Genomic DNA, 115343 nt, shown 5'->3' on the forward strand with positions numbered 1-115343 from the left:
TTAAGTAAGGCCACCAATATTTTAGCAAGAATAAAAGGCTCTGAAGATGGCAAAGCACTGCTTTTATTATCACACTATGATAGCAATCCACACTCTTCGTATGGCGCCAGTGACGCCGCAAGTGGTGTGGCAACCATTTTAGAAGGAATCAGAGCATTTTTGTCAACAAACCGAACACCAAAAAATGACATCATTATTCTATTTAGCGATGCCGAGGAGTTGGGCCTTAATGGCGCTGACCTATTTGTGAACAACCATCCTTGGGCAAAAGATGTAGGGTTGGCACTTAATTTTGAAGCTCGTGGCAGTGGGGGGCCAAGTTATATGTTGATAGAAACCAACGGCGGCAATGGAAATCTTATTGAAGCATTTACCAAGGCAAATCCAAAATATCCCGTAGCCAATTCCTTAGCGTATAGTATTTATAAAATGTTGCCTAATGACACAGACCTAACAGTATTTAGGGAAGATGGCGACATAGAAGGATTCAATTTTGCCTTTATAGATGATCATTATGACTACCATACCGCATTGGACACTTATGAGCGTTTAGATAAAAATACCATGGCACACCAAGGCAGTTATCTAATGCCATTGCTAAGCTATTTTAGCGATGCAGACCTTACTAATTTAAAGAGTGAAAACGACTATATCTATTTTAACCTTCCTTTTTTTAAATTGGTTTCTTATCCATTTGAATGGATTTGGCCAATGTTAGGCATAGCCCTTCTTGCCTTTTTACTTCTTATTGTTATGGGGTTGAAAAAAGGAAAGCTTAACATCAAAGATGGATTAAAAGGATTTTTACCCTTGATAATCGTTTTGGGAATAAATGGTGTTTTCGGGTACTTTGGCTGGTCAGCAATAAAATGGTGGTACCCTGACTTTAACGACATACTACATGGATTCACCTATAACGGGCATACATATATTATGGTGTATGCCATGTTATCCTTGGCTGTATGTTTTTGGGTCTACCATAAATTTAAAAAAACAAGTACTGCAAATCTCTTAGTTGCGCCAATTTTAATATGGTTGGTTATCTGTGGTCTAGTTGCAATGTATTTAAAGGGAGCAAGTTTTTTTATAATTCCTTTGTTTGGATTATTGGTTGCTTTTATGGTGATGATAAATCAAGAAGAACCAAATCCTTTACTGCTCGTCTTTTTAGCGTTACCCGCCGTTTTTATCTATTCGCCATTTATAAAAATGTTCCCAGTAGGACTTGGCCTAAAGATGATGGTAGCCGCTACTATTTTCACCACTCTGCTGTTTTTTCTAATACTCCCTTTTTTCGGTCAAATAAGGAGCAAACATCGATTGGCTTATCTAAGTTTATTCCTATTTGCAGCATTTAGTATTTCAGCACATATCCATGCTGATTTTAATGAAAAACGTCCTAAGCCAAGTAGTCTTTTGTACGTATACGATGCAGATAAAGATTCGGCTATTTGGGCCACTTATGATTATAGTCCCATAGGTTGGAACGGTCAATTTTTAGGAAATGAAAAACGCATACCTGAAGCTGGAACATATAAAACACTTCCTAGTAAATACCGAACTGATTTCTCTTATGTTGCGGATGCTCCCAAAAAGGACATTGCAGTGCCTTGGGTCGACACCACTAAGGATACTATAATTGGAAATGAACGTATTTTGGAATTATGCGTAACACCAAAAAGAGATGTAAATAGGTTAGATGTCTACACAAATTCTATTCAATTAAGCTCAGCTAAGGTGAATAACATTCAACTTTCTGATCGTTTTTTAAAAACCCGAAAAAAGAGATTAATTACGCATTACGTCACGAACAACGAATACACCGAATTAGAGCTTGCCTTTCCTAAAGATGCTGTTTTAGAACTCACCTTTTATGAAGCTTCCAACGATTTGCTCTCCCATAAGGAATTTAGTGTGCCCGAAAGACCGAAAAATAGCATTCCTATGCCTTTTGTACTCAATGATGCTATATTAGTGACCAAAACCATCAAATTTGAATAAAAAAATTGGTGTCTTGGGATGTGGTTGGTTAGGATTCCCCTTGGCCAAATATCTTGTAGCAAACAAACATCATGTTTATGGGAGCACCACATCTATCGATAAATTGGACCTTCTAAAAGAGAATGGCATCCATCCTTTTCATATTTCCTTGTCCACAACAGAAATTAAAGGTGACATTCAGTCTTTCTTATCGAATATTGAAATCCTTATTATCAATATACCTCCTAGACTAAGAGGCAATAACACGGAAAGTTTTGTGGACAAAATAACTCTTTTACATGCTGAAGTAAAAAAAAGCCCAGTAAAAAAACTCATATTTATTAGCAGTACCTCAGTCTACGGAAATGTGGATGGAACGGTCACAGAAGCAACAGTCCCAAAACCTAGTACAGCATCGGGTCGGCAACTACTGGAATGTGAAGAACGCTTTCTAAGCGATGAATCCTTGAACACCACAATAATCCGTTTTGGAGGATTAATTGGGCCCAACAGGCATCCGGTTACGATGTTATCAAAAAGGTCAAATCTTAACAATGGAGATAGTCCAATCAACATTATTCATTTGGATGATTGCATCCATATGATAAGTACCATTATTGAAAATGACTATTGGAATGAGGTGTTTAATGGCGTATATCCACTTCATCCATCCAAAAAGGAATATTATACCGCCGAAGCACAAAAAAGAGGCCTTCCAGCACCAGATTATTTACACAATTCATCAAATAATTCCAACAAAATTGTCATCAATCAGAACTTTATTGACAAATCGCACCAATTACACACTTCAATTGTCTCTTAGTTGACCATCAAAAAACTTTACTTCACAACAATTAAGATAATTTTAAGTTAATTAATTAACTGATTTTTAATTGGTTGAAAGCCCTCTCAGTACCTTTGTCTTAGTTATTTAAGTTAGTAATGTCATGGGAAATTCAAGATTAACAACAAGAATCTTGATGGAGATGGAGAATTTGATTACAAGAAGTAATACAAGAGAAAACATAACCTCAAGATGTAAAGACCTACACAGGTCAATTCTAAGAAAGCATTATAATGCGGCAGATGTAGAGATAGACTATAATAGGCACCGGATAAAAATGGATGTAGTATTGGACGATGCACAATATGACCCCAAAACCATAAATATGGTAGTTTCTACCTTACCTGTCAATCTTTTCTATAAAGACCTGAGTGTCTTTTTAAAGTCCTGTTTATTAAAAGATGTAAAAAGCCTGGCTTTTTATGCAAGTTTGCTTAAACAGTATACCGATAGAGATGTTTCTATGATGGCCCTCTAAAACAAATAGAATTGCTATTGAAAAAGATGTCGGTTGACATCTTTTTTGTTTTTAATGCTTATAGTATTCTTTAACAGCATAATACCAATAATTTTTTTAGTTTTGGCGCACTAAAGCCAATATAGATGAGAAAGATTGTTTTGTTGTTATTGTTATGTATAAGTTTCAACGGGATTTCGCAGACCAAAAGTGAACTTCTAGAGCATTATGAGGCCTTTTACAAGGAAATGCGCCTACAGGGAGATATTAATGGGGTAATAAGCTCATTAACACATTTAAATGTGCTTTCACCCTCCAAAGAACGTAAGGACACTTTGGCCTTTGTGTATATGAACAACAATCAGCATATGCAGGCGCTTAATACTATTGGAATTGAGAAAAATGGCGATGATTCTGATTTAGCAGTGCAGGTAAAAGCGGTTTCTTTAAAAGCGCTAAACCAGCCCAAAAGAGCTTTGGAACATTTTGAAGTACTCTTTACACGCAGCCCATCAGCTTATTTAGCGTATGAATTAGCTGACCTTAAAATCCAGACTGGAAACAACGATGGAGCTTCTACCAACATTGCGTATGGAATTGCTAACGCAAAAGATGATATGAAATATGCGTTCTATGAAAGACAACAACCTTACGAAGTTCCTTTAAAAGCGGCTTTTTATCATTTACAAGGTCTTGTTGCATACAATAAGGACAAAAACAACATTGACAGTGCCATTGCGTCAATTGATGAGGCATTAAAGCTTGATCCTAATTTTAATCTAGCTAGCTTAAGCAAACAGGCATTGGAATCGAGAAAGGAAAAACCGGAAGGGGAGGAATAATAGCTATTCTTTCTTCTTAAGTGCTAGGAGCAATAGACTGTCTTTTTCTTTTTTGATCTGAATCAATTCTGCCACATTTTCGTTGGGCACCGCAATTGAAAGTACATAATGGGCAATTTTCCATTGCCCATTTTCTTTTTTAATGACCCCAGAACCCCTGCAAAGCTTCATTTGGGTATCCAACAACTCATCAAACCAGGCAAAATCACCACTTTCGTTTAGGTAAATATTACGTTCCACAGTAGTAAAGCTCCAAGCCTTTCCTCTATCGAAATAGGGTTTGGAAAATTCTTTAAAGGCCTTGTTTTGCCAATTTTCAGTGGCATCCGTGCCAATAAATACCCCATCAGCAGTCATCAATCCAAAATAAGCATCAAAATCTGCATTTGCGGCTGCCCGATGCCATTCATTCAACACGGCATCAATATGTGTCTTCTCATCTGTTTGAGCGTTCAACGAAATTGCAAAAATCAGTGCTAAAAAGTAAAGTGTCCTACTCTTCATTTAATATTAAGTTTTTATCTAATTGGCTATTAACAAGCACATTGAATTGTTTCCGAAATGCGTTATAGGCTTCCAGCATTTCTATAGTTGGTTCAGTGGAATCCCGATTATTTAAAATACTAGCTTTTACCTTCAGTAGATAGGTTTTAAAAACACGTTGCCTGCTCTTGATTTGCATTTTATCGAACAACTCTGGGTACACCGCCTTTTCTAAAAGTTTTTCTTTCTCAATAAGGTCATCAATGGCCAAAATTAAATCTTCATTGTTTCTGGCCTTGTACAATACGTCCAAACTACTAGATAATGCTTTAAACTCTGCCCACTCCTCCACAAGGGTAGTTGCCTCAGAATTCATGGCCAGCTTTTTTGGCATTTTCTGATAGCTAAACGGAAGTTCACCGTCTGCCGTGTTCTGCGCATCAGACCCATCTCCTTTACAGCTAAGCAAGGTCACAAAAACAAGGATAATGCATGATAATTTTCGCATAAGCGAATGTACAAATTTTAATAAAGGCTATCTTTACCCACTAACGCAATTAACTCCATTTTAAATGCAAAAATCCATTCTTATTCTTGGTGCCTGTGGCCAAATAGGGACAGAGCTTACTTTTGAATTAAGGGCCAAATATGGTTCAGAAAATGTGGTGGCAAGTGATATTAGAGAAGGAGGACAAACCCTTATGGAATCTGGCCCATTCGAGCTTCTCGATGCCACAAATTACGAAGCCATAGAAGACGTGATCATGCATTATGAGATTGAGGAGGTGTACTTAATGGCGGCTATGCTAAGTGCTACTGCAGAAAAATTTCCCATGCGCGCTTGGAATCTTAATATGAACTCTCTTTTTAATGTCCTTAACCTGGCTAAAGACAACAAAATAAGTAAAATCTTTTGGCCATCGAGCATTGCGGTTTTTGGCCCAAATACACCCAAAAATAATACAGCGCAAAATACCATTATGGAACCCAGTACTGTTTATGGAATCAGCAAACAATCTGGGGAGCGTTGGTGCGAATATTATTTTAAAAAGTTTGGGGTTGATGTGCGCAGTGTACGTTATCCAGGATTGATCAGTTGGAAAACCATGCCCGGTGGGGGAACCACTGATTATGCGGTTGAAATATACCATGCCGCCTTGGAACAAGGAAAATACCAATGTTTTTTAAATCAGGATACCAAATTGCCCATGATGTATATGGATGATGCCATAAAAGCAACCATCAGTTTAATGGAAAGTAACCCAGAAAAATTGAAGGTGCGGTCATCTTATAATTTGGGAAGCATGAGTTTTACGCCCAAAGAAATCACCGAAAGTATCCAAAAACACATTCCTGATTTTGAGGTGACCTATGTTCCAGATTTTAGACAGGAAATAGCTGATTCTTGGCCAAGCAGTATTGATGATACCGCAGCTAAGCATGATTGGAATTGGAAACCTGAGTTTGATTTAGATAGCACTACGGCTGAAATGCTCAATAATTTAAAAAAGACTTCATAGGAAGAGCGTAATCTTCTAGCGAAACTAGGTGTTTTCAATATCGGATTTTCCGCCGGTCTTTTTCAACAATTTGATGTGATGTATCTCAACCCCTTTATCAATGGGTTTTAGCATATCGTACATATTAAGGGCGACCACACTAGCACCGTGCATGGCCTCTACCTCCACTCCAGTTTTGTAAAAGGTTTTTACCATAACCTTCACTGTAATATCCAGCCCATTTATCTCATAATCTATGGCACAATGCTCAACTGGCAAAGGGTGGCAATCTGGCAATAAGTCTGCCGTTTTTTTAACGCCCAAAAAACCAGCTGCCTTACTCATGGAAAAAACATCTCCTTTGGGTACAGTTCCTTTTTTAATAGCATCTATGGTAACCATAGAGCTCACTTTAATAACAGCTTGGGCAATTGCTGTTCTATAGGTTGATTGTTTCTGTGTGATATCGACCATTGTCCTAGGTATTTACTTTCCATTGATAGGAATCGTCCTCAAAAAGTTCTTTCCCAAAAACAGGCACATGGGCCTTTATTTCTTCAACTACAAATTCCAACGCTTCAAATGCCGTTCTTCTGTGCGGCGAAGAGACAAAAACAAAAAGGCAGATTTCACCCACTCCTACTTTTCCTAAACTATGATAAATATGCATACAGGTAATGTCAAATTTTGAAAAGGTCTTTTCCCTTATCTCATGGAATTTTAAGTTGGCCATTTCTTCATAGGCGGTATATTCTATTGCGCTTACTGTTTTGCCTTCAATTTCGTCAGCTCGTACCTGGCCCAAAAAAATATCATGCGCACCAATCTGGGTTTTAGACTGATGTTTCGCAATGGAATTTGCTATAAAGTCAGGGCTTATCGCCCCTTCCATAAATACATTCTTTATTTTCTTTTCCATAGAAAATGAATTTATGCTAAGGTAGCCAAGAAAAGTGAAAAGTGAAGATGATTTTGTAGCCCCGGCAAGAATCGAACTTGCATCTAAAGTTTAGGAAACTTCTATTCTATCCATTGAACTACGGGGCCATTACCATAAATGGGTTGCAAAAGTATGTTTTTTTAAGAAAATTTAGATTTTAATGAGGCAATTTATCCCTAAGGATTCCATAAAGATATGTCCCTACTATTGCTGATACCAATACCACCAGAATAGGAAGAAACCCTGCTCCAATTAGGGTGAAAATAGGTCCAGGACATGCCCCCGCAAGCGCCCAACCCAATCCAAAGAAAATCCCTCCCAACAAATATTTTTTGAACCCTCTCTCTTTTGGTTCGATAACGATTTGCGCTCCAAAAAAGGATTTTACATGGAATCGCTTAATTGCTTTTATTGAAACAATTCCGATTGCCAAAGCTGAGCCTATGATACCATACATATGGATAGCATCGAACCGAAACATTTCATAAATACGAAACCACGAAGCTGCTTCAGATTTAAACAGTATGATTCCAAAGAAAATACCAATCAACAAGTGTATCAGTGTCCGCATGGCTAAAAAATTAAAGGGAATAAAACATGAACCATAAAAAGACCTCCTATAAAAAATCCTATAACCGCTATTAAAGAAGGTAGTTGAAGATTACTAAGACCCGAAATGGCATGGCCCGAAGTACATCCTCCTGCATAGCGTGCCCCAAAACCTACCAATATTCCTCCAATAATTAATAATGCCAGTGTTTTTATATCAGAAAAAACCTCCACCCCAAAAAGCTCTGTAGGCAGATAGGCTTCACCTGCACTCACAAACCCTAAGGTATGCAACTCGGATACTGTGCTTGGGTTAATAGCCACTGCTGTTTCTGGACTCAAAAAGTTGGCACCAATAAAACCTCCAATTACTGTTCCAAGTACCACAACCAGATTCCATTTTTGCGATTTCCAATCAAATTTGAAGAAATCCGCTTGCTTTCCCGCTCCGCAAATGGTGCAAAGGGTTCTTAGGTTTGATGACATTCCAAAACGCTTGCCCATCAAAATCAATATGATCATAATAAAGGCAATCAAAGGACCTGAAACATACCAAGGCCAAGGGTTATAAACTAAATCCATTTTAAAATTCTAGCATTAGGGATTAAACCATCAATTTAGTGACTTTTGTCTTCAAGACAATAGCCTTTAGTATGGCGTGCTAGAGATTTTGAAAATATTGGGGGGGGGTCAAAGTTTTTTTGTGTCTTCTTTTTTCCCACCACTCATCAATGCCAAAACCGCTCCTATCAATACAATGACAACTGCAGCAAAAACACCAATCATCCAAATACCATTTTCCCAAGAAACCAACGGAATTACATGAAGTATTTTCATTTTTTTCAATTTTATGAAAACCAAATTTAAATAGCCCAGTCCTTATAAAACATGATATTTCTCAAACAACCAAAATTGATGAAAATACGCCCCAACGCTAAACATCAGGGCGTATTTAAAACAACCAATCAAAAACTATTTTTTCTGTTTAAAACTATTCATTCTAAAAATTGCATATAAAGGACAAAAGCTCACAAAACTTGTCAAAACAAATATTCCAGCCAAAGCCATCAATACATAAGCCAATGTTCCTTCAACTACATTAAAGTAGTACAACGCAACCACTATGGCAGCAATGAACAATCTTAATACACGGTCCAGGCCGCTCATATTCTTTTTCATACTATTTTATTTAAAGTTTTTTATGAAGAAAACCTATTCAAAACTACCACACATACGAAACCCACACAGTAACCTGGGTTACATTGGCGTATTCAATTTTATGCTACTTTTAATTTTAGGATATTTGTTATGGGTCAATAACGATTTTATGCAGGACTATTTTGAAGCTTTCACCAATGGTTTTTTAGGAACTACCCAATGGACTTGGAAATCTATCTTGTTTGAAGTGCCCTGGTATACCAATTATTTTTGGGGGTTGATTGTTATCTCGCTCCTTGTTTGGGGGTTGGAAATTCTCTTTCCATGGCGGAAAGAGCAAGCTATCTTTAGAAAAGATTTTTGGCTGGATGGTTTCTATATGTTTTTCAATTTCTTCATCTTCGCCATTGTTATCAGTGGTGTTTATAAAGTATTGGAGCTTCTATTGGGCAATATTGGGGTCACTGCCAAAAGCCTTGCTATTATCGATTTTTCTAATTGGCCTACTTGGTCCCAGTTACTTGTCTTTTTCATCTTGTTGGACTTTGTACAATGGTTTACTCATGTATTGCTCCATAAATTTTCTGTTTTATGGCAATTTCATCAAGTGCACCATAGTGTAAAAGAAATGGGCTTTGCCGCTCATTTGCGTTACCATTGGATGGAAAACATTTTTTACAAGCCCCTTAAAACTTTTGGAGTTATGATTTTGGGAGGGTTTGAGCCAGAACAAGCTTATATTGTCCATTTTGCTGCCATAGCCATAGGCCATTTAAACCATGCCAATATTAAACTTACGTATGGTCCGTTAAAGTATATTTTTAACAACCCGGTAATGCATTTGTATCATCATTCTTATGTGCTTCCAAAAGGAAAATTTGGCGTTAATTTTGGAATTAGTCTAAGTCTTTGGGATTATATATTTGGCACCCATTACATTCCCGAAAGTGGAGGAAAAATCAAATTAGGGTATCCAGGTGATGAAGCTTTGCCCAAAAGCTTTTGGGGGCAATTAGTATATGGTTTTAAAAAACCAAAGCGGTGATCACTAACTTAAGAAAGTGCCCTTAATTACTTCTGAATCTCCCATTGGCACAACTCACAAACGATTTTGCTTTTTGTAATATGCCGTTCTCATCTTCAGTGGCTGGATAGCCCAAGGCCTTTAATTTATCTTTGGCAACAGCAATATCATTACCGGTCAGATGCTCAAAACTGACTGATGATGTTTCTTCCTCAATGGTTATGTCTTTAATCCCATTTAGCTCAGATAACTTATTTACAATTGTCTTAGCGCAGCCACCGCATTTTAGATTTTGAATTTGAATTGTTGTTCTCATTACAAATTATTTGTTGAATTCACTACTTCCACATGTTATACCCTCCACGCAAATCATATATACAATCAAATCCAAAGGCTATTAGTTTTCTTGCAGCTTTTTGACTTCTATTTCCAGATTGACAGTACAAGTACAAAGGTTTATCCTTGTCCATTTTGGAGCAGGCTGCTTTAAAGGTAGATTGCTGAAAATAGTCGATGTTTCGAGCGCCTTTTATATGCCCAGATTTGAACTCCCTTGAAGTTCTTACATCCACCAATTGCACATGGTTATTAGCGATGGCATTTTTAAAATCTTCTGTATTCAACACCTTTATGGCATCTGATTTTATAGGACCCTTGAATAAAAAATTTAAGATTGACATATTCATGTTTTTAAGGCTCCTTAAAAGTAAACATCATGAATACGGTGGTCAGTAACGGGAGTTACATAACTATAAACTATTCCGAAGCACTCCAGTCTTGATATCCGCCCGTGTAATCATAAATCTTCTTGAATCCTCTGCTCTTTAGCAACAGTGCAGCATTGTTACTTCGTGTTCCTCTTCTACAATATAAATAGACCGATTCTTCTTTATTAAGTGTGGAAATTTGATTTATGAATATAATACTATCCTTAAAATTGAAATTAACTGCATCATCAATATAACCTTCGCTATATTCTTTTGGCGTTCGCACATCAATAAGTTGCACATCCTTGCCCATTACCTCAGCAATAAGGGTTTCCTTATCAATTTTTTTGATAAAACTTTCTTGCTCTGGCTGACATGAACTGAGCCACAGAAAACAAAAGCTTATTAGGGTAATACGCAATGGATTTTTCATGATATTGGTTATTTTAAAGTTGTTGGACAAACAAAATCTGTTACCGGAATACCAGCTTCTTTAATTGCCTTGAATCCTCCAGCAACATCAATTAAATTGTGAATGCCCCTGCTTTTTAGAATTGAGGCAGCAATCATACTGCGGTATCCTCCTGCACAATGTACATAAAATGTCTTGCTTTCTGGAAATTCCGCTAAATGGTCATTGAGGAAATCCAAAGGAGTCAAGATTGCGTCTTCAATATGTTCTGAAGCAAACTCGGTTTCCTTACGCACATCAAAAACGGGGATTTTCTCGGCCAATCGCTGTTTAAGTACATCGGCATTAATACTAGTGACAGTATCGACTTCTTTATCAGCTTCTTTCCATGCTTCAATTCCACCATCCAAATACCCTAGGGTACCATCAAATCCTACACGGGATAATCTGGTGATGGTCTCTTCTTCTTTTCCTTTGGGTGCTACCAAAAGTATGGGCTGTTTTACATCTGCAATTAATGCACCAACCCAAGGCGCAAAGCTTCCGCCCAACCCAATAAAAATAGATCTAGGTACGTGACCTTTGGCAAAATCATCCTGGTGTCTCACATCCAATACCACAGCTCCTGTTTCATTGGCCGCAATTTCAAAAGCATCTGGTATTAATGCTCTAGTACCTCTTTCCAAAACCGTATCAATATCCTCGTATCCTTCTTTATTCATTTTTACATTTAAAGGAAAATACAACGGAGGCGGTAGTAAGCCATCTGTTACTTCTTTTATGAATTCTTCCCTAGTCATATCGGCGCGGAGGGCGTAATTCATTTTTTTCTGATTGCCCAAGGTATCCACGGTCTCCTTCATCATATTTTTTCCGCAAGCAGATCCTGCACCGTGCGCTGGATATACAATGATATCATCTGCCAAAGGCATAATTTTATTTCGAAGACTATCAAACAAAATACCCGCCAGTTCTTCTTGGGTCATATCGGCAGCTTTTTGCGCTAAATCCGGCCTTCCAACATCCCCTAAAAATAAGGTGTCCCCACTAAAAATAGCATGGTCTTTTCCTTTCTCATCCTGCAACAAATATGTGGTACTTTCCATGGTATGCCCTGGGGTATGCAAGACTTTAATGGTTAATTTCCCTAGCTTAAATTCCTCTCCATCTTTTGCGGTTATAGACTCAAAAGAAGGATTGGCATTTGGACCATATACAATTGGCGCTCCTGTTTCTTTGGACAATGTCACGTGACCACTAACAAAATCCGCATGAAAATGCGTCTCAAAAATATATTTGATAACAGCACCATTTTCATTTGCTCTTTTTAAGTAAGGTTGCACCTCTCTCAATGGATCTATTATGGCTACTTCACCTTCGCTCTCTATATAATAGGCCCCTTGTGCCAAACATCCTGTATAAATTTGTTCAATTGTCATTTGCTATAATTTTGCTATCAAAGGTAAGATCGATATGTAATTGCTACAGTTACCAAAGTTACAAATGCTTTGTTTTAGATTGTAATGAAACTTTATCCTGAATTTTACTTTTCTCTTTTTGATTTGTGCAATATTCAAAGGCTTCGTTTGTTCTAACAAAAAGATTTCCCTTGCCTATTTGTTCAATCAATCCACTAGAAAATAAAATATCTCGGGTAGGCCCAATGACACCCGCAATAAGCAATTCAATTTTTTTTCCTTTCAAATCCTTCACCACTTGATTTAGCATGTTCAAGGCACTGCTATCTATATAATTAATCGCTTCAGCATTTAGAATGACATATTTGAGCGCATTTCCCTTTTTTAGAACATTTTTATGCAATTCGCTTTTAAAATAATCCTTATTGGCAAAGTATAGCTGTCCATCAAACCGGAGCACTAAAATATTTTCTGCCAATTCAATATCATTGCTAAAACGATTTACATTTTTAAAATAATCTGTACCTCTAATACGTCCTAAAATGGCAATATGTGGTTTAGATGTTCGATTGACCAACAACAATAATGAGAATAAGACCCCAAAAATTATTCCTTGGGAAATTCCAATCAACAAGGTTGTTAGAAAGGTAACCAATAATAAAAAGAACTCGTCTTTACGTTGTTTCCACAATTGCTTCGGATATTTTAAATCTATCAAACTGTACACTGCCACCAAGATGATAGCTCCTAGAACTGATTTTGGCAAGTAGTAAAAGAATGGGGTTAAAAATAGAAGGGTTAAACCTACGACCAATACGCTCACTAGGGAAGCTATTCCGGTTTTTGCCCCTTCATTTACATTTACCGCAGTTCTTGAAAGCCCTGCATTTGCCGGAAAAGATTGAAAAAGAGACCCAATGATATTGGAAATTCCCAAGGCTCTTAATTCTTGATTGGGTTCTGTGTGGTATTCATTGCTTTGATCTTCTACAGCTTTTGCAATCGTCATTGCTTCGGCAAATGCAATAAACGCCAATGCCATTGCCGTTGGGAAAGCTTTTACCATCATATCAACATCCAATTGTGGCATTTTAAAAGCGGGTAATCCTTTTGGTATCTCGCCAACAATGTGCACATCTGTCTCATTTACCATGAAAAAAAAGATGCCGACGATAGATAAAATGACTACAACCATTGCCGCTGGTACTTTTCCACTCAGTTTTTTTAATCCCAAAATCACCAAAACAGCACCTAAGCCAATACTTAAGTCGTAAAAATTTGTTTCTGATAGCTGTCCAAAAATAGCTTGAAGGGTCTTCAGCGTATTGTTGGTTGTTATTTCCAATCCGAAAAAATGCTTAAGCTGACTTATGGCAATAACAAGAGCTGCTGCAGAAGTAAAACCACTGACCACTGGTCTTGAGAGAAAATTAGAAAGAAAGCCAAGGCGCATAAAACCCATTACCAATTGAATGCATCCTACAAAAAGCGCTAAAAAAATAGCCATACTGATGTAATCATCAATATTTGCCAATTTCATTGCCGCCAAACTTGAAGCAACAATTAAAGAGTCAAGGGCAACAGGGCCCACAGCCAATTTTCTACTTGACCCGGTAAATGCATAGATTAAGTTAGGCACCAAAGCCGCATACAACCCATAAACTGGGGGAAGGCCTGCGATTAATGCATATGCCATTCCCTGAGGGATAAGCATCACCCCCACGGTAATACCAGCGGTAAAATCTTTTAGGAGAAAAGAACGATTGTATTCGGTTATCCAAGATACAATTGGAAAATACCTTTTGAGCATTTAGCTGAACTTTGTGTAAAAATAAGGAGCAAAGAGATGATTCCCAGTAACAAAAGGCACAAATTAAAGTTCAAGAATTTGAATGTGGTTTCTATGGAGCTCCAATTTTTTCAATTTTTCCAGTCTTTTTAATAGTCTAGACACCACTACCCTTGAAGTGTGTAGATCATATGCAATCTGTTGGTGGGTGTTTCGAATACAATTGTCTTTAGTGACCTCTGATTTCTTTTTGAGATACTCTACCAAACGTTGGTCCATATTCTTAAAAGCAATGTTGTCTACTGTCAACAATAGTTCATTTAACCTATTGTGATAGCTTTCAAAAATATAATTACGCCATCCTTTGTATTTAGCCATCCACTCTTCCATTTTTTGCACTGGAACCATAACGAGCAACACTTCTGTTTCTGTAATTGCCCTTATTTCACTTTTTGTCTGTCCCATACAACAAGTCATGGTAACTGAACACGTTTCTCCTTGCTCTAAATAATACAAGAGCAGTTCATCACCTTCGTCATCTTCCCGCAATACTTTAATGGCCCCTGAAAGCAATAATGGTATGGCCCTTACATAATTGCCAATATCCATTATGGTTTCACCTGCAGGTACTTCCGCAAGCTTGCCCACAGTACTGATCTCTTCTATAAGAGGTGTTTCAAATTGAGCACCAAAAGTTTTTAAAAGTTCCTCTTTCATTTTATACAAAATACTACCATAAAGGTACTCTTTTGCAAAAGGATTTTTTAAAGTCAAATGGTTAATCAATTTATAAATCCATCATAGTTCTTTTCAAATCAAACATGAAAAGTCAACACAATTAAAGATATTCCCAGCTTACCAATCAATGTTGATTTATGAAATACAAAAAACTCTCTCTCCTGTCTATAGTTGCTGGATTGGCCCTCCTGTTTTTTAATTGTGCCGATGACAAGGAGGCTTGGACTTTTGAAAGCGAAGAAGTCAATTTTAAGCTAGAAAAAGTCGCGGATAGTATCCGAGTTCCCTTTGGTATGTCGTTTTTACCTGATGGAAAGATGTTAGTCACTAATAGGTTTGCTGGAAAAATACTATTAGTTGATATTGGTACTGGAGAAAAAAAGGTGCTTAAAGGAGTTCCTGAATCGTATTGCAAGGGCGATGGGGGAGCGTTGGATATACTGCTTCACCCCAATTATAAACAAAATGGGTGGCTTTATTTTTCGCACTCCATAGGAGATAGTATCAGCAGTTCCATGGCCATTGAGCGAGGAAAGCTCAAAGGAGATTCGTTAGTAAATGTAGAGCGCATTTTTACAGCCTACCCTTTCTATAAATCCCCAAGCCATTATGGTTCAAGGATGGTCATAAAGGACAACTACTTGTTTTTTACCATGGGTGATCGCTATGACCTTAAAGATTCAGCACAGACCTTGAACAATCATTTGGGAAAAGTAATGCGCATTTTTGAAGATGGGAAAATACCAAACGACAACCCTTTTGTCGGTACAAAAAATGCAAAACCAGAAATATGGACCTTTGGGCACAGAAACCCTCAAGGGCTAACACTCCATCCCAAAACCAATGGCCTCTGGCTGCACGAGCATGGACCAAAAGGAGGAGATGAGCTAAACCGTATTGAACCAGGGCTTAACTATGGATGGCCAATAATATGCCATTGTATAGACTACGATGATACTCCAATCGGGGAGGGAATTACACATAAAGAAGGAATGGAACAGCCCAATTATTATTATACTCCGTCTATAGCGCCAAGTGGTATGGAATTTTATTCTGGAGATATCTTTAAAAAATGGAAAGGCAACTTATTTATTGGTGCAATGGCACTCACACATTTAAACAGATTGGTTCTAGAAAATGGTAAAGTAGTTGATGAAGAACGATTGTTAGAAGACTTTGGAAGAAGAATACGGGTGGTTAAACAGGGGCCAGATGGTCTTATTTATATTGGTGTTGACGGGGGAATGATTTTAAGATTAAGGCCTATTTAAGTTCTTTAGCAATACAGTTGCAAATTAGGCTGGTATGCAGAACTATATATTGTCTTTGTAATTAGGCAGTATTAAAATAAAAAAAGAGCCGCACAGAAGTACGGCTCTTTTGTTTTTGCTCCCCCTCTTGGGCTCGAACCAAGGACCCTCTGATTAACAGTCAGATGCTCTAACCAACTGAGCTAAGGAGGAATATTTTACCTTAAGCGGGTGCAAATATAGCAGTTTCTTTAAAACACTACAAGCAAAAAAAATGGTTTTCTATTTAAAAAGCCATTTATAAACATCGTTGCCATTTGCAAACAGTAATAATCCTATTAAAAGAAAGAATCCTACCATTTGTGCATACTCCAAAAATTTATCACTAGGCTTTCTTCCCGTTACCATTTCATATAGCAAAAATGTTACATGGCCACCGTCTAAAGCGGGTATTGGCAAGATGTTCATAAAAGCAAGAATAATAGATATTAATGCCGTAGTGGACCAAAATGCAGCCCAATCCCAAGTATCTGGAAACATACTGCCGATAGCTGCAAAACCACCAACCCCTTTATATGCACCAGTTGAAGGGTTAAAAATCTTTTTAAGTTGCTTTACGTAACTGGATAGCGTTGTAACACCCTTGTCTATACCAGCAGGTATGGCTTCAAGAAAGGTGTATTTCTCGGTTTGAATTTTAAAGTAGCCCTTTTCCTCCAGATCCTTCATAGTAAAGCCTCCTATCTCTATTCCCAGCTTAGCATCATCACTTACTTTGGCTATTAAATCTGCCTGTGTTCCGTCTTCTCTATTTACTTTTATGTTAATATCCTTTCCCTTATTTTCCTCCAAAAGTGCCATCACTTGATCTCTATAAATGGCTTCTGAACCGTTTATGGACAAAAACTCATCCTTGGCTTTAAATCCTGTTTCTGTGTTGTGAGAACCTTTAGAGATTTTGTTTACTACAAAGGGTGTTCGTAAACTTAAAAACCTAACTTTTTCCTCATCTTCCAACAGTGTAGAGATAAAATCAATTGGGATTTCCTTTTCAATCTGCTGTCCATCCCTATCTATGGTTATCGTATTTCCGTTGATCAGTTCAATAAAAACACTGCTAAAGGTTTTTAGCTTTTCTCCATCAATAGCAATAATTTTATCACCAGTCTGTATACCGACCTTATCTCCTATTTCCTTTTCGGTCACCCATACGCCATCGCGCAAGCTTTCCATTGGAATGTATTGGTCGCCATAAGAGTATGCCATGCCAATGTAGATGATAACGGCAAGGATGAAATTAACGGTTACACCTCCAAGCATAATGATAAGACGCTGCCATGCCGGCTTACTGCGGAATTCCCATGGTTTTGGTTCTTCTTTCATTGCTTCGGTATCCATGCTCTCATCGATCATTCCTGCAATCTTCACATACCCTCCCAAGGGCAGCCAACCAATACCATAAACGGTTTCCCCAATCTTTTTCTTGAAAAGGGAATATTTGACATCAAAAAAGAGATAGAATTTCTCAACCCTTGTCTTAAAAATTTTCGCAGGGATAAAATGTCCAAGTTCGTGAAGAACAATAAGTAAGGACAAACTAAGAAAGAATTGTATGGTTTTTATTATAATGGGGCTCATCAGCATTTATCTGTTAAAACGCACAAAAGTAAACTTTTAGCCAGTGATAAAAAAACGGCAAAACCAAGCACTACTTTGTTTTAAGAAAGTTTTAGCACCAAAACTTTGATTTTATCTTGAAGAATCCTTCGGTCAGCCGTAATTTTGCAACCGATGAGGTCTTTTTTTTCAAAATATAAATTCTTTGGCACGGTGCTTTTAGCACTTTCCATTGTGATTATTTATTTGTTTTACAATGCCTTACAGCCTAAAAAGACCCTCGCCATTTATCAACCTTCCATGGTAAGTCAAGAATTGGTGGACAGCACTTTACACTACAAAAAGAAGTACCACACCATTGGAGACTTCGCATTGACCAACCAAAATGGGAAAAAGATTACCCAAGACGATTATATGGGTAAAATATATGTGGCGGATTTCTTTTTTACAACCTGCCCAACCATTTGCCCCATTATGACCAAGAATATGGCACAGATTCAAGATGTTATAATGGATGAAAAAGATGTTCTGCTGCTCTCCCATTCTGTTACTCCAGATATAGACTCTGTTCCGCAATTAAAAAAATACGCTTTGGAAAAAGGAGTTGTAGATGCCAAGTGGAATCTGGTTACCGGGGATAAAAAACAGATTTATCAACTAGCGCGAAAATCATATTTAGCCGTTAAAACTGATGGAGATGGTGGCCCATATGACATGATTCATACTGAAAATTTTATTCTTGTAGATAAGGAACGAAGAATACGGGGCTTTTATGACGGAACCAATTCGGAAGAAATACAAAAACTGCTCGAAGACCTACAAATCTTAAAGAAGAGTTACGAGCATTAGTCGCAAAAGCTTTATCAAAATTTAAGGTTTTTATATTCTCTTTTTACTTATTTTTGCTCTTAATTAAAATCAATCTAAATAATAATTAGTGGCTACGGTAGCAGATTTGGAACATGGTCAAAAAGGAGTAATAAAAGAGTTTTCAGAGACCATTCTTCCCATAAAACTTCTTGAGTTAGGGTGCTTGCCGGGCAATACTGTGGAACTGGTTCAAATTGCCCCACTAAACGACCCCATTTACATTAATGTAAATGGCAGCCATATTGCAATCAGGCGTTCTTTGGCCAAACAGATTGGTTTAGATATTATAGAAGACCCCAGCGCCATATGAGCAAAAGCATCAACGTTGCACTAATTGGCAATCCTAATACCGGTAAAACTTCAGTCTTTAATCAGCTAACAGGCTTAAAGCAAAAAGTAGGCAACTACCCCGGTATCACGGTAGAAAAAAAAGAAGGTGTCTGCAAATTGCCAAGAGGGGTTAAAGCCCATATTCTTGATCTTCCAGGGACGTATAGCCTGAATACCACTTCTTTGGATGAAAGCGTTGTGGTAGAATTGCTATTGAATAAAAATGATAAGGATTATCCAGATGTCGCTGTTGTGATAAGCGATGTAGAAAACCTAAAGAGAAACCTACTTCTTTTCACCCAAATCAAAGATTTAAGAATCCCTACCATTTTGGTCATTAACATGGCAGACCGAATGTCCCGAAAAGGGATTTCGCTAGATGTTGATGCTTTGGAAAAAAAACTAGATACTAAAATCGCGTTGGTTAGCACCCGAAAAGGCAATGGAATCAATCGAATTAAGGAGTTGATTGCAGATTTTAGAACATTGTCTACCGCTCCAAATATTGATACTTCTAGAATTTCACCTAAATATTTCAATCGCTTACAAGAAGCCTTTCCAAAAGAAGATCTATACAAATTGTGGTTGGTAATTACACAAGATGTAAACTTTATGCCCATTGAAAAAAAGCGGATTCAAGATGCCACTTCCTTTTCAACCAAGTCCAAAACAGAGCTCAAAAAATTACAGCATAAAGAAACCGTACTTCGTTATCAATTTATCAATAACACCCTAAAAGACACCTATAAAATAGATTTCCAAGCGGCTAAGGGTCTGCGAGCCTCTTTTGATAAAGTACTGACCCATAAAATTTTTGGTTATGTAATTTTCTTGATTATCCTATTGACCATTTTTCAGGCCATTTTTGATTGGAGCAGCTATCCCATGGATTTTATTGATGAGCAGTTTGCCATGGCTGGTGAATGGATTAAAAACACCTTGCCAGCCGGAGTATTTACAGATTTATTGGCCGAGGGAATACTAGCTGGTATTGGCGGTATCGTCATCTTTATTCCACAAATCGCTTTTTTGTTCTTGTTTATTTCGCTGTTGGAAGAAACAGGTTATATGAGTAGAGTTGTCTTTTTAATGGATAAACTTATGCGACCCTTTGGCCTAAGCGGTAAAAGTGTTGTCCCGCTTATTTCAGGCACTGCCTGCGCCATTCCTGCGGTTATGGCCACAAGAACCATTGAAAATTGGAAGGAACGTTTGATCACTATTTTGGTTACCCCCTTTACAACCTGTTCAGCACGATTGCCCGTTTATCTCATCCTTATTGCCCTTGTAATACCCAAAGGGCGATTCTTGGGATTGAGCTATCAGGCATTAACCTTAATGCTGCTTTACTTAATCGGATTTGGAATGGCCATTTTTTCAGCAATGGTTTTGAACAAAATTTTGAAAATAAGAAGCAGTTCCCTTTTTATGGTAGAAATGCCCACCTATCGACTGCCTCTTTTTAAAAATGTGGCTTACACCGTATTGGAAAAAACCAAAAGTTTTGTCTTTGGAGCGGGAAAAATTATTTTGGCCATTTCCATAATCCTATGGTTTTTGGGATCTAATGGCCATTCCGAAAAATTTAAAAATGCTGAGGAAATCGTAAACAGTAGAATTGAAACCGAAGGCCTTACGGCTTACAGCAAAAATTACATACAAAACAACATTGATATCTATAAGAAAAACACCAAGGTAAGTGTTGTTGAACAACAAAATGCAATAGGATTAAAGTCGCTTCAGGATTCTATACAAATAATGACGGACATCCTAAAAGAAAAAGCGCGGGTGCAGGAAATCGCAAGTTATAAGTTGGAACATTCCTATATCGGTTATGCGGGAAAAAGTATTGAACCTATGGTACAACCCTTGGGGTACGATTGGAAAATTGGGATTGCCGTACTCACCTCATTTGCTGCAAGGGAAGTGTTTGTAGGCACCTTGGCCACCATTTACAGTGTTGGTAATGATGAGGAAGAAACCATTAAGAACAGAATGGCCGCAGAACTTCATCATTCTGGCAAAAAACCCCTGTTCAATCTGGCATCGGGCATCTCTTTAATGCTATTCTATGCCTTTGCGATGCAATGCATGAGTACTTTGGCCATTGTAAAAAGAGAGACCAATTCTTGGAAATGGCCATTACTTCAATTAATTTTTATGAGTGCTTTTGCTTATCTTGTAGCATTGACCGCCTATCAAATTTTGAAATAAATGGAAGTTGCTCAGCACATATTGGTGTATATAACCTTAACCATTGCTCTAGGATATTTGGTCTGGAAGTTTATTCTGCCCAAGTCACTTTTATCAGGCAAAAAGAAAACATCCAAAGCCTGCGGGCAAGATGGATGTGGTTGTGATTAGTCCCTTTTCAATTTAAAATTTCACCCCCCTTCTTCTAGAAAAGAGATTATTCTTGAATTTTTTTATTCTTGATGTAACCTTTTTTAATTTCCTGACTATATAGAATAGCAAATCAACTAAAACAGCTTTTGGAACATCTTTCGGACGAAATAATAATGCAAAAAGTTGCAGAAGGGAATCTCGATTTGCTAAAGGTTCTTTTTGATAAACATCATGAGCACATCTACAATTTTTTATACAAAATGTCTGGCGACCAAATGCTAAGTGAGGATTTAACCCAAGATGTGTTTTATAAGTTGATCAAGTATAGGAGTTCCTATAAAAATGGATCATTTGTTTCATGGCTTTTTACCATAGCTAGAAATAATTTAAACACCCATTTTACCAGAAAACATAAGAACCATGATGATATTGATGTACTGGAATATAAGCAGATTGCAAATGATGAAAGCAAGCACGAAGATTACTCCCAGTTGCAAAACGCATTAAATAGATTGAATGTGAAAGACAGGGAATTAATAATCCTGAACAGGTTTCAAGAAATCAAATATGAAGAATTGGCCGAAATAACCAACAGTACGCCAGGAGCTGTTAAAACTAGAGTTAGTAGAGCACTAAAAAAACTAAAAGACATTTATCTAGAAAATATATAAGCATGGAAAAAAATCATGTTACACACTTACTCCCAGACTATTTAGACAATGTGCTAAATGAGAAGGATAAAGAACTGGTAAAACAGCATGTATCAAGCTGCATTCAGTGTAAATTGGAGTTGGACGAGTTAAAAATTCTGTTCAAAGCCATGGAGGACGAACCTGTTGCGGTGCCTTCAGATAGGCTTAGCGCTCAATTTGAAGCGGCCCTCGACAAAGAGAAGTTGGAAACTTCTAAAGTAGTTGCGCTACCCGTTGTTAAACAAAAGTCCAACTGGGCTTCCAATATGCTGAAGGTAGCTGCGAGTGTTGCACTCCTTATAGCCTCTTTTCAGATGGGGAGAGTCCTTCAGGTGCAAAAATCTGATAATGACATGGCTACTTTGCTAGACGAAAGTCTTAAGATAAAACAAACAGCAATGCTATCGCTAATGGAAAACCAATCCGCGAGCAAACGTATTCAAGGGGTGAGTTATATTGAAGAATTCCCGAATCCAGATGAAGCTATTGTAAACGCTTTGGCCAACCGATTATTAAATGATGAAAACGACAACGTACGTTTAAATGCTTTTGAGGCATTGGCCACATTTGCTACTTCTCCAACGGTTAAACAAGCTTTTATTAAAGCCCTTGAAATTGAAAAAAATCCGAGTATTCAAATTGCCATTATACAATCCCTGGTAAAAATTCAGGCAAAGAAGGCGGCAGTACCCATGAAAAAATTGTTGGAGCAAGAGGACACACAGCCTTTTGTGAAAAACGAAATTGAATTAGCATTACCTAAAATTATATAACATCAAAAAACGAAAAATCATGAAACACGTATCAATTCTTTTAGTTGCATTGGCTTTCGCCACAACAATCAATGCCCAAACAGGCTACACAAAATCATTAAGTGGTATCGAGTGGGTTAAAATAGAGTCAAAATCGGATATCACATTAAGAACATCCAGCGCCAATGAGTTGCGCATTAAAGGAAGTAGGAGTTCCAAAGTATCAGAAAAAGCTAAAGGGCTTAGACTTGTTGGGGAAGGCGGCAATGACAATACCGATGTTGGTTTCTATGTAGTACAGGACGGAAACACCCTAATTGTAAAAAACCTAAGAAAATCTGAAGGTGCGGAAATTTTTCTTCCCAAAAATCAAAATGTATCCGTTAAAAGTACATGGGCTGGAGATATTGAAATTGATGGCTTTTCTGGCGAGGTTGAAGCGGATGCCAAACTAAACGGTAGTATTGAAATCACCAATGTAAACGGTCCTGTTACCGCAAACGCACTTAATGGAGAAATTACTGTGGAATTTGGAACGGTAAAGCAGAATTCTCCCATTTCCATTTATACCACAAATGGAGCCGTAGATATTACAATGCCTTCAAATACTCCAGCAGATTTGGCATTGAGCACGACCAACGGGGATATCTATACCAATTTTGATATTAAAAGAGAAGAAAAAGATGGCTTAAAGTCTATTTCTGGAAGAAGAGTTAGGGCGTCCATCAATAATGGTGGGGTGAACATCTCCTTGAAATCTACGAATGGAAATATTTACCTGAGAAAACAATAATCAACAAAACGAACAGTCATGAAAAATTTAGTAATCGTATTGACATTGGGCTTCATCAGTCTATCTGTACATGCCCAAAAAATCATTGAAAAAAACATTAATTACAACAATCAAGTAATAGATGTAGAGGTGAAGTTTGCTTCACATATAAAAGTAAAAACATGGGATAAATCCAATGTGTATTTTAAGGCTGATATTTCAACGGAAGATGGAAAATATCTTGATTTATACAACCTTAAAGTAGAAGAGACCAATGGTTTTATCAGCATCAGTTCTGAGACTGAAAAAATACTTGAAGCTTTTCAAGATGAATGGAATAAGAACCGCCCAAGAGATGGTCAAAGGCATTACTATACCAGTGATAGGTATGAATTTAATTATGTCCTGTACGTTCCAAAAAATGCAAATTTTAGCGTGAGTAGCATCAATGGTGACCTTAGTGCGGAAGTTATTGAAGGTGATTTTACCGCGGACTTGATCAATGGTAATATTGATATCAAAAAATACAATGGCAATTTGGACCTAAAAACCATAAATGGTGAGATAGATTTGGTCATGGCCAATTCTCGTCTTATTGCAGAAACCATTCACGGACAGATCTATGCTGATGAAAATTTGGATTTAAAGGTTACTGATCGCCATGTGGGGCAAAAGGTAGAAGGGAATTTTAATAACGCTTCAAACCGCCTTCGTTTAAATACCATTAATGGGAATATGTATCTCAGAAAGTGAATAATGAAGCAAGCTTGTCTGTATTTATTTTGCGGTTTCTTTCTATTCACTTCTTGTAAAAAGGAAAATCAATATAACCAAGCCGAAATGTCTTTCAAAGCAGATTCTCTAGCCTTGGTGACAATGATCAATACTCGGGAAAAGGCCATGATCGATAAAAATATTGATTTGGTCCTGCCGCAGTTTTCAGAAGATGCCACATGGATAAATTCTCAAGGGTATTTGTTCGAGGGAAAAAAGGAGTTGGAAAAGTTTCATCTAATGTTTTCTGAAAACGATTCTTTGGATTACTACTATGAGATTGGAAACCCAAAAATACGCCTCTTGGACCGCTATAATGCCATTGCCTATTATTCTTGGAAAATGTTTTGGTTTAAAAAAGAAAATCCAGCAGATACCACCTTCAAGGAAATTGGTTTGATGACCTTAAATGCACAAAAACAAAATGAAAAATGGAAATGGGTTGCTGTTACCAATCAACATACTCCGTGGTTTTACAAGAACATAGAGCCCGTCAACATTGAATAACTATTTAAAACATGGGAGCTATAAACGAATACAATAGCAATGCCCATCCAACAACCAACAGCAAACCTCCTATTGGGGTCACCGGTCCAAGAAAACGGAGTTTCTTTCCATTGGCAGCGCTAAGGCATAAACCATAAATACTGAAAGAAAAAAGCAGGGTGCCAAAAACAAAAGAATTTATAATGTACTTATCCAAGGGTTGATCAAACCCAAGATTATAACTAAGTACAACTAACAGTATAGCATGGTACATTTGGTATTTGACCCCAGTTTCAAAACTATGAAGTTGTTCCAAGGTCAATTTCTTTTTTAGCGCGTGAGCTCCAAATGCACCTAAAATGATAGCCAATAGACCATAAACGCCTCCCATTACTTGAGCAAGTAAAATAGTTTCCATTAAGACTTTTGGAGTTTTTGTGGGTTACAGCTCAATGTTGATTTCATAGTCTGAATTTACACTAAAAACACATTCCTTGTATTTGGGAGGGCCAAAGGTTTTCATTTTGCCTTTGGAAAATGCCACTTTCTCTGTGGGAATGCCCAACCAATTCGTATCGAGCTCATTGTTAGCATTTTCATCGTGAAAGACAGCTAGCGCATACTCACCAGCAGGCATGTTTTCAATTTTCAAAGCGACTACGCCCTCATGTGCTTCTACAGAGCCGGTCTTTACAACTTTATCAAATTTTAAAAAGGATTCATCTGAATCGTAAACGGCTACATTAATATTTCCATCTTGTGACGGAACGTTATGTACTTTGACAGAAATTGTGTTTTGGGAAAATACCCATACCGGGATTATAAAAATGGAAAAAGTAAGTATTCTCATAGTTAATTTGGGACAAAATTATCTTTATTAAGCATATACGATATCAAAATCAATTTGGCTGTTTAAGGTTTGCCAGTAGTTCTTCGTTTAACCTATGATACACTTTTTGTGTTTGCAGGCTATCATTAAAATTGAGGAATATCTTAAGGGAATCCCCGTGGACGAGCCGTATTTTTTGTTGCCTTAAATCATCAACAAAAACATAGACCTTCGTTTGTGTCAACGAATCTTTAAAGACGCCTTTTTCCTTGGCCATCCACGAAAACCCGTTGGAACGCTCCATTTCTGGTAGTTTATCCACTAGTTTAATACTATCAATTTCGGAAATGGGAATTGCTTGATAATAAATTCCTGAAAGGATTTTCAGCTTTCCATCTTCTATTTTGTGCCAGTTTTTAGAGTGTTCTACAAAGGCAAGAATACAAACAATTAGCGTGAGTACGATTAATACATTCCACAACCAGTGTCGTTTCTTTTTATTCATTTTTCTTGTCCGTTCTATACTTATCGAACCACGCAACGGTATGGGCAATTTTGGTAATTAAATTACTCGGCTTGCTGGCTATTCCGTGGCTTGCACCCGGAATTTCAACCAATACCGTTTCAATCTTTCGTAGTTTAAGGGCATGGTAAAGTTGTTTGGCTTCACTGGGTGGGGTTCGCAAATCGTTCATGCCAACCATTACCATTGTTGGGGTCTCTATATTACCAACGAGTGAAATGGGAGAAAATTTCCAATAGCCCTCAAAATTTTCCCAAGGTTGTCCAGGATATCGATGCTCTGCGTAGTAAAAATAATTATCCGCCACTAAAGTCTTGCTAATCCAATTCATTACCGGTTTGGCCACTACAGCAGCTTCAAAACGGTTGTTTTTGCCAATCATCCATGCAGACATGATACCGCCTGCGCTACCACCGGTCACAAACAATTGGTCCTCATGGGCAATTCCTTTTTTAATGCAATGATCTACCCCATCCATGACATCATTGTAATCTTCTCCTGGATAATTGTTGTACAATAGGTTTCCAAATTCTTCACCATAACTGGTACTTCCTCTTGGATTTGGATAGAAAACAACATACCCCGCTGAAGCATACAGCTGCATTTCAATGGAAAAACGATCTCCATAATTGAGTATTGGCCCTCCATGATTTTCTACCATAAACGGATATTTTTTTGAGGCATCATAGTTGGGAGGATAAACGACCCAACCTTGAATGTCTCTACCGTCAACCGAGGACTTATACCATACTTCCTCTACCTTGCCCAAATCTCTGTAATTGAGTAATGCCTTGTTCAAGGCTGTGATTTTTACAGGGTTCTTGCTTTTTGGTTTTAGTACCGCCAATTCTGCCGGATAATTAGGCGTAGATTGTGTAAATGCTATGGCACCATTTTTAGAAATACTATATGAGCCACTTCCATAAGGTCTTCCCAATGAAGTGCCGCCAACATTGTCCGCAATTTTAGAAACCGTTCCTGAAAGAGAAATGTGTCCTATTTTACCGTTTCCTTTGTCGTCGTAGGAAATAAACAATCCATCACTTTTTGCATTCCACTGAATGTTGGAAATAGTTCTGTCCAACCCTTCAGAAATGACACGCTTATCAGTGCCATCTAGCTTCATTACATGTAATTTGCGTGTTTGGTATGCTTGCACCTTATCTTCAAAACCTAGATAAGCAATATGCTTTCCATCGGGAGATACTTTTGGACTATAGTCAGGCCCATTTCTATCTGTCAATGCTTTTATTTCTCCATTTTGAACCTCAACAGCATAGATTTCACTATTTCGAAAACGGTATTCCCAATCGTCTACCCTATTTGCCGAAAAATAGACTTTACTGCCATCCTTGGCCCATGAAAGTGTACCACGGTGATGCCAATCCCCTGAGGTAATCTGCCGTGTAGCACCTCCATCAGCAGGAACGATAAAAATATGATTGAAACCAGGTTTGATATATCCTCTTCCATCAGCTTCATGGTAGACGCGATCCGTAATTCTTGGTGTGTCTGCCCATTTGGCACCTTTAGGTTTCTTTGGCATTTTGGCAATGACAGGAGCAGCTTTGGGCACATTCATGGAAAAAGCAAGTTGCCTTCCATTGGGCGACCACGTTAGAGAACTTGGGCTAAATGGCAATTGGGTCAATTTTGCAATTTTGCCAGAAGCTACCCAATACATATAAATTTCAGAGCCTTGGTCTGTACTACTCGAAAAAACGATTCTGTCCCCGTTTGGAGACCATCTTGGACTACTTTCGCTTACTTCTCTTGAAGTCAATTTTTGGTGCTGACTTCCATCAGATTTTAATAACCAAAGATTTCCCACCGAGCGATCTTTAATAATATCATAACCCATGCGACGGTATACCACCCAATCGCCATTTGGCGATATTTGAGGGTCTGAAACATATTGTAAATCAAAAATGTCCAGATAGGAAAAAGGTTGTTTTTGTGCTGTTGAAAGTTGTATGGCACTGGCAGCAAGAAATAAAAGAAGAAGTCTCCGCATAGTTTTGAAATTTGTAGTTTTAAAGGTAGCGGAAAACAAAGACGCTTCAAAAAGAAATTGCGAATGCAACTCAATATTTCCATTGTTCAGCTTATTACTATTTGTGCCGTTGCGAATGGTTTTGTGTTTGGGTTTCTGTTGTTGGAAAAAAAGGAAAATCGGTTTGCAAACCGATTTCTTTCCCTCACCCTGATCTGCATGTGTCTTACTTTTACACCATATATGTTGGATCCATCTTTTTGGAACACCTTTAGGTGGTTGGCATGGATGCCTTTTTCGTTTACCTATTGGATAGGCCCTTCTTTTTACTTTTATGTTCTCACGCTGACCAATACAGATTTTCGATTTACCAAAAGACATCTTTGGCACTTTTCTCCTCTCGCTCTTAATTATGTCCACAGTATCTACCACGCAATTTTTCCTGGAAATCGCACCCCTTGGCATTGGTTTCATTTTTTTGCCGAACTGTTGGAATCTGCAGCCATTATTTCCATTTTAATTTATATGGTTTTGTCTTTCAAACGGATAAAAAAATACCAACAACAACTGCTTAACAACGTCTCTACCATCACCGAAATTGACCTTCAATGGGTTAAAAAAATGATTGGAATCATCGTTGTTTCTTTTGTATTGATTTTAATTTTTCTATGTATTAGCAGTGGGGTAAGTGGCAAAGAACTCTTCCATCAATGGGATGAGTATCGTTCTGCAGTTTTATTGCTTTATTCATCTACGTTGTATTGGCTTAGTATTCGAGGATATCAACAGGCACAAATCATAAAAATCAGCAAGCCCATAGATTGCAATGTTGATCTGTTAGATGAAGAATCAACCAAAATTATAGCTCAGCTTGATAATGTTATGGTCAAGGAAATGCTTTTTAGAAATCCCGAATTGAGCCTTACAGGTCTTAGCAAATCCGTTTCCATTTCCGAAAGGACCATTTCCGAAGTTTTAAATGGCAACCTCAACAAGAACTTTTATCAATTTGTAAATGAGTATCGTGTTAAGGATGTTCAAGAAAAATTGAAAAATCCCAAAAATGCCCATTTAAAAATTCTAAGTCTGGCGTTTGATGCTGGGTTTAATTCCAAAGCCACATTCAATAGGTTATTTAAGGGATTTACCGGTCAGACACCAAAGGAATTCAAATCCCAAAACTTACGTTAAAAAACGCTTTTTGAGACTTCTAATCGGGTGTTGAGACTTTTTTGAAAGGCTTCCTGACTAGATTGAGACAAAATTTATATCTCATGCAAAAGTCATTTTTAATCCTTTCATTTATTTTAATTTCTCAAGCCTCATTTTCTCAATCTATAAAAGATTTGGATTTTTTAATTGGTAGTTGGGAAATTGAAGAAACCATTTACCCAGGCACCGAAAAAGAGTATCAAGAGAAAGGAACCCGGACATGTGAATATTACCTCAACGGAAGTTTCATAAAATGTGAATCTGAAACCGTGGTCCAAAAGAATGGGCACAAACGATACTATTCCTATGTTATCAATTATGATAAAAAAGAAAAATGTTTTAGAGCTACCAACTTTGCCCATGACTTTCCATTGCATGGTCAATTTAAATGGCTTTTAGATAAAGAAAATAAGGTAATAAATGCCATCTCGCCCAAAAATGTAATCGAGGACCGTTTCTTTAGGGCAACAATTTCATATTCCGATGAAAATCAACTAATATGGAGCGGGTGGGCAAGTGTATTTCTTAAGGATAAAGAATGGAAGCACATCTTTACTGATGTAGCTACAAGAATTAATTGAAGCCAACCATGAAAGCAATCATTCTTTGTTTAAGTCTATTATTTCTTATTAGTTGTCAAAATTCGAAGGATGAGACTCCAGAAGTCCCCTTTTCCAACTTTATGGAATATGGAGAATATGCCGTTGGTTTTAAAACGCTTTTTACCACTGATGATTCCAGAGAAAATATTCCCTATTCCGATTGGAGTGGAAGGCTCTATCCTAAAAGTGAAACATCAGAAGGAAGAAATTTGCCCATTCACATTTGGTACCCCGCTTCGGAAAAGTCCACATTACTTCCTTATGACCACTATGTGAATTTAATGACCAAACAAACGGATGAAGCATTCAAAAAAGAGTCTGATGCCTTTGCAAAGAAAATTTTTGCTTACCAGGTTGATCAATTAAAAGGGGAAGATGGATTTACTATAGCTCAACTGGATACTCTTTTGGCATTAAAGACAAACGCTTCGCTCAACACACATCCCATGCAACAAAAATTTCCATTGGTCATTTTTCCCAATGGGGCCAGTCCCGCTTATCAAAGTGTACTCTGCGAATATTTGGCAAGTCATGGGTTTGTGGTTGCCGCAGTAGCGCTTAAAGGTGAATTTTCGCATGTAATGGGTACTTCTGTAAAAGGATTGGAGACAGCTGTGAGCGATTTACAATTTGCATTGGGGGAATTACTCAAATTGCCCAACGTTGAAAAAGGCCAAGTTGCTTTGATTGGAAATGCCATGGCTTCTTCCGTTTGTACCAGTCTTGCTTCACGCAACAAAAAAATAAAAGCACTTGTTAGTTTGGAAGGTGGTTTGCTGAGTCGATTTGAACAAGATATTCTGAATAAAACCAACTTTTATGAACCGCAGCGAATCACGCTCCCCATTTTGGCCATCTATGCACCGCACCCAAGCATTTCACCAGAACATATTTACCATTTAAATTATAGTGAGCGGTACTTTGCACACTTCCCAGAAATGAGTGAGTTTCATTTTTTGAACTTTGGGTTGTTTGAAGCATATGTGCCGGATATCATTGGTGAACCTAAAGGGGATGTCCAAACAGGTTTTGTTGTGGGGTCTGAGCTCGTGCTTTCTTTTTTAAATGCCAAGCTAAAAGGGCAGTCAAACATCCTTGATCAATTTTATTCTGAAGAGATTCCAAGAAAATATGAAAAAACCATAGATACTATCTTCAAAATGGAACGTCTTGCACCACCTCCAAACATGGCAATCCTAAAAAATCTCTTTATTTCTGATGGTATAGCTGCCATAGAAAGCATATATCAATCAGGGGTTGCCGAGGGCAACCCAACACCCTTTTCTATGTCCTTTTATACCGATTTTAAAAACTGGTTGGCCTGGAAAAAAGACCCAAAGTATACAAACAGGTTACAACTATATAAAATGGCAGTGGAAAGCTATCCAAATTCAGCATTGAATCATTACCGCTTGGCATACTACCTAGAGAAAAATGACTCCTTACAAAAATCCCAAATACATTATCGGCAGGCAAACATATTGCTAGATCATGATAGTACATTAGATCATTCTGAAAAAGCCTATTTAAAAAAAGTGCTGTTGGAGGTTCTGCAATAGCGTCATTCCCAAATTTATCGTCAAAGTCTTCCAATACCTTATAACTTTCTATATTTATGGGAAATAGCCAACTGTGTTAACCCACTCCTCAATGCAAGATATTCATCAAGGCATTGAAACCATCTTTGAATTAAACAAGGCTATTTCTTAAATAAGAATCGAAATATGAGAAATAAGATCTATGCACTGTTATTCTTCTTAACCATAACACTAAATCAACCTTTAAGCGCTCAACAAAAAGCAAACAACAAGAAATTGGATGCCATGATTGTCAAGGGCTTAGAGGATTGGAAAATTCCGGGGCTGGCTGCAATAGTTGTTAAAGATGGTGAAGTTGTTTTTCAAAAAACTTATGGGGTAAAAAATTTGGACACCAAAGAAAAGGTAGATGAAAATACGCTTTTCAATATGGCATCTACTACCAAGGCAGTTGTGGCGATTGCCATGGGCATGTTGGTCGATGAGGGCAAACTAAATTGGGATGATAAGGTTATTGACCATTTACCATACTTTAAATTGTCCGATCCGTATAGTACTGCAGATGCTCGTATAAAAGATTTATTTACCCATAATTTGGGTATTGGTAATGCAGATGCTTTATGGATCATTGACAGCACTTCTACCCGCGAAACAATACGAAAGTTTCAATTTGCAAAAAAAACCTATCCCCTCCGTGGAGGTTTCACCTACCAGAATATTATGTATGCGGTGGCTGGAGAAGTTATTGCGGCGGTAAGTGGAAAGCCCTGGAACGAATTCGTAAAAGAACGGATATTCAATCCTTTGGGTATGACCAGAACACAAGCTATAGCAAAGGATGTTTTTAGTGTTGGAAATTATGTAACCCCATATTTAGATGACCCTGAAGATGGCTTGGTAGAAGTTGATTATGGGTTCTCGGATCAAATAGGTCCTGCAGGAATGATCTGCTCTACTCCGCATGATATTTCCAATTACTTGACATTTTTAGTGAATGATGGGATTTATAAATCGGATACGTTGGTAAAACCAAAAACATTCAAGTATTTGTTTGAGCCCCATTCTTTTTTAGGTTCAAATGGAACCTATCCTACAAATGCTCTAACCAAACCAAACTGGAACACCTATGGTTTAGGTTGGTTTCAGCAAGATTATAAAGGCCATAAATTAGATTTTCATACCGGAAGCCTATTTGGTCTGGTCGCCATTGCTGGGGTAATGCATAGTAAGAATTTGGCAGTTTATGTATTTGCAAACTTAGATCACGCAGAACTGCGACATGCCATTATGTACAAGGCAATGGATCTTTATGGTTTTAACGATAACAGCCGTGATTGGCATAGCGAAGTTTTTAAACTATACGAGGGCTTTAAAAAAGAGAATTTAGAAATATTGAACAAAAGGGTTAAAGAGCGTGCGGAAAATACAAAACCTAGTTTGCCTTTGGAGGCTTATGAAGGGTCTTATAATAGTGAAATGTTGGGTACCGTAATAGTCACGGTCCAAGACAATGTGTTGCAAACCAATTTTAATGATTTTATTACGTATAAAGCCGAGCATTGGCATTATGATACTTTTATTACGAACAAGGATTCCAGGTTTCGTGAAAAGCTATTAATCCGTTTTGAGCTCAATACCGAAGGAAAAATCAATCAGCTTGATTTCCTGGACGAAGTGTTTACTAAAACTGAAGAAGAGGATGATTAAGTTTTTTAGAAAAATTCGCCAAAAATCGCTTTCTGAAAACAAAATCAGTAAATATCTGCTCTATGCCATTGGCGAAATTGTTTTGGTAGTCATTGGTATTTTAATTGCATTGAGCATTAATAATTATAGTGAACACAAAAAAGAACGAAACAAAGAGCTAGTGCTTCTTACAAACCTTTCAAATGAAATTAAATTGGATATTCTTCAGATAGAAAACAATACCAAATTATCTAAGGAAAGACTGAACAGACTTGATAGCTTAATACACCTATTAAAAAATACAGATAGCATTGATAAATTCAGTTTTATTCGACAGTCCTTTGAGTTTGTGATTGACCAATACTTTAAGAGCAATAGCGGCATTTTTGATGAAGCTATTTCTTCGGGTAAAATGAGTTATGTACAAAACGAAACTTTAAGACAAAACATTTTTAACTATTACCGTAATGCCAAAGAAACTTATACAGATGGCACCACAAGACAGATTACGGACGAGTTTATTACACCCCTATTGATTGATAACGTTTATCTTAACCTTGAAGGGTTTGCTATGTTGGGGGTGAATATCGAAGGCGTTTCCAATCTAGAAAATCTTGATTTGGACAAACTTTTAAAAAATAGAGACTATTGGAAAATGGCATTATTGAAATTCGGAAGCAACAGGGAGCAAATATTACGTTGGGAGGGGATTAAACATAGAGCCCAAGAACTAAAACAACAAATTGACCAAGAGCTTGAAAAGTTGAACCAATGATAAAATCCATTAAAAAGATTTCTCCATGAATTTCCAGAATAAAAAGATTCTTATCACTGGAGCCTCTCGAGGTATTGGCAAGGCAACTGCCATCGCTTTCGCAGAAAAAGGCGCCAAAGTGGGCGTAAATTTCAGAAGTAATCAAGAAGAGGCTGAAAAAACCTTAACAGCGTTGCCAGGTGAAGGCCATCAATTATTTCAACAAGATATTTCAGAAAAAAATGGTCCAGAATCCTTGATTCAACGTTTTGTTGACCACTATGGACAATTGGATGTTTTGGTGAACAATGCGGGAATTTCCATTTTTCATAAAATTGATGAGGTAGATTTTGAGCATTGGACCAATGCCTGGGAAGGTACTTTTAAGACCAATCTCTTTGCCGTGTCCAATCTCTGTTATTGGGGAGCAAAAGCCATGATGAAAACTGGAGGAGGCCGTATTGTTAATGTATCTTCTAGAGGAGCGTTTAGGGGGGAGCCTACAAAGCCAGCCTATGGTGCCAGCAAAGCTGCCTTGAATTCCATGAGTCAATCTTTGGCAAAGGCATTGGCCCAACATAAAATTTATATTGGCGTAGTGGCCCCAGGGTTTACCGAAACCGAAATGGCGGCAATCACACTAACACCTGCAGAAAGAGAAAATCTACTTCGTGAATCTCCTTTTCAACGAATGGCCCAACCCAAAGAAGTGGCCCATGCCATTCTTTTTTTAGCTTCCGATGGTGCGGAATATTCTTCAGGCACTATTATCGATGTCAATGGTGCTTCTTATTTAAGGAGTTAACTTTGTTGTATGAAAGCAGCCTCTGTAGTCCAAATAAAAAAAGAATTGCAACATTGTTCTCCAGAAGAGTTATTGCAATTGTGCCTTCGGCTATCAAAATTTAAAAAGGAAAACAAAGAACTACTCACCTATCTGCTTTTTGAAGCTGGTAACGAAGCCGGCTATATTGAAAGTGTAATGGCTGAAGTTGATGAGCTATTTTTAGACATCAATACCAACAGTTACTTCTATATTAAAAAGAGTGTCCGAAAGATTTTGCGCAATCTTAAAAAATACATCCGCTACTCCGGAAATAAAGAGACAGAGGTTGAGCTTTTGCTTTATTTCTGTCAAAAATTAAAGGAGTTTAGACCCTCTATAAACAACAACACTACCCTTCGCAATTTGTATGATAGGCAATTGGCCTTTATTGCTAAAAAGATAGATGCCCTTCACGAAGATCTACAATATGATTATGGTTTGGTTTTGGAAGAATTAAAATAGTTTAGGGCAACCTTTTCTAAAAAAGAAACGTCTTTCTTTATACAAACCATATCAATCACAAAACAAATGGGTCCAAACAAAAAAACAGCGCACCTCGCTGGCTTACTCTATTTCTTAGTAGTAATAACCGGTATTTTCAGTCTTCTATATGTTCCATCACAGCTTATTGTTTGGAGCGATCCTGCCGCAACAGTTGCAAATATTAAATCTTCGGAATCCTTATTCCGGTTGGAAATTTTAAGCGGTCTTCTGTGTTACATTTTCTTTTTATTGTTGCCTTGGGTATTGTATCAATTGTTCAAAGGGATAAATAAAAAACACGCAGTTCTGATGGTTGTCTTGGCTGTTGTTAGTGTTCCCATTTCATTTGTCAATCTAACACACAAGCTGGACATTCTTTCATTACTCAGCGAAGCTGAATACCTCAGCGTATATTCTGTGGAACAGATCCAGGCTCAGGTAATGCTTGCTTTGGAATCTTATCATCATGGAAATTTAGTTGCTCAAGCCTTTTGGGGATTATGGCTTTTTCCTTTTGGGTATTTGGTTTTCAAATCAGGATTTTTGCCTAAGTTTTTAGGTTTCTTTTTAATGGTGGGCAGTTGTGGCTATTTCTTAGATTTTATTGGGCGTATTGTATGCTCAAATTATGGCGAACTGTGGATTTCAGATTATATCACCATTCCTGCCAGTATTGGTGAAATTGGTACATGTCTATGGTTATTGATTATGGGGATAAAGATCATCACCCCTAAAGCAGAAGATAAGGCTTCCGCTTAAAGTGCTTTACCTCAACAATTGTATTGCCAGAGGTTAAAACTTTACAACACTTTTTTCCGCAAAGTCTGAAGACGTAATGGGGTTTCCATTAATAGTGGCAGTATCCCAATCTTGGGTTATTTTCCATTGCCCTTCAATCTTTTTTAACACTATATGAAACTGCCCATAGCTGTAATTGGTCTTTCCATCTTTATCGGTAAATCCGATGCTGTAAAACCCTACTTCGTATGATGTAGTTGCATTGGTGTGGCGGCTATCGAACCAAAAGTCCAAAGAAATTGACACACCATCTGCCTTATTCTTTTCAAAGCGTTTAAGGTTTCCTGCTTTAAAAGCATTCTCCGTATCAATTCCCTGGGGAGTTACCCTAAGTACTTCATCAGCATAGGTTGCATTAAGTGCTTCGCCATCCAAGGTTTCAAATGCTTTTTGGAAAGGTTTCCAAACAGTCTTGTCAATTTCATTCTGAATTTGTTCAAAATCCACTTGCGCATAACCAAAATAGGAAAAGCACAAAATAAATAACAGCACTAATTTTCTCATAATTTGTTCTTTAATTTTTTCTGCTGATTATCCTAACCCAACATCCAAGGTCATCATAATAATAAATCCACCTATAAAGCCCATCGTGGCCACATCGGTGTATTTGTCCCGTTGGGTCTCCGGAATCACTTCTTCCACCACTACAAAGATCATGGCGCCTGCTGCAAAAGACAGTGCATATGGCAAAATGGGTTCAAAAGTAAGTACCGCCCAAGCTCCTAAAACAGCAGCAATAGGTTCAACTATGGCAGAGGCTTGGCCATACATAAAACTTTTCATCCGGCTTAAACCTTGCCTGCGCAATGGCATGGCCACCGCGAACCCTTCAGGAAAGTTTTGAAGTCCAATTCCTAACGCCAAAGCTACTGCCCCACCTATGGTGGCACCATCAAAACCAGCCGCAACACCTCCAAAAAGCACCCCCACGGCTAAACCTTCAGGAATGTTGTGCAACGTAATGGCCAAAGTTAAAAGTGTTGTTCGGTGCCAAGGCGTTTTCATTCCTTCTGCTTCACTTTCTTTAAAGTTGATGTGCAAATGCGGTAGAATTTTATCCAAGCCGAAAATAAAAGCGGCTCCCATTAAAAACCCTACAGCTGCTGGAATCACTTTTACAAAACCTTCTCCCGGACTCATTTCAATTCCGGGAGCCAACAAGCTCCAAAAACTGGCCGCGACCATTACTCCTCCCGTAAAACCTAACATGCCGTCCAAAAGAGCTCTATTCATTCCTTTAAACAAAAAGACCAAGGCTGCTCCTGCAGCTGTTAATCCCCATGTAAAAAGCGTGGCGTAAAAAGCTGCCAATATAGGGTTTATGCTTTCAAAATAATGAATTACCTGTTCCATTAGTCATTCTTTTTAATATAAAGGTTTGATGCTATTTGATGTGAAATATGCAACTCCTTACCTTCCATTTGTATATGGAGCGACAGATCAAAATCCTCTTTCTCCAATACCTTAATGGTATTGCCCAATGCTATGCTATTCTTATCCAAAAACTTGAGAAACGCGGCAGATGTATCCTTCACTCCAACGCAAACCCCTTCGGACTTTAGGGTCATTTCGCTAAGCAATTGTTTGTCTCGCTCCATAAATTTTCCATCCTTGCTTGGAATGGGGTCACCATGTGGGTCGTATTTTGGATTGCCCAATAGCTCATCAATCTTGTCAATTAATTTCTCACTTTTAATATGCTCCAATTGCTCTGCCACCTCATGAACCTCATCCCAGGAAAAATCCAACTTTTCCACTAAAAATACTTCCCATAACCGATGTTTTCTAATGATGGAAAGTGCAGTTTTAATTCCAAAATCAGTTAAGGAAACCCCTTGATATCTCTTGTAGTTGACAAAACCTTTCTCTGCCAATTTCTTTGCCATATCGGTTACCGAAGATGGTTTGGTCTCCATCTGTTCGGCAATGGCATTAGTGGCAATAAGTGAAGAAGAATTCCCACCTAAATGAAAAATGGTTTTGATATAATTTTCCTCGGATCGAGTCACAAAAAATAATTTTTTCAAAAATACATTTTTATTTATAAAAACAAATTTTTAGATTTGTCTAAATTTTAATTTAAACAACTAAAAATTGAAGCAGTTCTTATTTACATTAATGTTGTTAAGCTTTCTTACGGGATGGTCTCAAAGTGGCATTATCCAAGGAACTGTTTCTGAAAATGGGAAAACCCTACCTTTTATCAACATCTATTTAAAAGGGAGTAAAAGTGGTACCGCTACGGATAGAGATGGAAATTATTCCATTACAAATCTATCTCCCGGCAACTATGTTTTGATTGCTTCTGCTATTGGATATGAACCTTTTAGAAAAGCCATTTTAATTGGAAAAGATGAAATAATAACATTGAATATTCAATTAAACCAATCTGCCGAAGCTTTGGATGAAATGGTAGTTACTGGCACATTAAAAGCGGTAAGCAGACTAGAAAGCGCAGTACCCGTAGAGGTATATAAACCAAGCTTTCTAAAGAAAAATCCAACTCCAAGTATTTTTGAAGCCCTCCAGAATGTAAATGGAGTTCGTCCACAAATCAATTGCAATGTTTGTAATACTGGCGATATCCATATCAATGGCTTGGAAGGTCCATATACATTGGTGTTGATAGATGGCATGCCCATTGTAAGCGGTTTGGGCACTGTTTATGGTCTATCTGGAATACCAAATTCATTGATAGAACAAATTGAAATCGTAAAAGGTCCGGCCTCCACGCTATACGGAAGCGAAGCTGTTGGCGGCTTAATCAATATCATTACAAAACATGCTCCCAATGCTCCTGAGTTTTTTGCGGATGCGTATTTGACCGGTTGGGGAGAGTACAACTTAGATGTGGGAACAAAAATTGAAGTAGGAAAGAAAACCGATTTATTGCTTGGTGTCAATTACTTTAACTATGACGAAATTATTGACAATAACGGTGACAATTTTACGGATTTAACCTTACAGGACCGTATTTCTGTTTTTCAAAAATGGAACTTTAAACGTGAAGATGCTAAAGTGTTTTCCCTTGCCGGACGCTTCTTTTATGAAGACCGATGGGGCGGTGAATTGCAATGGACTCCAGAATTTAGAGGTGGAGATGAGATTTATGGGGAAAGCATTTATACCCGCAGATGGGAAGTTTTAGGTAAATACCAATTACCCATTGATGAAAAAGTAATGCTTTCCATGTCCTACAACGACCACAATCAAAACTCGGTGTACGGGGATGTGCTGTATTTGGCAGACCAGCGCATTGGTTTTGGCCAAATGACATGGGATAAGTCCGTTGGCAACCATGATTTGCTCTTTGGGAGTGCCATTCGCTATAACTATTATGATGACAACACACCCGCCACTCAAAGTGCGGATGAAGTTTGGATTCCAAGTCTTTTTGTTCAAGATGAGCTGAAACTGGCCAAAAAACATTCCATTTTAGGAGGAATACGATACGATTATGACCAAAGACATGGTAATATATTTACCCCCAGGGCGGCATACAAATGGAAAATTTCGGACAATGATATTTTTAGAATCAATGCCGGAACTGGCTTTAGAGTGGTGAATCTATTTACGGAAGATCATGCCGCCTTAACAGGCTCTCGCGACGTAATCATCGCTGAGGAGTTGAAGCCTGAGCGCTCCATAAACGTTAACCTCAATTATCTGAAAAAAATATATGCAGACAACGGTACGTTTGTAGGTGTTGATGCCTCTGCATTTTACACCCATTTTTCCAATATCATTTTACCAGATTACGATACCAATCCCAACCAAATTATCTATGATAACCTAGATGGTAAATCAGTTTCAAAGGGGCTAAGTGCTAATATTGATTTAGTACTTCCCAACGGTCTCAAATTTTTGGTAGGTGCTACATGGCAAGATGTGAGCAATACAGAAAACGGAATTACCTCACGTCAAATACTAACCGAAAGCATTACCGGCACATGGAATGTCTCCTATACCTTTAGAAGTTTAGATCTAACAGTGGACTACACCGGCAATCTATACGGCCCAATGCGATTACCCACACTTGGAGAGCTAGATCCACGGCAAGATTTTTCGCCCACTTGGAGTATCCAAAACATACAATTTACTTATAAAGGTTTGGATAAGTTCGAGTTCTATGGCGGCATAAAAAACCTGTTGGACTGGACTCCTAACCGAGGCAATCCTTTTATTATTGCTCGGGCGGATGACCCCTTTGATCAAAACGTTCAGTTTGATCCACAAGGCAATGTTGTGGCCACGACAGATAACCCTTTTGCCCTCACTTTTGACCCCAGCTATGTATATGGCCCTAACCAAGGCATACGTGGTTTCTTTGGATTGCGGTATACGGTTTTTTAAGACCTCTCTTCTTTTATTATCTTAGGCTTATAATGGAGATAATTATAGGAGTTTTAGGATTAGTCATTGCTTGGCTTACATTTAAATATACTTTCTTTTCAAAACCTACAGAAGAATTAAACCACTTGAAATTACAGTTTAGATCTAATCAAAAATTATCTCAGGAAGTTCAAAAAGCATTAGAAAGCTATATAATCGATGCCAATGCCGCAGATGATTACATTTTTCCAAACATTACTTTTCTAAATTACCTGACGGAAATGAAGGAATCTTATGATAATAACTTGTCAGATAAATTGTATGATGAACTTACTAAACTTAATTTGCCCAAAAGCACTATTCTTTCAATGACAAAAAGTTTAGAAACTCAATTTTCAGCATTACTTGAAACCCAGACCGCACTTCGATTGTTAAATCAAAATAAAACATGAAATACACACCCAAAGATGGATTCCCGTATTATTTTGCCCTGGTAAAGGATATGGATTGTCCATCTCTCTTTTCTGATTCATCCACTCGTACATTTTTAAACGCTATTAGTGAGAAAAAAGCTGTTTACAGATATGCATCTGATAAATGGAGCATTAAACAAGTAGTTGGACATATTACCGATCACGAAAGAATAAAGATGTTTCGAGCATTTTTATTAAGTAGGAACCAATCAATTGAGTTATGGGGCTATGACCAAAACGCATTGGTAGACAACGGTCGTTTTGATGAGCTATCATTTAAACAATTAATAGCTGATTTTGTAAATGTCAGGAATGCATCGATAAGTTTTGTTGATACATTGTCTGAAAAACAATTAAAGCTAAAAGGTATGGCTCGCCAATATGAAATTACCCTTGAAGATTTTCTCAAATCTATCATTGGTCATGAAAGACACCATATAAACCTTATCAAAGAAAGGTACATTTAACAAATTTGACCGCCTATGAAAAACGTTACTTCTTTATTCTGCTTTCTTCTAGCTGCAACTTTTATTGCCAATGCACAATGGAAAAATCGATATCCCAAGGTTGATGGTTATCGGCATCATGTCTATTTAGAAGGGTACGATTTACCCGTTTTAAATTCAGGGCCCATGGATCCAGCTCCCTCTCCCCTAAATAATAAAGTGGTGTTTTCAGCCAAAGGGTGGTTATGGCTCATGGACATAGAAACTTTGGAGGCCGTACGCATTACTTCTTCTGCCGGAATTGATTCAAGGCCCAATTGGTCCCCCAATGGAAAGCAACTCGTTTTTGTTAGGGACAATAGCGTGGATACCCAAATAGTCTTGTTAGACCTTGATTCCAAAAAAGAGACCGTTCTGGTAGACAGCAAAGCTTTGGATTTAGACCCTATTTTTTCAAAAGATGGAGAATTAGTTTATTATTCATCAGCAAAAAACGGTTCGTTTGATCTTTGGCAAATACATCTTAATTCGCTGGAGCATAAAATCATCACCCAAGACAGAAGTTTAGAACGTCTTCCCGTTCCAACGCATCAGAACAATCAGATTGTTTATCTTAAAAAATATGGCTTTTCATACGATTCTATTGAACTGTGGGATATTGAAGAAGGCACTTCTACCCCTTTAGCCGAAGAGAATTTTACCTCGCAAACTGCCTTTTCGCTTTCACCAGATAATCAAACCCTGGCTTATACCTGGCCCAATGGAGATGATTACGAGCTTCGTGTATTGAATATTTCCATTCCAAAAAGCAATATGCTGCTTACCAAAAGTGAGGGGCTTCCTTTGGCACCCAAATTTAGTGGTGATGGTCAATGGATCTATTTTACCGAGTATAATAAAAGTGAGGTTGCAGAACTCAAAAGAATAGCTATAAATGGAGGCCCAACACAAACACTTCAAGTAAAAAAATGGGATTGGAGAGCAACTACTGGCAAACTAAAAATTATAAGCAAGGTTGATGGAAAATTGGATGCGGTTAGAATAAATATCACTGATGCTAATCGTCATCCCATTATTCCAGATAGTGGTAGTGTTCGTTCTGATGGACAACATGGCATGGTATTTTTCTACTCTCCAGGTGAAATTGAAATTGAAGCGCCGCTAGGCTCCGTAACGATAACCTCAGTGCATGGCTTTTCCACACCAAAACACATCCAGACAGTTGAAATACAAAAAGGGGGCTCAACAACAGAAATCAATCTTGATAAGATCTGGGATGCTGCCGCTAATGGATGGTATTCAGGGGACAATCATTTTCATCTAAACTATGGCGGAACAAATCGATTAGATCCAGAGGACATTCTGCTCGATCTTAAGGCGGAAGATTTGGATATTGGTTTTCCCTTGGTTGCCAATTTGGGAAATCGGTTTCTTCAGCAGGATCTTTGGGGCTGGAAAAATGAGGGAACACCGATAATTCGAATCGGACAGGAAGTGCGTTCTCATTTTTTAGGGCATTTGGGTTTAATAGGAATAACCGAATTGTATTGGCCATGGGTTTGGGGTCCGCTCTATGATATTTATGGAAAAGATGATAGACTTAACGCAGAACCATTGCGTTTTGCTCGCAAAAAAGAAGGGTTAGGAGGTTATGTTCACCCCGTAGCGGTAAAAGATCCTTTCAATGGCCAAAGAAATATGCCTATTGCATTAATTGCGGATGCCGTTCTCGACGAAGTCGATGTTTTAGAATTGGGGTGTCTTTGGACAGATGAAATCGGAACCTCAGAAGTTTGGCACCAATTTCTTAATCTAGGCATTCCCATAGGGCAATCTGCCGGTAGTGATGTAATGAACGACCTCTACAGAACCATGGCCATTGGTGCAACCAGAATGTATGTAAAGCCCGATGGCGTTTTAACGGATGAAAGCTATATAAAAGCATTAAAAGCGGGGAAAAGTTTTATAAGTAATGGTCCTCAGATTGTTTTTGAAGTTGATGGAAAAGAAGTAGGGGATATTATAAAAACAACAGGCAAAAAAGTCAAATGGTCGTTAAACGTGTATTCCCCTATTGCCTACGACACTGTAGAGATTTTTGTAAATGGAGAAGTTGTTTGGACCAAGAAGGGTAAGAACAGAAGTAGTGAAACCTACAAGGGGTCTATTGAAATTCCAGAAGGTGGATGGGTAACGGCAAGGGTTTCTGGAGGTAAATCAGAATGGCCCATGATGGACAGTTATCCATTTGCCGAAAGTGCACCAATATGGTTTGGAGAAGTAGGAAGTACTTCCTCAATCGCAAAAACAGGTGCTGCCCATAAATTACTCAAAGCCTTAAATGTTTCCGAAGAAAGTATGAAACAAGGTTACGGAAAAAGTCCAATTCCCAATCTTTTGGAACATTTTGAGAAAGCAAGACAAAAACTATTGAACATTATTGAAGAAAAAGAAGGAAAATAGAAAATAATCATTAGAATGGCTTTGATTATCTTTCAAACAAACAGTTGAATACCATGAAATATATCTCACTATTTGTTTTAGTAGTAATAGGCAATGTGTTTGCCCTATCCGCGCAAGAAGAGTTGAATATATACGGCAATCTCAGCTTTGGACCTCATAGGGTCGGGTTTGAACAACTCACCCACAGCTATCAGACAAATGAAAGCATTAGGGTTCTTGACATTAGCATGTGGTATCCTGCGGAGAAAGATGGTAAGAAATTAAAGTTTTCAGATTATTTAAATTACAAAAACGAGCTTAGTGATTTAGAACTATTGGAAACCATTTCTATTGGTATATCAGGAAAAGCCAACACGTTTCCAAAAGATAGTCTGGAGTTATTGCTTCATTCCCAAATGAAGGCATCTCAAAGTGCTGAGCCAAAAAAGGACAAGTATCCATTGCTAGTATGGAGTAGTAGATATGGAACCGTGGAATACCAAAATATACTATCAGAATATTTAACAAGCCATGGCTATGTAGTTGCTTTTGTAGAAGATAAACCTAATGCACCATTTCCATGGCAAATTCAATCAACTGAGCAAAAAGAAATAGCACTAAATCGTCAAGTTGCAGATTTGACGAATACTATTTCATTTTTAAAACAAAAAAACAACATAGACAAAACCAAAATAGGCTTATTGTCCTGGAGTTATGCTGGGGAGTCTGTGGTGTTAGCTCAAATGAGCGATTCAAATATCGATGTGGTTATAGGATTAAGTTCAATCGGATTTTCCTGGGGTGTATTTCTTGGAGCAGGCATTTCGGAAAAAGTAAGCCCAGAAAAGCTAAATGTTCCTTATCTGATACTATCTGAACGGATTGGAACAAATGGAAAAACTAAGACGCCTCCGGACATTTTTAATGAAATGCATCCCAAATCCCGTTATGTTTCTTTTGAGGGGCTTTCCCATGGAAGTTTTAATGCCCTAGAAGGAATGATTCCCGGTATACTGAAAACAAACAAAGTTCAACCTTGGTCCAAAGGAGGTGAGATTGCACAGATTGGGTATGAAGTGATATGCAAAATAACCCAAAACTTTTTAGATGCTATTTTCTACAAATCAAATTTGGTAGTTTTTGATGAAGACATAGAAAAATTGGAAGAAACCCTATTCCCTAATACTATTTCAGTGTCCATTCCCAAAAAATAAAAGGCAATATTGTAATTTGACCATATCTTTCTTAATGTTTTCATTCCGTACTTTTGATTTATGTCTAACTACGACTATGTTATTATTGGAGCGGGAGCTGCAGGTCTTTTGCTAGCCGATGCTCTTATCAATGATTCCTTTTTTACATCAAGATCCATTCTTATCATAGATAAGGATGATAAAAAGAAAAATGATCGTACATGGTGCTTTTGGGAAAAAGAACAAGGTAAATTTGATGCCATACTACACAAAAGTTGGCCTAGCATCTTTTTTGCAGGGAAAGACTTGAGGCTATCTTCTACAATTGCTCCTTATAGCTACAAAATGCTAAGAGGAATTGATTTCTACCAACATTATACAAACAAAATCAAGAGCTATAGAAATATTACATGGCTACAAGATGATGTAACTAAGATCCAAGAAAAAGAAACTTCAGTTGTTGTCTCAACTCAAACAGAACAATTTTCCGGGCAAATTGTGTTTAATAGCATTTTTGATTATGGCCCCCTCAAGAATCAAAAACAATATCCAGTGCTCCAGCAACATTTCCTAGGATGGTTCGTAAAAACTGAAAAGGCAGTTTTTAATAAAGATGAGGCCACTTTTATGGATTTTTCTATCCCCCAAAAAGGAAATACACGTTTTATGTATGTACTCCCTTTTTCTGATACCGAAGCACTTGTGGAATACACTTTATTCTCGGAGACCCTATTAAAAAAAGAAGAATATGAGCAGGCTATCGTGGACTATCTACAAAACGATTTAGGCATTGCTAATTATGAAATCCTTGAAAAAGAAGTAGGCAATATTCCGATGACCTCGTATAAATTCCACAAGCATAATTCAAATAGGGTAATGAACATTGGAATAGCAGGTGGATGGGCCAAAGCGAGCACTGGTTTCACGTTCTATAGTACACACAAACAAGTAAACACTTTGGTTGGATTCCTTAAAAAGGAAAAGCCGCTGTCCCTTTTCTACAAAAGAAATAAATTCTGGTTTTATGATGTATTGCTATTGGACATCCTATCTAAAAAAAACCATTTAGGGCAATCCATTTTTGAATCATTATTCAAAAACCGAAAGCCGCAATTGATTCTTAAATTTTTGGATGAGGACACCTCTTTCTGGGAAGACCTACAAATTATAAGTGCTTGTCCCAAATGGCCTTTTTTAAAAGCGCTATGGAATAGGATTTTCTAAACAGTCCGTTTCATTAAGTTTTCACCAAACTCCTTTAGAATATGTTTATTTTTTTCAGGAATATTGATGTCACATAGGGCATTGAACGCTTTTTGCGTGTATTGGTTAATTTCCTTTTTAGCTTCTTCTACCGCTCCACTCTCTATAAAAATCGATTTCACCGTTTCTACTTTTGTTTTGGAATCCCCAGGTTTTAAGGAGTATAGATGCAAAAGGCCTTCTCGTTGTTCTTTTTCGGCGTATTCCAAGGATTTTAGAAAAAGAAATGTTTTTTTGTTTTCAATGATATCCCCACCTACCTGTTTCCCGAAAGTTTCTGGGTCTCCAAAAGCATCTAGATAATCATCCTGCAATTGAAAAGCTATTCCCAGATTTTTTCCAAATTCATAAATAGCACTGGTCTCTTCTTCTGGAGCATCGGCGATAATTGCACCCATTTTCATAGCCGCTGCCACCAAAACCGCTGTCTTGTACTCAATCATTTTTAAATACTCCGGGATGGTAACATCGTCCCTCGACTCAAAATCCACATCGTACTGCTGACCTTCGCACACTTCAATTGCTGTTTTGCTAAAAAGTGAAGTAAGTTTCTTAAAAACTTCTGGGGAATAGCTTTCGAAAAACTGATACGAATTGATCAACATGGCATCCCCTGATAAAATGCCTGTGTTAACATCCCATTTCTCGTGTACGGTCTCTTTACCCCTTCGCAAGGGAGCGTCATCCATTATATCATCATGCACCAGCGAAAAATTATGGAAAACCTCTATGGCCATGGCAGCATCCTGTGCATCTTTAAAGTTTCCTCCAAACAAATCAGCGGTCATAAGTGTGAGAATGGGTCTTAATCTTTTGCCTCCTAGCCCTAGAATGTAATTTATAGGTTCATAAAGATTCTTTGGTTCTTTTGCTTTGATTTTGCTCTCTAAATGAGAAATAAATGCAGCCCCATACTGCTCAATGGTATTCGAATTCGTCATAAATCAAAAATACTGTCTAGAATTTAAATTGTTCAGTAATTCTTAAAGAGTTTCCCTCCTCTTATTAGGTTTAAAAAGCAAGATTAGCAAGATTCCGAAAAAGTTTATGTAAAAAACGCAATAGATTTGAAAAGCTTCGTCTTTATAGTTGAAGACAGCAAACAGCCTTTTTTGAATGGTTTCCGATAAAGAGAATTATAAAAACCTTACTACTTTTTTTAATGATGAGTATCATTCTCTAAAGGTATATGTGCGCTCAAGAGTCGATGACACAACTGAACGGGACGCGGAAGATATCATTCAAGATGTGGCCTTGCGCATATTTTCAAGGTCGGATGATTCTTCTCCAATAAACAATGTTGCAGGCTTTGTATACAACTCCATCAAGAACAGGATTATTGATGTGATGAGAACCAAAAAAGAAAAGGTACACGAGTCTGAAGATATTGATAAGCAATGGGCCGATTTTGCAGAGCTCTTTTATGGCACCGCGGACAATTCATACCCAGAGGATGCAATGCAAACACTCAAAAAGGCCATAACACAACTAAAACCTTCTTACCAAGATATCATTATAGCTATTGATTTTGAAGGTTATACATATAGAGAGATTGCAGAACAAACGGGTATCTCACTTGGAACTTTAATGTCTAGAAGGCATCGGGCTTTGTCCCTTTTATCAAAAAATTTAGAAATCGAAAAAATAAGAAAAATCAAAAATTAAAAAATATGGAACATACGGATAGATACGAAAGAAAAATGGAGCGCTATGTGACCAAGGCGTTCAAAGTCATATTCATGATTATTTTCGGAATTATCATGATCTTCTTAATGGGCTTTGTGTTCATGTGGTTATGGAATTGGTTAATGCCAGACATTTTTGGCTTAACAACGCTTACCTACTGGCAATCTTTTGGCCTTTTGGCCTTGGCCAAAATAATTTTTGGGTTCGGTAGTCATTCCTCAAAAGGAGGTGGTCATAAAAAATCGAGAAAACACGATAGGCTAAAAAATTATTGTAAAAACAAAAATGGTAATTCTGACTGGCGACACTATGATCAATTTTGGAAAGAAGAAGGAGAAGAAGCTTTCAATGCCTATATAAGGAGAATTAAAAAAGATGATGAAGATGGAGGAGCATAAGAAAAACACACCAATGCAGCGAAGAAAGGAATATCGGTACAGGGCTTTTTTTTGGAGCTCAAATTCCAAATCAACAGTTCAGTCCAATAAAAGCAACTTCTTTCGTCTATTTATAGGTAATTGATCTTTTATTTCCAAAGATTTAAGCATTCGTTAAAAAAATGTAAAACTTTGGAAACTTTTTATGTTTTTAAAGTTTCCATGTATATTTTTGCTGCCGATTATGCGAGAAAAGATTTTACATAAGGCAACGGAGTTATTCTTAAATCTAGGATTTAAGAGTGTAACAATGGACGATTTGGCCAATGAAATGGGGATTTCAAAAAAAACCATTTACTCCCATTTTGAGAATAAAACCAAGTTGGTAGAAGAAAGTACATTGGATTTGTTTTGGTTTATCTCCAACGGTATCGATGAAATTATAGCCCTAAAGAAAAATCCAATCAAAGAACTTTATGAAATAAAGAAGTTTGCAATGCTTCACCTAAAGGATGAAAAGTCATCACCCCAATACCAGCTGCAGAAATATTATCCCAAAATACATGAAACCTTAAAACAGAAACAATACGAAGTAATGCAGGAATGTGTTTTTGATAATGTAGAAAGAGGCGTGGATATGGGAATTTACCGAGATAATCTTAATGTGAATTTTGTAGGACGGATTTATTTTTCAGGTGTAATGAGCATAAAAGACAATGACCTTTTTCCCAAACACATTTTCTCCACTCCACAATTAATGGACTACTATTTAGAATATCACCTGAGGGGCATTGTGACTCCAAAGGGACGAAAAATATTAAACTCAATCATCAATTCAAACCAAGAATAAATGCGAACAACCTTAATTAGTTTACTGTTAATAATACCATTGTTTTCCCAAGCACAGGAAGACAAAAGTAGCTTTAGCCTGGATGAAGCAATAGCCTTTGCATTGCAGCACAACTATTCTGTTATTAATGCAGATAGGGATATTGTGGACGCACAAAAGCAAAAATGGGAAACCATCGCCGGCGGGCTTCCACAAATCGACGGAGCTATAAGCTACCAAAATCAGCTTAAACAGCCAGTGTCCCAAATCCCAGCCGAGTTTTTTGGCGGTGAGCCAGGAACTTTTCAAGAGGTAGTTTTTGGACAGCCCCAATCTGCAACCGCAACTGCAACACTAAAGCAACAAATTTTTGATGGATCGTATATAGTTGGTGTTCAAGCCACAAAAGCTTTCTTAAGCTATAGCCAGAACAACAAAGAAAAAACAGATTTAGATGTTAGAAAAGCGGTTGTAGAGGCCTATGGAAATGTATTGTTGGCGCAAGAAAGCGTGCTGATTTCAGAAAACAACAAAGCCACATTGGAGAAGAACCTATATGAAACCAAGCGAATTTATGAAAATGGACTTGGGGATGAGGAAAGCGTAGATCAACTGCAAATAACCCTATCATCCATAGAAAGTCAACTTAAAAATGCGAGGCGATTGGAGAAAATAACACTTCAAATGCTCAACTTGATGATGGGTTTACCTATTACATCCCCCACAGAACTTACGGAGAATCTTGATGATTTAGCTCAAAAGCAAATTGATTTGGGCTTATTGGATTCTGAATTCAATATAGAGAACAACGTAGACTATAAGTTGGCACTCAACTTAAATGAACAACGTTATTATGAGCATAAGTTAGAAAAAAGTAGGGCCCTTCCTTCTTTAAATGCTTTTGTTAATTATGGAGGCAATTCTTTTAGTGATAGCTTTAATTTTTTAAGTAGTGGTCAAAAATGGTTTGGCCAATCTATTTTAGGGTTTGACCTTAGTATCCCTATTTTCAGCTCTTTAAAAAGAAGTGCGAGTACACAACGTGCCAAAATAGCTTTGGAAAAAGCAAAAACACAATTCACTGAAGCTCAAGAACAAATCAGACTTCAGTTGGAAAGTGCTAAGAGTGATTACATTCTTTCAATTGAGGAATACGATACCTCAAAACAGAATTTAAAACTTGCAGAGCGTATCGAAAATAAAAATCAAATTAAATATTCTGAAGGATTGGCAACCAGTTTTGAACTTAGGCAAGCACAAACACAGCTATATTCCACCCAACAAGAATATTTACAATCTATGGTTGATGTGATCAACCGAAAAACCGAATTGGAAATCATATTAAATCAATAGTCAAAAAAGAAAACCATATCAACATGAAAAATCTAATATATCTAGTACTCATAGCAGTTGTTTTATCTTCTTGTGGAGGAGGAAACAATGGTTCGGTAGAAAGTATTATTGCAGGAAATGACCTAGAGGCCATTCGTGCAAAACGAGCCGAAATTTCAAATCAGCAAAAAGCACTCGATAAAGAGATTCAATCTTTAGATTCAGTTATAGCGGCTTTGGATGATAACGCCAAATTGCCTTTGGTGACCACTATAGAGGCAAAAACAGAAAAATTTGACCACTACTTGGAGCTACAAGGCGATGTTATGACCAAACAAAATGTGCTTATTTATCCTGAAATAGCGGGTACTCTTAACCGTGTTTATGTTAAAGAAGGGCAAAAAGTGAAAAAAGGACAATTGTTAGCTTCTATTGATGATGGAGGATTGTCTAGTCAGCTAGCGCAAATGAAGACACAAGCTGCGTTGGAGAAAACCACCTTTGAGCGTCAAAAAAGACTTTGGGAACAAAATATTGGTTCAGAAATTCAGTATTTACAGGCTAAAACAGCTTATGAAGCTCAAGAAAGTGCGGTTAAGCAAATGCAAAGCCAAGTTGCTAAATCCACTATTAGGGCTCCCTTCTCAGGAATCATTGATGATGTGATCAAAGATCAAGGTACCGTGGTTGGGCCAGGCCAAGGTTCTGAAGTTTTTAGAATTGTAAACCTATCCAATATGTACATTGAAGTAGAGGTTCCAGAGAGTCACTTACCCAATGTTGTTCCTGGAAAAAATGTGCATGTTTATTTCCCTGTATTGGGAGATAGCGTTACAACCAAAGTAAGACAAACAGGTAATTTCATCAATCCTAGCAATAGATCTTTTACAGTGGAAATTCCTGTACCTAGTAATAATGGTAAGGTAAAACCAAATCTTACAGCAAAAGTGATGATCAATGATTACACCAACGAGAATGCTATTTTAATTCCTCAAAGTATTGTTTCTGAAAATGCTGCTGGGGAACAATATGTGTATTTGGTAAATGCGGATTCAACCTCCACAGATGCAGTTGCACAAAAATCAGTGATCACAACAGGAAAAACGCAGGGTGATTATGTTGAAGTGCTTTCCGGGGTCAACAGTGGCGATGGCATTATAGATGAAGGTGCCAGAAGCGTAAAAGAAGGGCAGAAAGTAAAAATCAAAGTCAGTAATTAGCCAAAACGAAATATATTATGAGCAAGCAAAAGAAAAAAGTAGATAAAGAATTTGGGCTGGCTTCATGGGCTATTGACAATAAAACAACCATGTATGTTTTAATTGCCGTAATTCTTTTTCTCGGTGCATCCGCATACTTTAGTATGCCCCGTGAAAACTTTCCAGAAATAAAAGAAACCAAAATATACATTAGTTCTGTTTATCCTGGAAATACAGCAGAGGATATTGAAAAGTTGATTACCGATCCACTTGAGGATGAACTTAAAACCGTCAGCAATGTTGTTGAAATCACTTCAACATCTCAAGAAGATTATTCCATAATTATTGTGGAATTTGATGAAAACCTATCTGTTGAAGCTGCTAAACAAAAGGTTAAGGATGAAGTTGACTCCCAAACTTCTGGAGAAGATTGGCCTACGTTTAATGGTGCAAAAGTTGAGCCCAATGTGTTTGACTTAAGCATGTCGGAAGAGATTCCTATTCTAAACATTAATATTTCTGGGGATTATCCTGTTGATAAACTCAAAGAATATGGTGAGTATTTAGAAGATGAAATTGAAAGTCTTCAAGAAATAAAACAAGTAGATATTCGTGGCGCCCAAGAAAAGGAAGTAGAAGTTGCCGTTGATATTTACAAGATGATGGCCGCCCAGGTGAGTTTTGATGATATCATCAATACAATAAACAATGGGAACACAACCATTTCTGCTGGCAACTTAATTACGAGCGGACAAAGAAGAACCATAAGAATTGTTGGTGAAATAGACGAGCCAAATGAGTTGGAAAACTTTGTGGTAAAGTCTGAAAACAACAATCCTATTTATTTAAAGGATATTGCCGTAGTAAGTTTTAAGGAAGAGGACAAAACAACCTATGCCAGAGAATTTGGACACCCAGTGGTTATGTTGGACGTTAAAAAACGTGCCGGTAAAAACATGGTTGCCGCTGCAGAACAGATTCAGGTAATCGTGGAAGATGCGGTAAAAAATGTATTCCCTCAAGATTTAGAAGTAAGTGTAGCCAATGATCAATCTTCAAAAACCATTGGGCAAGTAGATGATTTGGTGAATAACATCATTTTCGGAATTATTCTGGTTGTCACTGTTTTGATGTTTTTCTTAGGATTCAAAAATGCACTTTTCGTAGGTTTTGCAATCCCAATGTCCATGTTCATGTCGTTAATGATTCTAAGTCTTCTTGGATACACCATGAACACTATGATCCTGTTTGGATTGATCATGGGACTTGGTATGCTGGTGGACAATGGTATTGTGGTCGTCGAAAATGTGTATCGCCTAATGGACCAAGAAGGCATGTCCAGAATAGAGGCTGCCAAAAAAGGAATTGGAGAGATTGCATTCCCTATTATCATTTCCACATTGACCACCGTTGCAGCCTTTGTGCCGCTGGGATTATGGCCTGGGGTTATGGGGCAATTTATGATCTATTTCCCAGTTACCCTGTCTGTTGTGCTTGGGTCATCCCTATTTGTAGCAATATTCTTTAACTCTGTGTTGGTTTCTAGATATATGACCACAGAAGACAAGGATATGCCGCTAAAACAAATTATACAGATTACTGCTATTGTTGCCGGAATTGGATTACTCATCTTGATCTTCGGTGGAAGCTATCGCGCTTTGGGAACTTTAATGATAGTGACTTCTATTTTGCTTTGGGTATATAGACTTTTCTTAAGAGGTTGGGCAAATGGATTTCAAAACAAGGTATTGCCAAGATGGGAGCGCTTCTATGAAAAAATGCTTCGTGGAGCATTGACAGGAAGAAAGCCGATTCTTATAGCCATTGGTACTTTTGTGCTTCTTTTTCTTGCCTTTATGGGCTTTGGAGCATCAGTGGGAAGTCAAAGAACGAAGGTGGAATTCTTTCCAGACAATACGCCTAACCAGATTATTGTTTATATCGAATATCCTGAGGGCACTGACATTAAAAAGACCAATGAAATTACAAATGATGTTGAGCAACGTGTCTATGATATTATTAATGAAGATGCCTATTTGCACGGAGATTATAATTTCTTAACCGAGAGTGCGGTTTCGCAGGTGGGTGAAGGAGCGGGTAATCCGCAGACCGATGGTGGTTCCGCTGCCGAAATGCCACATCGTGGAAAAATTACCGCTACCATGCGTGAATATAAATTCCGCGAAGGTGCCAACAGTAATGAGCTGCTGAAAAAAGTACAGGAAGCCCTAAAAGATGTGTATCCTGGGGTTGCCATTTCTGTGGAAAAAGATGCTGTAGGTCCTCCTGCTGGTTATCCAATCAACATTGAATTGGAAGGAAATGACTATTCAGAATTGATTACCGCTGCAGAAAAAATGCGTAATTACATCAATGCAAAAAACATTCCCGGTATTGATGAGCTTAAGATAGATGTCAATAAATCAAAACCAGCAATGTTGGTGGCTGTGGATAGAAAAAAAGCTGGCGAACTTGGTGTTGCCACTGGACAGGTTGGGCAACAGCTCAGGAATTCAATTTTTGGAGCCAAGGCAGGTATCTATAAAGAAGATGGCGAGGATTATGATATTTATGTTCGCTTTAATGAAGAAAACAGATACAATACCAGTGCCATTTTTAATCAGAAAATCACATTTAGAGATCAGTCTTCCGGTCAAATAAAAGAGGTTCCTGTTTCGGCGGTGGCAAAACAAGTGAACAGTTCAGGTTTTAGTGCCATTAAACATAGAGATGTAAAACGAGTGGTAACCGTATATTCAGCTTTGGCTCCCGGCTTCACGGATGCGGGTGCCATTGTGAGCAAAGTTCAAGATGAAATGGAGAGTTTCACCGAGCTTCCTCCAGATATTAACGTTGATTATACTGGTCAGATCGAGGAGCAGAATAAGCAAATGGCCTTTTTAATGGGTGCCTTCTTTACAGGTCTTGGTTTGATTTTCTTTATTTTGATTTTCCAGTTCAATTCCATTTCTAAACCAGGGATTATCATGCTTGCTATTTTCCTAAGTTTAATAGGAGTGTTTGGTGGAATTGTAGCCACAGGAAGCGCATTTGTTATCATGATGACCATGATGGGTATTATTTCATTGGCTGGTATTGTGGTAAACAACGGTGTGGTACTGCTCGATTACACACAACTCCTTATCGATAGGAAAAAAGTAGAGTTGGAATTGGAAGAAGGTGACCTATTGGAATCCAAAGACTTTATGGAAGCCGTTGTTAAAGGAGGGAAAGCAAGATTGCGTCCTGTATTATTGACTGCAATCACCACTATTTTAGGCTTGATTCCACTAGCAACCGGGTTTAACATTAACTTCTTTACGCTGTTTAGTGAGTTCAATCCAAATATCTATTTTGGTGGGGACAACGTGATTTTCTGGGGACCTTTGGCCTGGACCGTTATATACGGCTTGCTAGTGGCTACCTTCTTAACATTGATTGTGGTACCTATTCTTTTCAGCTTAGTGTACCGTGTTAAAGTAAGAGTCCACAAAAGAAGGGTTAAAAAAGAGGAGGACAAAAAAGAAGTGTTGGACATAGCCGCTTAGTAAGCGACTATCATAAATAAAAAAGCCCCGACCATTTAGTCGGGGCTTTTTTATTTATACTTTTCTATCACTTGTTGGTTGTGGCAACTTCTGTTTGGTTCCAATTTTTTACATCAACAATACGGTTATCCGCATAATCGACTTCCTTCAAAATCTCACCTTCCCAAAAAAACCATTTACCAGATTTGATACCATTGATATATTTCCCAGAAGCAATTTTATTGCCTTCTGTGTTATACATAAACCATTGTCCATGTAACTTACCATCTAAATAATGCCCAACTTGAGCTATTTCACCATTTTCATGAAAATATGTAGCCTTAACCATTTCCCCTACTTTTTCTAATGTAGGTTCAGTACTTTGTGAATACATACCAACTGAAAATACGACTGCTATCAAAAATATTGCTTTCTTCATATGATATGGGTTTTGTAGAATTACTTAACGATATAAATGTACTTATTATTTTACATTAAATACATATTCAGATAACATTAAATTTACATTAAACCTGTAAATATTTGTTATTCAGTTATTTATCCAATGTTAAGTTTTTCCTTTATAGCTTTTGTCGAAGAATAACTACCGAAAATCCATCCGCATATCTAGCAATAAATATTGGTATTCCTCTTAAATTTGCCTCTTCATAGAGAATATCATGTATAGAAACAATACTTGCGGAGCCTTAAGAGCATCGCAAATCAATTCAGAAGTTACTTTAAGCGGATGGGTGCACAAGATCAGGGACAAAGGCTTTATGGTTTGGGTGGATCTTAGAGATCGCTATGGTATAACCCAATTGGTCTTTGATCAAGATCGTACCTCTGCACAACTTTTGGAAGAAGCCAAAGCACTTGGACGGGAGACCGTCATCCAAATTAAAGGGCAAGTGATTGAAAGAGCTTCTAAAAACCCCAATATTCCAACCGGTGATATTGAGGTACTTGTTCAAGAACTCAAAATACTCAACGAATCTATATTACCCCCCTTTACTATTGAAGACGAAACAGATGGTGGTGAAGACATCCGCATGAAGTATCGGTACCTTGATATTAGAAGAAATCCAGTAAAGAATAACCTTATGTTTAGGCATAAGGTGACTATGGAAGTTCGAAAATACCTTTCTAATCAAGAATTCATCGAAGTGGAAACCCCGTATTTAATTAAATCCACCCCAGAAGGAGCTAGGGATTTTTTAGTGCCAAGTCGTATGAATGAGGGGCAGTTTTATGCGCTGCCACAATCTCCACAAACCTTTAAGCAATTGCTTATGGTAGGTGGAATGGATAAGTACTTTCAAATTGTAAAGTGTTTTAGAGATGAGGATTTACGTGCGGACAGACAGCCAGAATTCACTCAAATAGATTGTGAAATGGCTTTTGTTGGGCAAGAAGATATCTTAAATGAGTTTGAAGGCTTAACCAAGCATTTGCTCAAAGAAGTTCACGGAATAGATTCAGATGATTTCCCAAGAATGACTTACGATGACGCTATGCGTTTATATGGAAATGATAAACCGGATATCCGTTTTGATATGCAATTTGGTGAGCTGAACCCAGTTGCGCAACACAAAGATTTCAATGTGTTTAATTCTGCTGAGCTGGTAGTGGGTATCTCCGTTCCCGGTGGAGCTTCCTACACCCGAAAAGAAATTGATAAGCTTGTTGATTGGGTAAAACGCCCTCAAGTTGGAGCTAAAGGGATGGTTTATGTAAAATGCAATGAAGATGGTACTTATAAATCTTCCGTTGATAAATTTTATGATCAGGATGATTTGGCCAAATGGGCAGAAGTGACAAATGCCAAAGCAGGAGATCTAATTTGTGTGCTTTCAGGAAACACAAATGAAACAAGAACTCAATTGAGTGCTTTGCGCATGGAACTTGCAGAACGGTTGGGCCTTAGAAAATCAGATGAGTTTGCACCTTTATGGGTTATAGATTTTCCACTGCTGGAATTGGATGAAGAAACGGGCACCTATCATGCCATGCATCATCCGTTCACATCTCCCAAACCAGGTCAATTGGAGCTTTTGGAAACAAACCCAGGCGATGTAAAAGCCAATGCTTACGATTTGGTCTTGAATGGGAATGAAATAGGAGGAGGGTCCATTCGTATTCACGATAAGGAGATTCAAGCTACCATGTTCAAGCATTTAGGTTTCACCCCGGAAGAAGCAAAAGAACAATTTGGATTCTTGATGGATGCCTTTCAATATGGAGCACCGCCACATGGTGGAATTGCCTTTGGATTGGATAGGCTTGTTGCCATTTTGGGCGGACAAGAAACCATTAGAGATTTTATAGCCTTCCCTAAAAACAATAGTGGACGTGATGTAATGATTGATGCTCCGGCCTCCATTGATAACGAACAACTCAAAGAACTTCATCTCAAGTTAGATCTATAGTACATTTTAAATCCCGCCACTGAGCGGGATTTTTAATACTTTTAAGTGAATCATTAACCTCATGCCGAAAAAAAAGAGTTTGCTCACGCGTTTCCTTAAATGGCGGTATCGACATATCTCCAATAGGACCTTTGTTCATATCATGAGCTTGGTAGTTGGCTTTTTGGCAGGATTGGTTGCGGTTACTTTAAAAAACACAACCTATTTTATTCAATCACTGCTGGAAACTGGCATCGTATTTTCTCAAAACCAATTGTATTTCATTCTACCGATAGTTGGTTTGGCCCTAGTTTTCCTCTATGTGAAGTTCGTGCACAAAAAGCCCATACAGCACGCCGTATCTTCCATCATTTATTCCCTTTCCAAAAAGGGTGGGTTATTGTCTGTAAAAGATATCTATACTCCCTTAATCGCAGCACCATTAACTGTTGGTTTTGGAGGATCGGTTGGGTTGCTTGGCCCGGCGGTTAAATCTGGGTCGGCACTCGGCTCCAATTTAAGTAGACTGTTTCACATCGATGCTAAAACACGTTCCTTATTAGTGGCTTGTGCATCTGCAGGGGCGATTTCATCCATATTTCAATCCCCTATTGCCGCTATAATTTTTGCTGTGGAAGTTTTTACTTTGGATTTGACCATGCTCTCCATGTTACCCCTACTCCTAGCTTCAATTTCTGGCGTTCTTACCTCCTATTTCTTTTTAGGAAATGAAGTGCTTTTCAGTTTCTCTTTATCCGAAGGCTTTCAGCTTAAAGACACCTTTTTTTATGTTTTACTTGGTGTGGGCACTGCTTTTGCCTCTATATACTTCACCAAAATGTATTTTAGCATTCTTGGTTTTTTCAAACGTTTTAAAAGTCCAAAATATAAACTTCTGGTCGGTGGGATTGCTATTGGTATTATGCTGTATGCCATTCCTCCACTATATGGAGAAGGGTTTGGTTTTATAAACAATTTGTTGGATGGAGATCATCTTAAAGCTTTGGGCAAAACCCCTTTTGATGCACATACCCATAACATCTGGGTCGTGATAGCATTATTGTTTGGCATAACGATTTTCAAGGCTATTGCCATGACAACCACTTTTGCCGCTGGAGGAGCTGGAGGAATTTTTATTCCAACAATGGTCATGGGCAGTGCTTTAGGAAATGTATTGGCCAAAGTGATCAATAACCTTGGATTAGGGTTTGCAGTTTCCGAAAGTAATTTCACACTAATAGGTATGGCAGGATTAATCGCCGGGGTAATTCACGCACCATTAACCGCTATTTTTTTAATTGCTGAAATAACAGGAGGCTACCAGCTCTTTGTTCCTCTTATGATTACCGCTTCCATCTCTTATTTAATGACCAAAAATGCACTCGACTATACCATTTATACCAAAGAACTGGCCAAAATAGGTGCCGTACTCACCCATAACAAAGACCAAATGGTTTTAGGCCTTATGGAAATAGATGATGTGATAGAAAAAAACTTTAAAGCTGTTCATCCCGAAATGTCGCTGGGTCAAATGTTGCATGAGTCCGTATCAAAATCCAAAAGGAACCTTTTCCCTGTTCTAAATGAAGAAGAAAAATTAATGGGCATTATAGTGTTGGATGATATTAGAGAATTCATGTTCGACACTGAACTTTACGACACCGTATATGTAAAAAACTTAATGCATGCCCCTCCAGAACATATTTTTTGCGATTCGGATAGTATGAAAGAGGTGATGCAAAAATTCCAGGATAGCGGCGCATGGAATCTTCCAGTAATAAAAGAAGGAAAATATGTGGGTTTCATTTCAAAATCGAAATTACTGACCGCCTATCGAAGAAAATTAATTAATCACACCCGATGAAATCGAAACTGAAATATATTATAGTGCTAATTGTGCTACTTTCTTTTGGACTAATTATTTATGGGTTCAACATCAAACCAGACAATCCCCTTACCGCAAATAAATATATTGGAGCTGGAACTGTAGGGCTTTTCTTGGTCGCTATGCCGCTTTTCTTAATAAAAGAAAGCAAGGGAAAAGACATGAAAGATTATATGTTAACCAAGGAAAATATTAAAAAGATGCAAAGTAAAGAAGGGGAAAAAGCTGAAAATCAATAATTTTCCCAAGATTTAAAGCTTATTTCACCTTGATAAATTTAAAATACCCTACTTTAGTATTTTAACAATTATTTATTTTAATGACTGGCACAGTAAAATTTTTTAATGGATCCAAAGGTTATGGGTTCATTACCAACGACGAAACAGGAAAGGACATTTTTGTTCATGTTACTGCATTGAACGGAGTGGAACTAAACGAAGGTGACAAAGTAGAATACCAAGAAGAAGAAGGAAGAAAAGGAGTGGTTGCTGCACAAGTGCAAGTAATCTAACAACAATATTTTATTTTGATTAGAGACGAACCCTGATGAAATCATCAGGGTTTTTTATTAGTTCAAATTCCTTTTTTGAATAAAAAAGCGTTTCAATAACTCCGAGGCTTCGTTTTCAAGAATCCCTCCCACTATTTCAGTTTTAGGGTGCAGTTGTCCGCCAATCACGTTAAACCCTCGCTCCAAATCAGACGCACCATATACTATTTTAGAAATTTGACTCCAGTAAAGTGCCCCGGCACACATCTGGCAAGGTTCTAAGGTTACATACAAAGTACAGCCATGTAAATATTTACCTCCTAAAAAATTAGATGCAGCCGTTATAGCTTGCATTTCCGCATGGGCCGTTACATCGTTTAACCGTTCCGTTAGATTATGGGCCCTTCCAATAATTCTATTGTTAACCGTTACAATTGCGCCAACAGGAACCTCGCCATTTGCAAAAGCAAATTCAGCCTCCTGCAAGGCTTTTTTCATGAAATAAGTATCATCAAAAGGATTTTCCACGATGTATTGGAATGATTTATAAAAAGGCTAAGCTAAGCATAAAATCATTTTGCCGATTATGGGTATTTTTGTTTTTTATTTCCTTGGAAAAACTTTTAGCACATATCAACGACCCAAAAGACCTCAAAAACTTATCCATGGATAAGCTGCCTCAGCTTGCCCAAGAGTTAAGGGAGTTCATCATCAACATTGTTGCCGCCAAAGAAGGGCATTTAGGTGCAAGCCTAGGGGTAGTAGAGCTCACTATTGCCCTACATTATGTTTTTAATACCCCGGATGATAAATTGATTTGGGATGTTGGCCACCAAGCATATGGTCATAAAATATTAACTGGCAGAAAAGAAATTTTTGAAACCAACAGGCAATTAGGAGGCATTAGCGGGTTTCCAAAAAGAAGTGAAAGTAAACATGATGCCTTTGGTACCGGCCATAGTTCCACTGCAATTTCAGCAATTCTTGGAATGGCAATGGCCTCTAAATTACAGGGAGAGGATTCAAAACAAAATATAGCGGTGGTGGGTGATGCATCCATTGCCAGTGGAATGGCTTTTGAAGGATTAAATCATCTTGGGGTAACCGATGTAAATGCACTTATTATTCTCAATGATAATGCTATTGGCATTGACCCCAGCGTTGGAGCGCTAAAAAAATACTTGACCAATGTTAAGGCAGGTATAGCTAAGGATGAAAATATTTTTGAGTGTTTAAATCTTAATTACTCTGGTCCTATTGATGGTCACGATGTTTCGAAATTAGTACAGGAATTGGAACGGCTTAAAACAGTATCCGGTCCCAAACTTTTGCATATTATAACGACCAAAGGTAAAGGATTAAAGAAGGCCGAGGAAAATCAGGTTGTATATCATGCTCCAGGCAAATTTGATGCTGCAACCGGTGAGCAATTAAAAAAATCTGAAGCGTCACAACCTCCAAAATATCAAGATGTATTTGGGCATACACTGGTTGAATTGGCAAAGCAAAACGAAAAGATTGTGGGTATTACTCCCGCCATGCCAACAGGAAGTTCCCTAAAATACATGATGGATGAAATACCTAATAGAGCTTTTGATGTGGGTATTGCAGAACAACATGCCGTTACCCTTGCCGCTGGAATGGCAACCCAAGGGTTGATTCCTTTTTGTAACATTTATTCCACTTTTTTACAGCGGGCATATGATCAAGTTATTCATGATGTTGCATTGCAAAACCTTCCTGTAATTTTTTGTTTGGACAGGGCAGGACTTGTTGGGCAGGATGGCGCAACCCATCATGGCGTATTTGATCTGGCATACCTAAGATGTATTCCCAACCTTACCCTTTTTTCACCCATGAATGAAATGGAACTGCGCAATATCATGTACACTTGCCAAAAGAAGTTGACAAGTCCAATTGCAATCCGTTATCCTCGGGGAAGAGGGGTGAATTTAAATTGGAAAAATGAATTTGAAACGATTGAGATTGGTACTGGCCGTTGTCTAAAAGAAGGATCAAAAATTGCAGTATTGACCATCGGTCATATTGGAAACCAGGTTTCAAAAGTGATTGAGGCTGCAGAGCAACCTGAACTCATTGGTCATTACGATATGCGCTTCGTTAAACCATTGGACAAGAAAATGCTGAGGACAATTTTTAAACAGTACGATCATATCATCACTGTTGAAGATGCATCTGCCACAGGAGGCTTTGGTTCCACAGTTTTAGAATTTGCAAATGAAGAAAATTTTACAAAACCCGTTAAAATTTTTGGGGTTCCAGATAAGTTTGTTGAGCATGGAACAATTCAAGAAACCCACGCCATAGCTGGTATAGATTTTGATGCAATACGTTCTTATATTAAATCAACCTTGACTACATGCGATTAATTTGTTTTTTAATCATTTTCTTTTCCGTTTTTGTTTCATTAAACGCACAGATAAATCCTTTAAGAGTATTTGAAAAAGATAGCACAGAAACAGGCTTTCAAGTGGTGCGGATTAAAGATGTTAAATTAAAATATCTAACAAGGAGTGCAAAACTGACCGATCCCAGAACTCCTTTGAATCGGGTAAAACCGTTACTAAAAAAGTTCAAGCGCTTTGTTCCCCAATCTTTTTGGGACAAACAAAATGAGTTTGGGCTTAATATTAACGAAGTTGCTTTTGTAAACTGGAATGCAGGTGGTGATAATTCTATATCTGCATTGGCAAACATGCGTTTTGTTAGAAACTATAAATTTAGATATCTAAATTGGGATAGTGAATTGCGGTTACGGTACGGACTCAATGCCCAAGAAGGCAGACAATTGAGGAAGACCGATGACCAAATTAGGCTATCCTCTACCGTCGGCTTTAGAAAAGACACCATCACTAATTGGTACTATTCGGTTAAAGCGACTTTCAACACGCAATTTTCCAACGGTTTTAAATACCCAAACAGAACTACTCCAATTTCAAGGTTTATGGCTCCAGGATATCTTTTCTTAGGAGCTGGTACATCTTATATCCCCGAAGGGGGGAAATTCAATTTATATATATCTCCCATCACCCAAAAAGCAACCTTTGTTTTAGATGAAAATTTATCCAATCAGGGGGCATTTGGTGTGGATGAAGGAGAACACATATTTATGGAGATTGGTTTTCTTATCACCAATACTTGGGAGAAAGAAGTGCTAAAAAATGTGTTTATGAACCATCGTCTGAGCTTGTATACAGATTACCTTATCAGTTTCGGTAATATTGATGTGGATTGGGAAGTAACGTTCAATTTAAAGGTAAATGACCATATCAATGCAAATATAGGAACGCACTTTATTTATGATAATGATATTAAGTTTGATGAAGTGGTTGCGGACGATGGGACTGTCATTGATCCAGGAATTGCCAGGATACAGTTTAAGCAATCATTGGGAGTAGGGCTTACGTATGCTTTCTAAAACTGTTTCCCCATTATCTTATTATGAATATGCACCGCTGCACTATCAGACAAACTAGCAACAAAACAACAAGTATCCAGCAAAATCTTATAGACTGAGCCATCTGTATTGCTATAGTTTTCTGGTAAACTTTCTATTAAAAGCTTATCGTAACTAGTAGCCTTTCCTTCTTTTTTATTGATTAATGCTGTGGTGTATACTTCTAAGATATCGGAAATGAGCTTATACCCACCCAACTCTTTATCGACTACTTCCGTTGATTTATAAATTTTCTCCACACTCAATTTAATAATATCATCTACTTGGGCCTTATACTTTCCTTTGTCTAGCAAGGCAACATCAAAGGTGCCATTCAAAATTTGTGCTTCATGCTGTTCAAAAACAGCAACAGCATCCATAATTAAAGTATTTATCGCCAAAGCCCTTAAATAACTCAACCTATCACTGGAATGCATCATGGCATTGTATTTTTTGGTGTTGATGCTGTCCTTCACCAAATTAATAAGATATTCCAGTGCATATTCTTCAGGAATCAAGCCTAAATTAATTCCATCCTCAAAATCAATAATCGTGTAACAAATATCATCTGCTGCTTCAACCAAGTATGTCAAAGGATGTCTGTAAAAACCAATTTTTGGGTTTTTAGGATTGGCAACCAACCCAATTTCATCCACTACCTCCATAAAAAAGTCTTTCTCTGACTGAAAAAACCCAAACTTTTTATCAGCAATATGCTTTGAAGGTTTTTTGGGCAGCGATGCTTTGGGGTATTTCATAAAAGCACCTAGGGTGGCATAACTTAATCGAAGTCCTCCAGGAACCCCTTCTTTCGACTCCGTAAGCAATTTAAATCCGTTGGCATTACCTTCAAAGTCTATTAAATCTTGGTACTCCTCATTTGTAAGAAGCGCTTTATATTTTTCTCCGTTCCCGCATTCAAAATAACTTCCTATCGATTTCTCTCCACTGTGTCCAAAAGGTGGGTTGCCTATATCATGCGCCAAGGCAGCGGCTGCCACAATAGCACCAAAATCATTAAAATGATACCCATGAACTTCACTTAAATAAGGATGTTTAGATAAAATCTTCTGTCCTGTTGTTCTGCCTAAACTTCTGCCCACTACAGAAACTTCCAAACTATGGGTAAGTCGGGTATGCACAAAATCTTTTTTGGAGCCTACACTTATGGGCATGGGAATAACCTGTGTTTTATCTTGAAGACTTCTAAAGGCCGAAGAGAAAATAATCCGGTCATAATCTACCTCAAAACCCAAACGGGTTTCATCCTGCTCTTTTCGGAGTCTTTTGGTAGTGTCGCCTTGGCGTTTTAGCGATAAAAGGGTTTCCCATTTCATAATTTATGCAGATTAAGGCGCAATATACATTTATGTATGCTTTCTATAATACCGGACAATATCGAATTGAAAAAAAGTCATGTACAAAACAACTAAGTTTAAACTTAAGTTAATATTTAGATTACAATAAATTGGCTTTCCTATTGCAATTTTGTTAATGCCTTAAGGCAACCCAGGTTTTCAAGATATATTAGTTTTTGTCGACTATTTTTTTGAAATCCAAGATATGGCCATCTCGAACGAGATGGCCATTATCAAACATAACATAAACCAAACATTAAATTAACATTGATATTAGTTATTTGCACTCGACAAAAACTAATATTGAAATGAAATTAAAATTCTTGACCATTGGTCTGGTCATCTTCTTTTGTTTTTCTTCCCATTCTCAAGTAGTAGCCCCAAAATTTGGCAAAGGCCTCCTAAATGTTGTTGGTAAAGACAGTACTTGGACCATGAAATTTGCAATGCGAATGCAATTTTTGGGTATAGCAACATGGGACAAAGGAACAGATAATGGTTTTGAAAATCCTGAGCAGAACTTTTTGGTGCGTAGGGCACGATTAAAATTTGATGGTTTTGCGTATTCCCCAAAGCTTCGGTACAAATTTGAGTTGGGACTTTCTAACCGTGACATCTCTGGTGCAAACCAATTTACAAGTAATGCGCCGCGGTATATTTTAGATGCAGTGGTAATGTGGAATTTCCATGAAAACTTTGAGCTTTGGATAGGTCAAACCAAACTTCCTGGTAATATAGAACGAGTCATTTCTTCTGGAAACTTGCAACAAGTTGATCGTTCACTCGTGAATAGTAGATTTAATATTGACCGGGATATGGGTGTGCAATTAAGGCATCATTTCAACTTAACAGATACGTTTTTGGTTCGTGAGAAGTTGGCACTTTCACAAGGAGAGGGTAGAAATGTGACCTCTGGAAACCTTGGCGGTCACCAATACACGGCAAGAATTGAACTGCTCCCTTTTGGTAAATTCAAAAGCAAAGGGGATTATAGTGGTTCGGATCTAAAACGTGAAGAATCCTCAAAACTAATGTTGGCGGTAACTTATGATTCCAATCAGAATGCTGTAAGGACAAGAAGTAATTTAGGTTCTTATATGGCAAATGATGTAGGCTTTTATGAAACCAACATCAATACAATTTTCGTGGATGTTATGTATAAATACAATGGTTTTTCACTAATGGGAGAATATGCCCATAGAGATGCCAAAGCGCCCATAGCCAGAAATTCTGATGGTACCGAGACAGGAGATATTGTTCTTTTGGGCGATGGATTAAATCTTCAAACTGGTTATTTATTCAAAAGCAATTGGGAAGTGTCTGGAAGATATACCAATATTAATTTTGACGATATCACAGCTCGGGCGAATGAAACGCAATATACCCTTGGATTATCAAAATATCTTTTAGGCCATAAACTTAAAGTACAAACAGATTTAAGTTATCTTTCGGTTGACGGTGGTACAGACGAATTGATGTATCGATTGCAAATGGATGTTCATTTTTAAAGGAAAACATAACTTTTAAATAACATTGAAAATCAGCAAAGTATAGACATTTGAAAATTATTTTTTAACACTATTATGGACAATATTTACCTTCTAATGATTATAGCCCTAGCCGCTTTGGCAATTGCCGATTTGGTCGTGGGAGTCAGTAATGATGCGGTTAATTTTTTAAATTCGGCTATTGGTTCTAAGGCAATTTCATTTAAAACTATAATGATTATTGCCAGTATAGGCATTGCTTGTGGCGCCATTTTTTCAAGTGGGCTTATGGAGGTTGCCCGTAAAGGAATATTTAATCCGGGGGAGTTCTTTTTCCAAGAAATCATGTTCATATTTATGGCCGTAATGATTACGGACATATTGCTGCTGGATTTCTTCAATACGCTAGGAATGCCAACGTCCACTACAGTATCTATTGTTTTTGAGTTATTGGGTGCTGCCGTTGCTATGTCGCTCCTAAAAATTGGAGCCGCAAACGGTGATTTTTCAGATGTTGTCAACTATATAAATACCTCAAAGGCAATACAGATTATTTCTGGTATTTTACTTTCTGTTTTTGTTGCTTTTACCATTGGTGCAATTGTTCAATGGATATCAAGATTACTGTTGTCCTATAACTTTGAGAAAAAAGCCAAATGGGTGGGTGCCTTATTTGGAGGAATTGCATTGTCCTCTATCGTTTATTTTATCTTGATGAAGGGAATAAAAGGAACACCCTATGCCGGTGAAACTTTTGACATTCTCGGGGGTATGAAAATCAAAGATTTTCTTGAAGCGGAAGTCGTTTCAATTGTGATTGTGAATTTTATATTATGGTCACTCATTTCTTATATACTCATATATTTTACTAAAGTAAATATCTATAAAGTCATTATTGGAGTTGGCACATTTGCCCTCGCCCTTGCTTTTGCAGGAAATGATTTGGTGAACTTCATTGGAGTACCAATTGCTGCTTGGCAGAGTTATGAAGCGTGGGTAGCATCAGGCATTCCAGCTGCTGAATTCAGTATGGAGGTGCTTTCAAAGAAAGTGCCTACCCCGACACTACTTCTTTTTATTTCGGGTATTGTTATGGTTACTACATTGTGGCTTTCCAAAAAGGCTCGTTATGTAGCGGATACTGAGATTAATTTGTCCAGAGAAGGAGAAGCAAAAGAAAGATTTCAACCTAACTTTATCTCCAGAGGTTTGGTTAGAATGTCATCAAACATGTCGCAATACTTTAATAGTCTTTTACCCAAAAAAGTGAAGGCACAAATGGATAGACGATTTGACAAACCAGTAATCGCACTATCTCAAGACAAAACACTTAAACTTCCAGCTTTTGATATGGTAAGAGCTGCCGTTAACCTTATGGTAGCTGGAATTTTGATTTCTATAGCCACTTCTTATAAACTTCCACTATCTACAACATATGTAACATTTATGGTTGCAATGGGTACTTCTTTAGCAGATAGAGCATGGGGAGCTGAAAGCGCAGTCTACAGGGTTGCTGGTGTTCTTAATGTTATAGGCGGATGGTTTGGTACGGCAATAATAGCGTTTGTAGCTGCTGGTACTGTTCTTACGTTAATAAATTTTGGGAAAGGAGCTGCAATTGCCATCTTGTTGTTTACCGCCATACTACTGTTGGTAAGAAACTACAGTGCATATAAGAAAAAGGCAAAAGAGTTAAAAGCTGAAGACAGTCTTAATAGAGCAGAAAGTAGCTCTATTCAAGGTGTAATAGAAGAAAGCGCCAATAATATTGCCAACGTTATCAAAAGGACCAATAAAATTTATACCAATTCCATAAACGGATTGTCAAAACAGGATTTGGAACTTTTAAAAAAGAACAAAAAACAAGGTGCCAAGCTTTCTTCAGAGATTGAAGATCTTAGAAACCATCTGTTCTATTTTATCAAGAATCTCGATGAGGCAAATGTGGGAGCCAGTAATTTCTATATTACAACACTAGCCCACCTAACTGATGTAGCTCAATCTCTTGAGTATATTGGAAAAGTGAGCCATACGCATGTACATAACAATCATAAAAAATTAAAGTACAACCAGATAAAAGAGCTTAAAGAGCTAGACATTAGACTCGAAAAATTATTTTCCGATACGCAACAAATCTTTGAAAGCAGATCATTTGAAGATATTGGAAGTAAACTGGAAGGTAAAAATGATTTGTTCAAACTGATGTCAGATAAAATTGAGCGTCAGATTGCAAGGACAAGAACAGAAGAATCAAGTCCAAAAAATACTACGCTATACTTTTCTATCTTAACGGAGAGTAAAGATTTGGTTGAGGTTGTTTTTGAACTCTTAGAGCTTTATTACTCCGGTCATGATAGCACTATTGAGCCAGCAAGGATAGAAAAACCAGAGTAATTTATTTAACTTGCTGCATGCGATATATCATTCTGATTTCTGTTTTTTTTATAAGTAATGTATTCCATGGGCAAAAAATTACCGCCGAAGAGCTTTTAGATAAGGCCATTCAATTTCATGACCCCAATAATCAATGGAAAACATTGGATGGTGCATTTAATGTGCTCATGAAGACACCCAAATCAAGTGACCGATTAAGCACTATTCAGATTAACATCCCAAAGCAATATTTTAGTTTAGAGGTGAAGAAGGATGATGCTTCCTATACCTATACTTTTAACAAAGAAGTATGCACGACCAGCTTAAATGGCTCTTCTGAAGTTAGTGATAAAGACAGGGAAACCTATAGACTGACTTGTGAACGAGGGGGCATGATGAAAAATTACTATACCTATTTGTATGGTCTCCCCATGAAAATTAAAGATCCTGGTACCATTTTACATGATGAGGTTCGAACCAAAACATTTAAAGGAAAAGAATATTTGGTCCTCAAGGTAAATTATGAGGAACGTGTGGGCAAAGATGTTTGGTATTTTTACTTTGACCCCAATACCTATGCTATGGAAGTGTATCAATTTTACCATGATGAAAGTAAAAATGATGGGGAATATATTCTTCTAGAAGGTTTAGAGGAGGTTGAGGGCATTAAAATGCCAAAAACTAGAGCATGGTACTATAACAAAGACGATAAATATTTAGGAACAGATATTCTTAGTCAAGCAGGCGCGGAGTAATTCCCTATCTATAAAAATTCATTTCATCCATATATTTCCAAACGGGAGCTGGAAGCAGTGGTTTAATATTCTTCCCTTCTTTATGTGCATTCCGAATAAAGGTGGATGAAATTTCCATAATAGGAGCATCTACTTTTATAATTTTCGGATGACCCACAAACTGATGCTCCATTTTTCCTTTAGAAATTCTGGGGTATACGTATATGGCATGGTGTTCCAAAATGGACTCATAGTTTTTCCATTTATGAAAGCTTTTTAAATTGTCTTCTCCCATGATAAGCGAAAAATCATGTTCCTTACCATATTGCTCTTCGAGTAGAAGTAGTGTATTGATAGTATAATTAGGCTGTGGTAAATCAAATTCTATTGTACTGGGCTTAAGATTGGGATAATCCTGAACAGCTTCAAAAACCATCTGATACCGGTGATGGTTATCTAATAAAGAATGTTTTTTTTTAAAAGGACTTTGTGGGGTAATGATGAACCAAACCTCATCCAATGTAGAAAACTCCACCATATGGTTGGCTATTGCCAGATGACCAATATGGATAGGGTTAAACGTACCAAAGTATAGCCCTACTTTTTTCACCTTTCTATTCTTCTTCTGATTTGGGCATTTTTGCACCCACAAAATCAGCCACCAATTTATGGGACTCTTTTAGTGCCATGTCCAAATCATAGTTTTTGATAATTTCATCAAATTGAGGAGCGGTAGCAAGCTCTACAGAAGCTTTTGCAACCCTCATATTGATTTTATCATCACTTTCTGTACTTCGCTTTTTAAGCCTGATTTTTAGCTCATCTACGCTAGGTGGCTTCACAAAAACGGCCAAGGTTTCCTTTGGAAATTTCTTTTTAATCCGAAGCCCGCCGACTACATCAATATCAAAAATTACATTTTTTCCTTCTGCCCATAAGCGTTCCACTTCACTTTTTAAAGTACCATAGAAATTATCCCTATATACCTCTTCCCACTCTAAAAAATCTTCAGCTTTAATGTGTTTTTTAAATTCAGAAATGGACATGAAGTAGTAATTGATCCCTTCTTTTTCTTTTCCTCTTCTAGGTCTGGAGGTTGCAGAAACCGAAAAAGCCAAATTAAGCTCAGGCTGTTCCAACAAATACCTTACAATTGTAGTCTTACCACTACCGGAAGGTGCCGAAAAGATAATGAGCTTTCCTCCTTCCTTCATAATACATTAAGCATTTGCTCCTTTATTTTTTCCAGCTCATCTTTCATTTGCACTACCAATTGTTGCATGGGTGCATAATTTGCCTTGGAACCAATGGTATTGATCTCTCTACCAATTTCTTGAGCAATGAACCCAAGCTTTTTACCGTTGGAATCTTTGGATTTTAATGTTGTTTCAAAATAGCTCAAATGATTGGCCAAACGAACTTTTTCTTCCGTGATATCGTATTTCTCTAAATAGTAGATCAATTCCTGTTCAAACCTATTGGCATCTACCTCTGTTTTTAAATCAGCTACCGCTTTTTCCAAACGTTCCCTAACGGTATCCAAACGTTCTGGATCGATTGCCTTTACCTCATCCAATAGTGTATTTAGATTCTTAAGCCGAGCTACAAAGTCTTTTTCCAAAACTTGACCTTCCTCATCTCGGAACTTGACAATTTCAGAAAGAGCCTGCTTCATAGCCCCTTTTATAGCTTGGTATTCCTCTTCATCTATATCTCCTCTCTCGGTTTTCATGGTATCTGGCATACGCAGTGCCATTTCAAGCAATTTAAGCTCATCACCTTCTGTAATATTGGCCAATTGTTGCATATACTTTCTAACCACTCCTTGGTTTACCTCGGCTGTTGTTTCCTCACCAGTGATTTCAAGGTATAGTCCAAAATCTACCTTTCCACGAATCAACACATCGGCAATCATTTTTCGCAATTCCAACTCCTTCTCTCTATAGGATTGTGGAATTCTAGCATTGATATCAAGGTTTTTGCTGTTGAGCGATTTAAGCTCTATGGATATTTTCTTGGAAGGAAGTTGCACTACATGCTTTCCAAATCCGGTCATGGATTGAATCATACAAAATGATTAAATTTTGGCAAAGGTAACCAAAATAGTTGCTAGACTACGTACACAAAGACCTTACAAGTTAGCAAGCTTTTAAAACGAACTTAGTTTAGTTCCCTTACCCAAATATTACGGTAACTCACCCTACTATTATCTCTATGATCTTGTAATACAATTGGGGCTTTTCCGTGTGCTTCGTACTTTGGCCAACCAATGTATTTAATGGTCCCTTCTATAATGGTGTGGTCTTGAATCAACACACCGTTATGCAAAACTGTAACCGTTGCCGGTTGTACAATATTGCCTCCCCTACTAAATTCTGGAGCGTGAAAGATAATATCGTAGGTATTCCATTCCCCAGTAGGGACAGATGCCATAGCTAAAGGAACAGTTTGCTTATAAACTGAGCCTACCTGACCATTGGTATAGGTTGGGTTATCGTTATTGTCCAGCACCTGAATCTCATAGCGCTGCTGAATAAAAACGCCGCTATTAGCCCTGTTCTGACCTTCTCGTTGCACCTCAGCAGGCGATTTCCATTCTATATGAAGTTGCATGCTTCCAAAGTTCTTTTTGGTCTGAATGTTTCCGGTCTTATCCTTAACTGTCATACTTCCATCTTCGTTTAAGTGCCACTTTACATCTGTACTATCCGCACTACTTACCCAATGGTTAAAATCCTTGCCATTAAATAATACAAGGGCATCGCTAGGAGGGGCTCCATTCTTTCCCGGAATAACCTTTGGAGGAACAGGTTCGTAAAACTCAGTAGCTTCTGGGGTGGTTGGCTCCTTCTCTTGTGAAAGTGCAAAAGTGGGTATCAAAACAATTGCTGCTAATAGAATATTGACTTTCATATGCATCCTAAAGTTCTTTGATTTTAATATTTCTATACCCAATCACTATGGGTTCACCATGGTCTTGGAATGCAATTTTCCCTGTTTTAAACTTCCCGAAGGCTTCCCAAGTAGCAAATTTAGAATTGGCCACCATAGCGTCCCAAGCTTCTCCATTTACAGGAAATTCTACAATCTTAACTCCGTTTAAAACCACGCTGCCTTCATTAGTTTCATGGTTAATCGATATTAAATAATGATTCCACTCTCCAACAGGTTTAACCACATTCTGAGACGGTGATACCATATCATAAAGCGCTCCAGCTTGGTGACTTGTGCCGTTCTTTGCATCTGGATGATCTATATTGTCCAGCACTTGAATCTCGGGCCCTGTAGTATAAGGTTCTGGGTATTTGTCATCTTCAACCACTCCCCACATAATACCACTATTGGCTCCACTGGATACCATCCATTCCACTGAAAGCACAAAATTTGTGTATTCCTTGTCCGTTACGATGTTGAAACGCTCGCCACCCTTTCGTTGTTCAGAAGTTTTGTTCAAGAGCATGGCGCCATCTTCCAAGCTCCAGGCTTCTTCTATATCCCTTCCCGAATATATGTGCCATCCATCCCACGAAGATCCGTCAAACAAAACAGTCCACTCAGGTTTTTCTTCCTGCATCTTTGTTTCTGAAGTTTCTTCTACTTCCTTGGAATTCTCTTTTGGCTTGTCTTTGCAAGCAAAAGCAACTATTAATATAGTCAGTAAAGCTATTTTTTTCATAATCCCAATATCTTTTTTAGTTTTTCAGTATCCGTTTCTGAACCGGCAAAATCATCAAATGTTTTGGTGGTTGCTTCAATAATATGGTCTTGAATAAATTTGGCACCTTCCCGTGCTCCTTGCTCAGGACTTTTAATACAACATTCCCACTCCATAACGGCCCAAACATCACATCCATATTGCGTTAACTTGGAGAAAATAGTCTTAAAATCTATTTGTCCATCTCCCAAAGAACGATATCTGCCCGCTCGATCACCCCAATCATTGTATCCTCCAAAAGCACCTTTTTTGCCTGTAGGATTAAATTCTGAGTCCTTTACGTGAAATGACTTTATAAATTCATGGTAATGGTCTATGTAGGTAATATAATCCAGTTGTTGCAATACAAAATGGCTTGGATCATATAAAATATTCACTCTTTTATGATTCCCCGTTGCTTCTAAAAAGCGTTCAAACGTATCCCCGTCATGTAAATCTTCTCCTGGATGAATTTCATAACAGACATCAACCCCTTCTTTATCAAAATGATTTAGAATGGGCATCCATCTATTGGCCAACTCTTCAAAACCCATTTCAACCAATCCGGGGGGGCGTTGTGGCCAGGGGTGAGCAGTATGCCAAAGTAACGACCCAGAGAATGTTGCATGCGCATTTAGTCCAAGCCTACGGCTTGCCGTAGCTGCTTTTTTAACAGTTTCCACCGCCCATGCCGTTCTCGCTTTAGGGTTGTTTTTTACCGTATCTGGCGCAAAATTATCAAACATAATATCATATGCGGGATGAACAGCTACCAGTTGTCCTTGCAAATGGGTTGAAAGCTCTGTAATCTCCAATCCGTACGAATTGATTTTCCCTTTGAGCTCATCGCAGTAATCTTGACTTTCAGCAGCCTTATCCAAATCTATTAAGAAAGATTCCCATGTGGGTATCTGAATGCCTTTGTATCCCAAACCAGAAGCCCATTTGCACATACCGTCCAAAGAATTGAATGGAGGTTGACCATCTACAAATTGGGCAAGAAATACCGCAGGTCCTTTAATTGTTTTCATTTAAATCAATTTTTTAAGAAATGATAAATCCTTAACGTTTTAGGATTTATCGCCTATATTTAAGAAAAAAACTACGATGTTATTATTTTTCCTGTAGAAAGACATAAATATAGGGATTAGCTAACAATTAAAACAGTACAATAATGAACGAAAATGTTGTTTATGATGCTATTGTTGTAGGAACAGGGATAAGTGGCGGTTGGGCAGCTAAAGAACTTTGTGAAAATGGCTTAAAAGCCTTGGTTTTGGAGCGTGGACCGATGGTGAAGCATGTAGAAGATTATAAAACCATGCATGATGATCCGTGGGACTATCCTTTAAAAGGCGAATTGAGCGATGAGGAATTGCAAAAATATCCTAAGCAACGTCGTTTGGGTTGGGCACCAAAGGAAGATGTCAAACATTTTTTTGTCAATGACTTGGAGCATCCATATCAAGAAACCAAGCGTTTTGACTGGATTAGGGGATATCAAGTTGGTGGACGTTCCTTAACATGGGGGCGGCAAAGTTACAGGTGGAGCGACATTGATTTTGAGGCCAACAAAAAGGAAGGTATTGCCGTAGACTGGCCTGTTCGCTACAAAGATATTGCTCCATGGTATGATAAGGTGGAATCTTATATCGGTGTTAGTGGTGAAAAATTGGGCCTAAAACAACTTCCGGATGGTCAATTTCAACCGCCAATGGAATTAAACTGTGTTGAAAAAGATTTACGGCAGGCTATGCAATCAGAGTTTGATGATGGAAGATTATTGACTATTGGGAGAGCGGCTCATATTACTGAAAACACTTCAAGTTTTGAAGGGAGAGGACCTTGTCAGTACCGAAGTAGGTGTTGGAGAGGATGCCCCTTTGGTGGATATTTTAGCAGCAACTCTTCTACGCTTCCTGCTGCGGAACGAACGGGCAATATGACATTGCGTGCCAATTCCATTGTTCACGAAGTGGTTTATGATGAAAAACAAAAGAGAGCGACAGGGGTAAAAGTTATCGATGCGGTGACACATGAAAAAATGGAATTCAAAGGCAAAATTGTGTTTCTATGTGCATCGGCAATGGCATCAGTTGGTATTTTATTGCAATCCAAATCAAAAACATTTCCAAATGGATTGGGCAATAATAATGATGAGCTAGGCCGTAATCTAATGGATCATCATTATCAACTAGGAGCTTCTGCAAAGGTTGATGGATACTTGGACAAATATTATAAAGGAAGAAGGCCTAATGGGTTCTATATTCCAAGGTTTGTTAACTTGGATGAAAATACCAAGACAAAGAACTTTCTTCGTGGTTTTGGATATCAAGGTGGTGCCAATAGGACTCATTGGTCTGAAATGGTAGCTGAAATGGGATATGGTAAAGCGCTTAAAGAGTCCATTTTAAAGCCAGGCGCCTGGGAAATTGGAATGACAGGTTTTGGCGAAATGTTGCCTCATCATGATAATAGAGTTACCTTGAGTAAAACCATGAAAGACCAGTGGGGCTTGCCTCAACTGGATTTTGATGTTGAATTCAGAGAAAATGAGCTGAACATGCGAGAGGCCATTAAAAAAGAAGCTGTAGCTATTTTTAAAGCTGCTGGCTTTAAAGATGTAAAAGCTTTTGATACGGAAACGGGGCCAGGTCTGGGAATTCATGAAATGGGTGGTGCCCGTATGGGGAATAACCCAAAAAACTCTGTTTTGAACCGAAACAACCAGATTCATGATGTGCCCAACGTTTATGTTACAGATGGTGCCTTTATGACCTCAGCAAGTTGTGTTAACCCCTCATTAACCTATATGGCCTTTACGGCAAGGGCCGCCAATCATGCCGCTAATCAATTTAAACAACATAAATTTTCTTAATATCTACTTATGGAAAACGCTTCTGCCCGAAATCTATGGGGTGATTTTCTAGACGCCCATCTGGAATTTGCCTCTGAAGATGCCCCAAAAGTCATTCATTTTTGCGACAATGAAAAAGATGCCAATACTTGTGCAAGCTTAGTTTGCAAAGATGTTAAACGTGCTACTTCGCATTCGTTGTTAGGTTTACAATTACGAAAGGAAGAGCTCCCAAAAATTGGTGATTTTGCTGTTGTAACAGATTGGTCTGGAAAAGCTTTGTGCATTATCCGTACCACCTCCGTCAAATTGGTCCCTTATTTTTCCATCCATTCAGAACATGCACGTTTGGAAGGTGAAGGAGACAAAAGTTTGGAACACTGGCAAAAATCTCATTGGGATTATTATACGAGGGAATTAGCAAAATTTAATAGAACACCTTTGGAGAGTATGATCGTGGTTTTTGAACGGTTTGAAAAGGTGTTTCAAAAATAATGACCGCAAAATGCGGTCATTAAAATCATATTGAGGAAAAACTATCCTTAATCCATTTCTACCCAAACATTTCCTTGTTTGTGTGATGCTACAGTGCCTTCAATGAAATTCATGCCTCTAACCCCATCTTCCATGGTTGGGAATTCTCCATCATTATATTTTTCACCCCGGATGGCTTTTGCGGCACCTAAATAAATGTTGGCCATGGAATCAAAAATCCCCTCTGGGTGTCCCGGTGGCATTTTTGATGCTCCTAAAGAAAGCTCGGAATTATATGCGTGTCCTGGCTTATATATTTGAACGGGTTCAGTATCGCTCATTTTGTAGAGAAAATTAGGCTTCTCTTGCTCCCATCTTAAGGCTCCTTTTTCTCCATAAATAGCAATGGCCAGTCCATTTTCCTCTCCTGTAGCAACTTGACTACCTCTGATCACACCTTTTACGTGCTCTCCCATTCGTATAAGAACGGTCCCGTCCACATCCATTTGGTTGTCTTCATAGAGGTAATTGAAATCACATAACAATGATTTAACCTGTAATCCTGTTGTAAACTCAACCATGTTAAACGCATGCACTCCAATATCTCCCATACATGAACTTATTCCAGCTTTTGTGGGATCTAAACGCCAAACAGAAGAACGCTTTTCCTTATCATGGATTACAGTATTTATCCAGCCTTGGTAGTATCTGGCGTCCACTTTATGAATTTTGCCCAGTTCTCCATTCTTGATCATCTCCCTCATTTGTCTCACCATAGGGTAACCCGTATAAGTATGGGTCAAAGCAAACACCTTCCCAGAATTTTTATGGACCTCTTGAAGGATTTTTGCCTCCTTGTAGTCCATTGTCATTGGCTTTTCACAGATAACATGAAAGCCATTGTCCAATAACTTTTTGGCCATTGGAAAGTGTAAAAAATTAGGCGTCAATACAGAACAGACCTGGATACGGTCTTCCTCAGGAAGTTTTAGCTCCTCCTCAATAAGTGTATCAAAGTCCTTGTATATTCTATTTGTAGGTACATCAATCTCTTTGGCAAAAGCAATATTTTGCTCATAATCTGGATTGAATACGGCTCCTACAATTTCATAATTATCATTGATAAAAGAGGCTACTCTATGAAGTACTCCAATAAGGGAATCACCACCCCCACCAATAATTCCTAGTCTTATTTTTTTTGGCATTTTTAAATTAGTATTAAGCTGTTTCTGTTTTTCTTTTCTTCATATAGATATAAAGTCCAATAAAGGCAACTATTAAAATCGCTGGTAATATCGACATGGTTCTTAGCGCTTCTGTTGCATTTGCATTGTCCATTAAATTACCCATTACAGGTAAAACCACAGAGACTGAAAGCATTCCAGCTCCACCCATTATGGACAATCCCAAAGCTCCCGTTTCTGGAAGGTATTCTGCAACAAAACCGAGCATGGTCGGCCAGAAAAATGTAACTCCAACTGCAAAAACCGCTGCGGCTGCAAAAGTCATTCCTCCGCTTGTAATAGTCAATAACCAAAGCCCTATAAATGTAAATATTGCTGAAAATAATAACATCCCTGCAGGCTGTAATTTATGTATGACCTTTCCTGCAAAGGCACGTCCTAACGCCATGATACCATTTATAAATGCTAGTACCAACAACGGCACTGCAACGGATTCTTTTAGCAATGATTCTATGCGTTGCGTTGTACCCAACTCTGATGCTGCTGTTAAAAACATACACAGGACCATAAATATGAATAGTGGTTTGCCCAAACTGGCAATCATTTTATTGTTGCTGACTCCCATTTGTACACGCTCGGTGACGGGGAAATTTTGACCTAAAAACATAAAGCCATAGATAATTAATGGAATAAATAACACTCCTACCATTACCTGCCATCCAAGCCCCATAACATCCATGACTAACCAGCCCACCAAAGAACCTATTACTATTCCCCCTGGAAACCAAACATGAAAACGATTCAACATCTTTGTCTTATTCTTGGTGTACATGGAGGCAATCATTGGGTTGAGTGCTGCTTCCACCATTCCATTGCCTATCCCTACAAAAAGTGTGGCCAAGAACAACGAGGTCTGATCCTTTGCCAAGATTGTCCATATGATACCAATAGCATGGGTAATAAAAGCTATCCATGTTATTTTTTTGATGCCTAGCGAGTCTACTAGCGGTCCTCCAACTATCATGGCAATTGTAAAGCCCCAAAAAGCAGGTGTAAACGCCCATCCTATTTGTTCTAAAGTAAGACCAACTCCTTCTGGCCCAAAAACAGTTTCTAATCTTGCCCTTATTGCAAAGGTCATTGCCGTTACCAAGAGTGCAACACAGGAGGCAACAAAAAGTCTATTCTTATTAATATTTTCCATCAAAATATATTTGGTTAGTTATCTATTTGGTTCAATTTTTATATTCTACTTCCTCATTTTTAAAAACTAAGGCAAACAACAGAAAAACAACCAAAGCAAATCCTGCAGGATACATCCATATAGTCTGCCAAGTATGAGTAGCATCTTCCAATAAATAGGTATCTGTTATTTTCCCCGCTATCCAAAACCCAATGAGCATTCCTACTCCATAAGTAGCAAGAGTTATTAATCCTTGGGCTGCGCTTTTATATTTCTCTCCAGCTTTCGTATCCGTATAAATTTGCCCTGATACAAAGAAAAAATCATAGCAAATACCATGCAGTGCTATCCCAATAATCAACATGAATGCAAGTTCACCTGGGTTTCCAAAGGCAAACAACAAATAGCGAATGGTCCATGCCAACATCCCCGCCAAAATGGTTTTTTTAAATCCATATTTTTTGAAGAAATAGGGCAGTAAAAGCATAAAAAGCACTTCTGATATTTGACCTATGGTCATTTTCCCTGTTGGGTTGCTCACGCCGATTTCCGAAAGAAATGGATTGGCGTTTTGATAATAAAAAGCTAAAGGGATACATATAAGAACAGAAGCGATAAAGAAAACCAGAAAATTTTTATCCTTTAAAAGCTTCAACGCATCAAACCCCAGCATACTTGCAATATTCACTTTTTCATCTTTCGATACTCTTGGAGGTGTTTTTGGAAGAGTAAAGCTAAAAAGCCCAAGAATAGCGGAGGCAATTGCCACCATTAAAAAAGTGTTTTTTAGCATCCCTTCTGATCTTCCCTCAGGCGAATCCCAAAGAAAAACATAGCTAATAATCAGTCCAGCAACAATCCAACCTATGGTTCCAAATACTCTAACCAAGGAGAATTCTTTAGCTGGATCTTTCATCTGATTGAAAGAGATTGAATTTACCAACGCCAAGGTTGGCATGTATAAAATCATATATCCCAAAACATATGGGTAAAAAGCAGCAAAGTCATCTACGCCATACATCTGGTACATTAGAAATGCTCCCACAAGGTGTAAAACACCTAAAATCCGTTCTGCATTAAAATAGCGATCTGCTATTAAACCAATAATAAATGGAGCAATTATGGCCCCCCATGACTGCGTTGAAAAAGCCTTTGCTATTTCTCCCCCATTGGCATTCAAGTTTTCCCCCAGAAAAGTGCCAAGTGTAACAAACCAACCACCCCAGATGAAGAATTCAAGGAACATCATAAAGGACAATTGGAACTTAATTTTTGTATTCATAAGAGGATCATCTTTTGTATAAAATATAATCTAAAGGTTCTGGGGCAATACCCGATGTTCTGAAATCCATTAGGATTTGTCCTCTGTGGTGAGTAGAATGATTAATGATGTGGAACAGAATGTCTTTGAGCTCGTTGGCAAAAATCCTTCCCTCACTATTTTCATAATCTACCCTCTTACTCAAATCATCTGCATTGGTTATGATTTCAAATGAAGTTCTTTGGTTCTCATAATGAATGTCTTCCCAACTCTCCAAAACATGTTCTTGCCAAGTATTGAACTCAATTGGTTTTCCAACAATTCTATGATTCCAAATATGGTGGGCATTTAATATATGACCGAACAATTTTATGGCCTTCTCTGGAACTTTTTCCATAGCAATGCATTGCTCAATGAGCTTTTTATTGCAATAGAAGTTATAATCAAACTGTTGATGTAAAAATCCCTTCATAAACCAAATGTTTTATGCAGATAGATCAAGCAATTTGCTCAACAAGTTTTTAGTAGCTATTATTCCTTCTTCTTCACTAAGTACATTTCCTTCATATTCCACACCTATATATCCCGTATACCCAGAATCCTTAACAATTTGTATCATCTTGGCATAATCAATCTTGGATTCATTTCCTTCAGCATCAAAATCATAGGATTTTGCACTCACAGCTTTGGCATATAGCATCAATTCAGTAACTCCTTGGTACTTGTCATATTCTTCTATGCATTTTGATTCGTAATAAGAACCATCTTCTCTTTTGATACAAAAGTTTCCAAAATCGGGCAAGGTCCCACAATTGTCCATTCCCACCTCTTTCATAATTCCGGCTAACATAGCTCCATTTGAAGAAAGTCCTCCATGATTTTCCACAATGATATTTACATTCTTATCCTTTGCGTAAGTAGCCAATTGTGTTAGCCCATCTACAGATGCCTTTGTCCAAGCTTCTTGCTCTTGAGTACCGTTCAAATTTACTCGTATGGAATGACATCCCATTGCTGAAGCTGCATCTACCCATTTATAATGGTTTTCCACTGCTTCCTTTCTTACAGCAGCATCCGATGCCGCTAGATCGCCTTGACCGTCTATCATGATGAGGACATTTTCAAGTCCATGTTTTTCACTTTCAGCATTACATTTATCAACGAATGCTTTCATGGCGGCCTCGGAAAAATTGTCCTTCTCCAATTCTTTGTAGTACAATCCGCTTACATATTCCAGCCCTGTGAATCCCCATGCTTTTGCTTTTTCCGCGAAAGTATAGGGGTCGACTCCATCATTCCGGATCATTTGGTTTATTGACCATTGGGCTAGTGATAGCTTGAACAATTGTTCTGGAGCTACTGGTGTTTCTTCTGGCATTTCTGAATCTGTTGTTTCTTTTTTCTTGCCTTGTTTACACGCATAGACTCCCAAAAGTGAAAATGCGATTCCGGCTCGTGTACTATTTTGAATAAAATTTCTTCTTTTCATAAGGATCAGTGGTTAAATCTTAATAGAATTAAAAAACTACAACGTTATAGTAGTGAATTCTCAATAAACATAAGGATTAAATGTAGAAAATTAATTTAATAATTAATACATTTATGAAATAAACAATCCTATTAAATGAGTAAATTTTATTACAACGAAGAGCAGGAATCATACGATGCCATTGTAGTGGGAACGGGCATTAGTGGTGGTTGGGCTGCTAAGGAATTATGCGAAAACGGACTAAAAACTTTGGTTTTGGAACGAGGTCGTATGGTCAACCATATTACAGATTATCCCACGGCAAATTTAGATCCATGGGATTTTCCAAATAATGGGGAATTATCTCCTGAAAAACTAGCAAGGCAGGAGAAGCAAAATAGAACAGGATATACCGTTAAAGCTCCGCATAATTTCTGGTTTGTGGATGATATTGACCATCCGTATAATGAAACAAAACGTTTTGATTGGATGCGAGGATATCATGTAGGAGGACGTTCATTACTGTGGGGACGTCATAGTTACCGTTGGAGTGAAATTGATTTTGAGGCGAATAAAAAAGAAGGTGTTGCCATTGATTGGCCTGTACGTTACAAAGATATTGCTCCTTGGTATGATAAAGTTGAAAGTTATATAGGAGTTTCTGGAGAGTTATTGGGTCTACCTCAACTCCCAGATGGGCAATTTGAGCCTATGATGACCCTTAACTGTGTTGAACAGCATGTGCGTGAACGCGTTGCAGATCATTTTGATGGTCGGGTTGTCACGGCAGGTAGAGTTGCACATATTAATAGTGACAAAAAATTTGATGGGCTAAATCGTAGCTCTTGTAAATTTAGAAATAGATGTATTCGAGGTTGTCCTTTTGGCGCCTATTTTAGTAGTAATTCTTCCACATTACCGGCGGCTGAGCGAACAGGAAATATGACCTTGCGTCCAGATTCCATTGTACACGAGGTAATCTATGATGCAGATACTAAAAAAGCTACTGGAGTTAAGGTTATAGATCGAGTTACTAAAGAAGTTTTCGAATTTAAAGCCAAAGTAATTTTCCTTTGTGCTTCTGCCGTAGCTTCTACTTCAATTTTGATGCAGTCCAAATCAGATAGATTCCCCGATGGAATGGGTAACGATTCAGGAGAATTGGGCCATAACATCATGGATCATCACTTTAAAGCCGGTGCCAGGGGTAAGGTAGACGGATTTGAGGATAAATATTACAAAGGAAGAAAACCAAATGGAATTTATGTTCCTCGTTTTAGAAATTTGGGTGGCAGCAGTAATATGAAAGAATTTACCAGAGGGTATGGATATCAAGGTGGTGCTGGAAGAGGTGATTATGAAGCCGCCATTGCCGAAGTTTCCCATGGAAAAGAACTTAAAGACGCTGTTTTAAAACCAGGAGGCTGGAACATGAATATGTTAGGGTTTGGAGAAATCTTGCCATATCATGAAAATAAAATGACCCTTGACTATGATAAGAAAGATCAGTGGGGATTACCAACGGTTACTTTTGATGCTGAGATAAAGGAAAATGAGCTTAATATGCGTAAAGATATGCAAGAGCAAGCAGCAGCAATGTTGGAGAAATCCGGAGTACGTGATGTGGAAACTTATGATGATACTTATGCACTAGGGCTTGGAATACATGAAATGGGTACTGCCAGAATGGGTAGAAATCCTAAAACTTCCGTTTTAAACGGAAACAATCAAGTACATGCCGTTAAAAACGTTTATGTGACTGATGGGTCTTTTATGACCTCTGCAAGTTGTGTAAACCCATCATTGACCTATATGGCTTTTACAGCAAGAGCTGCTAATCACGCAGCACAAGAACTTAAAAAAGGAAACATATAATGGAAAGAAGAGTCGCACTTAAAAATATGGGGTTGGCCTTTGGCTATACCGTTGCCGCTCCAACCCTTTTGGGAATAGTACAAAGTTGTAATAGCAAGAAAGTGTTGGATTGGACCCCAGAATTCTTTTCTAAAGATGAAGGAATGGTTTTACATACACTAGTAGACATCTTATTACCAAAAACAGATACCCCGTCTGCCACGGAAGTAAATGTGCATATGTTTATAGACAAATTTGCTAATGAAGTGCTCCCAAAGGAACATCAAGATTTTCTAAAGATGGGCATGAGCAATTTTACCAATAAGGTTTTGGCTTCTGCTCAAAAAGAGTCGCTTGCAGAGTTGGATGAAGAGGTTTTAGAGCCTGTTTTTGCTACTTATCTTAAGAAAAGAACGGACGAGGTTGAAGAAGCCCATGAAAAAGCTTTAGAAACTTACTTTATGGCTGTTGAAGAAAATGATGGAAGTGCTGTATTGGATGAAGAGATTTCATGCTTTAGTTTTGCTAATTCTTTACGTGATATTTCTATTTGGTCTTATAAGACATCAGAATATGTAGGTGAAGAAGTTTTAGCCTATTTACCGGTTCCTGGTGAGTACATAGGATGTGAAGATGAACAAACATTGACCCAGGGCAGAGCCTGGTCTTTATAAGACATTGAACAAGAATCATTAAAAAAGCCCCTTTAAAGGGGCTTTTTTTATTGAATTTCCAATTCAAAAAATACCCCGGAAGTTGTTCTTTGTGGGGTGAACTTTTCCGAGGCATTTGTTCAATAAACACTATCACATACTGATAAGTTCAGCATAAACTATGATCCACACATCAAACAGTCATCGTCCGCTTGGCCTTCTTTGGCACGTGCAATCATTTCTTTCATCTCTTCAGCTGTCATGGGTTGTACGTCTACTTCTTGCTGACTTGCCGATGAGGTTTCTACTTTAAGTTCTTCGGCTGCCTTAGGTGTTGCTGCCACAACTTCTGCCTCAGCAGCTACACTAATAGGAACCTCTTTTTTCTTTGTATTGTCCAAAGTAAACTTGATCGCATCTACAGCTGCCTTAGTTCTTAGGTAATACATTCCTGTTTTAAGTCCACTTTTCCATGCATAGAAATGCATAGAAGTCAACTTAGAATAATTAGCATTTTCCATGAACAGGTTCAAAGACTGACTCTGATCAATAAAGTAGCCTCGTTGTCTACTCATATCAATGATATCTTTCATGCTAAGCTCCCAAACCGTCTTGTACAACTCTCTAATGTCTTGTGGAATGGTTTCTATATGTTGAATAGATCCGTTGGCTCGCATCAATTCTTGCTTCATGTTTTCGTTCCAAAGACCTAAATTCACCAAGTCTTCCAAAAGGTGCTTATTTACTACGATAAACTCACCAGAAAGTACTCTTCGGGTATAAATGTTAGAGGTATATGGTTCAAAGCACTCATTATTGCCCAGTATTTGAGAAGTGGATGCTGTTGGCATTGGAGCTACCAACAAGGAGTTACGCACTCCATTTTTCTTTACATCTTTTCTCAACTTGGCCCAATCCCAACGTCCAGAAAGTTCTTCGTCCTTAATTCCCCAAAGGTTATGTTGGAACTCTCCTCCTTCAATTGGAGAACCTTTATAAGAGGAGTATGGTCCGTCTTCTTTTGCTTGCTCCATAGAAGCCGTTACCGCTGCAAAATATAGCGTTTCAAATATCTCCTGATTCAGTTTTTTGGCTTCATCACTGGTAAAAGGTAATCGCAACATGATGAATGCATCTGCCAAGCCCTGTACTCCAAGACCGATAGGTCTATGACGCATATTGGAATTTTCTGCCTCTTTTACCGGATAGTAGTTTCTATCGATTACCTTGTTCAGATTCTTGGTTACCCTTTTTGTAACCTTGAACAATTCCTTGTGGTCAAATTCCCCATTTTTTATAAACATGGGCAGTGCTATAGAAGCCAAATTACATACCGCTATCTCATCTGGAGAAGTGTACTCCAAAATTTCTGTACATAAGTTAGAAGAACGGATGGTTCCTAAATTCTTTTGGTTGCTCTTACGGTTGGCAGCATCCTTGTACAACATATATGGTGTACCAGTTTCAATTTGGGATTCCAATATTTTTTCCCAAAGGTCTCTTGCTCTAACGGTTTTACGACCCTTCCCTTCCGCTTCGTATTTTAAGTATAGTTCTTCAAACTCTTCACTGTGATGCGTAAAAAGTCCTGGGCACTCATTAGGACACATTAATGTCCATTCTTCATTTGCTTCTACTCTTTTCATGAAAAGGTCAGAAATCCACATGGCATAGAATAAATCTCGTGCACGCATTTCTTCTTTTCCATGATTCTTTTTCAAATCGAGGAACTCATAGATATCTGCATGCCATGGCTCCATATAGATTGCGAAACTTCCTTTACGCTTTCCGCCACCTTGATCCACATATCTAGCCGTATCATTAAATACTTGAAGCATGGGAACAATTCCATTAGAAGTACCATTGGTTCCTGCGATATAGGATCCTGTGGCTCTTACATTGTGGATAGAAAGACCTATACCGCCAGCAGATTGTGAAATTTTTGCTGTTTGCTTCAACGTATCGTAAATACCATCAATACTGTCATCTTTCATTGCTAATAGAAAGCAAGAAGACATCTGTGGTTTAGGAGTACCTGAATTGAATAAGGTAGGTGTAGCATGAGTGAAGTATTTTTTAGACATCAATTCATACGTTTCTATTGCAGCATCCAAATCGTTCAAATGGATGCCTATAGAGACACGCATCAACATATGCTGCGGACGCTCTGCTATCTTACCGTTCAATTTTAATAGGTATGAACGTTCCAAAGTTTTAAACCCGAAATAATCGTAGCCAAAATCACGGTTATAAATAATGGTTGAATCCAATTTTTCTGAATTCTTGGAAATTACCTCATACACCTCATCAGATAATAGTGGTGCCTTTTTACCTGTTCTAGGGTTTACGTATTCATACAAATCCTTCATGGTCTCCGAGAAGGATTTTTTAGTGTTTTTATGTAGGTTCGAAACTGAAATACGAGCTGCCAATTTCGCATAATCTGGATGTGTAGTCGTCATGGTGGCGGCAATTTCCGCTGCCAAATTATCCAATTCAGACGTGGTAACACCATCATAAAGTCCTTCTATGACTCGCATAGCAACTTTTAATGGATCTACCAGTCCGTTAAGACCATAACACAATTTTCTTACTCTCGCCGTGATCTTGTCGAACATGATCAGCTCTTTTCTTCCGTCTCTTTTTACTACATACATGTGGCTACTATTCTTTTTAAATGATACGTTTGTTGGTTAATCCCAGCATACATTTTAACGGCGATGGAAAAATTCCACCGCACTTAGGTTAAGGTCATGAAAACACTAGGGGGTAGTGCTTTCTTAAAGGTTGGTCAATTTAAAAATCAGCGTCGAAACTGATTTTTTGTGCATCTTCATCTTTTTCTTTGTTAAGAACCCCTGCCTTTTGATATTCAGACACGCGCTTTTCAAAGAAATTTGTTTTACCCTGAAGTGAAATCATATCCATGAAATCAAATGGGTTGGTGGCATTATATACTTTTTCGCATTCTAATTCCACAAGCAACCTATCTGTTACAAACTCTAAGTACTGTGTCATTAGTTTTGAGTTCATCCCAATAAGACTTGCTGGAAGTGACTCAGTGATAAATTCTCTTTCAATATTAAGCGCATCTGTCAAAATCGCAGTGATTCGCTCTTTTGGAACTTTATTGATCAAGTGTTTGTTATGTAAATGAACCGCATAATCACAGTGCATTCCCTCATCCCTTGAAATTAACTCGTTAGAAAATGTGAGTCCTGGCATTAGACCTCTTTTCTTTAACCAAAAGATAGAGCAGAAAGCACCTGAAAAGAAGATTCCCTCAACAGCTGCAAATGCGATTAATCTTTCAGCAAAACTTGGAGATTCAATCCAGTTCAATGCCCAATCTGCTTTCTTTTTGATTGCCGGAAAGTTTTCAATGGCTTTAAAAAGGATATTTTTCTCTTTCTCATCTTTCACGTAAGTATCTATTAGCAAAGAATACGTTTCTGAATGGATATTCTCCATCATGATTTGAAATCCGTAGAAGAATTTTGCTTCGGCATACTGCACCTCGCTAACAAAATTTTCTGCCAAATTCTCATTCACGATACCATCGGAGGCTGCGAAAAAAGCGAGTATGTGCTTTATAAAATAGCGCTCGTCATCGTTTAGTTTATTGTTCCAGTCCGTCAAATCTTCATGAAGGTCTATTTCTTCCGCAGTCCAAAAACAAGCTTCGCATTTCTTGTACCACTCCCAAAGATCATGATGCTTAATCGGAAATATTACAAATCTATCTTCATTTTCTTCTAATATAGGCTCAATGGCTGCTGACATAATTACGAGTTACAAAGTTTATAATCTGGAAAGGAAATTTCCTTGTGAATAGGGCTAACAAAGATTCAAAAATGTAACCAGATTGGAAAGTTTGTTTTACTAAAACGAGTGTAAAGTTTTTAACACAACATGTTGAAATCTAGGTTCGCAAGTGATGTTCCTTGGACTTTTCGGGATTACGACCCCATTGAAGTTTTTTGCCAAGATTCAACAATAACAAAAAAGACCAAAAAGTATATTGTAATATACTTTTTGGTCTTAACTATTTATGAAAATTTGCGCTTAAAGCTACTTTAGGGTATTGCATTACCAAACAGTACGGCCATTCTTAGCTTTAACCTTGGAATGTACTTTAATCTTAGGTAGTTCCCCCGAAACCCAAAACCAAAACTTAAACCTTGGCTCCGCTAAAGATTTTATTTTGCAAGCAGTTTCTAAAATCAAGAGGTTGGTTGCCGGCCGTACGCTTGTTTGTTGGTAATGTATATGAACTTGTTCTGTTGAAACTTACTAGTCTACATTAACTACTTTGTCCCAATCTGACTGCATTTTCAATTCTCTATCCTCCAAAATAGCAGCAAAAATTAGAGTAAATATCAAAAGCACGAATAACACAACACATTTTTTCATAGTATCACTATTTAGGTTGTCTCCTATTTTTTGACACCACCAAAGTATAAAACAATAAAATCAATTAGGACAGCGTATGTATAAACTGTTATCTTTTGTGTATAAATGGTTTTTGTTCCTTCAATGCCTCAAGTCTCGTATAAAAAAAGTGTTTTCGGGTTAAGAAAAATGCCACAAAATTGCCGTTACCGACCATTCTTTACCAATTATAAGCATATAAGCTCCATTAGCACATATTTTTAGAAACCTTAAATAGATTAATCCTAAATTTGAATTTGATTAAATTAGAGGATGTTAGAAGCAGTTATTGTAGATGATGAGGTAAAAGCCCTACAAAGCTTAAGTTGGGAATTAACCAATCTAAGTGATGAAGTGGATATAATAGCGTCTTTTACTGATGCTCATGAAGCCTTGAACTATTTAGAGCGCAATACCCCGGATTGTCTTTTTCTGGATATTGAAATGCCATCAATGGATGGGTTTCAATTTATAAAAAACCTCAAAAACAAGGATTTTCCAGTAGTTATTACCACAGCATATAATCAATACGCCTTAAAGGCGCTTAAAAATGAAGCCATTGATTATCTGCTAAAACCAATTGATACTGATGATCTTCAGGTAACCATTGCAAAAATAAAAAAGTACAATTCCAAGAACTTAACTGCGGAAAAACTGGAGAAAATCTTGCTGAACTTTAATGCAGATGCCCATAGCAAGAAAATAACCATAAATACAGATGGTAAATTACTGTTCTTAAATAGTGATGATATCCTATATGCTGAATCTGATGGTAACTACAGCACTATTTTTTTAAGTGATGGTCAAAAAATACTGCTTACCAAAAAGCTTAAGGAAGTAAATAATTTGTTGCCTGACAATAGTTTTTTTAGAATCCACAATTCCTATATCATCAATCTCAATAAGATAAAAGAATTTCTCAAAACAGACGGCTACGTGGTTTTGGAATCCAATCATAAAATTCCCGTTTCCCGACAAAAGAAATCCGATTTTTTGGATATGCTGTAACTTCCCTAAGCGCCTGTGTTCAAAATACTAGCTACAAAAACCGAAACCCCACAACATTTTCAAAAGATACTATTGTGGTGTTTTTTCTTCGCCTTTCAATTTGTAGTATCACAGGAAATTCCAGAAGCTTTCAAGGATAAAGCACAAAGGCTTGTTCAAATGAAGCCCAAAACCTATCTTTCATTAGATACGGAATTAAAGTCTGAAAAAAGGGATACCACGCTACTACGGTATTTTGCAGATTTGTGTGAAAAGGAAAACTATTTAGAAGGACAAGCCTATGCCCTTGACCAAATTGGAACAAAGTATAGAAACATATCCCAGTTTAAAAAGGCCGCTGACCTTCATCAACAGGCTTTGGAAATTTCAGAAAAAGCCAATAATATAGAATTAAAGGTGCTGAGCCTTAACATGCTTGGTGTTGTGTACAGGCGCACAGATGCCATTAAAACAGCCTTGGACTATAATCAAAAAGCTTTGGAATTGGCCGAAGAGGTTGAAAACCCATCACACCATATTAAAAGAAGCATAAATGTTTCTCTTAACTGTATTGGACTATTATACCGCGCACTGGAACAATATGACCTTGCCATTACCCAGTTTAAACGAGCGCTTAAGTTTGAGGAAGAACTTGACAACAAGTTAGGTTTGGCTATCAACCATCAAAACATTGGGATTTGTCTTGAACAAAAAGGAGATTTGGAGGGTGCCCTTGAAAATTATAGAAAATCGTTGGCTTATAATGAAACTATTAATTCTGACTTTGGACGTGTCCTATGCAAAAACAGCCTAGCCCAGGTCTACCTTAAGCAAGATATGCCACATGCCGCTCTGGTTTTGTTGGAACCCCTCCATGAGCAGTCCAAATCCATAGGTGACTTTTTTCTGACCTCCTCAGTATTTATAAATACTGGATGGGCACATACGATATTGGGAAATTTTGAGAAAGCGGGCAGATTTATTCAGGATGGTTTGGAGATGGCCCAAACCCATAACATGCCAGGCAATGTACTTTACGGTTATCAAAAACTTTCAGATTTTGAACGTGAAAGAGGTAATTATAAAAAAGCATATGAATATTATATAAAAGCAGACGAATACAACGAGGAAATTTCCAGTGCTACCAACTTTAGGTACATGAACGATGTAATTGTTCGATACGAAGCGGACAAAAAAAATAATCAAATCTCCGTGCTCGCCAAAGAAAATGAAATTGTGCGTCTTAGACTTCGTAAAAACCAAACCACCTTATTGGTAAGTGCCCTTATTGTAGGGCTAATTTCCTCTATCCTATACATCCTATATCGCCAATACCAGAGCAAGAATGAAAAAAGGGTTCTTTCCCTGGAACAAAACATGTTACGAAGTCAGATGAATCCGCATTTTTTGTTCAATTCCTTGAATTCAATCAAGCTGTACATAATCAACAATGAGCAAAAAAATGCAGTGCACTACTTAAATAAATTTTCCAAGTTGGTTCGGAAAATTCTGGAAGCTTCCTCATTAAAAGAAATTTCTTTAGCTGAAGAATTGGAAACGGTTGAACTCTACATGAATATTGAAAACATTCGATTCTCTAATGAGATAGATTTTAAAATAGCCGTAGATGACAATATTAATATAGACAATATAAAAGTGCCTTCTTTGGCATTGCAGCCATTCTTGGAAAATTCGTTATGGCATGGCCTTTCTCCAAAGAATGGTGAAAAAATGATTCATCTCAACGTCAAGCAAAAAACCCAAAATCATATTTCCATAGAAATCATAGACAACGGTGTTGGACGTGGAGTTGCGGAGGCAAATAAAGAAAATAGAGTTTTAAAAAGAAAATCGGTAGGAATACGAATTACTAAAGAACGTCTTGCCAATTTTTCCAAGGATTACCAAAACAATTTTGAGGTTGATATTGTTGATTTGTTCGATAAAAATGGAGTTCCAAAGGGGACTAAGGTGATTTTGGACATACCCGTTATTTAGCTTTCTCTTGGGCTACTTCTTCCAATTCTTTATACCAAGCTTTTCCAAACTTTCTTATCAGAGCCTCCTTTACAAACTTATAGATGGGAACCTTTAGCTCTTCACCCAAACTGCATGCAGGATCACAAATCTCCCATTTATGATAATTCACGGCAGTGAATTCTGAATACTCCCGTGTTCTAACCGGATACAAATGACAAGAGATAGGTTTCTTCCACTTCGTTGCTCCATCATTATAGGCATCTTCCAAACCGCACTTGGTGATTCCTTCTTTAGAGTAAACCACGTAGGCACACTCGCTTTTGTTTACCAATGGAGTTTCCCATTCCCCATCTTCTCCTTTTACAAAAGCGCCTTGTTCCATAATAGCTTCTACACCTTCTGGTCTCAGATAGGGCTTAACATCTTTAAAAATGTCTACCAATATTTCCGTCTCAGACTCTTCAAGAGGAGCGCCATATTCCCCATCTACACAGCAGGCACCTTTACAAGCATTTAAATTACATACAAAGTCCTTATCGATAATCTCTTCAGAAACAATGGTCTTTCCAATTTGAAACATGCTAATCCTGCTTTTTGGACAAAGGTAAATTAAAACCCAAAAATGATGTTTTCCTTATCGTTTTATATGATCTAAAAGTATTTTTTACACGTAAATTTGCAACCTTAATGATGAAGAAATGAATTTTAGTTTTACCGAAATAGTGACCGCAAGCATGGTGCTTTTTGCCGTCATAGACATTCTGGGAAGTATTCCGATAATACTCTCCCTAAGAAGTAAGGTAGGGCATATTCAATCCGAAAAGGCTTCTATTGCAGCAGCTGTGATTATGACGGCATTTCTTTTTGTGGGAGAAAGTATTCTTAATCTAATCGGGATTGATGTAAACTCTTTTGCAGTAGCTGGCGCTTTTGTCATTTTTTTTCTTGCTTTAGAGATGGTGTTGGGAATCACTTTGTTTAAAAATGATGAAGAGGATAGTGCTTCCATTGTACCCATAGCCTTCCCTTTAATTGCTGGAGCAGGAACTTTAACATCCATTCTGGCCCTGCGTGCAGAATACCATGTTGAAAACATTGTAGTTGCCATTATCGTAAATATTATCTTTGTCTATTTAGTTCTTAAATCCAGTGCCAGAATAGAACGATTTTTAGGCAAGAATGGCCTTAGCGTTATCAGAAAAGTATTTGGGGTAATTTTATTGGCCATTGCAGTAAAGCTTTTTGCAGACAATATTAATCAGCTACTGGCACGATAATATCAATTTTTATAGTTTATGAGTAGAACCTTCGTTATTATTTTAATTCTGTTGGCCTTGGCACTTATTGCCTACAACATTACCTTGGTAGATTTTAAAAATCCTTTTCAAGGAGATAGCACCATTGCCTTAATTGGCATTGTAGCTTCTTTATGTGCCGTGGTATTGCTTCTTATTTTTACAACCTCAAAAAAGATTGACAAAAAGCTCAAAGAGGATTAATTGCTTTGTTTGATTGCTTCCTCTTCAGACTGCTCAAGAATGGAAATATCTAGCTCTTTTACTTTTTGCAGCATGGCATCATGCTCCCCTTTAATCTGCGCCGACAAATTTGGTGAGAAAAGTTGTTCCGCTATATTGGCCCTTAAATAGTCTTTGATCTTATCTTCAAAGGCATAAAAGTCCAGTTTTATTTTTCTGTTGAGCACAAACTGAATAAACTCATCAAAAAGAATATCATCTACCTTGAATTCATCTAAAAATTGATTCTTTGTAATTCCAGAATAGCGTGTACGATCTTTTTCCAAGTGCTCAAAAATGAATCTTGAAAAGAACTCATAGGTGTCATCCATACTCTCAATGGCTTCTTCTTCATTACTGCCAATAGGAACAAAAACATCTGGAATGATTCCGCCACCGCCATATACAATTTTTCCTTTTGGCGTTTTAAATTTTAAGGAATCCGCGACTTTAATGCTATCCACAGAAATGAGCTCCCCGCTGCTGTAGCGCTCCATAAAGGTTTGATAATAGTCTCTATGTCCTTTTTTGTATGATCTTTGAATGGAACGACCTGTTGGGGTGTAGTATCTAGAAACCGTTAAACGCACAGCAGAACCATCGCCTAAATCCATTTCCCGCTGCACAAGTCCTTTACCAAAAGAACGTCTGCCCACAATAGTACCAATATCATTGTCTTGTAATGCTCCAGCGATGATTTCACTTGCAGATGCTGACCTTTCATTGATCAATACATACACCGGTTTATCTTCAAAATCTCCTTTTTTGGTGGCAAAGGCTTTTTTTAGTCTTCCCTTTTTGTTCTTGGTAAACAGAATAAGTTTATCATCTTCCAAAAACTCATCGGCCAATTTTTCTGCAATACCCAAATATCCTCCTGGATTATCCCTTAAGTCCAGCACTAATTTTTCAGCGCCGCGCAATTTTAACTTCTTTAGTGCATCTTTAAATTCTCCAAAGGTTGATTCTGCAAAACGGTTAATTTTAATATAGCCCATATCGCTAGAAAGCATATAATAGGCATCAACACTTTTAATGGGCACCTTATCTCGGGTAACCGTAATGTTCATACTTCTATTTTCCGATTTTCGGAAAACCTTCAAATCCACCTTGGTGCCTATCTTCCCCTTAAGCTTGGAAACAACCTCATTATTTGATGTTCTTTTACCAAAAAGGGTGTCTTTATCCGCAATTAATATGCGATCTCCCGGTTTAATACCACTAATGTGACTTGGGCCATTCTTTATAGTTCTGATAACGGTGATCGTGTCCCTGTACATGTAAAAACTTACCCCAATACCCACAAAGTCACCTTTCATGTTTTCAGAAACCTCTCTCATCTCGCTTCTGGGAATGTAAACGGAATGTGGATCTAATTTTCCTAGAATATTGTTCACTGTTACGTCTACTATACTATCCGTATCAATGTCATCTACATATTCATAGTCGATGTAATCGATAAGTCGATTTAGCTTATCTTTTTTGGAATTGGTGGAGAACAACTTCTCTGGGGTATCATCAAAATGAAGTTTTCCTCCAATAAAAATTCCTATAGCCACTGCAAGGGCAAGAAGGGTAGGTAAAATATAGCTATATTTCTTTTTCATAATTTGAATGGTGGGGTTAAACCATTTCTTCTAAAATGGGAAGGTGATGGGTTGTAACTCCTGCACGTTCCAAAAATTTTAATCCAGAATCGTCTTTGTATGCGGTTTGATAGACTACACGTTTTATGCCAGATTGATGGATCAACTTACTACATTCCCGACAAGGGGATAATGTAATGTATAAAGTGGCACCTTCACATGACTGGGTGGAGGCAGCTACTTTTGATATTGCGTTGGCTTCAGCATGGAGTACGTACCATTTTGTGTACCCTTCCTCATCCTCACAAAAATTCTCAAATCCAGTGGGAGTTCCATTGTACCCATCTGAAATGATCATTCTATCTTTTACGATAATAGCACCAACTTGTTTTCTTTGGCAATAGGAGAGTTTTCCCCATTCTTTTGCCATTCGCAAATAGGCCTTATCGTATTTTTCTTGTTTGCGCTCCTTCATACATCAAAAATATGCCGATAATAAACTAATATACCTGCTTTGAAAGACCCTTACAACCTTATTCTATTAAATTTAACGAAGGCTCTACTTGGGAAACGTAGCAATGAGCAAGGGTATTGTAATACAAATGACCAAAATAGAAGCAAAGACGATAAAATGCGTTCTTTTTACCTTCAATACATCCAAAATAAAAAATGCCAGCGTAAGAATGACCAAAATAATGGCTACTTGCGAAAATTCGATTCCCGTGGCAAAACCTAGTAGAGGTACTATCTTTTCTTCTTCATCAGCCATGAGCATCTTAAAATAGTTGGAGAATCCAAAACCATGTATAAGACCAAAAAAGACAGTTGCCAAGATATGGGGCACTATTCCAGTATTTTTTGAACCCTTATAAACATAGGTGAAATTGTATATCGCCGTTAAGAGAATGGTTACGGGAATAAGGAATTCTATCAATCCTACATCCACTGTAAGGACATTAAAAGCGGAAAGTGCCAAAGAAGTACAATGGGCTACCGTAAAGATGGTTGCCAAAACAACAACTTTTTTCCAACTGGCAAATGTAAAAGGAATAGCCAATGCTGATAAAAACAGGATATGGTCATACGCCCCAAAATCCAATACGTGGTTTAAACCTAACTTAATATAGAACCAAAATTCTTGCATAATTCTATTTTTTATGAAATGCCTCTTTCTTTTTGAATGGTTTCGTAAGCTTTCTGTACTTCTTTAAATTTTTCTTCCGCTCCCTTTTTAATGGCCTCGTTTTCTGTGACAACACGATCAGGATGATATTTTTTTGCCATGGTTCGGTATGCCTTTTTTACTGCATCATCTGAAGCTGTCTTTTCTATCTCTAGAATCTTGTAGGCATTATCCGCAGATTTAATAAACATGGCCATGATACTTTCAAAATCATGCAGCCCTACTCTTAAATAACCCGCCAGTTCCCTTAGCTTGCTTACCTCTGCTTTACTCACTTGACCATCGGCCTGGGCAATTCCAAATAGAAAATGCAAGAGCTGCAAGCGTATTTCATATCGAGTACGCTGTACCAAATAAGAGCAAATACGTTGTGCGGAAACTTCTCTTTTTTTAATTACTTCGTTGAATGTTCTAAAAATAGCATTGGCTTTTTCCTTTCCGTAGGTGCTTAAAAAATATTGACGCACATAGTCCAGCTCCCGTTGGCTAACTTGTCCATCTGCTTTGATTACAATGGAGCATAATGAAAGTAAATTCAGTTCAAAATCCGCTGGAGAAACGGTTTGACGGGTAAAATCACCTAAGATATTCCCGCCTCCCCCAGAACGCCGGCTTCCACCCAATCCATCCAAAACGCTTCCAATAAAAAAACCAATTATTGCGCCTGCAAATCCTCTAATAAAAAAGCCAATGAAAGCAGCTGCCCACTTAATCATTACAAAAAATATTGAGGGTCAAATATAGGACTTTGCCAAAGAAAAGAAACCTTTATACATTGTTAAGAGACAAGAAAAAATACGACAAAAACCGTATCTTTGAACGTTAAATAAAAAATAAGACTATGTATCCTGAAGAATTAGTAAAACCCATGAGAGCCGACCTTGCTTCTGCTGGGTTTGAAGAACTATATACAAGTGATGCCGTTGAAGATGCACTGAAACAAGAAGGAACTACTTTGGTGGTTGTAAATTCTGTTTGTGGGTGTGCCGCGGCCAACGCAAGACCTGCTGCCAAGCTAAGCTTGCAAAATACTAAGAAACCAAATCATTTGGTTACTGTTTTTGCTGGTGTTGATACTGATGCCGTTGATACTGCAAGAAACCATATGGTGCCATTTCCTCCATCATCGCCAAGTATGGCCCTTTTTAGAGATGGCGAATTGGTGCACATGATAGAAAGACATCATATTGAAGGTAGGCCAGCTGAAATGATTGCTGAAAATTTAATGGAAGCCTATAACGAGTTTTGTTAATCCTTCTTTAAATGAAAATTACACCACCTCAATTGAGGTGGTTTTTTATTTTTACATATCATGTGTAAAAAAGCTATTGTGGTAGGTGCTTCTTCAGGGATTGGAAGAGAACTTGCTCTTATTTTATCTCAAAACGGATATACTGTTGGGGTTACTGGGCGTCGAGAAGAACTTTTGAAAAGCTTGACCGAAAACGCTCCAGATTCTTTCGTTCCAAAAGCGTTTGATTGTACTACCAAAGACGCAATTGACAAAATCAAGGAATTGATAGAAGATCTTGGTGGTTTGGATGTATTTGTTTTTTCTTCGGGTACTGGAGATCTTAATGAAGCTCTAGAAGCTGATATTGAACAGCGAACAAACGATTTAAACGTATCGGCTTTTTCCAAAATAACCGGATGGATTTTTAACCTATTTCAAAAACAGGGCCATGGACATCTCGTTGCCATAAGTTCCATTGGTGGATTAAGGGGAAGTCGAATAGCTCCTTCCTACAACGCTTCAAAAGCCTATCAAATCAACTATTTGGAGGGGCTTCGGCAAAAGGCAAAAAAACTCAAGCTGAATATTACGGTCACCGATATTCGCCCTGGATTTGTAGATACGGCAATGGCCAAGGGGGAGGGTCAATTTTGGGTGGCACCAGCAACAAAAGCAGCAAGCCAGATTTACATGGTGATTAATAAGAAAAAAGATAAGGCTTACATTACAAAAAGATGGCAATTAATCGCCATAATTGTAAAGATTTTGCCAAATTGGCTCTACAAAAGAATGTGACCGTGCAAAAGTTGATTTCTTACCCGCTTTCCATACTTTTTTTCATCCTATTTGGGCTAGCGCTGTTATTTTTTCATCCTATCCAATGGCTATGTCTTAATCTTTTGGGTTATGATGCACATAGGCGCAGCGTGGCTATTTTAAATTGGTTTTTAATGCGATGCACCAACGTTCTTGGAACTCGATATCGATTTAGAAACAGACATAAAATCCCAACAAACAGACCTTTGATTATTGTTTCCAATCATCAAAGCATGTATGATATTCCTCCCATTGTCTGGCACATGCGAAAGTACCATCCCAAATTCGTGAGCAAAAAAGAATTGGGAAAAGGAATTCCGAGTGTCTCCTATAATCTAAGACATGGTGGTTCTGTACTTATTGACAGAAAAGATGGGAAACAAGCTATCATGGAAATTGGAAAATTGGGTTCTTATATTGAAAAGCACAATCGCAGCGCCGTTATTTTTCCGGAAGGTACCCGAAGCAGGGATGGTAACCCAAAATCGTTTAGGCCCACCGGATTAAAAATGTTGCTCAAAAAATCACCATCTTCTTTAATTGTTCCCATTACCATCAACAATTCATGGAAAATGCTTCGTTTTGGCAAATTTCCTATGGGCTTGGGTGCTTTTATTACCCATGATGTTCATGAGCCAATTGAAAACAAAGGAAATATAGATGAGCTTATCGCCAAATTGGAAGCTGTTATCTCAGCAGGTGTAAAACTGGATTCATGACCGATTCTGAAATCATAAACAAAACCATTCCGTTTGTAAAAGCAACCCTCGAAGATGCCGAAGGAGGACATGATTGGTTTCATATTGAACGTGTTTTTAATACAACAAAGTTCATCGCCAAACATGAAAATGTAAATGCTTTGGTAGTTCAGCTGGCTGCTTTGTTACATGATATCGCTGACCCAAAATTTCATGGTGGTGATGAAAGTATAGGCCCAAAAATGTCGTATGATTTTTTAAATACTTTGCACGTTGATCAAGGAATTATTGACCATGTTGTCAATATTATTCAGCATATGTCATTTAAAAACACCTTGGATAAAGGGCAAAAGACATTTTCCTCCTTAGAGCTTCAAGTGGTGCAGGACGCAGATCGTTTAGATGCTATTGGTGCTATTGGTATTGCAAGAGCTTTTAACTATGGCGGTTTTAAGAACAGGGAACTTCACAACCCAGAAATTCCGCCAAAATTGAACATGACCAAAGAGGAGTACAAAAAGTCAAACGCTCCAACCATTAATCACTTTTATGAAAAGTTATTGCTCCTTAAGGATAAAATGAATACTAGAACCGGCAAAAAACTGGCGCAAGAAAGACATCAATATATGCTGGACTTTTTAGACCAATTTTATAAGGAATGGAATTCTTAGTCTAAAACTTATAGTTCATTTTGCAACCGAAGTGCCATTATTTCTTCTCGGACAATTCGCGGGTCAACCAGCCTCTCTTATTTGCGGTCGCAATGGAATAAGGCGTAATCCAGAACAATCCAAAGGTGTATAGAATACTATAGGAATATGCCCATAACGATTCTGATAGTTCATACCGTTTTGCATAAAATATCACTGGAAATGTTGACAGTACCAGAATACTAAAAAGCGTTGAGCTTAAAAATAATAGTGGGTGGGTCAGTACAAAAAACAACATGAAAAATAGAAATGGATAACTCATCACAATCTCAAGTGATTGACTTAAAAATAAAAGACGGGTTCCTACTTTAGACCCTTTTCTAAAGTTTTTAAAAACGTATTTTGACATCTCTATATTCTCACGGACATTACTTCTGCCCCATCGAATAAACATCTTGTATAAGCCGCGATATTTTTCAGGAACATTTGTATAGGCATAGGCATTCCTTTGAAACAATACATGAAACCCTTGCTTCAATATCATATTGGTCATGGCACGATCCTCTCCAATATCTGAAGGCTGCCCCATAAAAGTCTGATTGATCCATTCCGTAAGACATCCAAAAACTGCTGATCTGCGATACGCCGCTAAAGCGCCAGGTGTGCAGAGGACCGACTTAAGCTTACTTTCTACAGATCGCACAAATTCAAAGCTCAATACAAAACTCACGTCCAACATTTTAGGAAGCAGTGCTTTTTCATTATTCAATACTCTAATGTTGCCGGCAACAGCACCACAATGTTCATTCGTAACAAAAGGACTTACCAAATTTCGCAGGGTATCTTCTTTTACCACAGAATCACTATCTACTGTCACAAAGACTTCTCCTTTCCCTTCATTAAAACCAAGGTATAGGGCATGTCGTTTTCCCATGTTTTTTGGCTGTTTATAAATCGCCAAAGAATCTCCTAATTTTTTCTTTGCTTCTTGTATCCAATGCCATGTGTCATCTCCGCTACCATCATCAATAGCAAGTAGTTGTAATTTCTCTTTAGGAAAGTCACTATCGGCTAAACTCATCAATGTGTCCCAAACCTGCTTTCCCTCATTGTATGCAGGAACAATTACCGTACAGGTCGGCAGCTGATCATCTTCAACTGAGGCAACTGGTCTATACCTAAAGTACAGGTAGAGCGAATAAAGGAAAAAACCAGCTTTGAACAAGAACAAGGCACCAGCGACAAGCATAAAGCCCAATCCCAATTTAGAGTCCATTCGGTCAATATTAAATTGAGTGAAATCACTTTGTAAAATATACACTAGATAAGCAGCACCTATCATTAGCACAAAAGTGCTTCCCATTACAAAAACACCCCAAGCGTTTGCTGTTTCAAAATAAGACTGTATTTTACTTTTTAAGATCCGTTTTTTAGAATTCTGAACGCTACTATCAGCTGTTTGCACTGAAGTAGTTAGCACTTGATTTGTTATTGTATTTCCCATTTTCCTAAGCGTATAATTGAAGTGTCTTAGGGTTATACGAAATCAATATGGTTTTAGATGCCTTTTCTAAACAATTCCATGAAAATAGTTAGATATCAATAATGAACTATAAGCAATTAGTGCTTTTTTGTATCTTCAAGCCTACAACTAATCCAATAATAATGCAAAGAAGAAAGTTCCTTAAAAATGCAGCAGCAGCGTCTGCTGCTTTTTCAATTGTTCCAAGTCATGTTTTAGGAAAAACCCACGTGCCACCAAGTGATACCCTTTATGTAGGTGCCTTTGGTGTAGGCGGAAGAGGTAATGGTGTTATTCAAGGGCTTGCAGCAACAGGACATGTAAAATTTGTGGCTTTTTGCGATGTTGATTCTCGCCGAGCACAACCTACCTACGAGCTTTTTCCAGATGTAAAACGATTTAAGGATTTTAGAAAGGTATACGACAAACATTTAAAGGATATCGATGCTATTGCGGTGGCTACTCCAGACCATACGCATGCAACTATTGCGCTCCCTTTTATGCGCGAAAAGAAACATGCCTATGTTGAAAAGCCTTTGACACATAATATCCATGAAGCAAGGCTAATGACCAAAGTTGCTGCCGAAAATGGAATTGTTACCCAGATGGGTAATCAAGGAGCATCGAGCGATGATAGCCGGATAGCTCGCGAATGGGTGGAATCTGGAATTATTGGCAAAATTCACACCATTGATTGTTGGACCAACAGACCCGTATGGCCTCAAGGGGTGCCAATACCAGTAGAGAGACAAAGAACACCAAAAGAACTGGATTGGGATCTTTGGCTAGGACCAGCCGCAATGCGTGATTATAACGAAGCGTATTTGCCATTTAAATGGCGTGGTTGGTGGGATTTTGGAACTGGAGCTTTAGGCGACATGGGATGCCATATTATGGAAACTCCTTTTAGTGTCCTAAATTTAGGATATCCTACGGAAGCCGAGGCCAGCTGTACTTCCGTTTGGGTTGGTGACTTTGTTGAGGCCGATTATAGCCCATCTTGCCCTCCTTCTTCCAAAATACATTTAAAATTTGAACACGAACATCACGGCGATATTCAACTGAATTGGTATGATGGCGGTATTAAACCAGACCTTCCTGATGAACTGAAAGATGGGGAAACCATAGGTTCTGGTGGAGGTGGCACCATTATGTATGGCGATAAGGGAACTTTGATTTGCGACACCTATTCGCAAAATGCGCGTTTGATACCCTCTGAAATAATGAAATTATATAAATCACCTGAAGCCAAATACCCAAGAGTACCAGGAAGCATGGAAGGGCATATTGCCAATTTTGTGGATGGATGCATGAACGGAGCTACAACTTCTTCAGATTTTGCAAAATCAGGGCCATTGACAGAAACGGTTCTTATGGGGAATCTAGCTGTAAAAGCGTATCAGTATAAAGTATTACAAGAGGGAAAAAAGCCAGGGGATTGGGCACCTTATGACTATCCAGGTAGAAGAAAATTGCTTTGGGACGGAGAGAATATGAAAATTACCAATTATGACAAAGCCAACGAATGGGTTTCAAGGGAGTATCGCAAAGGTTGGGAGTTGACTTAAAAGCTGTAAAAAGTTTAGGGGTTCTGTAAGCATTGCCAAAGTTGTACAACCAAGTATCCAGACAATATAGTACTGCACAATACTTTATCTATGGACAACACAGGCATTATTACCAAAATCAGCCAAAGAAGTTTTGATGATACTTATCAAAAATTAAAGGGCACCATTACCAATAATCCAAATCTAAATGTGATGTTGGAGTTGGACCATCAGGCCAATGCTTCAAAAAATGGTCTAGACCTAAATCCCACTAGGTTGATTGTTTTTGGGAATCCTAATCTAGGTACACCATTAATGCAAAATGCGCAGACGCTTGGCCTAGATTTGCCCCAAAAAATATTGGTACATGAAAATGGGAATGGTATAGTTAGTATATCTTATAACAATCCTGTATATCTGAAAAATAGACATGGGATTTCTGGCAATGAAGAAATCTTATCGAAGATAGCAGCTGCTTTGGATAAGATTACTACAGTAGCAACCAGTTTATAAGACGATTGAATATTTATACCGATAGCTTTTTTGATAAATGCTTCTTTATCAATTCATTTTCGGTTAATTCAATTGCTTTTTTAAGTGTTGACTTATACTCATCTTTATTGTTGGTCTCTAATAGCAACGCTGCTTTTATCGCATAAAACAACCCAGAATTTTTAAAATCTGTTTTTTCTTGTAAGTCGTTAAGTGCTGCTAATCCTTTTTTGGCACCGTTGACTTTTGCGAATGGAACAATTTGATTCAATGCCAACATTGGCGAGTATTGCCTCTGTAGTTGTAGATTGTACAAATGCAAAATACTCTTCCAATCGGTCTTTTCAAATGTTTTAGCTACGCAATGATAGTAGGACCTTGCAGCTTCTAAATGATAGCTAGATGGTAATTTATCTTCTGTGCCGGAATTCTCTAAATGACGAATCCCAATTTGAATAAGTTCTTGATTGTATTTAGATCTATCTTGGTTCTCTAACGTAACCAGCTCTCCTTCATCATTCAATCGGGCATCAAAACGAGAAGCATGGAAGCACATTAATGCAATTAAAGCTTCCAGATCTGGGTGTTTACAATACTTGTTCTCCCTTAACAACAAAGCCAAGCGCAAAGCTTCGTAGCAAATATCCCTTTTTAATACTTGTGAACCTGTGGTTGCTGCATACCCTTCGGTAAACAACAAATAAACAACTTGCAATACCATAAATAATCTGGACTGCAATCCCATTTGAACTGGAATCTGTAAAAATGCTACCTCTTCACGAAACTTTTTCTTAGCTCTGGTAAAAGATTTTGCTACTGTTTCTTCTTTTTTTAATAGTGCCTCAGCTAGTTCTTTATTGCTAAACCCTCCGATAAGTTTAAGGCTTAGTATGATTTGATATTCTTGAGATAGGGTGGGATGACAACAGGCAAATATCATTTTTAGTTGACTATCCGATATGGTATCATCAAGTGTTTGTTCTCTTTCTGTTGCATCTTCCCCATTTAATTCTATGTAGTCGCTGCCAAAAAAATCCATCTTTTTGTTCCTTCTTAAAACGTCTATTAAGGCATTATTGGCGACGCGGTAAAGCCACGCGGTGGGATTATCTGGTATAGATTTATAACCCCAAATCTTCATAGCCTTTAAAAAGGTGTCTTGTGCGGCATCTTCTATTAGCTCCAAATTGGAAACGCCAAATTTGTTGGTTAATACGGCAACCACCTTTCCATATTCATTCCGGAAGAGATGATCAATTGTATTCGTAAGATTGTTTTGGGTCATAGACAAAACTAAAAAAGCCTGACGTAAATCAGGCTCCTAATTCTTGTTTGAGATAATCATTGAACTTCCAGTGATACAATTTCCCTCACCTCCATAGTACCTTCGGCAAAGTTAAAATGTGGATTGTTTATGGATAGCTGCAAGGCTTCTTCAATATCTTGTGCTGAAATGATTGTATAGCCTCCTACGAGTTCTGCTCCTTCAGCAAAGGGTCCATTGGTGATTACTCCCCCTTTGGCGCTCACTACTTTTCCATCCTGCGAAAGAGGCAACCCATCCACCAATTTCCCTTGTTCCTTTAGCTCCTCCAACCATTTTTTCCAGTCATCATTCAATGCTTCTTTCTCTTCTTGGGTCAATTTATTGTAATCCTCAAAACCACCTCTAAAAAGGCATAAAAAATTACTCATAACATTGGTTTAATGATCATCCATGGACATAATTTCCCGAACCTCAACATTACTTCCTTTATAGTCAAAAATGGGACATCCTTTTGAAATTTCAACGGCTTCATCCATATTTTTTGCGGATACGATCAAATAACCGCCTACAACCTCAGCTCCTTCGGCAAAGGGTCCATTGGTAACTACTTCACCTCTATTGTGTACTACTTTTCCATCCGCTCCCAAGGGGAGTCCATCCAATAGTTGGCCTTTTTCTTTTAGACCACCCATCCATTGGCCCCAAACCTGCATATGGGCTTGTTTCTCCTCTTGCGATAATTGGTTGAAGTTTTCGTCCCCTCCACGGAATAAATACAAAAAATTGCTCATCGTTTTTGGTTTTATGTTCGTACATGACAAACTGATTTATACTTTGTTTACGCTCTAATGACGAAATACAAAATAAGCATTGGACAATCTTTATAAATTTATTTAAAATAATTTCATTTGTCCATCTTTGTAGGGTTCATGCAAATCTTTGTTCAACCTTGGAAAGCTCTTCCCCTTAAAATACCGTAGCCTTGCAAGTCTCGCCATATCATGAATCTGACTCGCAATCTTCCCTTCACCTCTATTTCTTAGCCCAAATCTGCTATCATTAATACTTCCGCCATGGCAGTCTTGTATTAAATGCAACACTTTTTCTGCCCTGTCTGGCATTGCCTTTTTAATCCAATCTGTAAAGATTTGTCCTATGGCACCGTTCAAACGAACCACTGTAATGGCAAATGACAATGCCCCATTATCAGATACGGCTTTGGCCAGTTTTAGCAGTTCATGACTATTTATTCCTGGTATCATTGGTGCTAACATGGCATTTACAGGGATGTTGTTCTCGGAAAGTACTCTAATGGTTTTTAGCCTTTTTTGAATCGACGCGGTTCTTGGCTCCAGTTTTCTTCTTGTTTTCTCTGATAATGAGGTTACGGAAATATTGACTCCAACCAACTGATAAGAATTCAGTTCCTTTAAAATGTCCAGATCTCTTAGAATAAGTGCATTTTTTGTAATGATACCAACTGGATGTCGGTACTTTAAAAATACCTCCAAACACTTTCGGGTAATCTCAAACTTCTTCTCTGCGGGTTGGTAGCAATCTGTATTACCGGACATGACAATGGTTTGAGCCTTCCAATTCTTGTGCTTTATTTTGGTTTCCAGCAATTCTGGAGCTGATTTTTTTATCAAAATCTTGCGCTCAAAATCCAAGCCGGCACTATATCCCCAATATTCATGGGCATTACGGGCATAGCAGTAAATGCATCCATGTTCGCAACCTTGATAGGGGTTCATGGAGTACATCATGCCAACATCTGGGCTGTCCACTTTGTTTACAATAGTTTTTGGAAAAATGGGGATGTATTCAGTCTTGTTTTTATCAGCTTCCTCGCCCTCCAGCCTACAGAATTCTAAAAAGTCCTCTCGCATCTCATAAACATGCTGTAAGAACTTGTTTGGAGTATTTTTTTGGGCACCGCGACCTTTTTGATAATCTTGTTTATTCATTTAATGGATTTATTCCAAAATTATGGAAATAATCCAATCATAAATGTTAAGACTACTGCTTTTGCAGTGTTAAAAATTTGAAGCTTTGGTATTCTAAGTGTATTGTATTTTCATCCTGAACCTTAATTTCAAATTCTGAAAATTTTGTTTCTGTGTTCCTGCTCTCATTAAAAGCTTCGTAAAAAGCTTGTCCATAAGTGGTATCGGCCACCTCTGTGGTAGTCATTTCTTCAATAAAAAGTAATGTTCTGGACGTGTCATATTGCCCTCCAAAGCTATTTGCAGAAGTTGTGCCGCTAAAGTCTCTGTTTTGTCCAAAGCGAATGGAAATCACCTCGCCAGAATTAGGCCCTAACGTTGGACCAGATGGGCTTGAATTGTGAATGGCGACAACATTCCATTCTCCTAAAATTTCTGTATTATTTATGTCTTCTGAATCTGTACTGCATCCTAGAGATAGTAACGCCGTAAGAAGTACAACTAACAAATTTAGAAAGCCTGTTTTCATGCTCAGCATTTAGTTCTAAGAGGCAAAAAACAGAATATAGTTGCTTTCCAATCTATAAAAAAGAGACTTTTACCAATTGTTTTTTGCTGCCGCGTTTTGCATAAAAAAGCATATTGCCCGCACCTACAGTCTTAAGTGGTTTGGAAACCATTAGCGGAAGGCGGGCCTCTTGGTTATCTATTATTTTTTCATAATCCATTACCCCGTTTTCATCCAAGGAAATCAAGAATACATTTCTGTTTCTGCTAAGTCCTTGCTTAAAAATTAGCCGCTCATTGTTAATCAACTGTGGATTTTCTGAAGCGGTGCATATAAAGAAGTAGGTTTTTCCATCTTTGCAATATGAACTGTACGAGGCATAGGCTCCATCCCCTTGGGTCACCTCGGCCTTGTTGATGTTTCTGGCCCATTCTAAATCCCCATTGGGTTTAAGTTTAGCGCTTACAATGTCATTATGGTGAAAACGTTCAAGCCTAATGCGCTGCCCGGCTCCTGTAACCTCCATCCCATTGGTTACAAAGTACTCTTCTGCATTAAAAAAAATTTCTTCATTGGATGTTACTTCCACTCCTTTGAACACAAGGTTTTTAATCACTTTTTCTTCATCTCTACCAAACTTATCTTCCATAAATTGCTGGGAAAATGGGTTGTATTTTTTAGTATTGATGTTCAATGAAATAGGGTTTACATCAAAATAGCCTATGCCGTTGTACCTGTTGTCTCTTCTGTCGGCATAAAATCCCGTACAGACCAGTCTGTCCTTTAAAATAATAGGAAACAACCCTTCAGAATACTTTTCTGGATCATCAAAAGACTGTGTTTGGCTACCATTTTTGGAAACCTTTACTAACTCATATTGAAACTTGCGTTCTTCCACACGAAAACGCTTCTTTTTAAAGTAAGCCTTTCCGATGATATATACTGTTTCTAAATCTTTGGTTATGGCGATATTCTCGAAAGCGTAATTCTTTTCTTCTATTTCATGCGAAAAGTCATGCGAAAACCTTTCATTTAATGATGTGTCATATAAATGAATGATATGCTTGTTATTCTTTCCTCTCTTGTGATGTGTACTGATGATAAAGCCTGTCTTCTCCTGATTAAAGAGAATGGCGGTTGAAAACCCTTTAGAGAAATTACGATTGTAATAGTTTTTACCCACTGGGTTTTGTACCTGTTCCGAAGCGATGGACAGCAGCTTTTGTGGTTTAAAGTTAAAGTCGATTATAGGACTTTTATGCACCCAATATTCATAATGACCACGATCGTAGTTGTAGTTTAGAAATAGTAAATTTAATTGGCCGTTCTTAAGGAATCCATCCACAAAATCAAGCCCTTTTAGCTTGTAATTAAACTCTGAAATCAATTCCAAGTCGCTATTATAGTGCTCTATTAAATATCCTTTTGGTTTTAAAATGATTCCTTGAAAATAAGCTCTTACCAAAATATACCCTCCATTTCCATCATCGGAAATATTTAGCAGATTGGAGTAGCGATATCTATCATTGAACTTTTCGCCAAAATCATAAGAAACTGGCATTTTCTGGGCAGTCCCTACTACACCCATTAAAAGAAGGCATAACAATACAATACGTTGTTTCATCATAGTCCGGTTTGGTTAGACCAACGGTTATGATCCTGGAAAATCTGCTTTTCGTTTTTCTAAAAAGGCAGAAGTACCTTCTTTAAAATCATTGGTGCCAAAGCAGCTACCAAAAGCGTCAATTTCTATGACATAACCATTTACATCATACTTAAAACCAGCATTTACCGCATTTATTGCATATTTTATCGCCACTGAGGAGTTATTCGATATCCTGCTCGCTATTTTAAGACTTAAGGGTAGTAATTCTTCTTGTGGCACTACATAATTTACCAATCCAAAACCCAACGCTTTTTCAGCATCTATCATACTTGCGGTCATAATCATCTCGATAGCTCTTCCTTTTCCAATCAATTGAGGCAAGCGCTGTGTACCTCCATAGCCAGGAATCACCCCTAGAGATACTTCTGGCAATCCCATTTTTGCATTATCACTGGCCAATCTAAAATGACATGCCATTGCAAGCTCCAGTCCTCCACCCAACGCAAAGCCATTTATTGCAGCAATTACTGGAGTAGTCATACCCTCTACAAAATCAAAGAGCAATTTTTGTCCTTCCGCGGCCAATTCTCTCGCTTGTTTCACAGAAAAATGAGCAAATTCTGAGATATCTGCACCAGCAACAAAGGCCTTTTCCCCGCTACCTGTGATAACAATTACTTTGATACCCTGATCTTCTTCCAGTTCGTTGAAGGCGGTGTGAAGTTCTTCTATTGTTCTTTTATTAAGCGCATTCAGCTTTTTTGGTCTGTTGATTGTTATCGTGGCTATACTGTTTTCTTCTTCTATATAGATGTTTTCGTAGTTCATTTTGAAAATATATTGCTTATTGTATTTACGTTAAAATTAAAAAACACTATCCAGTAAGCATGTGCAATTATGCTCATTAACATTGGCTTTATTCCCTTGGAAATTTTACGGAAAAGACCGTTCCCTTACCTTTTTGGGAAGTAAAATCGATAGTTCCATTGTAGTTTTCCACAATATTTTTAACCATCCCCAAGCCTAGGCCCATGCCACTAGATTTAGTCGTGAATTTTGGTTCAAAGACTTTTTCTTTAAACTCATCGGCTATCCCTATACCATTATCTGCAACCATAATCTTAACTGTTTCATCTTGGGCAGCTACCGTAACCAAGATTCTTGGTGATTCTACATCTGGTACTGCTTGGATAGCATTTTTAACCAAATTAGTTACTACTCTTATCAATTGGGTACGGTCTAGCTTGGCTATCACTTCTTTTTCATCTGAAATGAAATGAATATAATCCTCATTAAAAATTTCCAGGGCCAACTTTACAATTTTCACCACATTCAAGGTCTCATTTTGTTGGGCGGGCATATCAGCAAAGTTTGAAAATGCAGAAGCAATATTGCTCATCGTATCTATTTGCTGAATCAAGGTCTTTGAAAACTCTTTAACTTTTGTCTCCGCTTTTGGGTCCTCCAGATTAAATTTTCTTTCGAAACTTTGAACAGTAAGTCTTAGCGGAGTTAAGGGGTTTTTTATTTCATGGGCTACTTGTTTTGCCATTTCTCTCCAAGCCTGTTCTCTTTCGCTTCGGGCCAATTTTACTGCGCTTTCTTCCAATTCATCAATCATACTATTGTACGAGTCAATCAATTTTCCAATTTCTTCACTAGGATCTTCTATATGGATTTTTTCATTGCGCTTAGTTAAAACTGTCTGACCCATTTTATCTGAAATGGTTTGCAATGAACGGGTGATGTATTTTGAAATGAAATACGCCAGGATAATTGCTGAAAGTAACATTAACAAATAAACACCCCCCAACCTAAACAAAAACTCTCTCAATTCCATGTTGTTAAAGGAATTATCTTCAAAGTAAGGCAGGTTCATTATACCAATTGGTTTAAATTGTAAATCATTGATATACACATAAGAAGCCTGGTAATTATCTCCAGCTACTGCCTTTTCTTCAACATAACGCTTATTTGGGCTTTCCAATAAATTATTTAAAACTTCTGCATCCAAACAGTTGGAAATGGAGTCTGCCTCAAAGCTGGGGCGTGAACTTTTTACCAACGTTCCTTCTAAATCATAAATATTAAAATTGACATTTTGAACATCGGCTATCTTATAAATTTCATCATTAAAAATAAATTCTAAATTATCAGGTGTAGTAGGGAATGTAGTTTCCTTTAAGACATAAGAAATACTCTGAAGAATCTGCTCTTCTTTTCTTTCCAATCTGTTTTCGTGATAGTCATTGCTTTGTTCTCGATATTGATAAATGGTAACAGCCGCAATTAACACTGAAGCAATTACCACCAATAGAATCATAGCGATGAAAATGCGGGAACGAAGGGAGAGTTTTTTAAACAATCTTGAGCTGGTTTGGGATTAAAGTTAGCAATAATCAGACCAACTTATATGCAGGTCCAAGTGTCAATCTTAAAAAGAAAGAAGTGAATTTTGTTAGGCGTTTGGGTTTTTATCCCTAATCCTCTTATACAATCGAATACCGAGCATCAATAAAATAGCTAAGACAAAAATTCCAACGACACCGTATATCCAATTGAAGGCATTTTTTAAAACTACCAAGAATACAATGGCAAAGAGTACAAGAGTAGCCACTTCATTCCAAATACGCATAAAACGAGACGTATATTTGACCTCATCCCGCTGCAATTGTTTGAAAATCTGATGACATTTTAAGTGATAAAAACAAAGTAATGCCACAAAGCCGAGCTTAACCTGCATCCAAGGCTGCTGCAACCATGCAGGCATCAGTATTAATAGCCATATTGCAAAAACTGTGCATAGCACTGCAGATGGCCAAGTAATAATGTACCACAATCGCTTGGTCATTAACTTTAACTGTGTGGAAAGAATCTCTTTTTCTGGGGAGGGTTTCTGCCAGGCTTCAATATGATAAATAAACAGGCGTGGAATGTAAAACAAACCTGCAAACCATGTCACCACAAAAATAAGATGAAGTGATTTTATATAAGGGTAAAGTTCCACTTTTGGTGATGTACATTTAGTAATGGGTTAAAGGTAATGCGTACTTTTTAAACAGCTCTACCCTTAACCCAAAACTTACTTTCTTTATTCCTCAACAAACAAATAGTTTAATTTCAAACTATTGAACGAAGCATTAAATTCTTTCATTTCCTTGTCCACAAGGGTATCAAAAGTTGCCAATTGCGATTTTATTTTAGAAGACAGTTCATTCTTAACGGCAATATCCTGCTCCGTTGGTGGAAAATCATCAATCGAAACCAAACTGTTTAAATGGCCCAATTTATTTGTAAGACGAATTGGGAAGTTTAATGGGTCTTGGTTACTTCGGTTTTTTGTTTGATAAAGTGCCTTCTCAATCTTTCCAAAGTTCTCTTTCATTTCCTTTGCTTTTTCAACCAAGTCTTTGGTTTGCTCATTATCCTTATACTGCATAGAAAAAGCTTCCAATTGCTTATTGATCTTTCGGATTTTTTTGATGGATTGATGTGCTCTATCAATAGTTTCATTAATGTCCGAAATGAAATCATATTGCTTTTGCATATCAGCAACAGAAACCTCTGCTCTAGGGTCTGCCAAAATCTTAAAATCTTGAGATTGTGATGTTCCATTTACATTTAAATGCGCTTTGTATGAACCAGGAACTGCTTTGGCCCCACTAAAATTGGCCCACCAAAAAATCATCCCTTCCAATTTTTTTGCCCCTTTACCTCGGGTGTCCCAAACATGGGTGTTTCCTCCTTTTTTAATCTTAAGCTTTTTATCCTTTTCTTTTGCGAAAGTGCTATAGTTTGCCAAAGTATCACCATTCATGGTAGTATAGGTGAGACTGATACTGTCTTTTTCAGACATATCTTTTAGGTAAAAATGTGTAACCACACCGTTAGGATGATTTTGTCCTTCAGTTTTTGAAGGTTTCTTTGCTGCTGTTCCTTTGGTACGATAACTATCTTTAGGTTTGTACAACATGGTTGTAGCGCTTTTAGCAGATGTATTCAATTGATGAAGCACCGTAAGGTCATCTATCATCCAAATACTACGCCCCTGAGTAGCAACGACTAAGTTATTGTCTTTTATGGTCATATCGGTTATGGGAACTATCGGCAAATTCAATTGGAATTTCTCCCATTTTTGTCCGTCATTAAAAGAAATGTACATCCCGGTTTCCGTGCCTGCATACAAAAGTCCCTTTCTTTTTGGATCTTCCCTGAGTACTCTGGTGAAGTGCTCATTATTTATACCGTTTGTTATTTTACTCCATGTTTTCCCATAATCAGTGGTTTTATAGAGGTAAGGTCTAAAATCACCAAGCTTGTATCGTGTAGCCGCCACATAACAAGTGCCTTCATCAAAAGCCGAAGGTTCAATGCTGTTGACCATACTCCATTCTGGCATATTGGGCGGGGTAATATTCTCCCAATTCTGGCCGCCATCCTTTGTAATATGAATTAATCCATCATCACTTCCAACCCAAAGCAATCCTTCTTTTAAAGGGCTTTCATTGGCAGCAAAAATGGTACAATAGTATTCAACACTTGTATTATCCTGTGTAATTGGACCACCGCTAGAAACTAATTTCGTAGGGTCATTTCTTGTAAGATCATCACTTAACAATTCCCAACTTTGCCCTTCATTAGTGCTCATATGCACATGGTTAGAGAATGTATAGAGTTTTTTGGGATTATGCTTACTGAAAATAATAGGGAAATTCCATTGAAAACGGTATTTCATACCTTCAGCACCATGACCCATTGGGTTATCTGGCCAAACATTGATTCCTCTTACGGTATTGTTTTTATGATTCACCCGTGTAAGAAATCCATCATAACTACCACCGTAAACAATATCATTGTTTAATGGATCAACTGCAATATGGGCAGATTCACCACCAGCAGTTGGTTCCCAATCGTCCTCCCCAATGGAGCCATCATCACTACGGTGATTGATTCTAATCGTTGAATTATCTTGCTGTGCCACATAAATACGATACGGAAAGGCATTATCCGTAGTCACTCTATAAAATTGGGCCGTTGGTTGGTTATAGTAGGTGCTCCAGGTTTCTCCACCATCATAACTTACCTGTGCGCCACCATCATCACCAATAATCATTCGCTTGGAGTTTTCTGGAGAAATCCACAGATCGTGGTGATCCCCATGAGGTGCATTAAAGGTATTGAAGGTCTTACCACCATCGGTAGATTTATGATATCTTACATTCATCACATAAACCACATCTTCATCCTCCGTATCGGCATAAACACGGGTGTAATACCATGCTCTTTGTCTTAATTTACGTTCACTATTGACCTGCATCCATTTTTTTCCACCATCTTCAGAACGATACAACCCGCCTTTTTCCTTATTCTCCACTATGGCCCAAACCCTATCGCTATTTTTTGGAGAAACAGTGACTCCTATAATTCCAAGGGTATCCTTTGGGAATCCTTCATTTTTAGAAATCTCTGTCCAAGTTTCACCGCTATCGGTACTTTTCCAAAGTGCAGACCCATCTCCACCGCTACTCAGGCTATATGGTGTTCTTTTTGCGCGCCAGGTTGAAGCATATAGAATTCTTGGATTGTTTGGATCAAAAGTCAAATCCACAGCTCCCGACTGATCATTTACAAATAATACCTGTCTCCAAGTTTTTCCACCATCTGTACTTTTATATACCCCACGTTCTTTGGTTGGTTTGTATATATTACCAAGAACAGCCGCATAAACCGTATTGTAATCCGTTGGGTGAATTCGGATTCTAGGAACGTGCCTACTTTTTTCCAATCCAGCTTTTTTCCAAGTTTTCCCGGCATCTTCTGTTTTCCAGATACCATAGCCACTGGACACATTTCCGCGAAGTGTTTTTTCGCCACCACCAACATAAATGACATTTGGATCACTTTTGGCCACTTCCACAGAACCTATACTTCCACCAAAATAACCATCAGAAATGTTTTCCCAGCTACGTCCACCATTTAATGTTTTCCACACGCCACCACCCGTAGCGCCAAAATAAAATAGGTTAGGTTCTCCAGGAACTCCAGTTACGGCAGCAGAACGCCCACCGCGAAATGGCCCTACCAAACGATACTCCAAACTAGAGTACAGTTCTTCCGGGTATTCTGGTGCTGTTTGCGTTGATTTATTACGTCTTTGTGCTTCTGCTGAAAGGATAAAAAAGCAAAATGCCAGCAAGAACAGGCCGGCTTTGGAAAGCTGTTGTTTCATTTTATTTTATGTTGAATTAGTCGGTATTAAATGTAGGAAAAAAGGAGGAATGATTTCGACTTATATTTCAAAATTGGTACTTTGGCTTTTATGAGAAATAGGTCGTTTTTATCAATCTTGTTTTTGACTTTGTTTTTTTCCCTTTCCGCACAGGAAAAACGCCTTCGGGATTACGGAATTGAAATCGGCGTAGTTAAGACAGGTCTCTTAAATGCTATTACGGATGTTCCTGGGGTAATGGTGGGGCACCAAACCTTGATTAAAGGCGATAGTATTCGCACTGGTGTAACTGCCATTATACCGCATAGTGGTAATTTGTTCCAACAAAAAGTCCCTGCCGCCATCTATCTGGGGAACGGTTTCGGGAAACTTGCCGGATATTCCCAAGTAAAAGAACTCGGCAATTTAGAAACACCTATTGTTTTAACCAATACCTTAAGTGTGGCTACAGGAGTGAACGCTTTAGTAAGTCATACCTTATTACTTCCTGAAAATGAAAAAGTCCGTTCCGTAAATGCCGTTGTGGGTGAAACAAATGATGGTTATCTCAATGACATCCGCGGTCGCCATGTTACCGAAAAAGATATCTTACAAGCCATTAAAAATGCAAAACCTGGAAAAGTCGAAGAAGGTAATGTTGGGGCTGGAACGGGCACCATTTGCTTTGGCTTTAAAGGAGGTATTGGAACCTCGTCTAGAGTAGTGCCAAAGAACGCTGGTGGATATACGGTAGGAGTTTTAGCGCAAACCAACTTTGGGGGAATGCTAAAAATAGCTAGTGTGGATGTTGGAAAACAAATGGGACACTATTCTGATAATTTTAAATACGCTACAGATGGTTCCTGCATGATGGTGGTCTTTACAAATGCTCCTTTAGATTCTCGAAATTTGGAACGCTTGGCAAAACGAGCTATGTTGGGTCTTGCAAGAACAGGCGGAATTGCCAGTAATGGCAGTGGGGACTATGTAATTGCGGTCTCAACAGCCAAAGAGTGTAGAATTCCATATAACAGTGACAATGCCGTACAAACTCTACCAAGCTTGCGAAACTCAGCAATGACACCTTTGTTTTTAGCGACTATTGAAGCCACGGAAGAAGCCATTTTAAATTCCCTTTTTGCCGCACAAACCATGACAGGCAGAAACGGACATGAAATAAAAGCACTTCCCAAAAAACAGGTGTTGGAAATGCTAAAGGCAGCGGGTAAAATTCGATAAACAATATCCTGCTGTTTTCACCTATTCTTTTTAT

The 115343-nt window shown here is 37.9% G+C and carries 115 protein-coding genes and 2 tRNA genes (1 of these 117 cut by a window edge); 60 read left to right on the top strand and 57 right to left on the bottom strand.

Going from position 1 to position 115343, the window contains the following annotated elements; all coding sequences use genetic code 11:
* The 4 genes from FVB32_RS03555 to FVB32_RS03570 all read left to right on the top strand — a co-directional run.
* Positions 1–2001, top strand: partial view of a M28 family peptidase gene (locus tag FVB32_RS03555; RefSeq protein ID WP_147741241.1) — the 3' portion only. The gene continues 279 nt to the left of window position 1, outside the view; only the last 2001 of its 2280 coding nucleotides appear in the window; its start codon lies beyond the left edge, outside the window; it ends in the stop codon at positions 1999–2001.
* Complete coding sequence (locus FVB32_RS03560) at positions 1994–2803, top strand: SDR family oxidoreductase (protein WP_147741243.1); 810 nt, start codon at positions 1994–1996, stop codon at positions 2801–2803. The genes FVB32_RS03555 and FVB32_RS03560 overlap by 8 nt, the downstream gene beginning before the upstream one ends.
* A 124-nt stretch (positions 2804–2927) precedes the next feature.
* Positions 2928–3302, top strand: a complete 375-nt coding sequence (locus FVB32_RS03565) for a hypothetical protein (protein ID WP_147741245.1) — start codon at positions 2928–2930, stop codon at positions 3300–3302.
* A 125-nt stretch (positions 3303–3427) separates the two neighbouring features.
* Positions 3428–4123, top strand: a complete 696-nt coding sequence (locus FVB32_RS03570) for a tetratricopeptide repeat protein (protein ID WP_147741246.1) — start codon at positions 3428–3430, stop codon at positions 4121–4123.
* Between the two features lie 3 nt (positions 4124–4126).
* On the opposite strand, the gene FVB32_RS03575 is transcribed toward FVB32_RS03570, so the two are convergent.
* Positions 4127–4627, bottom strand: a complete 501-nt coding sequence (locus FVB32_RS03575; protein ID WP_147741248.1) for a nuclear transport factor 2 family protein — start codon at positions 4625–4627, stop codon at positions 4127–4129.
* Complete coding sequence (locus FVB32_RS03580; protein WP_147741249.1) at positions 4617–5114, bottom strand: hypothetical protein; 498 nt, start codon at positions 5112–5114, stop codon at positions 4617–4619. Before FVB32_RS03580 ends, FVB32_RS03575 begins: the two co-directional genes overlap by 11 nt.
* A 64-nt stretch (positions 5115–5178) precedes the next feature.
* Here FVB32_RS03580 and FVB32_RS03585 point away from each other — a divergent pair, with 64 nt between their 5' ends.
* Complete coding sequence (locus FVB32_RS03585) at positions 5179–6126, top strand: NAD-dependent epimerase/dehydratase family protein (RefSeq protein ID WP_147741251.1); 948 nt, start codon at positions 5179–5181, stop codon at positions 6124–6126.
* A 24-nt stretch (positions 6127–6150) separates the two neighbouring features.
* On the opposite strand, the gene moaC is transcribed toward FVB32_RS03585, so the two are convergent.
* From moaC to FVB32_RS03615, 7 genes are all read right to left on the bottom strand, one after another.
* On the bottom strand, positions 6151–6579 hold the full coding sequence (gene moaC, locus FVB32_RS03590; protein WP_147741253.1) for a cyclic pyranopterin monophosphate synthase MoaC: 429 nt from the start codon (positions 6577–6579) through the stop codon (positions 6151–6153).
* A 4-nt stretch (positions 6580–6583) separates the two neighbouring features.
* Complete coding sequence (locus tag FVB32_RS03595) at positions 6584–7024, bottom strand: molybdenum cofactor biosynthesis protein MoaE (protein WP_187269488.1); 441 nt, start codon at positions 7022–7024, stop codon at positions 6584–6586.
* Positions 7025–7080: 56 nt separating this feature from the next.
* Positions 7081–7152 (bottom strand) — tRNA-Arg (locus tag FVB32_RS03600).
* 50 nt (positions 7153–7202) lie between these two features.
* Positions 7203–7616, bottom strand: coding sequence for a DUF6691 family protein (locus FVB32_RS03605; RefSeq protein WP_147741255.1), 414 nt, complete (start codon positions 7614–7616; stop codon positions 7203–7205).
* A 2-nt stretch (positions 7617–7618) separates the two neighbouring features.
* Positions 7619–8176 carry a YeeE/YedE family protein gene (locus FVB32_RS03610; RefSeq protein WP_147741257.1) on the bottom strand — a complete coding sequence of 186 codons (558 nt, stop codon included), beginning with the start codon at positions 8174–8176 and terminating at the stop codon, positions 7619–7621.
* 108 nt (positions 8177–8284) lie between these two features.
* Positions 8285–8431, bottom strand: coding sequence for a hypothetical protein (locus FVB32_RS17675; protein ID WP_187269489.1), 147 nt, complete (start codon positions 8429–8431; stop codon positions 8285–8287).
* Between the two features lie 135 nt (positions 8432–8566).
* Positions 8567–8773: a YgaP family membrane protein gene (locus FVB32_RS03615; protein WP_147741259.1), complete on the bottom strand. Its 207-nt coding sequence runs from the start codon at positions 8771–8773 to the stop codon at positions 8567–8569.
* Between the two features lie 148 nt (positions 8774–8921).
* Between FVB32_RS03615 and FVB32_RS03620 the strand changes: the two genes are divergently transcribed.
* On the top strand, positions 8922–9797 hold the full coding sequence (locus FVB32_RS03620; protein ID WP_147743413.1) for a sterol desaturase family protein: 876 nt from the start codon (positions 8922–8924) through the stop codon (positions 9795–9797).
* Positions 9798–9819: 22 nt separating this feature from the next.
* On the opposite strand, the gene FVB32_RS03625 is transcribed toward FVB32_RS03620, so the two are convergent.
* The 6 genes from FVB32_RS03625 to FVB32_RS03650 form a co-directional block, all read right to left on the bottom strand.
* A complete protein-coding gene (locus tag FVB32_RS03625; protein ID WP_147741261.1) occupies positions 9820–10092 on the bottom strand; it encodes a heavy-metal-associated domain-containing protein in 273 nt (90 codons plus the stop codon).
* Positions 10093–10114: 22 nt separating this feature from the next.
* Positions 10115–10456, bottom strand: a complete 342-nt coding sequence (locus FVB32_RS03630) for a rhodanese-like domain-containing protein (RefSeq protein WP_147741263.1) — start codon at positions 10454–10456, stop codon at positions 10115–10117.
* 76 nt (positions 10457–10532) lie between these two features.
* Complete coding sequence (locus FVB32_RS03635; RefSeq protein ID WP_147741265.1) at positions 10533–10916, bottom strand: rhodanese-like domain-containing protein; 384 nt, start codon at positions 10914–10916, stop codon at positions 10533–10535.
* 8 nt (positions 10917–10924) lie between these two features.
* The gene (locus FVB32_RS03640; protein ID WP_147741267.1) at positions 10925–12334 is read right to left on the bottom strand and encodes an MBL fold metallo-hydrolase; all 1410 of its coding nucleotides are present in this window, start codon (positions 12332–12334) and stop codon (positions 10925–10927) included.
* Between the two features lie 58 nt (positions 12335–12392).
* Entirely contained in the window at positions 12393–14123 is a 1731-nt protein-coding gene (locus FVB32_RS03645; protein ID WP_147741269.1) for a SulP family inorganic anion transporter, read from the bottom strand.
* A 63-nt stretch (positions 14124–14186) separates the two neighbouring features.
* Complete coding sequence (locus FVB32_RS03650; RefSeq protein WP_147741271.1) at positions 14187–14819, bottom strand: Crp/Fnr family transcriptional regulator; 633 nt, start codon at positions 14817–14819, stop codon at positions 14187–14189.
* Between the two features lie 158 nt (positions 14820–14977).
* Here FVB32_RS03650 and FVB32_RS03655 point away from each other — a divergent pair, with 158 nt between their 5' ends.
* The gene (locus FVB32_RS03655) at positions 14978–16111 is read left to right on the top strand and encodes a PQQ-dependent sugar dehydrogenase (RefSeq protein WP_147741273.1); all 1134 of its coding nucleotides are present in this window, start codon (positions 14978–14980) and stop codon (positions 16109–16111) included.
* 118 nt (positions 16112–16229) lie between these two features.
* Here the strand turns inward: FVB32_RS03655 and FVB32_RS03660 are convergent.
* Positions 16230–16303 (bottom strand) — tRNA-Asn (locus FVB32_RS03660).
* Between the two features lie 69 nt (positions 16304–16372).
* Positions 16373–17728, bottom strand: coding sequence for an RIP metalloprotease RseP (rseP, locus tag FVB32_RS03665; protein WP_147741275.1), 1356 nt, complete (start codon positions 17726–17728; stop codon positions 16373–16375).
* A gap of 153 nt (positions 17729–17881) precedes the next feature.
* Here rseP and FVB32_RS03670 point away from each other — a divergent pair, with 153 nt between their 5' ends.
* From FVB32_RS03670 to FVB32_RS03705, 9 genes are all read left to right on the top strand, one after another.
* Positions 17882–18556 (top strand): SCO family protein, encoded by a 675-nt coding sequence (locus tag FVB32_RS03670; RefSeq protein ID WP_147741277.1) that lies wholly within the window; start codon positions 17882–17884, stop codon positions 18554–18556.
* An 88-nt stretch (positions 18557–18644) separates the two neighbouring features.
* Positions 18645–18887, top strand: a complete 243-nt coding sequence (locus FVB32_RS03675) for a FeoA family protein (protein WP_147741279.1) — start codon at positions 18645–18647, stop codon at positions 18885–18887.
* On the top strand, positions 18884–21121 hold the full coding sequence (gene feoB, locus FVB32_RS03680) for a ferrous iron transport protein B (RefSeq protein WP_147741281.1): 2238 nt from the start codon (positions 18884–18886) through the stop codon (positions 21119–21121). Before FVB32_RS03675 ends, feoB begins: the two co-directional genes overlap by 4 nt.
* Positions 21122–21271, top strand: coding sequence for a hypothetical protein (locus FVB32_RS17680; RefSeq protein WP_187269490.1), 150 nt, complete (start codon positions 21122–21124; stop codon positions 21269–21271).
* A 155-nt stretch (positions 21272–21426) separates the two neighbouring features.
* Positions 21427–21924, top strand: coding sequence for an RNA polymerase sigma factor (locus tag FVB32_RS03685; RefSeq protein WP_147741283.1), 498 nt, complete (start codon positions 21427–21429; stop codon positions 21922–21924).
* Between the two features lie 2 nt (positions 21925–21926).
* Positions 21927–22718 (top strand): HEAT repeat domain-containing protein, encoded by a 792-nt coding sequence (locus FVB32_RS03690; RefSeq protein WP_147741285.1) that lies wholly within the window; start codon positions 21927–21929, stop codon positions 22716–22718.
* Positions 22719–22737: 19 nt separating this feature from the next.
* Positions 22738–23490: a DUF4097 family beta strand repeat-containing protein gene (locus FVB32_RS03695; RefSeq protein ID WP_147741287.1), complete on the top strand. Its 753-nt coding sequence runs from the start codon at positions 22738–22740 to the stop codon at positions 23488–23490.
* An 18-nt stretch (positions 23491–23508) separates the two neighbouring features.
* On the top strand, positions 23509–24222 hold the full coding sequence (locus FVB32_RS03700; protein WP_147741289.1) for a DUF4097 family beta strand repeat-containing protein: 714 nt from the start codon (positions 23509–23511) through the stop codon (positions 24220–24222).
* 87 nt (positions 24223–24309) lie between these two features.
* Positions 24310–24750, top strand: coding sequence for a nuclear transport factor 2 family protein (locus FVB32_RS03705; protein ID WP_222707944.1), 441 nt, complete (start codon positions 24310–24312; stop codon positions 24748–24750).
* Positions 24751–24754: 4 nt separating this feature from the next.
* Here the strand turns inward: FVB32_RS03705 and FVB32_RS03710 are convergent, their stop codons facing one another.
* The 4 genes from FVB32_RS03710 to FVB32_RS03725 are packed head-to-tail and all read right to left on the bottom strand — an operon-like array spanning position 24755 to position 28095.
* A complete protein-coding gene (locus FVB32_RS03710; RefSeq protein ID WP_147741293.1) occupies positions 24755–25147 on the bottom strand; it encodes a DUF423 domain-containing protein in 393 nt (130 codons plus the stop codon).
* A 24-nt stretch (positions 25148–25171) separates the two neighbouring features.
* Complete coding sequence (locus FVB32_RS03715) at positions 25172–25579, bottom strand: DUF2141 domain-containing protein (RefSeq protein ID WP_147741295.1); 408 nt, start codon at positions 25577–25579, stop codon at positions 25172–25174.
* Positions 25580–25628: 49 nt separating this feature from the next.
* On the bottom strand, positions 25629–26063 hold the full coding sequence (locus tag FVB32_RS03720; protein WP_147741297.1) for a PH domain-containing protein: 435 nt from the start codon (positions 26061–26063) through the stop codon (positions 25629–25631).
* Positions 26056–28095 carry a S9 family peptidase gene (locus FVB32_RS03725; protein WP_147741299.1) on the bottom strand — a complete coding sequence of 680 codons (2040 nt, stop codon included), beginning with the start codon at positions 28093–28095 and terminating at the stop codon, positions 26056–26058. Before FVB32_RS03725 ends, FVB32_RS03720 begins: the two co-directional genes overlap by 8 nt.
* A 63-nt stretch (positions 28096–28158) precedes the next feature.
* On the opposite strand from FVB32_RS03725, the gene FVB32_RS03730 reads away from it, so the two are divergent.
* From FVB32_RS03730 to FVB32_RS03765, 8 genes are all read left to right on the top strand, one after another.
* On the top strand, positions 28159–29265 hold the full coding sequence (locus tag FVB32_RS03730; RefSeq protein WP_147741301.1) for a helix-turn-helix domain-containing protein: 1107 nt from the start codon (positions 28159–28161) through the stop codon (positions 29263–29265).
* Positions 29266–29348: 83 nt separating this feature from the next.
* A complete protein-coding gene (locus FVB32_RS03735) occupies positions 29349–29867 on the top strand; it encodes a hypothetical protein (protein ID WP_147741303.1) in 519 nt (172 codons plus the stop codon).
* Between the two features lie 8 nt (positions 29868–29875).
* Positions 29876–31447 (top strand): dienelactone hydrolase family protein, encoded by a 1572-nt coding sequence (locus FVB32_RS03740; RefSeq protein ID WP_147741305.1) that lies wholly within the window; start codon positions 29876–29878, stop codon positions 31445–31447.
* A gap of 165 nt (positions 31448–31612) precedes the next feature.
* Positions 31613–33133: a serine hydrolase gene (locus FVB32_RS03745; protein WP_147741307.1), complete on the top strand. Its 1521-nt coding sequence runs from the start codon at positions 31613–31615 to the stop codon at positions 33131–33133.
* Positions 33126–33887: a DUF6090 family protein gene (locus FVB32_RS03750; protein ID WP_147741309.1), complete on the top strand. Its 762-nt coding sequence runs from the start codon at positions 33126–33128 to the stop codon at positions 33885–33887. The genes FVB32_RS03745 and FVB32_RS03750 overlap by 8 nt, the downstream gene beginning before the upstream one ends.
* Positions 33888–33912: 25 nt before the next feature.
* Positions 33913–34671, top strand: a complete 759-nt coding sequence (locus FVB32_RS03755) for an SDR family NAD(P)-dependent oxidoreductase (protein ID WP_147741311.1) — start codon at positions 33913–33915, stop codon at positions 34669–34671.
* 9 nt (positions 34672–34680) lie between these two features.
* On the top strand, positions 34681–35154 hold the full coding sequence (locus tag FVB32_RS03760) for a hypothetical protein (protein ID WP_147741313.1): 474 nt from the start codon (positions 34681–34683) through the stop codon (positions 35152–35154).
* 66 nt (positions 35155–35220) lie between these two features.
* The gene (locus FVB32_RS03765; RefSeq protein ID WP_147741314.1) at positions 35221–35934 is read left to right on the top strand and encodes a DUF4386 domain-containing protein; all 714 of its coding nucleotides are present in this window, start codon (positions 35221–35223) and stop codon (positions 35932–35934) included.
* A 33-nt stretch (positions 35935–35967) separates the two neighbouring features.
* On the opposite strand, the gene FVB32_RS03770 is transcribed toward FVB32_RS03765, so the two are convergent.
* Genes FVB32_RS03770 through FVB32_RS03780 form a run of 3 tightly spaced genes read right to left on the bottom strand, consistent with a single transcriptional unit; the run spans position 35968 to position 37982 of the window.
* A complete protein-coding gene (locus FVB32_RS03770) occupies positions 35968–36477 on the bottom strand; it encodes a YybH family protein (RefSeq protein ID WP_147741316.1) in 510 nt (169 codons plus the stop codon).
* Positions 36478–36504: 27 nt separating this feature from the next.
* Complete coding sequence (locus FVB32_RS03775) at positions 36505–37326, bottom strand: ZIP family metal transporter (protein WP_147741318.1); 822 nt, start codon at positions 37324–37326, stop codon at positions 36505–36507.
* A complete protein-coding gene (locus FVB32_RS03780; protein WP_147743415.1) occupies positions 37326–37982 on the bottom strand; it encodes a metal-dependent transcriptional regulator in 657 nt (218 codons plus the stop codon). The genes FVB32_RS03775 and FVB32_RS03780 overlap by 1 nt, the downstream gene beginning before the upstream one ends.
* A gap of 109 nt (positions 37983–38091) precedes the next feature.
* On the opposite strand from FVB32_RS03780, the gene FVB32_RS03785 reads away from it, so the two are divergent.
* The 6 genes from FVB32_RS03785 to FVB32_RS03810 are packed head-to-tail and all read left to right on the top strand — an operon-like array spanning position 38092 to position 46083.
* Positions 38092–40326 (top strand): TonB-dependent receptor, encoded by a 2235-nt coding sequence (locus FVB32_RS03785; protein ID WP_147743417.1) that lies wholly within the window; start codon positions 38092–38094, stop codon positions 40324–40326.
* Positions 40327–40358: 32 nt separating this feature from the next.
* On the top strand, positions 40359–40757 hold the full coding sequence (locus FVB32_RS03790; RefSeq protein WP_147741320.1) for a hypothetical protein: 399 nt from the start codon (positions 40359–40361) through the stop codon (positions 40755–40757).
* Positions 40754–41245, top strand: a complete 492-nt coding sequence (locus tag FVB32_RS03795; RefSeq protein WP_147741321.1) for a DinB family protein — start codon at positions 40754–40756, stop codon at positions 41243–41245. The genes FVB32_RS03790 and FVB32_RS03795 overlap by 4 nt, the downstream gene beginning before the upstream one ends.
* A 15-nt stretch (positions 41246–41260) precedes the next feature.
* Positions 41261–43687, top strand: a complete 2427-nt coding sequence (locus FVB32_RS03800; protein ID WP_147741323.1) for a CehA/McbA family metallohydrolase — start codon at positions 41261–41263, stop codon at positions 43685–43687.
* Between the two features lie 53 nt (positions 43688–43740).
* The gene (locus FVB32_RS03805) at positions 43741–44880 is read left to right on the top strand and encodes an alpha/beta hydrolase family protein (RefSeq protein WP_147741325.1); all 1140 of its coding nucleotides are present in this window, start codon (positions 43741–43743) and stop codon (positions 44878–44880) included.
* Positions 44881–44940: 60 nt separating this feature from the next.
* On the top strand, positions 44941–46083 hold the full coding sequence (locus tag FVB32_RS03810) for a lycopene cyclase family protein (RefSeq protein ID WP_147741327.1): 1143 nt from the start codon (positions 44941–44943) through the stop codon (positions 46081–46083).
* Here the strand turns inward: FVB32_RS03810 and FVB32_RS03815 are convergent.
* Entirely contained in the window at positions 46080–47063 is a 984-nt protein-coding gene (locus tag FVB32_RS03815; RefSeq protein ID WP_147741329.1) for a polyprenyl synthetase family protein, read from the bottom strand. The two genes, FVB32_RS03810 and FVB32_RS03815, sit on opposite strands and share 4 nt — an antisense overlap.
* Before the next feature lie 175 nt (positions 47064–47238).
* Here FVB32_RS03815 and FVB32_RS03820 point away from each other — a divergent pair, with 175 nt between their 5' ends.
* The 6 genes from FVB32_RS03820 (at position 47239) to FVB32_RS03845 (ending at position 55093) form a co-directional block, all read left to right on the top strand.
* Positions 47239–47787, top strand: coding sequence for an RNA polymerase sigma factor (locus tag FVB32_RS03820; protein WP_147741331.1), 549 nt, complete (start codon positions 47239–47241; stop codon positions 47785–47787).
* A gap of 5 nt (positions 47788–47792) precedes the next feature.
* Positions 47793–48206, top strand: coding sequence for a hypothetical protein (locus tag FVB32_RS03825; RefSeq protein WP_147741333.1), 414 nt, complete (start codon positions 47793–47795; stop codon positions 48204–48206).
* Between the two features lie 223 nt (positions 48207–48429).
* Entirely contained in the window at positions 48430–49035 is a 606-nt protein-coding gene (locus tag FVB32_RS03830) for a TetR/AcrR family transcriptional regulator (RefSeq protein ID WP_147741335.1), read from the top strand.
* Positions 49036–50367, top strand: coding sequence for a TolC family protein (locus tag FVB32_RS03835; protein WP_147741337.1), 1332 nt, complete (start codon positions 49036–49038; stop codon positions 50365–50367). It abuts the gene before it with no gap.
* Between the two features lie 23 nt (positions 50368–50390).
* On the top strand, positions 50391–51566 hold the full coding sequence (locus FVB32_RS03840) for an efflux RND transporter periplasmic adaptor subunit (RefSeq protein ID WP_147741339.1): 1176 nt from the start codon (positions 50391–50393) through the stop codon (positions 51564–51566).
* Positions 51567–51583: 17 nt separating this feature from the next.
* Positions 51584–55093, top strand: coding sequence for an efflux RND transporter permease subunit (locus tag FVB32_RS03845; RefSeq protein WP_147741341.1), 3510 nt, complete (start codon positions 51584–51586; stop codon positions 55091–55093).
* Positions 55094–55160: 67 nt separating this feature from the next.
* Here the strand turns inward: FVB32_RS03845 and FVB32_RS03850 are convergent, their stop codons facing one another.
* Positions 55161–55511 carry a toxin-antitoxin system YwqK family antitoxin gene (locus tag FVB32_RS03850; RefSeq protein ID WP_147741343.1) on the bottom strand — a complete coding sequence of 117 codons (351 nt, stop codon included), beginning with the start codon at positions 55509–55511 and terminating at the stop codon, positions 55161–55163.
* A gap of 241 nt (positions 55512–55752) precedes the next feature.
* Here FVB32_RS03850 and aspS point away from each other — a divergent pair, with 241 nt between their 5' ends.
* The 4 genes from aspS to FVB32_RS03870 all read left to right on the top strand — a co-directional run bounded on the left by aspS (position 55753) and on the right by FVB32_RS03870 (position 59876).
* Positions 55753–57501 (top strand): aspartate--tRNA ligase, encoded by a 1749-nt coding sequence (gene aspS / locus FVB32_RS03855; protein ID WP_147741345.1) that lies wholly within the window; start codon positions 55753–55755, stop codon positions 57499–57501.
* Between the two features lie 61 nt (positions 57502–57562).
* Positions 57563–59344, top strand: a complete 1782-nt coding sequence (locus FVB32_RS03860) for a chloride channel protein (RefSeq protein ID WP_147741347.1) — start codon at positions 57563–57565, stop codon at positions 59342–59344.
* The gene (locus FVB32_RS03865) at positions 59341–59604 is read left to right on the top strand and encodes a hypothetical protein (RefSeq protein WP_147741349.1); all 264 of its coding nucleotides are present in this window, start codon (positions 59341–59343) and stop codon (positions 59602–59604) included. The genes FVB32_RS03860 and FVB32_RS03865 overlap by 4 nt, the downstream gene beginning before the upstream one ends.
* Before the next feature lie 80 nt (positions 59605–59684).
* Positions 59685–59876 (top strand): cold-shock protein, encoded by a 192-nt coding sequence (locus tag FVB32_RS03870; RefSeq protein WP_147741351.1) that lies wholly within the window; start codon positions 59685–59687, stop codon positions 59874–59876.
* Positions 59877–59933: 57 nt separating this feature from the next.
* Here the strand turns inward: FVB32_RS03870 and FVB32_RS03875 are convergent, their stop codons facing one another.
* Entirely contained in the window at positions 59934–60383 is a 450-nt protein-coding gene (locus tag FVB32_RS03875) for a nucleoside deaminase (protein ID WP_147741353.1), read from the bottom strand.
* A gap of 11 nt (positions 60384–60394) precedes the next feature.
* Between FVB32_RS03875 and dxs the strand changes: the two genes are divergently transcribed.
* Positions 60395–62245 carry a 1-deoxy-D-xylulose-5-phosphate synthase gene (gene dxs / locus FVB32_RS03880; RefSeq protein ID WP_147741355.1) on the top strand — a complete coding sequence of 617 codons (1851 nt, stop codon included), beginning with the start codon at positions 60395–60397 and terminating at the stop codon, positions 62243–62245.
* Positions 62236–63294 carry a DUF3078 domain-containing protein gene (locus tag FVB32_RS03885; protein WP_147741357.1) on the top strand — a complete coding sequence of 353 codons (1059 nt, stop codon included), beginning with the start codon at positions 62236–62238 and terminating at the stop codon, positions 63292–63294. The genes dxs and FVB32_RS03885 overlap by 10 nt, the downstream gene beginning before the upstream one ends.
* On the opposite strand, the gene dgt is transcribed toward FVB32_RS03885, so the two are convergent.
* Positions 63291–64649, bottom strand: a complete 1359-nt coding sequence (gene dgt / locus FVB32_RS03890) for a dGTP triphosphohydrolase (RefSeq protein WP_147741359.1) — start codon at positions 64647–64649, stop codon at positions 63291–63293. The genes FVB32_RS03885 and dgt overlap by 4 nt on opposite strands.
* A 329-nt stretch (positions 64650–64978) precedes the next feature.
* On the opposite strand from dgt, the gene FVB32_RS03895 reads away from it, so the two are divergent.
* From FVB32_RS03895 to FVB32_RS03905, 3 genes are all read left to right on the top strand, one after another.
* The gene (locus tag FVB32_RS03895; RefSeq protein WP_147741361.1) at positions 64979–66178 is read left to right on the top strand and encodes a porin; all 1200 of its coding nucleotides are present in this window, start codon (positions 64979–64981) and stop codon (positions 66176–66178) included.
* A 75-nt stretch (positions 66179–66253) separates the two neighbouring features.
* On the top strand, positions 66254–68551 hold the full coding sequence (locus FVB32_RS03900) for an inorganic phosphate transporter (protein ID WP_147741363.1): 2298 nt from the start codon (positions 66254–66256) through the stop codon (positions 68549–68551).
* A 17-nt stretch (positions 68552–68568) separates the two neighbouring features.
* Positions 68569–69285: a DUF6503 family protein gene (locus FVB32_RS03905; protein WP_147741365.1), complete on the top strand. Its 717-nt coding sequence runs from the start codon at positions 68569–68571 to the stop codon at positions 69283–69285.
* Positions 69286–69289: 4 nt separating this feature from the next.
* Here the strand turns inward: FVB32_RS03905 and nadD are convergent, their stop codons facing one another.
* The 6 genes from nadD to FVB32_RS03935 all read right to left on the bottom strand — a co-directional run bounded on the left by nadD (position 69290) and on the right by FVB32_RS03935 (position 73989).
* Positions 69290–69874, bottom strand: a complete 585-nt coding sequence (gene nadD / locus FVB32_RS03910) for a nicotinate (nicotinamide) nucleotide adenylyltransferase (RefSeq protein WP_147741367.1) — start codon at positions 69872–69874, stop codon at positions 69290–69292.
* Positions 69875–69878: 4 nt separating this feature from the next.
* Complete coding sequence (gmk, locus tag FVB32_RS03915) at positions 69879–70478, bottom strand: guanylate kinase (RefSeq protein WP_147741369.1); 600 nt, start codon at positions 70476–70478, stop codon at positions 69879–69881.
* The gene (locus FVB32_RS03920; RefSeq protein WP_147741371.1) at positions 70475–71332 is read right to left on the bottom strand and encodes a YicC/YloC family endoribonuclease; all 858 of its coding nucleotides are present in this window, start codon (positions 71330–71332) and stop codon (positions 70475–70477) included. Before FVB32_RS03920 ends, gmk begins: the two co-directional genes overlap by 4 nt.
* Positions 71333–71424: 92 nt before the next feature.
* Positions 71425–72177 carry a 3-keto-disaccharide hydrolase gene (locus FVB32_RS03925; protein WP_147741373.1) on the bottom strand — a complete coding sequence of 251 codons (753 nt, stop codon included), beginning with the start codon at positions 72175–72177 and terminating at the stop codon, positions 71425–71427.
* A 7-nt stretch (positions 72178–72184) separates the two neighbouring features.
* Positions 72185–72940 (bottom strand): 3-keto-disaccharide hydrolase, encoded by a 756-nt coding sequence (locus FVB32_RS03930; RefSeq protein ID WP_147741375.1) that lies wholly within the window; start codon positions 72938–72940, stop codon positions 72185–72187.
* Positions 72937–73989 carry a sugar phosphate isomerase/epimerase family protein gene (locus FVB32_RS03935; protein ID WP_147741377.1) on the bottom strand — a complete coding sequence of 351 codons (1053 nt, stop codon included), beginning with the start codon at positions 73987–73989 and terminating at the stop codon, positions 72937–72939. Before FVB32_RS03935 ends, FVB32_RS03930 begins: the two co-directional genes overlap by 4 nt.
* Positions 73990–74132: 143 nt before the next feature.
* Here FVB32_RS03935 and FVB32_RS03940 point away from each other — a divergent pair, with 143 nt between their 5' ends.
* Both FVB32_RS03940 and FVB32_RS03945 read left to right on the top strand, forming a co-directional pair.
* On the top strand, positions 74133–75836 hold the full coding sequence (locus tag FVB32_RS03940; RefSeq protein WP_147741379.1) for a GMC oxidoreductase: 1704 nt from the start codon (positions 74133–74135) through the stop codon (positions 75834–75836).
* Between the two features lie 9 nt (positions 75837–75845).
* Positions 75846–76310 (top strand): ASCH domain-containing protein, encoded by a 465-nt coding sequence (locus FVB32_RS03945; RefSeq protein ID WP_147741381.1) that lies wholly within the window; start codon positions 75846–75848, stop codon positions 76308–76310.
* A 47-nt stretch (positions 76311–76357) separates the two neighbouring features.
* Here the strand turns inward: FVB32_RS03945 and FVB32_RS03950 are convergent, their stop codons facing one another.
* The 5 genes from FVB32_RS03950 to FVB32_RS03970 are packed head-to-tail and all read right to left on the bottom strand — an operon-like array spanning position 76358 to position 81406.
* The gene (locus tag FVB32_RS03950) at positions 76358–77494 is read right to left on the bottom strand and encodes a Gfo/Idh/MocA family protein (RefSeq protein ID WP_147741382.1); all 1137 of its coding nucleotides are present in this window, start codon (positions 77492–77494) and stop codon (positions 76358–76360) included.
* Between the two features lie 13 nt (positions 77495–77507).
* The gene (locus tag FVB32_RS03955; protein WP_147741384.1) at positions 77508–78677 is read right to left on the bottom strand and encodes an MFS transporter; all 1170 of its coding nucleotides are present in this window, start codon (positions 78675–78677) and stop codon (positions 77508–77510) included.
* A 31-nt stretch (positions 78678–78708) separates the two neighbouring features.
* On the bottom strand, positions 78709–79938 hold the full coding sequence (locus FVB32_RS03960) for a nucleoside permease (RefSeq protein WP_147741386.1): 1230 nt from the start codon (positions 79936–79938) through the stop codon (positions 78709–78711).
* Positions 79939–79945: 7 nt separating this feature from the next.
* On the bottom strand, positions 79946–80389 hold the full coding sequence (locus tag FVB32_RS03965) for a DinB family protein (RefSeq protein ID WP_147741388.1): 444 nt from the start codon (positions 80387–80389) through the stop codon (positions 79946–79948).
* A 12-nt stretch (positions 80390–80401) separates the two neighbouring features.
* Positions 80402–81406 carry a sugar phosphate isomerase/epimerase family protein gene (locus FVB32_RS03970; protein ID WP_147741390.1) on the bottom strand — a complete coding sequence of 335 codons (1005 nt, stop codon included), beginning with the start codon at positions 81404–81406 and terminating at the stop codon, positions 80402–80404.
* Between the two features lie 135 nt (positions 81407–81541).
* Between FVB32_RS03970 and FVB32_RS03975 the strand changes: the two genes are divergently transcribed.
* Both FVB32_RS03975 and FVB32_RS03980 read left to right on the top strand, forming a co-directional pair.
* Positions 81542–83260, top strand: a complete 1719-nt coding sequence (locus FVB32_RS03975) for a GMC oxidoreductase (protein ID WP_147741392.1) — start codon at positions 81542–81544, stop codon at positions 83258–83260.
* On the top strand, positions 83260–83913 hold the full coding sequence (locus FVB32_RS03980; protein ID WP_147741394.1) for a gluconate 2-dehydrogenase subunit 3 family protein: 654 nt from the start codon (positions 83260–83262) through the stop codon (positions 83911–83913). The genes FVB32_RS03975 and FVB32_RS03980 overlap by 1 nt, the downstream gene beginning before the upstream one ends.
* A 158-nt stretch (positions 83914–84071) precedes the next feature.
* On the opposite strand, the gene FVB32_RS03985 is transcribed toward FVB32_RS03980, so the two are convergent.
* Positions 84072–86549, bottom strand: a complete 2478-nt coding sequence (locus tag FVB32_RS03985; RefSeq protein WP_147741396.1) for a ribonucleoside-diphosphate reductase subunit alpha — start codon at positions 86547–86549, stop codon at positions 84072–84074.
* Between the two features lie 139 nt (positions 86550–86688).
* Entirely contained in the window at positions 86689–87675 is a 987-nt protein-coding gene (locus FVB32_RS03990) for a ribonucleotide-diphosphate reductase subunit beta (RefSeq protein ID WP_147741398.1), read from the bottom strand.
* A gap of 921 nt (positions 87676–88596) precedes the next feature.
* Between FVB32_RS03990 and FVB32_RS03995 the strand changes: the two genes are divergently transcribed.
* Together FVB32_RS03995 and FVB32_RS04000 are read left to right on the top strand one after the other, a co-directional pair.
* Complete coding sequence (locus FVB32_RS03995) at positions 88597–89331, top strand: LytR/AlgR family response regulator transcription factor (protein WP_147741400.1); 735 nt, start codon at positions 88597–88599, stop codon at positions 89329–89331.
* A gap of 15 nt (positions 89332–89346) precedes the next feature.
* Positions 89347–91308, top strand: coding sequence for a tetratricopeptide repeat protein (locus FVB32_RS04000; protein ID WP_147741402.1), 1962 nt, complete (start codon positions 89347–89349; stop codon positions 91306–91308).
* On the opposite strand, the gene FVB32_RS04005 is transcribed toward FVB32_RS04000, so the two are convergent.
* Positions 91301–91870 (bottom strand): DUF3109 family protein, encoded by a 570-nt coding sequence (locus tag FVB32_RS04005; protein WP_147741404.1) that lies wholly within the window; start codon positions 91868–91870, stop codon positions 91301–91303. The genes FVB32_RS04000 and FVB32_RS04005 overlap by 8 nt on opposite strands.
* 118 nt (positions 91871–91988) lie before the next feature.
* Between FVB32_RS04005 and FVB32_RS04010 the strand changes: the two genes are divergently transcribed.
* Together FVB32_RS04010 and FVB32_RS04015 are read left to right on the top strand one after the other, a co-directional pair.
* On the top strand, positions 91989–92567 hold the full coding sequence (locus tag FVB32_RS04010; protein WP_147741406.1) for a MarC family protein: 579 nt from the start codon (positions 91989–91991) through the stop codon (positions 92565–92567).
* 18 nt (positions 92568–92585) lie between these two features.
* Positions 92586–92789, top strand: a complete 204-nt coding sequence (locus FVB32_RS04015) for a hypothetical protein (RefSeq protein ID WP_147741408.1) — start codon at positions 92586–92588, stop codon at positions 92787–92789.
* On the opposite strand, the gene FVB32_RS04020 is transcribed toward FVB32_RS04015, so the two are convergent.
* From FVB32_RS04020 to FVB32_RS04035, 4 genes are all read right to left on the bottom strand, one after another.
* Positions 92786–94414 (bottom strand): S41 family peptidase, encoded by a 1629-nt coding sequence (locus FVB32_RS04020; RefSeq protein ID WP_147741410.1) that lies wholly within the window; start codon positions 94412–94414, stop codon positions 92786–92788. The genes FVB32_RS04015 and FVB32_RS04020 overlap by 4 nt on opposite strands.
* 16 nt (positions 94415–94430) lie before the next feature.
* On the bottom strand, positions 94431–94868 hold the full coding sequence (locus FVB32_RS04025) for a deoxycytidylate deaminase (RefSeq protein ID WP_147741412.1): 438 nt from the start codon (positions 94866–94868) through the stop codon (positions 94431–94433).
* An 84-nt stretch (positions 94869–94952) separates the two neighbouring features.
* The gene (locus tag FVB32_RS04030) at positions 94953–95537 is read right to left on the bottom strand and encodes a HupE/UreJ family protein (RefSeq protein WP_147741413.1); all 585 of its coding nucleotides are present in this window, start codon (positions 95535–95537) and stop codon (positions 94953–94955) included.
* 11 nt (positions 95538–95548) lie between these two features.
* Complete coding sequence (locus FVB32_RS04035; RefSeq protein WP_147741415.1) at positions 95549–96292, bottom strand: TerB family tellurite resistance protein; 744 nt, start codon at positions 96290–96292, stop codon at positions 95549–95551.
* A 125-nt stretch (positions 96293–96417) separates the two neighbouring features.
* Here FVB32_RS04035 and FVB32_RS04040 point away from each other — a divergent pair, with 125 nt between their 5' ends.
* Genes FVB32_RS04040 through FVB32_RS04055 form a run of 4 tightly spaced genes read left to right on the top strand, consistent with a single transcriptional unit; the run spans position 96418 to position 98995 of the window.
* On the top strand, positions 96418–96828 hold the full coding sequence (locus FVB32_RS04040; RefSeq protein ID WP_147741417.1) for a BrxA/BrxB family bacilliredoxin: 411 nt from the start codon (positions 96418–96420) through the stop codon (positions 96826–96828).
* Positions 96829–96888: 60 nt separating this feature from the next.
* Positions 96889–97605, top strand: a complete 717-nt coding sequence (locus tag FVB32_RS04045) for an SDR family NAD(P)-dependent oxidoreductase (RefSeq protein ID WP_147741419.1) — start codon at positions 96889–96891, stop codon at positions 97603–97605.
* 2 nt (positions 97606–97607) lie between these two features.
* A complete protein-coding gene (locus tag FVB32_RS04050; RefSeq protein ID WP_147741421.1) occupies positions 97608–98345 on the top strand; it encodes a lysophospholipid acyltransferase family protein in 738 nt (245 codons plus the stop codon).
* Entirely contained in the window at positions 98342–98995 is a 654-nt protein-coding gene (locus tag FVB32_RS04055; protein WP_147741423.1) for an HD domain-containing protein, read from the top strand. The genes FVB32_RS04050 and FVB32_RS04055 overlap by 4 nt, the downstream gene beginning before the upstream one ends.
* 37 nt (positions 98996–99032) lie before the next feature.
* Here the strand turns inward: FVB32_RS04055 and FVB32_RS04060 are convergent, their stop codons facing one another.
* On the bottom strand, positions 99033–100478 hold the full coding sequence (locus FVB32_RS04060; RefSeq protein WP_147741425.1) for a glycosyltransferase: 1446 nt from the start codon (positions 100476–100478) through the stop codon (positions 99033–99035).
* Positions 100479–100639: 161 nt separating this feature from the next.
* On the opposite strand from FVB32_RS04060, the gene FVB32_RS04065 reads away from it, so the two are divergent.
* Together FVB32_RS04065 and FVB32_RS04070 are read left to right on the top strand one after the other, a co-directional pair.
* Positions 100640–102064 (top strand): Gfo/Idh/MocA family protein, encoded by a 1425-nt coding sequence (locus FVB32_RS04065; protein ID WP_147741427.1) that lies wholly within the window; start codon positions 100640–100642, stop codon positions 102062–102064.
* Positions 102065–102154: 90 nt separating this feature from the next.
* Entirely contained in the window at positions 102155–102556 is a 402-nt protein-coding gene (locus tag FVB32_RS04070; RefSeq protein WP_147741429.1) for a DUF302 domain-containing protein, read from the top strand.
* 13 nt (positions 102557–102569) lie between these two features.
* On the opposite strand, the gene FVB32_RS04075 is transcribed toward FVB32_RS04070, so the two are convergent.
* The 10 genes from FVB32_RS04075 to FVB32_RS04120 form a co-directional block, all read right to left on the bottom strand.
* Positions 102570–103820: an RNA polymerase sigma factor gene (locus FVB32_RS04075; RefSeq protein WP_147741431.1), complete on the bottom strand. Its 1251-nt coding sequence runs from the start codon at positions 103818–103820 to the stop codon at positions 102570–102572.
* A gap of 56 nt (positions 103821–103876) precedes the next feature.
* Positions 103877–104230: a YciI family protein gene (locus FVB32_RS04080; protein ID WP_147741433.1), complete on the bottom strand. Its 354-nt coding sequence runs from the start codon at positions 104228–104230 to the stop codon at positions 103877–103879.
* Positions 104231–104239: 9 nt separating this feature from the next.
* A complete protein-coding gene (locus tag FVB32_RS04085; protein ID WP_147741435.1) occupies positions 104240–104593 on the bottom strand; it encodes a YciI family protein in 354 nt (117 codons plus the stop codon).
* Positions 104594–104695: 102 nt separating this feature from the next.
* Positions 104696–105769, bottom strand: coding sequence for a PA0069 family radical SAM protein (locus tag FVB32_RS04090; protein ID WP_147741437.1), 1074 nt, complete (start codon positions 105767–105769; stop codon positions 104696–104698).
* A gap of 52 nt (positions 105770–105821) precedes the next feature.
* A complete protein-coding gene (locus FVB32_RS04095; RefSeq protein WP_187269491.1) occupies positions 105822–106277 on the bottom strand; it encodes an META domain-containing protein in 456 nt (151 codons plus the stop codon).
* 52 nt (positions 106278–106329) lie between these two features.
* Positions 106330–107883 carry a hypothetical protein gene (locus tag FVB32_RS04100; protein WP_147741441.1) on the bottom strand — a complete coding sequence of 518 codons (1554 nt, stop codon included), beginning with the start codon at positions 107881–107883 and terminating at the stop codon, positions 106330–106332.
* 24 nt (positions 107884–107907) lie between these two features.
* Positions 107908–108690, bottom strand: a complete 783-nt coding sequence (locus FVB32_RS04105; RefSeq protein WP_147741442.1) for an enoyl-CoA hydratase/isomerase family protein — start codon at positions 108688–108690, stop codon at positions 107908–107910.
* 88 nt (positions 108691–108778) lie between these two features.
* A complete protein-coding gene (locus FVB32_RS04110) occupies positions 108779–110185 on the bottom strand; it encodes a sensor histidine kinase (protein WP_147743419.1) in 1407 nt (468 codons plus the stop codon).
* A gap of 135 nt (positions 110186–110320) precedes the next feature.
* Positions 110321–110869, bottom strand: coding sequence for a CopD family protein (locus FVB32_RS04115; RefSeq protein WP_147741444.1), 549 nt, complete (start codon positions 110867–110869; stop codon positions 110321–110323).
* A gap of 84 nt (positions 110870–110953) precedes the next feature.
* A complete protein-coding gene (locus FVB32_RS04120) occupies positions 110954–114091 on the bottom strand; it encodes a WD40/YVTN/BNR-like repeat-containing protein (RefSeq protein ID WP_147741446.1) in 3138 nt (1045 codons plus the stop codon).
* Between the two features lie 123 nt (positions 114092–114214).
* On the opposite strand from FVB32_RS04120, the gene FVB32_RS04125 reads away from it, so the two are divergent.
* Positions 114215–115309 (top strand): DmpA family aminopeptidase, encoded by a 1095-nt coding sequence (locus FVB32_RS04125; protein ID WP_246139824.1) that lies wholly within the window; start codon positions 114215–114217, stop codon positions 115307–115309.
* Positions 115310–115343 lie beyond the last annotated feature (34 nt).

The sequence above is a fragment of the Flagellimonas hymeniacidonis genome (assembly GCF_008040165.1).
GTDB lineage: Bacteria > Bacteroidota > Bacteroidia > Flavobacteriales > Flavobacteriaceae > Flagellimonas > Flagellimonas hymeniacidonis.

Excerpts from the sequence above, each read along its gene's own strand:
- FVB32_RS03565 (WP_147741245.1), top strand. The coding sequence starts at position 2,928 with ATGGGAAATTCAAGATTAACAACAAGAATCTTGATGGAGATGGAGAAT.
- FVB32_RS03570 (WP_147741246.1), top strand. The coding sequence starts at position 3,428 with ATGAGAAAGATTGTTTTGTTGTTATTGTTATGTATAAGTTTCAACGGG.
- FVB32_RS03575 (WP_147741248.1), bottom strand. The coding sequence starts at position 4,627 with ATGAAGAGTAGGACACTTTACTTTTTAGCACTGATTTTTGCAATTTCG.
- FVB32_RS03580 (WP_147741249.1), bottom strand. The coding sequence starts at position 5,114 with ATGCGAAAATTATCATGCATTATCCTTGTTTTTGTGACCTTGCTTAGC.
- FVB32_RS03585 (WP_147741251.1), top strand. The coding sequence starts at position 5,179 with ATGCAAAAATCCATTCTTATTCTTGGTGCCTGTGGCCAAATAGGGACA.
- moaC (WP_147741253.1), bottom strand. The coding sequence starts at position 6,579 with ATGGTCGATATCACACAGAAACAATCAACCTATAGAACAGCAATTGCC.
- FVB32_RS03595 (WP_187269488.1), bottom strand. The coding sequence starts at position 7,024 with ATGGAAAAGAAAATAAAGAATGTATTTATGGAAGGGGCGATAAGCCCT.
- FVB32_RS03605 (WP_147741255.1), bottom strand. The coding sequence starts at position 7,616 with ATGCGGACACTGATACACTTGTTGATTGGTATTTTCTTTGGAATCATA.
- FVB32_RS03610 (WP_147741257.1), bottom strand. The coding sequence starts at position 8,176 with ATGGATTTAGTTTATAACCCTTGGCCTTGGTATGTTTCAGGTCCTTTG.
- FVB32_RS17675 (WP_187269489.1), bottom strand. The coding sequence starts at position 8,431 with ATGAAAATACTTCATGTAATTCCGTTGGTTTCTTGGGAAAATGGTATT.
- FVB32_RS03615 (WP_147741259.1), bottom strand. The coding sequence starts at position 8,773 with ATGAAAAAGAATATGAGCGGCCTGGACCGTGTATTAAGATTGTTCATT.
- FVB32_RS03620 (WP_147743413.1), top strand. The coding sequence starts at position 8,922 with ATGCAGGACTATTTTGAAGCTTTCACCAATGGTTTTTTAGGAACTACC.
- FVB32_RS03625 (WP_147741261.1), bottom strand. The coding sequence starts at position 10,092 with ATGAGAACAACAATTCAAATTCAAAATCTAAAATGCGGTGGCTGCGCT.
- FVB32_RS03630 (WP_147741263.1), bottom strand. The coding sequence starts at position 10,456 with ATGTCAATCTTAAATTTTTTATTCAAGGGTCCTATAAAATCAGATGCC.
- FVB32_RS03635 (WP_147741265.1), bottom strand. The coding sequence starts at position 10,916 with ATGAAAAATCCATTGCGTATTACCCTAATAAGCTTTTGTTTTCTGTGG.
- FVB32_RS03640 (WP_147741267.1), bottom strand. The coding sequence starts at position 12,334 with ATGACAATTGAACAAATTTATACAGGATGTTTGGCACAAGGGGCCTAT.
- FVB32_RS03645 (WP_147741269.1), bottom strand. The coding sequence starts at position 14,123 with ATGCTCAAAAGGTATTTTCCAATTGTATCTTGGATAACCGAATACAAT.
- FVB32_RS03650 (WP_147741271.1), bottom strand. The coding sequence starts at position 14,819 with ATGAAAGAGGAACTTTTAAAAACTTTTGGTGCTCAATTTGAAACACCT.
- FVB32_RS03655 (WP_147741273.1), top strand. The coding sequence starts at position 14,978 with ATGAAATACAAAAAACTCTCTCTCCTGTCTATAGTTGCTGGATTGGCC.
- rseP (WP_147741275.1), bottom strand. The coding sequence starts at position 17,728 with ATGAGCCCCATTATAATAAAAACCATACAATTCTTTCTTAGTTTGTCC.
- FVB32_RS03670 (WP_147741277.1), top strand. The coding sequence starts at position 17,882 with ATGAGGTCTTTTTTTTCAAAATATAAATTCTTTGGCACGGTGCTTTTA.
- feoB (WP_147741281.1), top strand. The coding sequence starts at position 18,884 with ATGAGCAAAAGCATCAACGTTGCACTAATTGGCAATCCTAATACCGGT.
- FVB32_RS17680 (WP_187269490.1), top strand. The coding sequence starts at position 21,122 with ATGGAAGTTGCTCAGCACATATTGGTGTATATAACCTTAACCATTGCT.
- FVB32_RS03685 (WP_147741283.1), top strand. The coding sequence starts at position 21,427 with ATGCAAAAAGTTGCAGAAGGGAATCTCGATTTGCTAAAGGTTCTTTTT.
- FVB32_RS03690 (WP_147741285.1), top strand. The coding sequence starts at position 21,927 with ATGGAAAAAAATCATGTTACACACTTACTCCCAGACTATTTAGACAAT.
- FVB32_RS03695 (WP_147741287.1), top strand. The coding sequence starts at position 22,738 with ATGAAACACGTATCAATTCTTTTAGTTGCATTGGCTTTCGCCACAACA.
- FVB32_RS03700 (WP_147741289.1), top strand. The coding sequence starts at position 23,509 with ATGAAAAATTTAGTAATCGTATTGACATTGGGCTTCATCAGTCTATCT.
- FVB32_RS03705 (WP_222707944.1), top strand. The coding sequence starts at position 24,310 with ATGTCTTTCAAAGCAGATTCTCTAGCCTTGGTGACAATGATCAATACT.
- FVB32_RS03710 (WP_147741293.1), bottom strand. The coding sequence starts at position 25,147 with ATGGAAACTATTTTACTTGCTCAAGTAATGGGAGGCGTTTATGGTCTA.
- FVB32_RS03715 (WP_147741295.1), bottom strand. The coding sequence starts at position 25,579 with ATGAGAATACTTACTTTTTCCATTTTTATAATCCCGGTATGGGTATTT.
- FVB32_RS03720 (WP_147741297.1), bottom strand. The coding sequence starts at position 26,063 with ATGAATAAAAAGAAACGACACTGGTTGTGGAATGTATTAATCGTACTC.
- FVB32_RS03725 (WP_147741299.1), bottom strand. The coding sequence starts at position 28,095 with ATGCGGAGACTTCTTCTTTTATTTCTTGCTGCCAGTGCCATACAACTT.
- FVB32_RS03730 (WP_147741301.1), top strand. The coding sequence starts at position 28,159 with ATGCAACTCAATATTTCCATTGTTCAGCTTATTACTATTTGTGCCGTT.
- FVB32_RS03735 (WP_147741303.1), top strand. The coding sequence starts at position 29,349 with ATGCAAAAGTCATTTTTAATCCTTTCATTTATTTTAATTTCTCAAGCC.
- FVB32_RS03740 (WP_147741305.1), top strand. The coding sequence starts at position 29,876 with ATGAAAGCAATCATTCTTTGTTTAAGTCTATTATTTCTTATTAGTTGT.
- FVB32_RS03745 (WP_147741307.1), top strand. The coding sequence starts at position 31,613 with ATGAGAAATAAGATCTATGCACTGTTATTCTTCTTAACCATAACACTA.
- FVB32_RS03750 (WP_147741309.1), top strand. The coding sequence starts at position 33,126 with ATGATTAAGTTTTTTAGAAAAATTCGCCAAAAATCGCTTTCTGAAAAC.
- FVB32_RS03755 (WP_147741311.1), top strand. The coding sequence starts at position 33,913 with ATGAATTTCCAGAATAAAAAGATTCTTATCACTGGAGCCTCTCGAGGT.
- FVB32_RS03760 (WP_147741313.1), top strand. The coding sequence starts at position 34,681 with ATGAAAGCAGCCTCTGTAGTCCAAATAAAAAAAGAATTGCAACATTGT.
- FVB32_RS03765 (WP_147741314.1), top strand. The coding sequence starts at position 35,221 with ATGGGTCCAAACAAAAAAACAGCGCACCTCGCTGGCTTACTCTATTTC.
- FVB32_RS03770 (WP_147741316.1), bottom strand. The coding sequence starts at position 36,477 with ATGAGAAAATTAGTGCTGTTATTTATTTTGTGCTTTTCCTATTTTGGT.
- FVB32_RS03775 (WP_147741318.1), bottom strand. The coding sequence starts at position 37,326 with ATGGAACAGGTAATTCATTATTTTGAAAGCATAAACCCTATATTGGCA.
- FVB32_RS03785 (WP_147743417.1), top strand. The coding sequence starts at position 38,092 with ATGTTGTTAAGCTTTCTTACGGGATGGTCTCAAAGTGGCATTATCCAA.
- FVB32_RS03790 (WP_147741320.1), top strand. The coding sequence starts at position 40,359 with ATGGAGATAATTATAGGAGTTTTAGGATTAGTCATTGCTTGGCTTACA.
- FVB32_RS03795 (WP_147741321.1), top strand. The coding sequence starts at position 40,754 with ATGAAATACACACCCAAAGATGGATTCCCGTATTATTTTGCCCTGGTA.
- FVB32_RS03800 (WP_147741323.1), top strand. The coding sequence starts at position 41,261 with ATGAAAAACGTTACTTCTTTATTCTGCTTTCTTCTAGCTGCAACTTTT.
- FVB32_RS03805 (WP_147741325.1), top strand. The coding sequence starts at position 43,741 with ATGAAATATATCTCACTATTTGTTTTAGTAGTAATAGGCAATGTGTTT.
- FVB32_RS03810 (WP_147741327.1), top strand. The coding sequence starts at position 44,941 with ATGTCTAACTACGACTATGTTATTATTGGAGCGGGAGCTGCAGGTCTT.
- FVB32_RS03815 (WP_147741329.1), bottom strand. The coding sequence starts at position 47,063 with ATGACGAATTCGAATACCATTGAGCAGTATGGGGCTGCATTTATTTCT.
- FVB32_RS03820 (WP_147741331.1), top strand. The coding sequence starts at position 47,239 with ATGGTTTCCGATAAAGAGAATTATAAAAACCTTACTACTTTTTTTAAT.
- FVB32_RS03825 (WP_147741333.1), top strand. The coding sequence starts at position 47,793 with ATGGAACATACGGATAGATACGAAAGAAAAATGGAGCGCTATGTGACC.
- FVB32_RS03830 (WP_147741335.1), top strand. The coding sequence starts at position 48,430 with ATGCGAGAAAAGATTTTACATAAGGCAACGGAGTTATTCTTAAATCTA.
- FVB32_RS03835 (WP_147741337.1), top strand. The coding sequence starts at position 49,036 with ATGCGAACAACCTTAATTAGTTTACTGTTAATAATACCATTGTTTTCC.
- FVB32_RS03840 (WP_147741339.1), top strand. The coding sequence starts at position 50,391 with ATGAAAAATCTAATATATCTAGTACTCATAGCAGTTGTTTTATCTTCT.
- FVB32_RS03845 (WP_147741341.1), top strand. The coding sequence starts at position 51,584 with ATGAGCAAGCAAAAGAAAAAAGTAGATAAAGAATTTGGGCTGGCTTCA.
- FVB32_RS03850 (WP_147741343.1), bottom strand. The coding sequence starts at position 55,511 with ATGAAGAAAGCAATATTTTTGATAGCAGTCGTATTTTCAGTTGGTATG.
- aspS (WP_147741345.1), top strand. The coding sequence starts at position 55,753 with ATGTATAGAAACAATACTTGCGGAGCCTTAAGAGCATCGCAAATCAAT.
- FVB32_RS03860 (WP_147741347.1), top strand. The coding sequence starts at position 57,563 with ATGCCGAAAAAAAAGAGTTTGCTCACGCGTTTCCTTAAATGGCGGTAT.
- FVB32_RS03865 (WP_147741349.1), top strand. The coding sequence starts at position 59,341 with ATGAAATCGAAACTGAAATATATTATAGTGCTAATTGTGCTACTTTCT.
- FVB32_RS03870 (WP_147741351.1), top strand. The coding sequence starts at position 59,685 with ATGACTGGCACAGTAAAATTTTTTAATGGATCCAAAGGTTATGGGTTC.
- dxs (WP_147741355.1), top strand. The coding sequence starts at position 60,395 with ATGATTTATAAAAAGGCTAAGCTAAGCATAAAATCATTTTGCCGATTA.
- FVB32_RS03885 (WP_147741357.1), top strand. The coding sequence starts at position 62,236 with ATGCGATTAATTTGTTTTTTAATCATTTTCTTTTCCGTTTTTGTTTCA.
- dgt (WP_147741359.1), bottom strand. The coding sequence starts at position 64,649 with ATGAAATGGGAAACCCTTTTATCGCTAAAACGCCAAGGCGACACTACC.
- FVB32_RS03895 (WP_147741361.1), top strand. The coding sequence starts at position 64,979 with ATGAAATTAAAATTCTTGACCATTGGTCTGGTCATCTTCTTTTGTTTT.
- FVB32_RS03900 (WP_147741363.1), top strand. The coding sequence starts at position 66,254 with ATGGACAATATTTACCTTCTAATGATTATAGCCCTAGCCGCTTTGGCA.
- FVB32_RS03905 (WP_147741365.1), top strand. The coding sequence starts at position 68,569 with ATGCGATATATCATTCTGATTTCTGTTTTTTTTATAAGTAATGTATTC.
- gmk (WP_147741369.1), bottom strand. The coding sequence starts at position 70,478 with ATGAAGGAAGGAGGAAAGCTCATTATCTTTTCGGCACCTTCCGGTAGT.
- FVB32_RS03920 (WP_147741371.1), bottom strand. The coding sequence starts at position 71,332 with ATGATTCAATCCATGACCGGATTTGGAAAGCATGTAGTGCAACTTCCT.
- FVB32_RS03925 (WP_147741373.1), bottom strand. The coding sequence starts at position 72,177 with ATGAAAGTCAATATTCTATTAGCAGCAATTGTTTTGATACCCACTTTT.
- FVB32_RS03930 (WP_147741375.1), bottom strand. The coding sequence starts at position 72,940 with ATGAAAAAAATAGCTTTACTGACTATATTAATAGTTGCTTTTGCTTGC.
- FVB32_RS03935 (WP_147741377.1), bottom strand. The coding sequence starts at position 73,989 with ATGAAAACAATTAAAGGACCTGCGGTATTTCTTGCCCAATTTGTAGAT.
- FVB32_RS03940 (WP_147741379.1), top strand. The coding sequence starts at position 74,133 with ATGAACGAAAATGTTGTTTATGATGCTATTGTTGTAGGAACAGGGATA.
- FVB32_RS03945 (WP_147741381.1), top strand. The coding sequence starts at position 75,846 with ATGGAAAACGCTTCTGCCCGAAATCTATGGGGTGATTTTCTAGACGCC.
- FVB32_RS03950 (WP_147741382.1), bottom strand. The coding sequence starts at position 77,494 with ATGCCAAAAAAAATAAGACTAGGAATTATTGGTGGGGGTGGTGATTCC.
- FVB32_RS03955 (WP_147741384.1), bottom strand. The coding sequence starts at position 78,677 with ATGGAAAATATTAATAAGAATAGACTTTTTGTTGCCTCCTGTGTTGCA.
- FVB32_RS03960 (WP_147741386.1), bottom strand. The coding sequence starts at position 79,938 with ATGAATACAAAAATTAAGTTCCAATTGTCCTTTATGATGTTCCTTGAA.
- FVB32_RS03965 (WP_147741388.1), bottom strand. The coding sequence starts at position 80,389 with ATGAAGGGATTTTTACATCAACAGTTTGATTATAACTTCTATTGCAAT.
- FVB32_RS03970 (WP_147741390.1), bottom strand. The coding sequence starts at position 81,406 with ATGAAAAGAAGAAATTTTATTCAAAATAGTACACGAGCCGGAATCGCA.
- FVB32_RS03975 (WP_147741392.1), top strand. The coding sequence starts at position 81,542 with ATGAGTAAATTTTATTACAACGAAGAGCAGGAATCATACGATGCCATT.
- FVB32_RS03980 (WP_147741394.1), top strand. The coding sequence starts at position 83,260 with ATGGAAAGAAGAGTCGCACTTAAAAATATGGGGTTGGCCTTTGGCTAT.
- FVB32_RS03985 (WP_147741396.1), bottom strand. The coding sequence starts at position 86,549 with ATGTATGTAGTAAAAAGAGACGGAAGAAAAGAGCTGATCATGTTCGAC.
- FVB32_RS03990 (WP_147741398.1), bottom strand. The coding sequence starts at position 87,675 with ATGTCAGCAGCCATTGAGCCTATATTAGAAGAAAATGAAGATAGATTT.
- FVB32_RS03995 (WP_147741400.1), top strand. The coding sequence starts at position 88,597 with ATGTTAGAAGCAGTTATTGTAGATGATGAGGTAAAAGCCCTACAAAGC.
- FVB32_RS04005 (WP_147741404.1), bottom strand. The coding sequence starts at position 91,870 with ATGTTTCAAATTGGAAAGACCATTGTTTCTGAAGAGATTATCGATAAG.
- FVB32_RS04010 (WP_147741406.1), top strand. The coding sequence starts at position 91,989 with ATGAATTTTAGTTTTACCGAAATAGTGACCGCAAGCATGGTGCTTTTT.
- FVB32_RS04015 (WP_147741408.1), top strand. The coding sequence starts at position 92,586 with ATGAGTAGAACCTTCGTTATTATTTTAATTCTGTTGGCCTTGGCACTT.
- FVB32_RS04020 (WP_147741410.1), bottom strand. The coding sequence starts at position 94,414 with ATGAAAAAGAAATATAGCTATATTTTACCTACCCTTCTTGCCCTTGCA.
- FVB32_RS04025 (WP_147741412.1), bottom strand. The coding sequence starts at position 94,868 with ATGAAGGAGCGCAAACAAGAAAAATACGATAAGGCCTATTTGCGAATG.
- FVB32_RS04030 (WP_147741413.1), bottom strand. The coding sequence starts at position 95,537 with ATGCAAGAATTTTGGTTCTATATTAAGTTAGGTTTAAACCACGTATTG.
- FVB32_RS04035 (WP_147741415.1), bottom strand. The coding sequence starts at position 96,292 with ATGATTAAGTGGGCAGCTGCTTTCATTGGCTTTTTTATTAGAGGATTT.
- FVB32_RS04040 (WP_147741417.1), top strand. The coding sequence starts at position 96,418 with ATGTATCCTGAAGAATTAGTAAAACCCATGAGAGCCGACCTTGCTTCT.
- FVB32_RS04045 (WP_147741419.1), top strand. The coding sequence starts at position 96,889 with ATGTGTAAAAAAGCTATTGTGGTAGGTGCTTCTTCAGGGATTGGAAGA.
- FVB32_RS04055 (WP_147741423.1), top strand. The coding sequence starts at position 98,342 with ATGACCGATTCTGAAATCATAAACAAAACCATTCCGTTTGTAAAAGCA.
- FVB32_RS04060 (WP_147741425.1), bottom strand. The coding sequence starts at position 100,478 with ATGGGAAATACAATAACAAATCAAGTGCTAACTACTTCAGTGCAAACA.
- FVB32_RS04065 (WP_147741427.1), top strand. The coding sequence starts at position 100,640 with ATGCAAAGAAGAAAGTTCCTTAAAAATGCAGCAGCAGCGTCTGCTGCT.
- FVB32_RS04070 (WP_147741429.1), top strand. The coding sequence starts at position 102,155 with ATGGACAACACAGGCATTATTACCAAAATCAGCCAAAGAAGTTTTGAT.
- FVB32_RS04075 (WP_147741431.1), bottom strand. The coding sequence starts at position 103,820 with ATGACCCAAAACAATCTTACGAATACAATTGATCATCTCTTCCGGAAT.
- FVB32_RS04080 (WP_147741433.1), bottom strand. The coding sequence starts at position 104,230 with ATGAGTAATTTTTTATGCCTTTTTAGAGGTGGTTTTGAGGATTACAAT.
- FVB32_RS04085 (WP_147741435.1), bottom strand. The coding sequence starts at position 104,593 with ATGAGCAATTTTTTGTATTTATTCCGTGGAGGGGACGAAAACTTCAAC.
- FVB32_RS04090 (WP_147741437.1), bottom strand. The coding sequence starts at position 105,769 with ATGAATAAACAAGATTATCAAAAAGGTCGCGGTGCCCAAAAAAATACT.
- FVB32_RS04095 (WP_187269491.1), bottom strand. The coding sequence starts at position 106,277 with ATGAAAACAGGCTTTCTAAATTTGTTAGTTGTACTTCTTACGGCGTTA.
- FVB32_RS04100 (WP_147741441.1), bottom strand. The coding sequence starts at position 107,883 with ATGATGAAACAACGTATTGTATTGTTATGCCTTCTTTTAATGGGTGTA.
- FVB32_RS04105 (WP_147741442.1), bottom strand. The coding sequence starts at position 108,690 with ATGAACTACGAAAACATCTATATAGAAGAAGAAAACAGTATAGCCACG.
- FVB32_RS04110 (WP_147743419.1), bottom strand. The coding sequence starts at position 110,185 with ATGATTCTATTGGTGGTAATTGCTTCAGTGTTAATTGCGGCTGTTACC.
- FVB32_RS04120 (WP_147741446.1), bottom strand. The coding sequence starts at position 114,091 with ATGAAACAACAGCTTTCCAAAGCCGGCCTGTTCTTGCTGGCATTTTGC.